Annotated in this window: 66 protein-coding genes, 5 tRNA genes, 1 pseudogene and 1 riboswitch (2 of these 73 running past the window's edge); of the genes and pseudogenes, 51 read left to right on the top strand and 21 right to left on the bottom strand. The window is 46.7% G+C overall.

Annotated elements, in window-relative coordinates; all coding sequences use genetic code 11:
* The 8 genes from HPY28_RS07470 to HPY28_RS07435 form a co-directional block, all read left to right on the top strand.
* Window positions 1-5,804, top strand: the 3' end of a protein-coding gene (locus HPY28_RS07470; protein WP_174230325.1) for an SDR family NAD(P)-dependent oxidoreductase. Its footprint begins 6,127 nt before the window's first position; only the last 5,804 of its 11,931 coding nucleotides appear in the window; its start codon lies off the left edge, out of view; its stop codon occupies window positions 5,802-5,804.
* A complete protein-coding gene (locus HPY28_RS07465) occupies window positions 5,801-27,322 on the top strand; it encodes a non-ribosomal peptide synthetase (RefSeq protein WP_174230324.1) in 21,522 nt (7,173 codons plus the stop codon). The genes HPY28_RS07470 and HPY28_RS07465 overlap by 4 nt, the downstream gene beginning before the upstream one ends.
* A 2-nt stretch (window positions 27,323-27,324) precedes the next feature.
* Window positions 27,325-38,550, top strand: coding sequence for an SDR family NAD(P)-dependent oxidoreductase (locus HPY28_RS07460; RefSeq protein WP_174230323.1), 11,226 nt, complete (start codon window positions 27,325-27,327; stop codon window positions 38,548-38,550).
* 18 nt (window positions 38,551-38,568) lie between these two features.
* Entirely contained in the window at window positions 38,569-45,927 is a 7,359-nt protein-coding gene (locus tag HPY28_RS07455) for a beta-ketoacyl synthase N-terminal-like domain-containing protein (protein ID WP_174230322.1), read from the top strand.
* A 54-nt stretch (window positions 45,928-45,981) separates the two neighbouring features.
* Window positions 45,982-51,996, top strand: coding sequence for a non-ribosomal peptide synthetase (locus HPY28_RS07450; RefSeq protein WP_174230321.1), 6,015 nt, complete (start codon window positions 45,982-45,984; stop codon window positions 51,994-51,996).
* Window positions 51,997-52,022: 26 nt separating this feature from the next.
* Window positions 52,023-53,840 carry an asparagine synthase (glutamine-hydrolyzing) gene (gene asnB / locus HPY28_RS07445; protein ID WP_069851329.1) on the top strand — a complete coding sequence of 606 codons (1,818 nt, stop codon included), beginning with the start codon at window positions 52,023-52,025 and terminating at the stop codon, window positions 53,838-53,840.
* A 94-nt stretch (window positions 53,841-53,934) separates the two neighbouring features.
* On the top strand, window positions 53,935-55,251 hold the full coding sequence (locus HPY28_RS07440) for a condensation domain-containing protein (protein WP_174230320.1): 1,317 nt from the start codon (window positions 53,935-53,937) through the stop codon (window positions 55,249-55,251).
* A 44-nt stretch (window positions 55,252-55,295) separates the two neighbouring features.
* The gene (locus tag HPY28_RS07435; RefSeq protein WP_174230319.1) at window positions 55,296-56,462 is read left to right on the top strand and encodes a cytochrome P450; all 1,167 of its coding nucleotides are present in this window, start codon (window positions 55,296-55,298) and stop codon (window positions 56,460-56,462) included.
* A gap of 109 nt (window positions 56,463-56,571) precedes the next feature.
* Here HPY28_RS07435 and HPY28_RS30360 read toward each other — a convergent pair whose 3' ends face one another.
* A complete protein-coding gene (locus HPY28_RS30360) occupies window positions 56,572-56,796 on the bottom strand; it encodes a hypothetical protein (protein ID WP_106833648.1) in 225 nt (74 codons plus the stop codon).
* A 123-nt stretch (window positions 56,797-56,919) separates the two neighbouring features.
* Between HPY28_RS30360 and HPY28_RS07430 the strand changes: the two genes are divergently transcribed.
* Complete coding sequence (locus tag HPY28_RS07430) at window positions 56,920-57,990, top strand: hypothetical protein (protein WP_174230318.1); 1,071 nt, start codon at window positions 56,920-56,922, stop codon at window positions 57,988-57,990.
* A 37-nt stretch (window positions 57,991-58,027) separates the two neighbouring features.
* On the opposite strand, the gene HPY28_RS07425 is transcribed toward HPY28_RS07430, so the two are convergent.
* Complete coding sequence (locus HPY28_RS07425; protein WP_017250273.1) at window positions 58,028-58,918, bottom strand: LysR family transcriptional regulator; 891 nt, start codon at window positions 58,916-58,918, stop codon at window positions 58,028-58,030.
* Between the two features lie 110 nt (window positions 58,919-59,028).
* Between HPY28_RS07425 and hutG the strand changes: the two genes are divergently transcribed.
* The 3 genes from hutG to HPY28_RS07410 all read left to right on the top strand — a co-directional run bounded on the left by hutG (window position 59,029) and on the right by HPY28_RS07410 (window position 63,229).
* Window positions 59,029-59,997 carry a formimidoylglutamase gene (gene hutG, locus HPY28_RS07420; RefSeq protein ID WP_174230317.1) on the top strand — a complete coding sequence of 323 codons (969 nt, stop codon included), beginning with the start codon at window positions 59,029-59,031 and terminating at the stop codon, window positions 59,995-59,997.
* Window positions 59,998-60,009: 12 nt separating this feature from the next.
* Window positions 60,010-61,197 (top strand): sodium/glutamate symporter, encoded by a 1,188-nt coding sequence (gene gltS / locus HPY28_RS07415; RefSeq protein ID WP_017250271.1) that lies wholly within the window; start codon window positions 60,010-60,012, stop codon window positions 61,195-61,197.
* A gap of 457 nt (window positions 61,198-61,654) precedes the next feature.
* Window positions 61,655-63,229, top strand: coding sequence for an FAD-dependent oxidoreductase (locus tag HPY28_RS07410; protein WP_173622258.1), 1,575 nt, complete (start codon window positions 61,655-61,657; stop codon window positions 63,227-63,229).
* A gap of 4 nt (window positions 63,230-63,233) precedes the next feature.
* On the opposite strand, the gene HPY28_RS07405 is transcribed toward HPY28_RS07410, so the two are convergent.
* Window positions 63,234-63,857, bottom strand: a complete 624-nt coding sequence (locus HPY28_RS07405; protein ID WP_174230316.1) for an AAA family ATPase — start codon at window positions 63,855-63,857, stop codon at window positions 63,234-63,236.
* A 185-nt stretch (window positions 63,858-64,042) separates the two neighbouring features.
* On the opposite strand from HPY28_RS07405, the gene HPY28_RS07400 reads away from it, so the two are divergent.
* The 3 genes from HPY28_RS07400 to HPY28_RS07390 all read left to right on the top strand — a co-directional run bounded on the left by HPY28_RS07400 (window position 64,043) and on the right by HPY28_RS07390 (window position 66,087).
* Window positions 64,043-64,516: a hypothetical protein gene (locus HPY28_RS07400; protein WP_017250267.1), complete on the top strand. Its 474-nt coding sequence runs from the start codon at window positions 64,043-64,045 to the stop codon at window positions 64,514-64,516.
* A 30-nt stretch (window positions 64,517-64,546) separates the two neighbouring features.
* Window positions 64,547-65,134: a DUF3238 domain-containing protein gene (locus HPY28_RS07395; RefSeq protein ID WP_174230315.1), complete on the top strand. Its 588-nt coding sequence runs from the start codon at window positions 64,547-64,549 to the stop codon at window positions 65,132-65,134.
* Between the two features lie 383 nt (window positions 65,135-65,517).
* Window positions 65,518-66,087 carry a GNAT family N-acetyltransferase gene (locus HPY28_RS07390; RefSeq protein WP_174230314.1) on the top strand — a complete coding sequence of 190 codons (570 nt, stop codon included), beginning with the start codon at window positions 65,518-65,520 and terminating at the stop codon, window positions 66,085-66,087.
* A gap of 62 nt (window positions 66,088-66,149) precedes the next feature.
* On the opposite strand, the gene HPY28_RS07385 is transcribed toward HPY28_RS07390, so the two are convergent.
* Window positions 66,150-67,610: a flavin monoamine oxidase family protein gene (locus HPY28_RS07385; protein WP_174230313.1), complete on the bottom strand. Its 1,461-nt coding sequence runs from the start codon at window positions 67,608-67,610 to the stop codon at window positions 66,150-66,152.
* A 155-nt stretch (window positions 67,611-67,765) separates the two neighbouring features.
* Here HPY28_RS07385 and HPY28_RS07380 point away from each other — a divergent pair, with 155 nt between their 5' ends.
* The 4 genes from HPY28_RS07380 (at window position 67,766) to HPY28_RS07365 (ending at window position 71,606) form a co-directional block, all read left to right on the top strand.
* A complete protein-coding gene (locus HPY28_RS07380; RefSeq protein WP_173622253.1) occupies window positions 67,766-68,329 on the top strand; it encodes a putative glycolipid-binding domain-containing protein in 564 nt (187 codons plus the stop codon).
* A gap of 23 nt (window positions 68,330-68,352) precedes the next feature.
* The gene (locus HPY28_RS07375) at window positions 68,353-68,739 is read left to right on the top strand and encodes a hypothetical protein (RefSeq protein ID WP_174230312.1); all 387 of its coding nucleotides are present in this window, start codon (window positions 68,353-68,355) and stop codon (window positions 68,737-68,739) included.
* A gap of 18 nt (window positions 68,740-68,757) precedes the next feature.
* The gene (locus HPY28_RS07370; protein ID WP_174230311.1) at window positions 68,758-69,228 is read left to right on the top strand and encodes a macro domain-containing protein; all 471 of its coding nucleotides are present in this window, start codon (window positions 68,758-68,760) and stop codon (window positions 69,226-69,228) included.
* A gap of 362 nt (window positions 69,229-69,590) precedes the next feature.
* Window positions 69,591-71,606, top strand: a complete 2,016-nt coding sequence (locus HPY28_RS07365) for an endonuclease MutS2 (protein ID WP_174230310.1) — start codon at window positions 69,591-69,593, stop codon at window positions 71,604-71,606.
* 67 nt (window positions 71,607-71,673) lie between these two features.
* On the opposite strand, the gene HPY28_RS07360 is transcribed toward HPY28_RS07365, so the two are convergent.
* The 3 genes from HPY28_RS07360 to murB form a co-directional block, all read right to left on the bottom strand.
* Window positions 71,674-72,864, bottom strand: coding sequence for a multidrug effflux MFS transporter (locus HPY28_RS07360; protein ID WP_174230309.1), 1,191 nt, complete (start codon window positions 72,862-72,864; stop codon window positions 71,674-71,676).
* 188 nt (window positions 72,865-73,052) lie between these two features.
* Complete coding sequence (locus tag HPY28_RS07355; protein ID WP_174230308.1) at window positions 73,053-73,406, bottom strand: HesB/IscA family protein; 354 nt, start codon at window positions 73,404-73,406, stop codon at window positions 73,053-73,055.
* 22 nt (window positions 73,407-73,428) lie between these two features.
* A complete protein-coding gene (gene murB / locus HPY28_RS07350) occupies window positions 73,429-74,331 on the bottom strand; it encodes a UDP-N-acetylmuramate dehydrogenase (RefSeq protein ID WP_174230307.1) in 903 nt (300 codons plus the stop codon).
* A 220-nt stretch (window positions 74,332-74,551) separates the two neighbouring features.
* Here murB and HPY28_RS07345 point away from each other — a divergent pair, with 220 nt between their 5' ends.
* Window positions 74,552-75,187, top strand: coding sequence for a helix-turn-helix transcriptional regulator (locus tag HPY28_RS07345; protein WP_017250256.1), 636 nt, complete (start codon window positions 74,552-74,554; stop codon window positions 75,185-75,187).
* A 53-nt stretch (window positions 75,188-75,240) separates the two neighbouring features.
* Window positions 75,241-76,158 carry a phosphotransferase gene (locus HPY28_RS07340; protein WP_174230306.1) on the top strand — a complete coding sequence of 306 codons (918 nt, stop codon included), beginning with the start codon at window positions 75,241-75,243 and terminating at the stop codon, window positions 76,156-76,158.
* Window positions 76,159-76,213: 55 nt separating this feature from the next.
* Here HPY28_RS07340 and HPY28_RS07335 read toward each other — a convergent pair whose 3' ends face one another.
* Window positions 76,214-77,536 carry a sigma-54 interaction domain-containing protein gene (locus HPY28_RS07335; protein ID WP_174230305.1) on the bottom strand — a complete coding sequence of 441 codons (1,323 nt, stop codon included), beginning with the start codon at window positions 77,534-77,536 and terminating at the stop codon, window positions 76,214-76,216.
* A 483-nt stretch (window positions 77,537-78,019) separates the two neighbouring features.
* Here HPY28_RS07335 and fmdA point away from each other — a divergent pair.
* Window positions 78,020-79,202, top strand: a pseudogene (gene fmdA / locus HPY28_RS07330) (formamidase).
* 35 nt (window positions 79,203-79,237) lie between these two features.
* Window positions 79,238-79,549 carry an FmdB family zinc ribbon protein gene (locus HPY28_RS07325; RefSeq protein WP_017250252.1) on the top strand — a complete coding sequence of 104 codons (312 nt, stop codon included), beginning with the start codon at window positions 79,238-79,240 and terminating at the stop codon, window positions 79,547-79,549.
* A 63-nt stretch (window positions 79,550-79,612) separates the two neighbouring features.
* Here HPY28_RS07325 and HPY28_RS07320 read toward each other — a convergent pair whose 3' ends face one another.
* Window positions 79,613-80,347, bottom strand: a complete 735-nt coding sequence (locus HPY28_RS07320; protein ID WP_174230304.1) for an SDR family NAD(P)-dependent oxidoreductase — start codon at window positions 80,345-80,347, stop codon at window positions 79,613-79,615.
* A 254-nt stretch (window positions 80,348-80,601) separates the two neighbouring features.
* Here HPY28_RS07320 and HPY28_RS07315 point away from each other — a divergent pair, with 254 nt between their 5' ends.
* The 7 genes from HPY28_RS07315 to HPY28_RS07285 all read left to right on the top strand — a co-directional run bounded on the left by HPY28_RS07315 (window position 80,602) and on the right by HPY28_RS07285 (window position 88,384).
* On the top strand, window positions 80,602-82,221 hold the full coding sequence (locus tag HPY28_RS07315; protein ID WP_174230303.1) for an AraC family transcriptional regulator: 1,620 nt from the start codon (window positions 80,602-80,604) through the stop codon (window positions 82,219-82,221).
* Window positions 82,222-82,253: 32 nt separating this feature from the next.
* Complete coding sequence (locus tag HPY28_RS07310; protein WP_017250249.1) at window positions 82,254-82,847, top strand: nitroreductase family protein; 594 nt, start codon at window positions 82,254-82,256, stop codon at window positions 82,845-82,847.
* Window positions 82,822-83,859 carry a FecCD family ABC transporter permease gene (locus tag HPY28_RS07305; RefSeq protein WP_174230302.1) on the top strand — a complete coding sequence of 346 codons (1,038 nt, stop codon included), beginning with the start codon at window positions 82,822-82,824 and terminating at the stop codon, window positions 83,857-83,859. The genes HPY28_RS07310 and HPY28_RS07305 overlap by 26 nt, the downstream gene beginning before the upstream one ends.
* Window positions 83,859-84,884, top strand: a complete 1,026-nt coding sequence (locus HPY28_RS07300) for a FecCD family ABC transporter permease (protein WP_017250247.1) — start codon at window positions 83,859-83,861, stop codon at window positions 84,882-84,884. Before HPY28_RS07305 ends, HPY28_RS07300 begins: the two co-directional genes overlap by 1 nt.
* A 43-nt stretch (window positions 84,885-84,927) precedes the next feature.
* Window positions 84,928-85,929 (top strand): ABC transporter substrate-binding protein, encoded by a 1,002-nt coding sequence (locus HPY28_RS07295; RefSeq protein ID WP_174230301.1) that lies wholly within the window; start codon window positions 84,928-84,930, stop codon window positions 85,927-85,929.
* Between the two features lie 663 nt (window positions 85,930-86,592).
* Entirely contained in the window at window positions 86,593-87,063 is a 471-nt protein-coding gene (locus tag HPY28_RS07290) for a DUF6896 domain-containing protein (protein ID WP_017250245.1), read from the top strand.
* A gap of 724 nt (window positions 87,064-87,787) precedes the next feature.
* The gene (locus HPY28_RS07285) at window positions 87,788-88,384 is read left to right on the top strand and encodes a PepSY domain-containing protein (protein WP_173622241.1); all 597 of its coding nucleotides are present in this window, start codon (window positions 87,788-87,790) and stop codon (window positions 88,382-88,384) included.
* 30 nt (window positions 88,385-88,414) lie between these two features.
* On the opposite strand, the gene HPY28_RS07280 is transcribed toward HPY28_RS07285, so the two are convergent.
* Window positions 88,415-89,020: a metallophosphoesterase family protein gene (locus tag HPY28_RS07280; protein ID WP_371813441.1), complete on the bottom strand. Its 606-nt coding sequence runs from the start codon at window positions 89,018-89,020 to the stop codon at window positions 88,415-88,417.
* Window positions 89,021-89,185: 165 nt separating this feature from the next.
* Here HPY28_RS07280 and HPY28_RS07275 point away from each other — a divergent pair, with 165 nt between their 5' ends.
* Window positions 89,186-90,118 (top strand): manganese-dependent inorganic pyrophosphatase, encoded by a 933-nt coding sequence (locus tag HPY28_RS07275; protein ID WP_069851266.1) that lies wholly within the window; start codon window positions 89,186-89,188, stop codon window positions 90,116-90,118.
* 50 nt (window positions 90,119-90,168) lie between these two features.
* Here HPY28_RS07275 and HPY28_RS07270 read toward each other — a convergent pair whose 3' ends face one another.
* Window positions 90,169-90,339, bottom strand: coding sequence for a hypothetical protein (locus tag HPY28_RS07270; protein WP_017250241.1), 171 nt, complete (start codon window positions 90,337-90,339; stop codon window positions 90,169-90,171).
* A 136-nt stretch (window positions 90,340-90,475) separates the two neighbouring features.
* Here HPY28_RS07270 and HPY28_RS07265 point away from each other — a divergent pair, with 136 nt between their 5' ends.
* The gene (locus HPY28_RS07265; RefSeq protein ID WP_174230300.1) at window positions 90,476-91,234 is read left to right on the top strand and encodes a MerR family transcriptional regulator; all 759 of its coding nucleotides are present in this window, start codon (window positions 90,476-90,478) and stop codon (window positions 91,232-91,234) included.
* Between the two features lie 51 nt (window positions 91,235-91,285).
* Here HPY28_RS07265 and HPY28_RS07260 read toward each other — a convergent pair whose 3' ends face one another.
* Window positions 91,286-91,864: a pyridoxamine 5'-phosphate oxidase family protein gene (locus tag HPY28_RS07260; RefSeq protein WP_017250239.1), complete on the bottom strand. Its 579-nt coding sequence runs from the start codon at window positions 91,862-91,864 to the stop codon at window positions 91,286-91,288.
* Between the two features lie 165 nt (window positions 91,865-92,029).
* Here HPY28_RS07260 and HPY28_RS07255 point away from each other — a divergent pair, with 165 nt between their 5' ends.
* The 7 genes from HPY28_RS07255 (at window position 92,030) to HPY28_RS07225 (ending at window position 98,424) form a co-directional block, all read left to right on the top strand.
* Window positions 92,030-92,977, top strand: a complete 948-nt coding sequence (locus HPY28_RS07255; protein WP_017250238.1) for an MBL fold metallo-hydrolase — start codon at window positions 92,030-92,032, stop codon at window positions 92,975-92,977.
* 148 nt (window positions 92,978-93,125) lie between these two features.
* Window positions 93,126-93,275, top strand: a riboswitch (cobalamin riboswitch).
* A 156-nt stretch (window positions 93,276-93,431) separates the two neighbouring features.
* The gene (locus HPY28_RS07250) at window positions 93,432-94,427 is read left to right on the top strand and encodes an ABC transporter substrate-binding protein (protein WP_174230299.1); all 996 of its coding nucleotides are present in this window, start codon (window positions 93,432-93,434) and stop codon (window positions 94,425-94,427) included.
* 1 nt (window position 94,428) lies between these two features.
* Entirely contained in the window at window positions 94,429-95,466 is a 1,038-nt protein-coding gene (locus HPY28_RS07245; RefSeq protein ID WP_106836560.1) for a FecCD family ABC transporter permease, read from the top strand.
* 8 nt (window positions 95,467-95,474) lie between these two features.
* Entirely contained in the window at window positions 95,475-96,251 is a 777-nt protein-coding gene (locus tag HPY28_RS07240) for a heme ABC transporter ATP-binding protein (RefSeq protein WP_173622236.1), read from the top strand.
* Window positions 96,252-96,275: 24 nt separating this feature from the next.
* The gene (cobU, locus tag HPY28_RS07235) at window positions 96,276-96,842 is read left to right on the top strand and encodes a bifunctional adenosylcobinamide kinase/adenosylcobinamide-phosphate guanylyltransferase (protein WP_174230298.1); all 567 of its coding nucleotides are present in this window, start codon (window positions 96,276-96,278) and stop codon (window positions 96,840-96,842) included.
* 278 nt (window positions 96,843-97,120) lie between these two features.
* On the top strand, window positions 97,121-97,777 hold the full coding sequence (locus HPY28_RS07230; RefSeq protein ID WP_017250233.1) for a YitT family protein: 657 nt from the start codon (window positions 97,121-97,123) through the stop codon (window positions 97,775-97,777).
* A gap of 170 nt (window positions 97,778-97,947) precedes the next feature.
* Window positions 97,948-98,424: a hypothetical protein gene (locus HPY28_RS07225; protein ID WP_017252019.1), complete on the top strand. Its 477-nt coding sequence runs from the start codon at window positions 97,948-97,950 to the stop codon at window positions 98,422-98,424.
* On the opposite strand, the gene HPY28_RS07220 is transcribed toward HPY28_RS07225, so the two are convergent.
* The 3 genes from HPY28_RS07220 to HPY28_RS07210 form a co-directional block, all read right to left on the bottom strand.
* On the bottom strand, window positions 98,409-99,515 hold the full coding sequence (locus HPY28_RS07220) for an N-acetylmuramoyl-L-alanine amidase family protein (RefSeq protein ID WP_017252018.1): 1,107 nt from the start codon (window positions 99,513-99,515) through the stop codon (window positions 98,409-98,411). The two genes, HPY28_RS07225 and HPY28_RS07220, sit on opposite strands and share 16 nt — an antisense overlap.
* 102 nt (window positions 99,516-99,617) lie before the next feature.
* Window positions 99,618-100,427, bottom strand: a complete 810-nt coding sequence (locus HPY28_RS07215) for a WYL domain-containing protein (RefSeq protein ID WP_017252017.1) — start codon at window positions 100,425-100,427, stop codon at window positions 99,618-99,620.
* Window positions 100,414-101,709 (bottom strand): helix-turn-helix transcriptional regulator, encoded by a 1,296-nt coding sequence (locus HPY28_RS07210; protein WP_026043357.1) that lies wholly within the window; start codon window positions 101,707-101,709, stop codon window positions 100,414-100,416. Before HPY28_RS07210 ends, HPY28_RS07215 begins: the two co-directional genes overlap by 14 nt.
* Before the next feature lie 183 nt (window positions 101,710-101,892).
* On the opposite strand from HPY28_RS07210, the gene HPY28_RS07205 reads away from it, so the two are divergent.
* The 8 genes from HPY28_RS07205 (at window position 101,893) to HPY28_RS07165 (ending at window position 106,342) form a co-directional block, all read left to right on the top strand.
* Window positions 101,893-103,329, top strand: a complete 1,437-nt coding sequence (locus tag HPY28_RS07205; protein ID WP_174230364.1) for an RtcB family protein — start codon at window positions 101,893-101,895, stop codon at window positions 103,327-103,329.
* Window positions 103,330-103,611: 282 nt separating this feature from the next.
* The gene (locus HPY28_RS07200) at window positions 103,612-104,154 is read left to right on the top strand and encodes a hypothetical protein (protein WP_254613069.1); all 543 of its coding nucleotides are present in this window, start codon (window positions 103,612-103,614) and stop codon (window positions 104,152-104,154) included.
* Entirely contained in the window at window positions 104,120-104,929 is an 810-nt protein-coding gene (gene thiM / locus HPY28_RS07195; protein WP_173622232.1) for a hydroxyethylthiazole kinase, read from the top strand. Before HPY28_RS07200 ends, thiM begins: the two co-directional genes overlap by 35 nt.
* Before the next feature lie 886 nt (window positions 104,930-105,815).
* Window positions 105,816-105,908 (top strand) — tRNA-Ser (locus HPY28_RS07185).
* An 8-nt stretch (window positions 105,909-105,916) separates the two neighbouring features.
* Window positions 105,917-105,990, top strand: a tRNA-Glu gene (locus HPY28_RS07180).
* An 87-nt stretch (window positions 105,991-106,077) separates the two neighbouring features.
* A tRNA-Val gene (locus HPY28_RS07175) sits at window positions 106,078-106,153 on the top strand.
* A gap of 9 nt (window positions 106,154-106,162) precedes the next feature.
* Window positions 106,163-106,249: transfer RNA gene (locus HPY28_RS07170), tRNA-Leu, on the top strand.
* A gap of 17 nt (window positions 106,250-106,266) precedes the next feature.
* Window positions 106,267-106,342: transfer RNA gene (locus tag HPY28_RS07165), tRNA-His, on the top strand.
* A gap of 80 nt (window positions 106,343-106,422) precedes the next feature.
* On the opposite strand, the gene HPY28_RS07160 is transcribed toward HPY28_RS07165, so the two are convergent.
* From HPY28_RS07160 to HPY28_RS07150, 3 genes are all read right to left on the bottom strand, one after another.
* Window positions 106,423-106,791, bottom strand: a complete 369-nt coding sequence (locus HPY28_RS07160) for a glyoxalase superfamily protein (protein ID WP_174230296.1) — start codon at window positions 106,789-106,791, stop codon at window positions 106,423-106,425.
* On the bottom strand, window positions 106,788-107,252 hold the full coding sequence (locus HPY28_RS07155; protein WP_174230295.1) for a DinB family protein: 465 nt from the start codon (window positions 107,250-107,252) through the stop codon (window positions 106,788-106,790). The genes HPY28_RS07160 and HPY28_RS07155 overlap by 4 nt, the downstream gene beginning before the upstream one ends.
* A gap of 147 nt (window positions 107,253-107,399) precedes the next feature.
* Complete coding sequence (locus HPY28_RS07150) at window positions 107,400-108,308, bottom strand: EamA family transporter (protein ID WP_174224392.1); 909 nt, start codon at window positions 108,306-108,308, stop codon at window positions 107,400-107,402.
* Between the two features lie 289 nt (window positions 108,309-108,597).
* Between HPY28_RS07150 and rarD the strand changes: the two genes are divergently transcribed.
* On the top strand, window positions 108,598-109,506 hold the full coding sequence (gene rarD, locus HPY28_RS07145; protein ID WP_173622229.1) for an EamA family transporter RarD: 909 nt from the start codon (window positions 108,598-108,600) through the stop codon (window positions 109,504-109,506).
* A gap of 70 nt (window positions 109,507-109,576) precedes the next feature.
* On the opposite strand, the gene pdxK is transcribed toward rarD, so the two are convergent.
* Together pdxK and HPY28_RS07135 are read right to left on the bottom strand one after the other, a co-directional pair.
* On the bottom strand, window positions 109,577-110,404 hold the full coding sequence (gene pdxK / locus HPY28_RS07140; protein ID WP_017249630.1) for a pyridoxine/pyridoxal/pyridoxamine kinase: 828 nt from the start codon (window positions 110,402-110,404) through the stop codon (window positions 109,577-109,579).
* 170 nt (window positions 110,405-110,574) lie between these two features.
* On the bottom strand, window positions 110,575-110,748 hold the full coding sequence (locus HPY28_RS07135; RefSeq protein WP_007723176.1) for a hypothetical protein: 174 nt from the start codon (window positions 110,746-110,748) through the stop codon (window positions 110,575-110,577).
* A 220-nt stretch (window positions 110,749-110,968) separates the two neighbouring features.
* Between HPY28_RS07135 and HPY28_RS07130 the strand changes: the two genes are divergently transcribed.
* Genes HPY28_RS07130 through HPY28_RS07120 form a run of 3 tightly spaced genes read left to right on the top strand, consistent with a single transcriptional unit; the run spans window position 110,969 to window position 114,691 of the window.
* Window positions 110,969-111,670 carry an ABC transporter ATP-binding protein gene (locus HPY28_RS07130; protein ID WP_017249629.1) on the top strand — a complete coding sequence of 234 codons (702 nt, stop codon included), beginning with the start codon at window positions 110,969-110,971 and terminating at the stop codon, window positions 111,668-111,670.
* Window positions 111,671-111,694: 24 nt separating this feature from the next.
* Window positions 111,695-113,149 carry an ABC transporter permease gene (locus HPY28_RS07125; protein ID WP_017249628.1) on the top strand — a complete coding sequence of 485 codons (1,455 nt, stop codon included), beginning with the start codon at window positions 111,695-111,697 and terminating at the stop codon, window positions 113,147-113,149.
* Window positions 113,150-113,173: 24 nt separating this feature from the next.
* Complete coding sequence (locus HPY28_RS07120) at window positions 113,174-114,691, top strand: efflux RND transporter periplasmic adaptor subunit (RefSeq protein ID WP_174230294.1); 1,518 nt, start codon at window positions 113,174-113,176, stop codon at window positions 114,689-114,691.
* A gap of 93 nt (window positions 114,692-114,784) precedes the next feature.
* Here the strand turns inward: HPY28_RS07120 and HPY28_RS07115 are convergent, their stop codons facing one another.
* A protein-coding gene (locus HPY28_RS07115) for a hypothetical protein (RefSeq protein ID WP_174230293.1) crosses the window boundary here: on the bottom strand, window positions 114,785-115,343 show its 3' portion. Its footprint extends 116 nt past the window's final position; 559 of the gene's 675 nt are visible here — the last part of the coding sequence; its start codon lies beyond the right edge, outside the window; its stop codon occupies window positions 114,785-114,787.

Genomic DNA, 115,343 nt, shown 5'->3' with positions numbered 1-115,343 from the left:
ACCGCCCACAATTCAGCATCTCGGCAAAAAATCCAGCTGTCATCGTATTGTCAGCCAAGAATAAAGACCGTCTCCTAGAGCAGATGCAGCGGATGTTATCTGCTATTCGGGAGCAAGTGCTGACGGACAACGATCTAGCAGACATTGCCTACACGCTACAGGTAGGACGTGAGGCGATGGAAGAGCGGTTCGCTGTGATCGTCAAGTCGATCTCTGAGCTGGAAGCAAAGCTAACGGGTTATCTGGAAGAGGAGGATGACATACAAGACCTGTTCATGGGTCAGGTAAAGCGGAATAAAGAAACGATGGATGTTTTCGCCGCAGATGAAGATTTACAACAGGCAATCGATACATGGATCGCAAAAGGGAAATACGCAAAGATTTTGCAGATGTGGGTACAGGGACTGATTTTTGACTGGAACAAACTCTATGGGGATACGAAGCCTCGTCGAATCAGCTTACCTGCTTATCCTTTTGCAAGAGAGCGCTATTGGCTGCCAAAGGTGGATTCACAAGCAGCTGGTTTTACCGCAGGAGCGCTGGCTACCCTACATCCCATGCTGCATCAAAATACGTCGACACTTTCGGAACAACGGCATAGTTCTACTTTTACAGGGCAGGAGTTTTTCCTTAACGATCATGTCGTGAAGGGGCAAAAAGTCTTACCTGGGGTAGCTTATCTGGAGATGGCACGAGTAGCTGTCGATTTGGCAGCAGGTGTCCGATCTGATAACCAGTCGGTGATTCAATTGAAAAATATCGTGTGGGCGAAACCAGTTATTGTGGAAGATGCACCCATCCAAGTACACACGGGACTATACCCGGAAGAGAATGGTGAAATTACTTTTGAAATCTACAGCCAGCCAAGGGAAGCCGAGGAGAATCTAGTAGTACATAGCCAGGGAAGAGCAGTACTACGATCAGCTATGGAAGCGCCAACGCTCGACCTTTCTGCCATTCAAGCACAGTGCACAAAGAGTAGTTATCGCTTTAGCCAATGCTACGAAACGTTTCATGGGATAGGACTGGCATACGGTCCATCACACCAAGGGATTGAGACGCTGTTTGTCGGGTCAGACCAAGTGCTGGCGAAGCTGATCTTGCCTTCCTCTGTTACGGATACAGCAGGAAAATTTGTCCTCCATCCGAGTATCACGGACGCCGCATTGCAGGCATCGCTCGGTTTTATGATGGGCACTACCGACCTTCAGCCGTCCCTGCCTTTTGCCTTGGAGCAATTGAACATTTACAGTGCTTCTACAGCTGCGGTATGGGCGTTGGTTCGATACAGTGACGGCAATGCAGCTACCCAAAAAGTGCAGAAGCTCGACATTGATTTGTGTGATGCGCAAGGCAAGGTTTGTGTAAGTTTGAAGGGGTTCACAACGAGGAGCCTCGAAGGTGAAAAAGCTGCCGGAGTTGTACAAGGCAGCAAAGGTGCAGGGGAGTCAGATAAAATCACGAGTACGCTGATGCTTCAGCCTGCTTGGATCGAAAAAGCCATTCCTATGGAAGCCAAAGCTCCTGAATATGAACAGCATGTAGTGATGCTCTGCGAACCAGAGAAGATTTCTTTGGAAAGCATTTCCTCTCAGATAAACGGTGCGAGATTCCTTGTGTTGCAATCCGATCAGCAAGGCATAGCGGAACGATTCCAAGCGTATGCTGTTCAGGTTTTCGAAGAAATCAAAGCCCTTCTTCATGCAAAACCAAAGGGGAAGGTGCTGATTCAGATGGTTGCCCCTCTCCGATCGGAACAACGACTGTTTGCTGGAATCGCTGGTCTGCTGAAAACGGCACAGATCGAAAACCCGAAAGTAATCGGACAGTTGATCGAAATCGATTCAACAGAAGATTCAGCCGGATTGGCGGAGAAGCTGAGAGCAAACAGCTTGTGCCCAACAGATAGCCAGATTCGCTATCAATTAGGGAAACGATATATGGCGGGATGGAGTGAAGTGGCAGCTCCACAGCATGAAGCAAGCATGCCGTGGAAAGACAACGGAATTTATCTGATTACGGGCGGAGCAGGTGGCTTGGGACTTATTTTTGCCGAAGAGATGGCGGAGAAAGCCCGTGGCATCACCTTGATTCTGACGGGACGCTCTGCGCTGACTGAGGAGAAGCAAGCAAAGCTTCGTATGCTTGCGAACACCGGGACAAAAGTCGAGTATCGCCAAGTGGATGTCACGCAGAAACAGGCAGTGGAGGATTTGGTCCAAAGCATTCGATCAGAGTTTGGCGATCTTCACGGCATTATTCACAGTGCGGGTGTGACTCGCGACAATTTTATCCTAAAGAAAACCAAAGAAGAAGTACAAGCAGTTCTCGCGCCAAAAGTTGCGGGACTCGTTCATTTAGACGAAGCGACTAAGGGGCTGAATCTGGATTTCTTTGTGCTCTTTTCTTCAGCGGCTGGAAGCTTGGGCAATATGGGACAAGCAGATTATGCGACTGCCAACGCCTTTATGGATACCTACTCCGCATACCGAAACGAACAAATCGCGTTAGGTGAACGGCAGGGTCAGACGATCTCCATCAATTGGCCTCTGTGGAAAGAGGGCGGAATGCAGGTAGACGAAGAGACAGAAAAGAGATTGTGGGACGACCTTGGCATGGTTGCTATGCAGACGGCTTCGGGTATCAACTGCATGTATCGGGGGTTAGCTTCGGGACAAGATCAGTTGATGGTAATGGAAGGCGATCTTGTACGAATGAAGCAAAGGCTGATGGGGGTCTCTGTGACCTTGTCCACACCAACAGCTCATTCGAACAGCTTGCAAAGTGAAGTTCAAGCGTCTTTGCTGAAAATAGTTGCTGATTTGCTCAAGGTTGATAGAGAGGATATTGAAATCCACGCTGAGCTCCATGAGTACGGCTTTGACCAGATTAAGCTGACCGAATTGACAAACAAGCTGAATCAATTCTATGAGCTTGAACTTACGCCAACTGTATTGGTAGAGTACCCGACGCTTTTTTCTGTCTCGCAACACTTGATGGATGCCTACCAGGATCGGTTCATCCAACAGTTTCAACCAGTAGAGAGCGCAAATATCTCTGCAAAAATGGAGAACCAACAGCCTGTTTCTGTTGGGCAACAAGATATGCTTCGGGCAAAAGTAAGGGAGTATCTGAAAAAGGAAATTTCTGCTGTTATCAAGCTCCCAGCTTATAAAATCGATGAGGATGCTCCGTTGGAGAAATACGGGATCGACTCGGTTATGGCGATGCAATTGACCAATCAATTGGAAAAAGCATTCGGTTCGCTGTCGAAAACGCTGCTCTATGAATACCAAAACATAGAGGATTTGACAGGCTATCTTTTGGCGCATCATAGAGACAAAATCTTCGCGATTATGGGAGCCGGGAAAACAGCAGAGACAAGCACAGTAGAGAATATTGCTAACGTGCTTGCCCCTACTGACTCCATAACAGAGCATCGTCGTCGTTTCTCACGGTTTGTTGCGCGTGAGCATGCAAATAATCAAACCACATCTGACCTGGACATTGCCATTATTGGTATTTCGGGTCGCTATCCGCAGGCTGCCAATGTACAAGAGTTCTGGAACAATTTGCGGGATGGCAAAGATTGTATTACAGAGATTCCGCAAGAGCGCTGGGATCACAGCTTGTATTTTGACGAGGCTCGGAACAGACAAGGAAAAGCATACAGCAAATGGGGCGGCTTCATAGACGGTGTCGATCAGTTTGATCCGCTGTTCTTCCATATTTCACCGCGGGAAGCGGAAATGATGGACCCTCAAGAACGCCTTTTCCTGGAAACCGTGTGGAATCTGCTCGAAGACGCAGGGCACACGCGAGAGGTGTTACAACGTCAATATGATAATAGAGTCGGCGTCTATGTAGGGGCGATGTATCAGCCGTATCACGCATTTGATACGGATATGGAAAAGGGCTCTATCATTTCCCTCTCTTCCTACCATTCGATTGCCAACCGAGTCTCTTACTTCTTTAATCTGCAAGGTCCGAGCATGGCGATTGATACAGCGTGCTCTTCATCTGCCATCGCCATTTATCATGCCTGCGAAAGCTTGATAAAGGGAGAAAGCACGCTTGCTATCGCAGGGGGCGTGAATGTTTCGATCCATCCTAAGAAATACCTAGGATTAAGTCAGGCTCAAATGATTGGAAGCCACGCAGACAGCAGAAGCTTTGGAGATGGAGACGGATATTTACCAGCAGAAGGCGTAGGGGCTGTACTATTGAAGCCTTTAGCCAAAGCGATGGAAGATGGGGATTCCATCTTAGCTGTCATCAAATCAGCTGCGACCAATCATGGTGGACGTACCAATGGATTTTCGGTGCCGAATCCCCATGCACAAGCACAGTTGATGGAAGATAATTTTGCTAGAGTGGGCATAGATCCACGGACGATCAGTTATGTGGAAGCCGCCGCTAATGGTTCGCTGCTGGGAGATCCGATTGAGTTGAAGGCGTTAACAAATGCTTTTTCGAAGCAGACGGATGATGTTCAGTTTTGTGCAATCGGGTCGGTCAAATCGAATATCGGTCACGCCGAAGCAGCTTCAGGTATTTCTCAGCTGACAAAGGTGATCTTGCAGCTACAGCATCAGGAGTTGGTTCCCTCTATAAAAGCGGAGCCGTTGAACCCGCATGTCAATTTTGCAGAAACGCCTTTTTATCTGCAAAAAGATCGACAAAAGTGGGAGCGACCACTGGTAAGCATCAATGGAGAAGAACGAGAGGTTCCACGCCGGGCTACAATCAGTTCGTTTGGAGCAGGCGGGTCAAATGCTCATTTGATTCTCGAAGAATATATTCCGTCGCAGACAGAGATGAAATCCATTTCTTCTACCACTTCACCCCAGATCGTGGTTTTCTCGGCAAAAAATGCGGAGCGATTACGTGCCGTTGCCCAGCAGATGCTTGCATTTGCCAAGCAGCAAGCGTTTTCCTTGGCGGATTTTGCCTATACGCTTCAAATGAAACGAGAAGCCATGGAATGCAGGTTGGCTATGCTGGTTCAAAATCGAGAGGAATTGATTCAAGGATTACAGGCGTTTTTGGAAGCGGTAGAGCAAGGCAGTGAGCCAACGGCATCGATTCCTATCTACATAGGAGATCTCGAAGAAGATCAGGCAGGCGTGCGAAATCTTCTTTCAGGCAAGGTAGGAGATACGGTGTTGCAGGTTCTTTTAGCAGAAAATAATCTGGAAAAGCTTGCCCTTCATTGGACGCAGGGAGGTAAAATTCCTTGGGAATCCTTGTATCCACAAGAGCGTCGCACACTCGCTCTGCCTACTTATCCTTTTGCTAGAGAACGCTATTGGCTCTCCGCTTCAGAAGGTGAGGGGGAGCAGCTTGGGACTGAAACGATCCGTCAACCTATAGAAAAAGCGACGTTCGCGATTGATATCAACCCGGACAGCCCAACAGAGGAAAACATTCAGCGGGATATGGCACAATTTCTCTCTCGGGAGTTACATCTTTCGGAAGGGCAAATTAAGATAAACAAATTTTTCTTGGACTATGGCATGGATTCGATCATGGTTACCAAACTGATTCGTCATTTAGAGCAGCGCTGGAATATCAAAATCAAAGGGCGGGAAGTGCTGGAGAACCCGACGATGAAGTCTTTAGCTCATCTACTTGCTTTAAAAATAAGAGAGCTGAGTCATAAAGAGATTGCTTCCACTACAGATTTAGAAGCAACGTCTCAGATTCGCAGTGAACGGACAGAGAATCTGTTGCAAAAATTCAAAGAAGGCCTGCTAAGTTTGGAAGAGATCGAACAGGTAATCGACAAAGGAGGGATGATATGATGCGACGGGAAATCCTCATGGCTTACAAAGAAGGTAAGCTGTCTGCTGCGGAAGTCCAAGAGAAGCTTCTGGAGCTGGAAAACCCATCGTTTACAAGTCCTCTGTCCGTCGGGCAGCAAGGATTGTGGATGTTGCAAAAAATGTCTCCTACGATGAGTGCTTATAATGTTCCGTTATGCTTTTGCATCCGTCAGAAATGGGACGTAGCCTTATTTAAACAGGCTTGCCACCTTGTACGTAAACAGCATCCGATTTTACAGAGTTCGGTTGAAGAAAAGCATGGTGTTCCGTATCTGCTTCAACGTCTGCAATCGCTTGCCATTGAGCAGGAGGACATCTCACACCTAACGTCCCAGGATGTGTTGCCATATCTCAGGCAAAAAGTAAAAGAACCCTTTTCATTGGAAGAGGGTTCTTTACTTCGCATTCATCTATTGTCGCGTTCGGAAGAAGAGCATTTTGTCCTGATTACGATTCATCATATGATATTTGACGGACATTCCTCCTTGTTATTACTACAAGCATTGGTCCATACCTATATCGAGCTGGTTGAAGGAAAGCAGCCAAAAGTAACACCGAATTCAACCAGTTACGCTGACTTCGTAAAGTGGGAACAGGACATGATGGCGAGCGGGGAAGGTAGGGAACATCGTTCTTACTGGCTGGAGCAATTGTCCGGGACGCTTCCACAACTGGAGCTTCCTGCCGATCGGCCACGTTCTTCTGCACCAAGCTTTGAGGGGCAGGTTTTTACGCACGTATTTTCACGAGAGTTGAGTCAGCAGGTGAAGAAGCTCTCCAAGCATTACCGTATGAACACATCTGTTCTCTTGTTAGGGATTTTTAAAGCCTTATTGTATCGCTATACAGGTCAAACAGATGTGATTGTCGGTATGCCAACGATGGGACGTCCAGAAGAAAGATTCGATTCTCTGATCGGTTATTTTGTCAATATGATCCCCATTCGCAGTCAGGTAACGGGGGAAAAGTCTTTCTCCCAGTTCATTCGGGAATTGCAGCTTACGCTGATTGACGGGATGGATCACGCTGTCTATCCTTTTCCAGCGATGGTTCGAGAGGCAAATATACCTCGACTTCACGGGAATTCACCCGTATTCGATATCATCTTTACGTACCAAAATTTTCTACAATCGCAAAACTTGCAGCGATTTTATGATGAATGTCAAAACAAGCTTGCCATCGAATTGATGGAGGGTGTTCATCAAGAGGGTGAGTATGAATTTGAGTTAGAGGTGTTTGAGCAGGAAGCCGAGTTTGTATTGAATCTGAAATACAATCCACATGTCTTTGACCAATCAACGATACAGCGGATGGCAGAGCATTATCACAATATAGCAAACGAAGTCATCCAAAATCCTGACATCGCGTTGGATGAGATACGACTTATTTCTGTTGAAGAACGAAACATGCTGCTCGTTGAGTGGAATGCGACTGAAGCGGCATTCCCACAGGCTTTATGCATCCATGATTTGTTCGAGAAGCGAGTCGAGCAAACACCAGATGCTGCGGCTGTTGTTTATGACAATCAATCGTTGACCTACCGTGAACTGGATGAACAAATTACTAAGCTGGCTATCTATTTGCAAGCCGAGGGAGCAGGTCCTGAAGCTACAGTGGGGATTTGTGTCGAACGCTCTTTGGAAATGGTCATCGGCATTTTAGGTATTCTGAAAGCTGGCGCAGCTTATGTTCCATTGGACCCAACCTATTCCACAGAGCGGTTGGCATACATGGTGGAAGACAGTAAGAGCCGTTTGGTGCTTACCCAAGCTCGCCTTTTGGACAAGGTATCGTCAGCGGCAAGAGGAAATGCGAAATGCATCGTGTTAGACAGGGATTGGGAAGAGGTTGAGCAGACAGCCCAGCGACAAAAAACACTCAACCGGGTAGTAAACCCAACCAATCTAGCCTATGTGATTTATACATCTGGAAGCACAGGGAAACCCAAAGGGGTCATGGTGAGTCATGAAAGTATCATCAATACCCTCTTTTTCCTTGAATCCCGTTATCCCGTTATGGAGAACGACGTTTATCTGCTCAAAACCAACTATGTGTTTGATGTTTCTTTGTCCGAGCTGTTTGGCTGGTTCATTGGTAGAGGACGTCTGGTTATTCTTCCGCCACATGGGGAGAAGTCTCCAGAAATGGTAGCCGAATCTATCGTGAAGCATCGCGTGACTCATGTCAATTTTGTTCCGGCGATGCTGAATGTCTTCGTGAACGGCGCTGGAGAGAATCAGCCATTCCTGCAGCATTGTCCGCTCAAATATGTAATGGTTGCAGGAGAAGCCTTTCCAAAAGAGTTGGTGAAAAAGACGGTTGCTACTTTTCAAAAGGCGAAGATTGAAAACATTTACGGACCAACAGAAGCCTCTATTTATGCGGCATGGTTCTCCTGCTCTGAACATGAACTGGTTAGCAACAATACACCGATTGGTAGACCTGTCGCAAATACACAACTCTACATCGTTGATCGCCATATGAATCCCGTCCCAGTTGGTGTTCCAGGGGAGCTTTGTATTGCAGGAAAAGGCTTGGCTCGCGGCTATTTGAATCGCCCAGAGCTTACCGCAGAGAAGTTTGTGGATAACCCGTTTACACCGGGAACCAAGTTGTACAAAACAGGGGATTTAACACGTTGGCTCCCTGATGGAACGATTGAGTATTTAGGCCGAATCGATCATCAAGTAAAAATTCGTGGTTTTCGAATTGAATTGGGTGAGATCGAGAGCCAACTAATGACTCATCCACAGATTCAAAGCGTTGTGGTGTTGGTGAAAGAAGAGGGAGATTATAAGCGGTTGGTTGCTTATTATGTTCCGAAAGCAGGTGCGAACCATGAACGGCTTGAGCCCTCAAAATTACGGGATTATTTGAGAATGAATTTGCCAGAGTATATGCTCCCGGCATTTTTTGTTTCTATGGATAAAATCCCGTTAACCGCTAATGGAAAAGTGGATCGCACAGAGCTGCTAGATCAAAAGCTTGTGGTAACACAGGCGAAGAAGCAGAGTCTGCCACAATCTGATATTGAGCAAAGGACTTTGAAAATTTGGCAGGATGTCCTGAATGTAGAGGGGATCAGTACAGAAGATGGCTTTTTCGATGTGGGTGGAGACTCGATTCTCGCTACCATGGTTGTAGCCAAAATGACGGAAGAGTTTCAGTGCGATCTAAATGTGACCACGTTGTTTAAGTACGTCAATATTAGAGAAATTAGCGAATATATCGCAACAAGGAAAGAGAATGAATCGGATGAGCAAGCGGATTTTGTCAATCCGAACCAGGCAACGGCGTATAGCGAAGGACAAGTGGAGGAGACTTATCCTGAATACTATGAGGATAGCATCGCGATTATTGGAATCTCTTGCCACTTCCCGGGAGCGAAAAATCATAAAGAGTTTTGGGAGAATTTACGGAACGGCGTAGAAAGTGTACGTTTCTTCTCGGATGAGGAGATCGATCAATTACACCTGCCTGATGAATACTTACAGAATCCGAACTTTATTCCGGTGCAGTCCACCATCGAAGGAAAGGATCACTTCGATCCAGGATTCTTTCACCTTTCAGCTAGAGACGCAGAATTTATGGACCCGCAGTTTCGACTGTTATTGACCCATTCATGGAAAGCATTGGAGGATGCAGGGTATACACCGAAACAGGTTCCGCAGACGGGTGTTTTTATGTCGGCGAGCAATAGCTATTATCAAGCACTCTTGCCGCATTTCACCAAGGAATCACCGAATGTCATGAAGGACCCGAATGAATATGTCTCGTGGGTTTTGGCGCAAGGTGGAACCATACCGACGATGATTTCTCATAAAATGGGGCTGAAGGGACCGAGCTTTGCCGTCCATTCCAATTGTTCTTCCTCGCTGGTTGGTTTGCATCTGGCTTATCGCAGCCTGCAAGCGGGAGAATCAAAGGTGGCTTTGGTAGGGGGCGCGACGATTTTCCCTACGACTTATACAGGGTATGTCTATCAAGCGGGATTGAACTTTTCCAGTGATGGTCACTGCAAGACGTTCGACGCGTCAGCAGATGGCATGATCGGTGGAGAAGGAGTCGGCGTGATTGTCCTCAAAAAAGCTTCCGATGCGATCAAGGACGGCGATCATATTTACGCCCTCATGAGAGGAATTCGCATCAACAATGATGGGGCAGATAAAGTCGGATTTTATGCGCCAAGTATAAAAGGTCAGGCTGAGGTGATTCAGCAAGTATTAGATGACACCAAGGTTCATCCTGAAACAGTTAGCTATATCGAAGCGCATGGAACGGGCACTTATTTAGGAGACCCGATAGAATTTGCGGCGCTCAATGAAGTGTATACAAAATACACATCCAATAAACAGTACTGCGGACTTGGATCGGTGAAGACCAATATTGGACATCTCGATACAGCCGCAGGGTTAGCAGGTTGCATTAAAGTAGCATTAAGCTTATACCATAATGAAATTCCTCCATCGCTAAACTATGAAAAGCCGAATCCGAATATCAATTTGGATCAATCACCTTTTTATGTAGTTGATACGCTCAAAAAATGGGAGGATGCGCCAATTCCCCATAGAGCGGCGTTAAGTTCATTTGGACTTGGCGGGACGAATGCTCATGCGATTTTTGAACAACGGAAGAATGGGACAGAAACTAAGCGTGTCAGCGTAAGCGATGATAACAACCAGCACGTTTATTTCGTGCCGTTATCCGCCAAAAACGATGATCGAGTACTTGCGTATGCCCAGCAACTCATTGATTTCCTTAGCCGGAATCATGAACAAGTCCATATTGCAGATTTGGCCTATACACTCCAAGTGGGAAGAGAAGCGATGGAGAGCAGGGCTATTTTTATTGTCAAAGATACAGCGGAACTCATTCAAAAGCTGAGTGACTTTTTGAGTGGAGAGGAACAAGCAGCAGGTAGCTTTAGCGGAAACGTAAAACAAGCAAACCATGAAGTCTCCCTATTGAAAAAGAATGAGACGAATCGTGAGTTGATTTCCAAGCTGTTTGCAGAAGGCAAAGGAGAAAAAGCAGCCGAATTGTGGAGCAAGGGTCTGGATATCGAGTGGGAAGTCCTGTATAAAGACGCAAAACCTCGTCGCATCAGCCTTCCTACCTATCCTTTTGCGGAGGAGTCCTATGGGGTTCCCGAGATGGATACGAAAACGAACATGAATGTGCGCACGGAGTCGGGATCGGCTTCTGTACAGATTTCGCCAATCTCTTCAGCAACTCCAACGCCAGAAACGCTGCTTCTCCAAACATGCTGGAACGAACAGGAGATCAGCCAAAAAGCTGGTTCGCCTGCTTTTGCAGAGCATCTCGTGATCCTTTGTGAATGGGCAGAGGAATTCAGAGAGCGTATCGAATCCGAAATGAACGGAGTGCACTGCCTGGTCTTACAACCACAAGCACAGCAGGAAAGTATCGCAGAACGGTTCCATGCCTACACCGTTCAGGTATTCACGGAAATCCAGCGAATCCTTGCCAATAAACCAAAGGGAAAAGTTCTAGTTCAGCTTGTTGTACCTGACAAAGAGGAACAGCAATGCTTCTCCGCTCTCTCTGGTTTGCTGAAAACGGCTCAATTGGAGAATCCAAAGCTGATTGGACAGCTTATTGAAGTGATGGCAGAGGTCAATCCAGCAGATTTGGTCCAGAAGCTGAAACAAAACAGCAATGATGAGAAAAGTAAGCACATTCGTTATCAGGATGGCAAGCGCTGGGTGAGCGGCTGGACAGAAATGAAATCTTCTGGGCAAGCGGAGCATGTATGGAAAGAAGATGGGGTTTATCTGATTACGGGCGGTGCAGGCGGATTAGGCTTGATTTTTGCCAAGGAAATCGCCGAGCGAACGAAGGGAGCGACTGTGATTATCACGGGTCGCTCTTCCTTGGATGAAGATAAGAAAGCCAAATGCAAGGAATGGAAAGCACTAGGAGCCAATATTCAATATCGTCAGGCTGATATCACACAAAAGCAGGCGGTAGAAGACTTGTTCCAATCTATCAAGCAAGAGTTTGGTAGCCTCACTGGCATCATTCATGGTGCGGGAGTCATTCGTGACAGTTTCATCATTAGAAAAACAACGGATGAACTGGAACAAGTGTTGGCGCCAAAAGTTTCTGGACTTGTTCATCTCGATGAGGCAAGCAAGGATATGGCGCTCGATTTCTTTATTCTCTTCTCCTCTGGGGTGGGGTGCTTCGGGAATGCGGGGCAAGCCGATTATGCTGCTGCCAATGCCTTTATGGATCAATACGCCAAGTATCGTCGTGGATTGATGAAAGCAGGTGAACGACAGGGCCAAACACTCTCTATCAATTGGCCGTTGTGGAAAGATGGCGGTATGCGTGCGGATGAAGCGACAGAGAAGATCATGGAGGCAAGAGGCATGGTAGCGATGCCGACTGCAAGCGGCATTCAGGCACTGTATCAAGGGGTGGCTTCTGGCTCTGTGCAGATGTTGGTTATCGAAGGCAATTTGCCAACACTCAAGGAACACTTGCTAGGTAATCCTGTCGTGTCGCAGCTCGATTCGACACCGATGCAGGATGCGAAGCTATCGGTCGATGCAGGCGTGTTAAAAGATAAAACGCTTTATCAGCTAAAAGTGATGTTCGGTCAAGAGACGAGGCTTGGGGCAGGTAAAATCGCTGTCGACGAACCGTTCGAAACATACGGAATCGATTCGATTATGGTGATCCAGCTGAATAAAAAGCTAGGTGATGTCTTTAGCGAATTGTCCAAGACCATCCTGTATGAATATCAGACTCTTAACACCCTTGCAGATTATCTCGTCGCTGATCATCATCAGGAATGCATGAAGTGGACGGGGCTTGATCGTCAGGGTGCGGTCAATCATGGAAATTCAACAGCACGGGCGCATAACGAACGTGATACAGCCAACCATGAACCGACTGGCAGTGTAGCCGTGCAATCAAGAAATCAGATAGCGCGGGAGCCGATTGCTATTATCGGCATGAGCGGACGTTATCCAAAAGCGCGATCGTTGAACGAGTATTGGGAGAATCTGAAATCTGGAAAGGATTGCATTACGGAAATTCCAGAGGAACGTTGGTCATTGGATGGCTTTTTCGAACCTGACCCAGACAAAGCTGTGGCAGAAGGAAAAAGCTACGGAAAATGGGGCGGATTTGTAGACGGATTCGCTGACTTTGACCCTCTCTTTTTCAATATGTCCCCGTGGGAAGCGATGCATTTCGATCCGCAGGAACGGTTGTTTATGGAGTCGTGCTGGGAAGTGCTGGAGGACGCAGGTTATACGAGACAACTGCTTGCAGAAAAGTACAATCGACGAGTCGGAGTGTTTGGAGGGATCACAAAAACAGGGTACAGCTTGTATGGACCTGATTTATGGAAGCAGGGTGAATTGATTTACCCGCACACATCGTTTAGCTCACTGACGAATCGTGTTTCCTATTTCCTCAACCTCCAAGGTCCGAGTATGCCGATTGATACGATGTGCTCTGCTTCGCTCACAGCGATTCATGAAGCGTGCGAGCATCTGTATAACGGGGATTGTGAGCTAGCGATTGCTGGCGGAGTCAACCTATATCTGCATCCTTCCAGCTATGTCTTTTTGTCAGCGCTGCATATGCTTTCCGTAGATGGACAATGCAAAAGCTTTGGGCAAGGCGGAAACGGTTTTGTACCAGGAGAAGGCGTAGGTACAGTACTGCTCAAACCACTGTCAAAAGCAATGGCAGATGGCGACCATATCTATGGATTGATTCGTGGAACCAGTGTGAATCACGGTGGAAAAACCAATGGCTATACCGTACCGAATCCAACTGCTCAAGGAGAGCTGATTCGCCAGGCGTTGGATAAGGCAGGCGTTCATGCCAAAAACGTAAGCTATATAGAAGCGCACGGAACAGGCACGGAGCTAGGTGATCCAATTGAAATTACGGGTCTCATTCAGGCCTTCCGCAAGGATACGCAGGATACGGGATATTGTGCGATTGGTTCCGTTAAATCCAATATTGGTCACTTGGAAGCGGCGGCTGGAATAGCAGGAGTGGCAAAAATTTTGCTGCAAATGAAGCATCAACAGCTGGTCCCAAGCCTGCATGCGCAAGAGTTGAATCCGAATATTCCTTTTTCGAAAACGCCTTTTGTCGTTCAGCAGGACTTGGCTGAATGGAAACGACCGATCATGGAAGTGGATGGAGAAAGGAGAGAATTCCCGAGAATTGCCGGGATTTCTTCTTTTGGTGCAGGAGGGGCCAATGCACACGTCGTGATTGAGGAATATATTCCTCAGGTCAAGGAACGGCCTTCGATTACGATCAGTCCGCAAAATCCGGCGATCATCGTCCTGTCGGCAAAGAATAAGGAGCGTCTCGTCGAACAGGCTCAAAGACTGTTAGCGTCGATTGAGGAGCAATCCTTTACAGATGTGGATCTGGCTGATATTGCGTATACGCTCCAAGTAGGACGTGAGGCAATGGAAGAACGCCTGGCCCTGATGACGAGCTCGCTTACAGAATTGGTAGAGAAGTTGCGTAGCTTTCTTGCAGGTGATAACAGTATTACGGACCTCTATCGCGGTCAGGTAAAACGAGGCAAAGAAACAGCAGACATCTTCGCAGGCGATGAGGAATTGCAAGAAGCGATTGAAAAATGGATGCAACGCAAAAAATTCTCGAAGCTTCTCGATTTCTGGGTGAAGGGTTTGCATTTCGATTGGAATAAACTTTATGACGATGAAAAGCCTCGTCGGATTAGCTTGCCAGCGTATCCTTTTGCCAGAGAGCATTACTGGCTGCCAGAACCAAAGACACAACCGTCAACTATCACTCAAGGTACGCTTGGTCTAACTGCTTCCTTACATCCTTTGCTGCATCAAAATACCTCGGATCTCAGTGAGCAAAGATTCAGCTCTACGTTTGATGGTCAGGAATTCTTTTTATCGGATCATGTTGTAAAAGGTAAGAAGATCCTGCCTGGGGTTGCTTATCTTGAGATGGCTCGAGCTGCTGCGGATCTAGCAGCGGGAGTGCTGGAAGAAGAGCAATTCACGATAGAGCTTAAAAATGTAGGTTGGGCGCAACCAATTGTGGTGGAAGACAAGCCTGTTCAGGTGCACATCGGCATTTATCCTGAGGATAACGGAGACCTTCGTTATGAAATATACAGCGAACCGCAGAGAGAACAGGCTGAATCGGTAATACACAGCCAAGGAAGTATGGTGTTTGCAGCAATCACTGCTGCACCCACGCATAATCTCGATGGGATCAAAGCCCAATGCAGCTATCGCACGCTTCATGCAAGTGAGTGTTATGAAGCCTTTCAAACAATGGGACTTGTCTATGGACCAGCCCATCAAGGAATTGAGCAAGTGTACGTGGGAGAAGGACAAGTATTGGCCAAGTTAGCCATGCCTTCCAAGGTTGCCGAGACGCAAGGAGAATACGTTTTGCATCCGAGCATGCTGGATTCGGCCTTACAATCCTCTATCGGATTATTACTTGGCACAGACGATACAGCGATTCTGAAGCCACTCCTGCCTTTTGCACTGGAGAAGCTGAGCATTTTTAGCCAGACTACCTCCCAGATGTGGGTATGGATTCGACAGGCTGATGGCAGTAGGACGGGAGACAAGGTACAGAAAGTAGATATTGATTTGTGTGACGACCAAGGAACGGTTTGCGTGCGTATGCAGGGCTTCTCGGCACGAGTACTGGAAGGCGAAGTAGAGACAGTGGATTCCAAAGGGAAGCTCGGAACACTACTGGTTCATCCTGAGTGGAAGGAACAAGCGGTTGTGAGCAACGCCGAAGCCGCTGACTATACACAGCGAGTCGTGATGATGGTTGAACCGGATCGCGTTTCTTGGAACAATCTCCAATCCTACTTGGATGGAGTCCGTTGCATTCCTTTGCGATCCTCACAAGAAGGCATTGCCGAGCGTTTTATTGATTATACGACGCAGGTATTTGAGGAAATTCAAAGGATTTTCAAGCAAAAAGTACGCGGCAAGGTATTGGTTCAGCTTGTCGTTCCTTTGCGAGCAGAACAGCCGTTTTTCACTGCGTTCTCTGGGTTGCTGAAAACGGCAAAATTGGAGAATCCCAACTTGATTGGACAGGTAATGGAGGTAGAATCGGGCGACAGCGAATTCGAGATTGCTGAAAAAATAAAGGAGAATGTACGCCGTCCATTGGATGTTCAGATTCGATATCAATCTGGAAAGAGATATGTATCAGAGTGGGTAGAACTGGATGCTCCACAAGAGGCGAGTATTCCGTGGAAAGACGGTGGGGTTTATCTCATCACTGGCGGGGCAGGCGGACTGGGTTATCTTTTTGCCAACGAAATTGTACAAAAGGTTCAACATGCGAACCTGATTCTGACAGGACGTTCCCCATTGGATGAAGAGAAGCAAGGGAAACTCCAGACATGGAGAAGATCGGGAGCAAGAGTTGAATACCGTCAAGTTGATGTGACGCAGAAACAGGAAATGGCAGAATTGATCCGCACGATTCTACAGGACTATGGGCGACTTCATGGCATTATTCATAGTGCTGGCGTGCTTCGTGACAGCTATATCCTCAAGAAAAACAGGGAGGAAGTCCAATCGGTTCTGGGTCCGAAGGTTACGGGTCTCATCAATCTGGATGAAGCCAGCAAAGATGTAGATCTGGATTTTCTGGTGCTGTTTTCCTCGGTGGCAGGCAGCTTGGGAAATATCGGACAAGCTGACTATGCTTGCGCCAACGCCTTTATGGACAGATTCGCGCACTATCGCAATGGATTGGTTGCATTACAGCAACGTCACGGACAGACATTGTCCATGAATTGGCCATTGTGGAAAGAGGGCGGAATGCAGGCAGACGTAGAGGCTGGTGACATGTTGAAGCAAAGCATGGGAGTAGTTGCTATGCAGACTTCGACGGGTATTGCAGCGATGTACCAAGGCTTAGCCTCCGGAAAAGCTCAGGTCATGGTGATGGAAGGTGATCTGGCTAAGCTCAGGCAAACACTGCTTTTGCAAACACCAGTCAGCAGTTCTCAATCGAAGCATGTTCCTGTCCGGTCGGAAGCTTCGGTCACGGTGGATACCAGCAGTCTGTTGCAAAAAGTGGAACTTGCTTTGATGCACATCGTGTCGGAGCTGCTTCAGGTTCAACCCATAGATATCGATGTCAAAGTGGAGCTGTCTGAACTCGGATTTAATCAGGTACTACTGACTGAATTCGCCAACAAGCTTAATCAGCACTATCACATTGGGCTGATTCCGACTGTATTCGTAGAGAGTCCGACGCTACAGCAGCTTGCAACCTATTTACTTGAAGAATTTGAAGAGATGCTGATCAAACAGATGCAGCCAGTGGTATCGATCACACCAACGAAGGTAGAGCCAAATGAAAAACAAACGATCACCACTGTGGAACCAAATGTCCTTCAAGAGAAAGCGACTCATTTTGTTAAAAAGGAATTTGCCGAGGTTCTGCAACTGCCTGTGAATCGAATCGAAGAAGATGTCGCGATGGAGACATACGGAATTGATTCGATTCTATCCATGAAATTAACCAACCAATTAGAGAGAAGCTTTGGCTCGCTGCCGAAAACGTTATTTTTTGAATATCAAACGATTCAAGAATTGATTGGATATTTCTTGGACACCTATCGAGACAAATTCATGGAAATCTTTGGTCTTACAGAACAGCAGGAAACCGTTGTTATCCAAGAAACAGCATCCGTGACAAAAGAAGAAAACACATCGAAAAGGCAAAGGAACAGCCATCGCAGAAGAAGTCGAAAAGGCTCGCGGTTCATTACGACACAGAAGGAAACCCAACCAGCCAAAGGAGCTTTGGACATTGCGATCATTGGGGTTTCTGGACGTTATCCGAAAGCACGGAATACACAAGAGTTCTGGAACAATCTGCGCGATGGCAAGGATTGCATTACGGAGATCCCCAAAGAGCGCTGGAACCACAGCCTGTATTTTGATGAGGATAAGAACAAACGAGGGAAAACCTACAGCAAATGGGGCGGATTCATAGACGGTGTTGACCAATTCGATCCGCTTTTCTTCAACATCTCGCCTCTGGAAGCAGAAATCATGGACCCGCAGGAACGTTTATTCCTGGAGTGTGTGTATGAAACCTTAGAGGATGCAGGTTATACTCGCGAATCTCTTGGCTCGTCTCAAGGCTTCGGACTTGGCGGTAATGTCGGTGTTTATGTAGGCATCATGTATGAAGAGTATCAACTGTATGGTGCACAAGAAACCATGATGGGCAGACCGATGGCCCTTGGCGGAAGCTTCTCATCGGTAGCGAACCGGGTTTCTTATTTCTTTCATTTCCATGGTCCTAGCGTTGCTGTAGACACCATGTGTTCCTCGTCTCTAACCGGCATCCATTTTGCTTGCCAAAGCTTGCTGCGAGGTGAATGCGAGGTTGCGATTGCGGGTGGTGTCAATGTTTCGATTCATCCAAATAAATATTTGATGCTCGGACAGGGGAAATTTGCTTCCAGTAAGGGACGATGCGAAAGCTTTGGGCTTGGCGGTGACGGCTATGTACCTGGTGAGGGTGTCGGAGCGGTACTACTTAAACCCCTGGCGAAAGCAATCGCCGATGGAGATCAAATTTACGGTGTGATTAAAGGAAGTGCCATTAACCATGGCGGCAAAACAAATGGTTATACCGTACCTAATCCGAATGCACAAGCGAGTGTAATTGGACGTGCCTTGAAGGAGGCAGGAATTGATCCACGGACGATTAGTTATTTGGAAGCTCACGGCACAGGTACTTCTTTAGGGGATCCAATTGAGATCGCAGGATTGACAAAAGCCTTCCAAGCGTACACGACAGACAAGCAATTCTGCTCAATCGGATCAGCGAAGTCCAATATCGGGCATTGTGAGAGTGCAGCGGGAATTGCCGGGATAACGAAAATCCTGTTGCAGCTCAAACATGGACAACTAGCACCATCCTTGCATGCGGAGGTGCTAAATCCGAATATTGATTTCAGCACGACTCCGTTTGTCGTACAGCATGAGCTGGCAGAATGGAAACGTCCTGTTATTGACGGTCAGGAAATTCCAAGGCGCTCGGGGGTGAGCAGCTTTGGTGCGGGTGGCTCGAATGCTCATATCGTCATCGAAGAATTCATTCCAGAATATGAGCAACGTCCAGCTATCCAAGTAAGTCACACGAATCCAGCGATCATTCTCCTGTCAGCGAAGAATGAAAGCCAGCTCCACGAACAGGCACAGCGTTTGTTAGCTGCGATCAAGGATCAGTCCATTTCTGACATGGACTTAGCAGCTATTGCCTACACGCTTCAAATTGGGCGAGAAGCCATGGAAGAGCGCCTGGCTGTGATGGCCAGCTCCATTCAAGAGCTTCAGGAAAAGCTGACGCAATTTGTAGATGGGCAGGAAGGCATCACAGACGTATTCCGAGGACAGGTGAAAGGCAACAAAAAGACGATTGCGGTGTTCGAAGCGGATGAAGATTTGAAACAGGCAATCGATGCTTGGATAAGCAAAAGAAAATACGCCAAGCTGCTTGATCTGTGGGTAAGTGGAGGCGTAGTTGATTGGCACAAGCTCTACGGTGAGAAGAAACCTCGTCGCATTAGCATGCCTACGTATCCGTTTGCAAGAGAACGTTATTGGATTCCTCAGATGGATACGCAATTTGTGAGCGAAGTTGCAGCAGCATCAGAAGAGACGCCCTTCCTTCATCCATTGCTCCAGAAAAACACGTCTGAATTGTTGGAACAACGGTATAGTTCTACGTTCCGTGGACAGGAATTTTTCTTGGTCGATCATGTTGTGAATGGACATCAGCTCTTACCGGGTGTTGCTTATCTCGAAATGGCACGCGAGGCAATTGATCAATCAGCGGGAGCCTTGAGGGCGGGACAGAATGGCCTGACGCTCAAAAATATGGTGTGGGCCAAGCCGATTGCTGTCGATGATCAGCCTGTCGATGTTCACATTGGTCTTCAATTGGAAGACAGTGGAGAGATTGGCTATCGAATCTACAGTGAGCATACAGGAAATGAAGCAGAAGAGATTGTGCACAGTCAGGGAAATGCTGTATTCCATGCGGTTGCCGAGACGCCAACGCTTGATCTCGCTACGTTACAAGCCGCGTGCAGCCTTGGCATCTTGAGTGGCAGCCAATGCTATGACGGTTATAAAGCAATGGGAATCCATTATGGTCCGGCGCTGCAAGGAATTGAGCAAGTGTATAAGGGCACGGAGCAGGTGTTGGCAAAGCTGTCTTTGCCTTTCGCTGTTTTGGGGACAGAAGAACAGTTTGTGCTGCATCCAAGTATGATGGATTCTGCTTTGCAGGCGGCGATTGGTTTATTTATGGGGGCAGATGACAGGAGCTTCTCTCACCAGCCTGATTCGCAAAAGCCAATCTTGCCTTTTGCGCTGGATGAGCTGGAAATCTTCAGTCCATGCACGCCGAAGATGTGGGTGTATATTCGCTACAGTGATGGCAGCAGCGCTTCTGATCCTGTGCAGAAGCTGGATATTGATTTATGTGACGAGCAAGGAAATGTTTGCGTCAGAATGAAGCGATTTTCATCTCGTAAGCTGGACGGCAAAGTGGAAGACTTCGAAACCACAGGGGCACAAGAGATGCTGATGGTTCATCCTTGCTGGAAGGAACAGGCAGGTGTTCAGGAAACGGAGACTCCTACCTATGCACAGCATATCGTGATGATGGCGGAAGGCTTTGAATCGTCGCTCGCAAGTATAGCAGCACAGATGGACGAAGTACGCTTGATACCTTTGCAATCCCAACAGGATGGCATTGCGGACAAGTTCGAGACCTATGCTTCCCAAGTATTTTTGGAAATCCAAAGCATCTTTCAACAAAAGATACTTGGCAAAGTGTTATTACAGGTTGTCGTTCCCGACGAAGCGGAGCAATCGTACGTAAGCGGACTTTCTGGCTTGCTGAAAACAGCTCAGCAGGAGAATCCAAATGTAGTCGGTCAATTCATGGAAATAAACCCAGGTGAACATGCGGCAGTAATCGTAAACAAGCTGCAAGAGAATGCCTGCCATCCTATGGACGACCGAATTCGCTATCAAGCGGGTAACCGCTATGTACTGGGCTGGTGCGAAACCAAGCTATTGCATGATGAAGTCACTATTCCATGGAGAGATCAAGGAACCTATCTGATTACGGGTGGTGCAGGCGGTTTAGGGTTGATTTTCGCAAGGGAAATCGCAAATCAAGCGAAACAGGCAACCTTAATTCTCACAGGACGTTCTCCTCTTCTCGAAGATAAACAAGCGATGCTCCATGATTTGCAAAGGTCAGGGGCAAGTGTTATCTATCGTCAAGTTGATGTGACGGACAAGCAGGAAGTCGTCCAGCTCATCCAAAGTATTCAACAGGAATTCGGAGGTCTTCACGGCATTATCCATAGCGCGGGTGTCGTTCGAGATAACTTCATCCTCAAGAAAACGACAGAAGAATGGAACCAAGTGGTAGCCCCAAAAGTTGCCGGCCTTACGAATTTGGATGAGGCAAGTAAAGATCAGCCTCTCGATTTCTTCGTCCTCTTTTCTTCGATAGCAGGAAGTATAGGAAATGTTGGTCAGGCAGATTATGCTTGCGCGAATGCCTTTATGGATGGCTATGCGAAATATCGGAATGAACGGGTGCAGGCAAAGCAACGTCAAGGTCAAACAGTCTCCATCAACTGGCCGCTCTGGAAAGAGGGCGGGATGCAAGTAGACGAAGCAGTTGAGGAGATGGTGAAACAAAGGGTTGGAATGATCGCTTTGCAGACCGCGACGGGTATTCGTGCATTTTATGAAGCCGTAGCTTCTCGAAAAGATCAGGTGATGGTAATGGAAGGAGACCTGCAACGCCTCCACGCAGCAGTGGTGGGAAGACCGAAGACAACAGAACAAGAAGTCAAAGCTTCTACCGTCATACAACCAACAAGTCAACATTTGCCAAAGGAAAAAGCGATTTATTATTTCAAAAAGCTGGTCTCTTCCGTCATCAAGCTGCCAATTGACCGCATCGAAGCAGACGCCTTGTTGGAAAAGTACGGAATTGACTCGATTATGGTCATGCAATTAACCAATGAACTAGAAAAAACGTTTGGTTCGCTGTCGAAAACATTATTTTTCGAATATCAAACCATCGAAGAAATTGCGAAATACTTCCTGGCATCGTATCGAGAGCAAATGATGAGTATCTTTGGTATGGACGAGAAAGAAGCACCAACGGCATCCCCTGTTAAAAAGTCGAGCGTTGCACCAGAGATGGTTGCTGCAACGGCAAAACCGATCATTAACAACCGCAGGAGCAGAGGCAACGCATTGATAGAAACGACGAGAGAAACCAAACAAGCAAACGACGCCTTGGATATTGCCATAATTGGGGTCTCCGGTCGTTATCCGAAAGCTGGAAACATGAATGAGTTCTGGCGTAACCTGCGTGATGGCAACGATTGTGTCACAGAAATTCCTGAAGAGCGTTGGGATCACAGCCTGTTTTTTGATGCAGATAAGAAAAAGCAAGGAAAAACCTACAGCAAGTGGGGAGGCTTCCTGGACGGTGTAGATCAATTTGACCCGTTATTTTTCAATATCACACCAAGAGAGGCTGAGATCATGGACCCGCAAGAGCGCTTGTTCTTGGAATGCGTCTATGAAACGTTAGAGGATGCCGGGTATACTCGTGAATCTCTCGGCTCAACACCTGGCATGGGTCTAGGCGGTAATGTCGGGGTTTATGTCGGAGTCATGTACGAAGAATACCAGCTCTACGGAGCCCAGGAAACGATGCTCGGCAGACCGATGGCACTGGCAGGAAGTCCAGCCTCCATTTCGAATCGGGTTTCTTATTTCTGCAACTTCCATGGACCTAGCATGGCGGTAGATACGATGTGTTCCTCTTCCCTGACAACCATTCATTTGGCTTGCCAAAGTCTACAGCAAGGGGAATGTGAGGCTGCTATTGCAGGTGGAGTCAATGTTTCCATTCACCCGAATAAATACTTGATGCTTGGACAGGGAAAATTTGCATCGAGCAAGGGACGATGCGAAAGCTTTGGTATCGGCGGTGACGGGTATGTACCTGGCGAGGGTGTGGGAGCAGTCCTGCTCAAACCTCTGGCGAAAGCGATTGCCGATGGAGATCAAATTTATGGTGTGATAAAAGGAACAGCGGTTAACCATGGAGGAAAAACGAATGGATACAATGTACCTAGCCCGAATGCCCAAGCTCGGGTTATTGGACGTGCTTTCCAAAAAGCCGGAATCGATCCTCGGACGATCAGCTATTTGGAAGCACATGGTACGGGAACCTCTTTAGGCGATCCCATTGAAATTACGGGCTTAACGAAGGCATTCGAAACGTATACAAATGACAAACAGTTTTGTGCCATTGGATCGGCGAAGTCCAACATCGGGCATTGTGAGAGTGCAGCGGGCATTGCTGGGGTGACAAAGGTCTTATTGCAGCTCAAGCATGGACAATTAGCACCATCCCTGCATGCTGAAGTACTGAATCCGAATATAGATTTCACCATGACGCCCTTTGTTGTCCAGCAAGAGCTGGTGGAGTGGAAACGCCCTGTCATTGACGGACGGGAAGTTCCACGACGTGCTGGTGTGAGCAGTTTTGGTGCGGGAGGATCGAATGCTCATGTGGTGATAGAAGAATATCTTCCCAAAATGCAAGAACAGCCTACTGTACGGACAAGTCCGCAAAATCCTGCTTTGATTCTCTTATCGGCCAAAAATGAAGAACAGCTTTATCAACGGGTACAACGACTGCTCGGAGCCATTGCGGAACAGGGATTGTCTGATGCGAATTTAGCTGAAATGGCATATACCCTTCAAGTGGGACGAGAAGCGATGGAAGAACGTTTGGCTGTGATCGCGGGCTCAATGATGGAACTTGAAGAGAAATTAAAGCAATTCATAGGAAGACAGAAGGACATTGAAGACCTGTACCACGGACAGGTAAAACGTCATAAAGAGACCTTGGCAATCTTTGCAGCAGATGATGATATGCCGCAAATGATTGATTCCTGGATGAACAAAGGCAAATACGGAAAATTGCTGGACGTTTGGGTGAAAGGGCTGAACTTGGACTGGAGCAGCTTGTATGGTGAGAGAAAGCCTCGCCGGATTAGTCTTCCAACCTATCCCTTTAGCAGAGAAGCTTATTGGGTGCCTGGTAGATATACGTCATTTACAGGTGCAACATCCCTATCCACATATGAGCAACATCCCGTTGACTCTGACATGCGCATCGTGAAAAAGCAATGGAAGGCTTGCCCAGTGATGCCAACCAAGGTAGCTCATCGGACGATAGGTATTTTCACAACGGATGAAACGAAGCATTTGGCGATTCAACTGTCCAACCATTTCGCTAAGAGTGAAATCATGGAGCTGAACGAGCTCGAATCACGATTCCATCAGGATGAGATGGAGTGGAAAAACTATGATGGCATCGTAGATTTGATCGGTTGTGGACATCAGCAGCAGACCGATACGCTGGCTTGGATTCCGTGGCTGCAACAACTCATTGAGAATGGTCATAAGGAAGGCTTGAAGTTATTGGGTGTGACAAAAGGCTTGGAGTCTTTCCAGAATGACTCGGTCAATTTGGCAGGTGCCTCACGTGTTGGTTTGTACCGCATGCTGCAAAGTGAATATAAGCATCTGCAATCACGCCATGTGGATTTAGATCCATTGGCTGATGGAGAAGAACTGGCGCAACAGATTGTAGCAGAGTTTCTCATCGATGATCAGGAAACAGAGGTTTGCTATCGATCAGGTGAGCGTTATAGCGCTTATCTGCAGGAAGAGATGGTAGCGGAAAGTCAGGAGTCAGCGCTTGTTTTCCCAGAGAACCATGTTTTATTGATCACAGGAGGTACACGAGGGCTTGGATATTTATGTGCCAAGCATTTTGTAGAGCGTTATGGTGTCAAAAAACTGGTGCTCACAGGGCGAGAAAGTCTGCCGCCACGCGAGCAATGGGGAGCCTATCAGCAGCAAAGCAATTCTGTAGCAAAGAAAATTCAGGCGATACAAGCTTTGGAAGCGCAAGGCGTGCAGGTTCGAGTCTTATCTGTATCTTTAACCGATGAAGAGGCTTGGCAACAGCATTTGCAGGATTTGAAACAGACGATGGGTCCGATTGGCGGGTTGATTCATTGCGCTGGTTTTAGCGATGATAAAAATCCTGCGTTTATTCGGAAATCGACGGAGGGAATTCAGCAGGTATTACAACCGAAAGTGGCTGGGCTGCATACGATTTTCCATAACTGCAAGGACGAGCCTCTACAGTTCTTCGTTCTCTTTTCATCTGTTTCGACAATCATTCCATCCCTGGCTGCGGGCCAGAGTGATTATGCGTTAGCCAATGCCTATATGGATTATTTTGCAGAGGCACATGCAGATTCTTGCCCGATCATGAGCGTTCAGTGGCCGAGTTGGAAGGAAACGGGAATCGGTGCCGTTGCGACCAGAGCGTATCAACAAACAGGTCTGGTACACATCACTGACGAGCAAGGACTGCGATTGTTGGATCATATTTTATTGAATAAGATGGGTCCCGTTGTTTTCCCGGCAGTCATTAACCAAGAGCTGTGGGAACCTCATCAGTTGATGCGACACAAAAAGCAAGAAGCTTCTGCTGCGAGCCTGTATTCTCGTCGTCCAACAGCAGGCAAGCCGACGCAAAGCGTAGTGGATCTTGTGAAGACAGCACAAACAAGACTGATTGAGCTATTTGCGAAGGAACTGAAAATAGATCCTGCCAGATTGGAGATAGATAAAGAGTTTCCAGACTATGGGATCGATTCAGTGTTACTGGCTCAAGTCATGAATGAGATCAGTAAATGGTTAGGCAAGGACTTGGACCCGACGATTTTATATGAATATCCCACTATAGAAACGCTTGCAGAATGGCTGTCTAGCAATCACGGCGCTTCCATCACTGACGATCAGACGCTGACTTCTCCTGAATGGAACGACGATCCGAAGAGTCAGCCCGTCCAGAGTGAGACTGTGAAAAGCCAGAGGGTGAGTAGTCAGGCTACTCCATATAGGGAGGCAAATCCATCTGACATTGCAGTAGTGGGGCTTTCGTGCCGTTTTCCGGGTGCTCGTAATGTGGAAGAATATTGGAATTTGTTAGCGGAGGGCCGTTCAGCCATTGGTGTTGTACCCAAGGAACGCTGGGGCTATGAAAATTCCTATCATGCAGGACTTCTGGACAACATTACTGCTTTTGATCCTTCATACTTCCTGATAGCAAAAGAAGATGCGAAGGCCATGGACCCGCAAGCCTTATTGGTATTGGAGGAAAGTCTTCATCTCTGGCATCAGGCTGGATACACACCGAAGGACATCAAGGGAAAATCGGTAGGCGTCTACATCGGGGCAAGAAGTAATCATCGCCCAAGTGAAGATCGTCTTCATCAAACACAAAACCCGATTATGACCGTGGGGCAAAACTATTTGGCTACAAATATTTCCCAGTACTTCGATCTTAGAGGTCCGAGTATGGTCATCGATACCGCATGCTCTTCGGCGCTGGTCGGGATGAATATGGCGATTCATTCCCTTCGGAGTGGAGAGATTGAGGCCGCTATCGTCGGCGGGGTTAACGTGTTAAGCGGTGATGAAGCACATCGGATGTTCCACCAAAGAGGAATTTTAAGCCAAGAGCCAGCCTTCCATATTTTTGACAAACGTGCGGGCGGACTCGTATTGGGAGAAGGCGTAGGAATGGTTTTATTGAAGACCGTGGAGCAAGCACTTGCAGATGGTGATGAAATACATGCCGTCATCAAGGGAGTAGCGGTCAACAATGATGGACGAACGGCAGGTCCTGCCACCCCGAATATGCAAGCCCAAAAAGAGGTTATGCAGTTGGCAATGACTAAAGCTGGTGTGAATCCGGAACAAATCAGCTATATAGAAGCGAATGGCTCGGGTTCAGAGGTGACAGATTTACTTGAACTCAAAGCGATTCAGTCTGTCTATCGCTCATCTCATACAGCCGCTTGCGGATTAGGCTCGATCAAGCCCAATATCGGTCATCCATTATGTGCAGAAGGCATTGCCAGTTTGATAAAAGTCGTGCTGATGCTCAAAAACCAACAATTGGTTCCGTTCCTGTCGGGGCAAGAGCCGATGACCCATTTCCATGTGGAGTCAACGCCTTTTTATTTTCAGCGACAGCTTTCTGAATGGAACGATTCGCACAGAATAGCAGCGATGAATTGTTTTGCAGATGGGGGGACCAACGCAAACGTCGTTTTACAATCCTGGGAGGAGGCAGTCTCACGTCCGAACAAACGACAGTCGATTGCACCTCCGACGTTAAACCGATTTGACGTCTACCGTGAAGAGGCAGGTCGTTCAACAAAAACACTGACATATCTGAGCCAGAAACCAAACCATACGACCAGTATCTGGAAGCGACAAATAGTGGAGGGATAAAAGTGCATGATCAGTTTCTCATAACGATCAACCATCCAATCCTCAAAAATCATAAAGCGCACGGTCAGGAACTGTTGCCTGGATTAGCTCATATTGATTTGTTGTATCAAATGTTTCGAGAAAATGGTCATGATTACAGCGAGCTTGAGCTTCGTAATCTAACGATCTATCATCCGATCATGGTGGGACAAGATTATGATGTCATGCTGAGCATTTGGTGCACGCAAGGCAAAGCAGGACAGTGGCAGATTCGGATGGAGGGTCAGACACAGCGCAACGGCATGTTAGACTCGGAGAAAAAGCTATATGTCACTGCTGATATGCATCAAAGTGCTCCTGCGCAGTTCGATGAAACGCTGGATCTTCCCATCCTAGAGCAAGCTGCAAACAAAAAAGTCAATCTGCATGACGTATATGAACAATGCCGTCGTCAGGAATTGGTGCATACAGGTTTTATGAAGGCAGAAGGAACGATATATGAAACAGATTCAGCGGCGGTAATGGATATATCTCTCGGTAAACATGCCCTTCCCAGTGCGGAAGGGTTCATGTTTCACCCGACGTTGATCGATGGGTCCGCTATCGGCTCGATGGTATTGTTCACCTCGGTAATCCAAGAAGAACAACGGCTATTTTTGCCGCTTTTTTATGAATCTTTTCGGGCCACAGCTCTTTTACAGCAACATTGCTTTGCCAGAGTACAAACGTCATCCATCCAGCGAAAAAATGAACTGATGTATTTGACGATGGAGTTCTTTGATCGATCAGGCAAAAAAATTGCGCATTTGCAAAATTTTGCGGGCAAGTTAGTTCGTGATCCTGGTCTGATCAATCCCAATAAAAACGAAGCACCTCAGCTTCGAGGGGATATCAAAGAACCCCTTCATGAATCGAATGAGCCACAGTCTGCCTTCGTGAGGAAAGCACAAACTTTTTTGCAACAACTGCTGGCAGATCGATTACAAGTTCCAGCCGCGTCGATTGATACGCAGATTGGTTACTATGAAATGGGGCTTAACTCGCCGGGCTTGTTGGAAGTCGTGAAGGCTGTCGAAGCGAAAGTAGGAGCGCCGCTGGCTCCTACTTTATTGTTTGAATATACGAATATTGCTGAGTTGGCCGCCTATCTTGCCGAGAATCATGCTTCCGTATTCAGCGGGCTTGATTTGATGAAACAGGAAGGTAGCCATGAGTTGCCGCAACCTGCAACGGTCGTACATTCAACAGCACCCTCGGAGAATCATACAGCGAATGCCAATGAAGAAATTGCGATCATCGGGATGGCAGGTCGTTATCCAGAGGCCAGAAATCTCCATGAATTCTGGATAAATTTAAAAGAGGGCAAAGACTGCATCAAAGAAGTCCCGAAATCTCGCTGGGATTGGCAGCAGTTTGGAGAACTCAAATCCCCTTCTGGAAAGCAGATGTCCAAATGGGGAGGGTTTATTGAAGACCCTGATTGCTTTGATTCTCCATTTTTCAGAATATCGCCGCGGGAAGCAGAAACGATGGACCCCCAAGAGCGTTTGTTTTTGGAAACATGCTGGGAAGCAATGGAAGACGCAGGTTATACGCCGAAGACGATTGTTCCGCCTCGGGGGAGCAGTAACAGGCGGCAGGTTGGTGTCTTTGTTGGCGTGATGCACAAGGATTATTCCTTAATCGGAGCGGAAGCGATGTCTCGGGGAGAAATGTTCCCGTTATCCCTGAACTATGCACCGATTGCCAATCGCGTTTCCTATTTCTGCAATTTTCATGGTCCGAGCATGGCGATTGACACCGTATGCTCCTCCTCGCTGACGGCTGTTCATTTGGCGCTGGAGAGCATCAAGCGCGGAGAATGTGAGGTAGCATTGGCGGGTGGCGTCAATTTATCCTTGCATCCTGGAAAATACTTGTCCTATGGCATGATGGATATGCACGCTAGTGATGGCTATTGTCATACCTTTGGCAAGGATGGCGATGGGTATGTTTCTGGAGAAGGCGTCGGTACCGTCGTGTTAAAGCCATTGCACAAAGCGATTGAGGATGGAGATCATATTTATGCCGTGGTAAAAGGAAGTAGTGTGAACCACGTCGGATCGGTGAGCGGGCCTTCCGTACCAAGCCCTGTTGCTCAAGCAGAAGTGATTACAGCATGCCTGGAAAAGAGCGGTGTGAACGCGCGAACGATTCGTTATGTGGAAGCGCACGGGACCGGAACTTCTTTGGGTGATCCCATTGAAATTCAAGGATTGGTGAAAGCGTTCCGTCAATATACAGAGGATCAGCAGTTTTGCGCTATTGGCTCTGTGAAATCGAATATCGGACATGCAGAATCTGCTGCGGGTATCAGCGGTCTGCAAAAAGCTGTTCTTCAGCTCCACCATAAAACGCTCGTTGCTTCCTTACATGCCAAGGAAGTGAATCCGTTTATTGATTTTGCGCAATCTCCTTTTTATGTACAGCAACGGACAGAAGAATGGAAATCGGAGAGCATGAAAAACGGTCAAAAAGTCACCGTTCCGAGACGAGCAGGGGTAAGTTCGTTTGGAGCTTCGGGGTCTAATGCCCATATTATTTTGGAAGAATACATTCCAGCGGAAACAAAGCCGAAAGCGGAAGCCATTGGCCATAAAAATCACCCAGTGATGATTCCACTATCTGCCAAGAATAAGGAGCGATTGCAAGTCTATGCGCAAAAAGTAGCGGAGTTTCTAAAAGGGGTATCAACAGACAATAACCCTCAACCACGCACGGAAGAGAAGCGAAATCAGCTTCAAGAAATGCTGGAGAAGAAGCTTCGCGGGATTTTATCCAGTATTATTCACGTGGGAGAAAACAGCATTGAGATGGAACAAGAGTGGCATGAATACGGAGTAGACCTCGTTCAAATCACACAGCTAACGCAAAAACTGCAAGAGGAGCTGCATATTCAGCTAGATATCAAGGAGTTCGATCAAAGCAGCTCCATTGCTTCCGTCATCGCTTCTCTCCTAGATAACCATCGAGACGATATAGAGGGAGAAGGTCAGGCTTTTGCTGATCCAGCAGCGCAAATCGATCTGGAAAATGTGGCGTATACTTTGCAAGTTGGACGAGAAGGGATGAGGGAACGAGTAGCCTTTGTCGTCGAGGATATACCTGAGCTGATCGGAAAATTGGAAGCTTATTCGAGAGGCGAGAATACGATCGATACTTGTTGGGAAGGGAGCTTGAAGCCTAACAACGAGTCAACCGGATTCCAAAGCTGGATTGCAGAAGGCAGCATCAGAAAAATGGCTGAATGTTGGGTGACAGGCTATGAAGTGGATTGGGAACAGCTTTATTTGAATAACAAACCGAGACGTGTTCCCTTGCCGACGTACCCATTTGCGAAGAATCGTTATTGGATTCCAGAGAGCAAAATGAAATCTGTAAGCGGCAAGACAGCAGCTCCATTCACGAGCGAACCTGCGATTCATCCACTGTTGCAACGGAATACTTCTGATTTTTCTGAACAGAGGTTTAGCTCCACTTTTACAGGTCAGGAGTTTTTCCTATCGGATCATGTCGTGAAGAATCAGAGAATCTTGCCGGGAGTTGCCTATCTGGAGATGGCGAGAGCAGCAGCAGAGCAAGCAACGGCTGCCTTGACCGAAGAACCAGCCCAGATTCAACTCAAAAACGTGGTTTGGACACGGCCAATTGTTGTGGGGGACCAACCTGCACAGATCCATATCGGTCTTGTTCCCGAAGAGAATGGTGAAATTCGTTTTGAAATCTATAGCGAGTCGGAGGCTATGGATGCAGAACCCGTCGTGCACAGTCTGGGGAGCGTCATGCTTCATTCTGTTGCTGAGAAGCATGCCTTGAATCTGCCATCCATACAAGCAGAATGCGGCCAACGTGAGTTTTCATCCGAACTATGCTACAGCATTTTTCAATCAATAGGAATGGATTATGGTTCGGCACATCAAGGAATTGATACCTTGTATGTAGGGGAGGGCAAAGTATTAGCCAAGCTAACCTTGCCTGCCTCCGTCTCCGAAATGGAGAACCCTTTTGTCCTGCATCCAAGCTTAATGGATTCTGCCTTGCAGGCATCTATCGGGCTAATGATGGGTGGGGAAGATACCCCATCAGCGGATGGCGACTCCAGTCGCAAGCCCTCCTTGCCTTTTGCCATGGAGGAAATTGACATTCACAACAAGTGCACATCCTCAATGTGGGCGTACGTTCGTTACAGTGCTAACAGCAGCGCAGATGACAAGGTACAGAAGCTAGATATTGATTTGTGCGATGACCAAGGAACCGTTTGTGTACGAATAAAGGGATATTCCATGCGAGTGCTGGAGGACGGGAAGCCAGCGAATCACGTTGCTTCGAGCAGCGCTTCTCCCGTACCCTCACTGGAGCCTCCGGTGGGGAATCTCATGCTGTCCGCTGTGTGGGATGTGACTCCCGTTGAGAAGGGGCAGCTTTTCCCTACTACTGATGAACAGGTTGTCATTGTGGGGGGAAATGAAGAGAATGGGAGCGCGATTCAACCATACTATCCACGAGCAAAAGTGTTGTCCATTAAGGCTGAGAATACGATTGAGGAAATCGTACACCGACTAGAAGAGCTTGGTTCCATTGATCATATGGTGTGGATCGCTCCTTTTGATGCGATAGATTCCTTGGCGGATCATCGATTAATCGCGGGGCAAGATCAGGGAGTGATTCTATGCTTCCGAACGATTAAAGCCTTGCTTCGCTTGGGATACGGAAGTAAGGAGTTGGGGTGGAGCGTCATCACGGTTCAATCCCAGCCCATTCGGAATACAGATGTTGTGAATCCTTGTAACGCCAGTATTCACGGGTTAATTGGTTCGATGGCGAAGGAATATCCAAACTGGAAGATTCGACTCATGGATGTAGAGGCCGAATCTGAATGGCCGTTGGATGATATGTTGAGGCTGCCAAGAGATCGTCAGGGTCGTCCGTGGGTGTATCGTCAAGGAGAATGGTATCGCCAACAATTGCTTACCATCGACCATCCTCCGATCGATCAGACACGGTTGAGGCAGGGTGGCATTTATTTGGTGATTGGCGGTGCTGGTGGCATCGGCGAAGCATGGACCGAGTATATGATTCGTACCTATCAAGCCCAGATCATATGGATGGGTCGTCGTCAAAAAAATGAAGAGATTCAAGCGAAGATGGATAGACTTGCCGCTTTTGGACCAGCACCAGACTATATAACAGCGGATGCAACGCAGCAGAACGCTTTGCAACAAGCTTATGAACAAATAAAGCAAACGTATAGACGGATTGACGGAGTTGTTCATTCTGCCATGGTCTTGGTTGAGGAAAGCTTGGAGGCTATGCAAGAGGAAGGTTTCCGAGCAGTGCTTTCATCTAAGGTTGATGTGAGTGTGAACATCGCGTTGGTGTTTGAGAAGGAGCCTTTGGATTTCGTATTATTCTTCTCTTCACTCATGGCAGTTACGAAAGCTCCGAAGCAAAGCAACTACGCTGCCGGATGTACCTTTAAGGATGCATATGCTCATCAATTGACCCAAGCATGGCCATGTGCGGTGAAACTGATCAATTGGGGATATTGGAGCAGTGGGCAAGTGGAAGAGTCTCATCAAGAGATGGTAGAAATCTATCGGCGTTTGGAGCAAATCGGCATTGGTCTGATTCAGCCTCCAGAAGCTATGCAAGCTGTAGAGACACTTCTCGCAGGAGCCATGAATCAAATTGCTTTCATGAAGATAACGAAGCCTATTGTCATAGAAGGGATGAAGGTAGAAGAGTGGGTGGATGTTCACCCTGAACGTTATCCATCCATGCTACAGCTGTCTGCCCATGAAAATGAAGGGCTTGCTGATGTAGCGGCTGCCTTTATCGAGGAGCGGTTGAAGCAGGAGCAATCTGCAAGAATTCGGATTCTCGAGATCGGAGCAGGTACAGAATCTACCAGTTCTTTGATTTTACAAAAATTACATGCCTATCAAGAGCATATGAGCTTCCAAGTTTTTGATCCGGAAGTGGCGTTAAGTGAACAAGGAATGCACGCTGATGAATACGACCTGATTATCACAGCTGATAATCTGTACACAGCTCAGCATATTCGCCAAGCCCTGCGTACCTGCAAGTATCTCTTAAAAAGGAATGGTCTGCTTCTACTAGAACTTTCATTGCCTCTGGAAGGTTGGCAGAAAGTGTTGAAAGATGAGGGCTATCGAGTTGATTCCTATCCACAGTTGATAATTGCTGAAAGTGACGGCGTTGTCCGCAAGTCCAAACAACAGCAGAAATCAATGGGGACCTCAGCTTCTACTCAGCCAAGTCCTCCAGCTACAGACAGAGGAACAAGCACGGAGGATATGCTTCATGAGAAAAGCATCGCCTATTTTAAGCATTTGGTCGGAGAAACACTGAAAATTCCATTTGACCAGATCGACTCTTCTGCCGCCCTGGAGGAGTATGGCATTGATTCGATTATGATTGTGCAAATGACGAATGTCTTACGGAAAAAATTGCATCAGATCAGCACGACCCTCTTTTTTGAATATCAAACGATTGATGCGCTGGTCGAGCATTTCATGACAACACAAACGGATGAACTACTAGCTCTAGTAGGAATAGATGAACAGCAGCCTGTTCAAAAGCAAGTAACCAACTCAGCAGCTACTGCAAAGCCAACCAGAGAGCAAGCTGGCTCGGTATTTCGAAAGGCAAAATCTCGCCGTTTCCTGCAAGCTCTTGATACGCAACCGGAAAAACCAGCAGCGCCGTCCAGACAGGATGTGGCGATCATTGGTCTTTCAGGTCGTTATCCGCAAGCGGAAGATGTCTGGGAGTTTTGGTCTCGCCTGAAAGAAGGGAAGAATTGTATCACGGAAGTACCGGAGGATCGTTGGAACTGGCAAGAATATTTCAGCGAAGAAAAAGGAAAAAGAGGATACATGTACACCAAATGGGGCGGTTTCATCGAGGATATGGATAAATTCGACCCGCTATTCTTCCAAATTTCTCCTAACGAAGCAGAGCAGATGGACCCTCAGGAGCGCTTATTTTTAGAAACGGCATACGCATGTATGGAGGATGCGGGTTATACTCCTGCGACATTAGGAGAAAGCAGAAAAATTGGTGTGTTTGTTGGTGTCATGAATGGAAATTACCCAGCAGGAACGAGCTACTGGTCGATTGCCAATCGCCTTTCCTACTTGTTCAATTTCCAAGGACCAAGTCTAGCAGTGGATACGGCATGCTCCTCTTCTTTGACGGCGATCCATTTAGCCTTGGAAAGCCTGTATAGCGGAACAAGTGAATGTGCCATCGCAGGCGGGGTCAATTTAATTGTCGATCCGTTCCACTATATTCGACTGTCTGGAGCGACTATGCTATCTGCTGGTGACTGCTGCAAGTCGTTTGGCGACCAAGCGGATGGCTTCGTAGATGGAGAAGGTGTGGGAGCTATCATATTGAAGCCTCTGCAAAAGGCGATTGCCGACGGTGACCACATATACGGCGTAATCAAGGGAAGCATGCTCAATGCAGGCGGCAAAACAAATGGATATACGGTTCCAAACCCAATCGCGCAGTCGCAGGTAATCCACGACGCATTGCAGCGGGCAGGAGTAGATGCTCGTGCCGTCAGCTATATCGAAGCGCACGGTACAGGGACCGCTTTGGGAGATCCAATCGAGATTGCGGGACTGACTCGCGCATTTGGACAAGATACGAAAGACAAGCACTTCTGCGCCATCGGCTCGGCCAAGTCGAACATTGGGCATACGGAGAGCGCGGCAGGAATTGCAGGATTGACCAAAATATTGCTTCAGATGAAGTACGGTCAAATAGCACCTTCCCTGCACGCTGAGGTAATGAATCCAAACATTGATTTCAGTCAAACGCCATTTATGGTTCAGCAACAGCTGACTGAATGGAAGCGACCCATCATGGAGATCAACGGAGTAACCAAGGAGTATCCGAGAATCGCTGGGCTATCGTCTTTTGGGGCGGGAGGAGCTAATGTCCATATTGTCATCGAAGAGTACCTCGAAAAAGATAGACAGCCCGAGAGTAGCATTCAGCCACAGCAACCAAACATGATCGTTCTCTCAGCGAAGAACGAAGAGAGACTGTTCGCTCAAGTGAATCGATTATTGAAGGCGATCAAAGAAGAAGCATTCACCGATGCCCAATTGACTGACGTCGCTTTTACGCTTCAAGTAGGGCGGGAAGCGCTGGAAGAACGCTTGGCTGTTATCGTCCGATCAGTGGGTGAGCTTGCGGAAAAACTAACGCAGTTTGCAGAAGGCGCAGAGAACATTGCCGAGCTGTATCGTGGGCGAGTGAAGCGCAATCATGACACGGTAGCTCTTTTTGCTGATGAGGATATGAAGCAAACAGTGGAGACATGGATTGCCAAGGGGAAATACGCTAAACTGCTGAATCTTTGGGTTAAGGGCGTCTCTTTTGACTGGAATAAGCTATATAGCGAAGATAAGCCGCGCCGCGTCAGTTTGCCTACCTATCCTTTTGCCAGGGAGCGTTATTGGATAGACGTTCAAAAACCAATGGCAACAAGTAGGACTAAAGCTTCTTCCGTTAGCGGTGATATCCTCCATCCATTGCTTCATAAGAACACTTCTGACCTCTATGAGCTGAGATACAGTTCCAGCTTTATAGGGCAGGAGCCGTTCTTGGCAGATCGTCTTGGAAATGGGCAGCGCCTCTTTCCACTCACTGCTTATCTGGAGATGGCACGGGCGGCAGTGAAACAGGCAGCAGGAGATCGAGAGGGGACTTTATCTGGAATCCGAATGACTCATGTTGCTACAGATGTTCCGCTATTGGTGGGCGATGATCTGGTTCAGGTACACCTGGGTATCTATCCAGAGGACACTGGAGTGCTTGCTTATGCAATCTACAGCGAATCGAAAGAAGAGGAGACCAGGTCTGTGGTACATAGCCAAGGTATGGTCGAATTCACTTCGCTCGTTGAAGCACCCATGTTGGATATACCTGCCATGCAAGCCGAGAGCAGTGAGGTGCTTACTGCCCAAAAATGCTACGAGCTGTTTCAAGGGATTGACCAAGTATACAGGACACGAGGACAAGTATTGGTAAAACTCTCCTTGCCTTCGATTGCCATGGAGCCAGCAGGACAATTCGTTCTCCATCCTAGCCAGTTGGAGTCTCTGTTGCAGTCATCTCGTTATCTCATCACGGAGTCTACATTATCTGACAACATCAGCTCCATCCAACCAAATGGTACGTTTACCCTTGAAGAGCTGGAGATCTTCGAAAATCATCCTGCTGCCATGTATGCCCTCATTCGATCCAGTGATAAATCGGAGAACAAGAAAATAGATATCGATATATGTGATGAGTCAGGCAGAATTGGCGTGAGGATAAAAGGTTTTGCAGTTGGAAGTGAAAAACGGGATGCGACGGTGAGAGAGAATCAGGAAACAGTGACTTCCACTCCACCGCTGATGGGAACCACGATGCTCACGCCAGTATGGAACGCCGTGTCTGTAGAAAAAGGGGAAGTCATTCCAGCAACAAGTGATCAAGTAGTCATCGTTTGCGCCGAAGAAAAGGATAGAAGTCTCCTTCAACGTCATTACCCTCAAGCTACTGTTTTACCGCTTCAGTCAGATGACTCTATTGAGGCTATCGCAAGTAAGCTGCAAGAGCGGGGTGTGATCGATCATCTCATGTGGGTGGCTCCCAACAGCCCAGTGGAATCTGTAAAAGAGGAGTCTTTGATGATTGGGCAGGAGCGGGGCGTTATTCAAGTTTTCCGCTTGATCAAGGCTTTACTTGCGTTGGAGTATCAGACGAGAGACTTGGGCTGGACGATCATTACTGTTCAGGCGCAGGCTATCTACAAAAAAGATACGGTTCATCCAACGCATGCCAGCATCCACGGGTTGATCGGATCGATGGCGAAGGAATATCCGAACTGGAAGGTAAGACTCGTCGATTTGGACGCGCATGCCGATTGGCCGCTACGCGATATTTTTGCTTTACCTGCCGACGCTCATGGAAACGCTTGGGCATATCGTGGACATGCGTGGTTTCGCCAGCAGCTAATGCCCGTGCAGATTCCTTCCATTAACCAAACCGTCTACAAACAGCATGGAGTCTATGTTGTGATTGGAGGCGCGGGTGGTATTGGACAAGCGTGGAGCGAATACATGATCCGCACCTATCAAGCACAAATCATTTGGATCGGTCGCCGCAAGAAAGATGAGTCGATTCAGAACAAAATAAATCAACTTGCTGCTCTAGGACCTGCACCGCTCTATTTCGAAGCCGATGCTACGGATCGCGAGTCGCTGCAAGCTGCTTACGAAGAGAGCAAGAAACGATTTGGCAAGATTAACGGAGTGATTCATTCCGCTATTGTTCTCCTTGATAGAAGTCTGGCGAATATGGACGAGACAGCCTTCCGAGCCGGACTGGTACCAAAAGTAGAGGTAAGTGTGCGGATGAGTCAAGTATTTGGCGAGGAGCCATTGGATTTTGTCCTGTTTTTCTCCTCGATTAACTCGTTTACCAAATCGCCTGGACAAAGCAATTATGCTTCAGGCTGCGCCTTTAAAGATGCTTTCGCCCATCAGCTTGCCGAGGAATGGACGTGTGCGGTAAAAGTAATGAACTGGGGATACTGGGGCAGTGTTGGAATCGTTGCGTCCAAGGGCTATCAGGAACGAATGGAACAGATCGGCATTGGCTCGATTGAACCTTCAGAAGGGATGGAGGCATTGGAAGCTTTGCTATCAGGTCCGATGAATCAATTGGCGTTGATGAAAACAACCAAGCCACTCGATATGGAAGGAATCCATACAAGCGAATCTGTTACAGTCGTTTCAACCAAAATTTCCTCCAGCATGGCAAGCATTAAAAACAAGTTAAAAGTAAAAGAAATGCCCACAGCAGCCTATTTTGCATCAGAAACAAATACGGACAGGAACAGCTTGTTTGATAACGTACTAGCTACGATCATTCAACTCGCCTCTCTAATCCTGAAGGTAGAGAGTGAAGAAATTGATACGGATATTGAATGGAAGGAGTACGGTTTCGATCCAGTCAAGCTCACCGAATTTTCTACCAAAATCAATCAGAAGTACAAGCTTGAACTGACACCTGCTGTGATGATGGACTACCCAACGCTTAAGCACATCACTGAATTTCTAGTCAATACCACCCTGAAATCTCAATCAGAAAGAGAACAGGACAAACCGGTTCTATACGTGTAAGCCGAAGGAGTGCCTAGAATGAACAAAATGGACGAGCTTCTCTTAAAGTTACTATGGGGTCAAATGCAGTCGCTTGGCTGCTTTACGGAAAAGAATCAAGCGCTCAGCGATCTCAAAAGAAAAAGCGGTCTGCTTGACTTATATGACATGTGGCTCGAAGAAACGGCTTCTGTTTTGGCTCGGAATGATTATCTCGTTTACGATCGCGCAACATCTACCGTGATCGATACTGCTCCCATTTCCAGTACGGCTGTCTGGCAAGAATGGGAGCAAGAAAAAGAAGTCTGGCTAAAAAATTCGGATACGAATGCGCAAGTCAAGCTAGTCGAGGCAACCCTGCGTGCTTTACCGCAAATTCTCACTGGAAAAGTGCGGGCCACAGAAGTCATCTTTCCCAATTCGTCGATGGAATTAGTCGAGAAGGTATACAAAAATAACACGGTTTCCGACTACTTCAATGAAGTTCTCGCTGATACAGTGGTTGCTTTTGTTGAGGAACGGTTGAACCAAGATTCTGCGGCCCGCATTCGCATTCTCGAGATTGGTGCAGGTACGGGAGGAACAAGTGCCGTCGTTTTCCAAAAACTAAAGGTGTATGAAGAGCATATCCAGGAATATTGCTACACAGACCTCTCCAAAGCCTTTTTCATGCATGCAGAAAAAGAATATGGCCCAAGCAATCCTTATTTGACCTATCAGATTTTTAACGTAGAAGAGTCGGTGACGGGGCAAGGAATTGATCTTGGCGGGTATGATATTGTCATTGCAGCCAATGTCCTGCACGCCACCAAAAATATTCGCCAAACGCTGCGTAACGCGAAAGCTGTTTTAAAGAAGAACGGCTTGCTACTGCTGAATGAAATGAGTAAAAACACCATCTTCCTCCATCTTACCTTTGGTTTGCTGGAGGGATGGTGGCTGTACGAAGACCCAGAGCTGCGCCTTTCAGGCTGCCCTGGGTTATCTTCGTCAAAGTGGCAGAGAGTATTGGAGGAAGAAGGATTTCAGTCGGTTTTTTTCCCAACAGAAGAGGCGCACGTGATGGGGCAGCAGATTATTGTTACCGAAAGCGACGGCGTGATTCGCCAACAGCAAAAACAACAGCCTAAACCTGCAACGAGCATAAATGCGGAACAACCAAAACCAAAGAGAGTGAACATACCTTCCGCTCCTGAAGGAAAGGCAATCGAGGAAGTCCTGCGCGGAAAAAGTACGGAATACATCAAACAGTTGATTGCTGAAACGCTGAAAATGCCGAGTAACCGAATGGATACTTCAGAGTCTTTAGAGGCATATGGGATGGATTCCATTTTATCTGTACAACTGATCAATCAATTTCGGAAAATTTTCGGAGAAACGATCAGCGGTACGTTGTTTTTTGAATATCAGACAGTAGATGACTTAGTCGAGCATTTACTAGAGACACAAAGGGAAGCACTGATTTCACTCACAGGATTGGATGATCACAAGCAGGAGCCAAATCGAACGGAAGATCATGTTGAGTTTTCTCCATTGCCGAAAATCGAAGGGAAACGAAACCCAAGAAAAGCGAGAGCATTTGCGTCATCTGCTCATTCGCAAATGACGGAGTCAAAGCCTGCGTCCTCCGGTAAAATAGCGATTATTGGCATGAGTGGGCGCTTTGCTCAAGCTAACACCTTGGATGAGTTTTGGGAGAATTTGGTGCAGGGTAAAAAGTCTATTTCAGAAATTCCAGCCAAGCGTTGGGATTGGACAGAGTATTATCATCCAAATCGAGAGGAAGCCATTTCCCTAGGAAAAAGCTATAGCAAATGGGGGGCCTTCTTAGAAGAATTTGATCAGTTTGATCCGTTATTTTTCAATATGACTCCGCGAGAAGCAGAAAATATAGACCCTCAAGAGCGCCTCTATTTAGAAGAGTGTTGGAAGGCGTTAGAAGATGCAGGCTATGCCTCATCGAAGATGTCTACGGAGCTGCGCAAGCGAACAGGGGTATTTGGTGGCATTACGAAACAAGGTTTTCATCTGTATAGTACGGAAACCAACCATCACTTTCCGACAACCTCATATTCATCGATGGTAAATCGGGCTTCCTACTATCTAAACTTACAGGGTCCGAGTATGCCGATCGATACGATGTGTTCCTCAGCGTTAGTAGCGATTCATGAAGCATGTGAATACATCCGAAACGGGAAGGGAAGCATGGCGATTGCTGGTGGGGTGAATCTGTACACCCATCCGCATACCTACTTTGGTCTGACAGTGGGACAGCTCATCTCCCATACATCTGACAGTGCTGCCTTTGGGAATGGCGGAATAGGTTTTGTGCCTGGTGAGGGAGTGGGTGCTGTTGTTCTCAAGGATTACGATCAGGCTGTACAGGACCTGGACCATATTTATGCCGTGATACGAGGAAGCGCCGTCAACCATAAGGGCAAAGCCAATAGCTACATGACACCAAGCCCCACCCCAATTGCAGATGTGATGGAAGAAGCATTGGAAGAAGGCGGACTGGACCCTCGATCCATTAGTTATCTAGAAGCTTCTGCCTATGGATCAGACATCGTCGATGCGGTCGAAATGACAGCGGTGACGAAAGCTTTTCACAACCGTCAAGGAACAGCAGGGGATTATCGACTCGGTTCGGTCAAACCGAATATCGGGCATTGTGAATCAGCTTCCGGTATGTCGCAGCTGATGAAAGTGATTTTGTCGTTACAGCATCAGACGCTGGTTCCAACCCTGATTCCTGACGATTTGAATCCGAATATTCCTTTTGATCAACTCCCCTTTCAATTGCAGCGAGAGGTATCGGAATGGAAGAAGGTCACTGTAGATGGGCAGACAGTCCCCCGACGAGCAGGCATTACCAGCTTTGGCGGCGGTGGAGTGAATGCCCATCTTATCGTTGAGGAATACAACCGAAATTCACCAAGTAGAGTAAATGATTCAGAGCCTCAGCTGTTTGTTTTTTCGGCTAAGACGAAAGAGAGATTGCAAGCGTACATTCATCGCTGGATTGGTTATTTGCAAAAGCACCAACATATCGATCTAGCGAATACAGCTTATACCCTTCAAATCGGAAGAGAAGAAATGCCTTGCCGTTTAGCTGTCATCACCAATAGTCAAACAGAACTTTACCAGAAATTAGAACGTTGGTTGGAGCATCAAGCAGAGACGGATCATTGCTTTTTTGGGGATCTCAAGGAAAACAAAGAATGGATGCCAGACCGAGTTGCTAAGGCAATCGAACTAAGAGATGTAGGGGAACTGGCAAAATGGTGGGTTCTAGGCAATCCCATCCCTTGGCAGAAGCTGCATGAAGGGAAGGAGTTATCCCGAGTAGCTAAGCTCCCAACCTATCCATTTAAGAGGAGAACGTGCTGGATAGAACGCAATCAAACGAATCACTCTAGGAGGGAGACGAGCATGACATCCGCTCATCCAGAATTCGAAAACAAGGCCGTTGAGATTTACACCTATAGCGCCAACAACAGCGAAGCGGAGTTTTCGGAGGATTACTTGACCGTATGTCCATTTGAGAAGAAGATTCCAGGCTTTTCAATGAGTCGCGTCATTTTGAATCCGGAAAAATATCCGTTGGAAAGAGAAATGGTAAGAGAGAAGCAAGTAGAGATGCGACAAGTACTTTTTTGCAAAGAAAATTTTTCGCGCGTGCAAAAAGTGTTGGACTTTGGATGCGGTCATGGGACAGATGTGATTCAAATAGCAGAGCTCTATCCGCATATGCAAACCCACGGATTTACGATTACCAAGGCGCAAGCAGAGCTTGGCAATCAACGAATCGCGCAGAAAAATCTGGGTGCTCGTGCGAAAATTTTCAACAAAGACAGCTCCAAGGATGCCTTTCCCGATCTCTACGACATGATTGTCGGGATTGAAGTGAGCTTCCATATTCGAAATAAACATGGATTATTTCAAAATATCTCTTCTTCTCTGAACGAAGAGGGAACCGTTCTGTTGATCGATTACATAGCGAATACGCGAGGACCAATCGTAGACCAGAACGTAGAAGTCAGCATTCCCACCGTGCAAGAATGGATTGAGCTTTTAGCGGAGCATCAGTTGGTGATTGATGAAATCATTGACGTATCGCCGCAGATTGCTAACGCCTTGCATGATCCTGACGTGGAACAGTACATCAAGCATCTACCTAAAGCTGTTCAAGATTTGTATATCAACACAGTGAATCAATCTATCTCTCTCGAACGAGGGTGGATCAGCTATTGCTTGTTTAAGCTAAAAAAGGCTCCGTATCTTGCGTACACGAAGCGTTGTGAATGGAATGCCAGCAAAATATCGAAGAAAAGACCGTATCCAGAAGCATTAGCGGAAATGGTAAACAGCGGTTCTATTCCTTATCCGAAAAAGCAAACGCGAACGCTCCCGAATTCAAATCAGGATGGTCACAGCTTTCATTGGAATAGGGAAACCATCAAAGAATCTTTGGTAGAGGCTTTTGCTGCCGTTTTAGGTCATCTACCAGGAGAGCTGGAAGAAGTAGAGACCTTGAAGGATATAGGAATTGGCTCTCTTAATGCCGTTGCCTTATCCGAAATGATTAATAGCAAATTCAATCTGAAACTACCGACCAGCGTTGTGTTCGAACATAATACATTAGATTCGTTGGCAAGCTATATTGCTAGCCATTTGCAGCAATACGAGCCAAGCCAGCTCCATGCAAGTAAACCATTCGTGTCGGATGCTCAAAATCAATCAATGACATCTGAATATTCTGAACAAAAACGTGTTTTTGCAGCAGATCAGTCCATTCCGGATCGGACAAAAATCAAAGCGGATCTGATCCAGGTCTTTTCGACCATTTTAGGCTTGAGACAAGAAGAGCTGGAAGAGGTAGAATCCCTTAAGGATTTGGGAATCGGCTCGCTCAATGCCGTTCCATTATCCGAAGCCATCAATAGCAAGTTTCATCTAAAACTACCAACGAGTGTTGTGTTTGAGCATAATACGCTAGATGCATTGGCGAGCTACATCGCGACTCATCTACCAGAGCGCCAATCAGCGCAGACAGAATCGCTTAACCAAAATCATGGAAATCTTGACGAGAAGCCTGCTTATACAGAGAGAGTCTCGACGCGGAATATTGCCTACGAGCCACCTAAAGCTGCTTCCGATGATATTGCGATCATTGGGATTTCCTGCCGCACAGCAGGAGCCCGGGGGCAAGATGAATTCTGGGAGCTCGTCAGTCAGGGCAAAGATTGCATCAGAGAAGTGACCAATCCAGAATGGCGTGCCTTTTTCAAAGAAAATGCATTAGTAGATATTCCGATGAAATACGGGGCGATGGAGGATATTGAATATTTTGATCCAGCGTTTTTCAAAATTTCTCCTACCGAAGCCCAATCAATGGATGTCACGCAGCGCATCCTTTTACAAGAGAGCTATAAAGCATTAGAGGACGCAGGTTATACCCCGTCGATGCTGAGAGGACAACCCGTTGGAACCGTCATTGGCGCCATGGCGGGAATGACAGTAGAACAAGATTTCTCTCATTTTGGCATGCTCGGATCGGATACGAGTATACTCGCCTCGCGCATCGCTTATTTCCTTGACCTAAAAGGACCTGCTCTGGCTGTGAACACAGCTTGCTCATCCTCTTTGGTGGCGATCGATATTGCTTGCCAAAAGCTGAAGACGGAAGAGGTCAATCTGGCCATCGCAGGAGGAATTACGATTTATTCCCATCCTGCCCCGTTTATTTCGATGAGTAACGCAAGGATGCTATCTCCTACAGGGGAGTGCCGTCCGTTTGACAATGGAGCCAATGGCATTGTCGTTGGGGATGGCGTTGGCGTTGTGATTTTAAAAAGATTGCAAGATGCATTACGAGATAACGATAGCATCTATGGTGTCATCCGTGGCAGTGGGACCAATCAGGATGGACGGACATTGGGCATTACCGTGCCTAGCTTCCAAGCGCAAAGCGACCTGCAAAAATCCATTTACGCGAAAAAACAGATGGATGTGGAAGACATTCAATATATCGAGGCACACGGAACCGCAACCAAATTAGGGGACCCTGTAGAGATTCATGCGCTGAGTGAATCCTTCCGCCAATTCACACCGAAGAAACGATTCTGCGCCATTGGTTCTTTGAAAGCCAACATCGGCCATACCACAGCGGCGGCTGGGGTGTTGAGTGTCATCAAGGTTTTACTCAGCATGAAAAACAAGAAGATGGCCCCTTCGATCCATTTTGTCAAAGAGAATGAACACATTGATTTTGAAAACAGCCCTGTTTACGTGAATACGAAGCTGCAAGATTGGCAGACCAATTCCAAAGGCTCTCGATTGGCAGCGGTCAGCTCTTTTGGCTTCAGCGGCACCAATGCTCATCTGGTGATCGAAGAGTTTGATAGAAGCAAGGTAAGAGCCTCTGCTCCTGTTGTGGGTCAAGAGATAGCGACGGGAGTCTTCGTGCTGTCAGCAGAATCACGTGAGCAATTGGTGGCCTATGCCATGAAAACAAAGGCATTTGTAGAGAATCATCATGATGTGAAACTGGCAGATTTCCTTTATACCTATCAGACTGCAAGGGAATCGATGTCTCATCGAGTAGCAATCGTGGTAGACAGTAAGGAACAGCTGATTGCGCAGTTAGAGCAATTCATACAAAGTAATGGGGCGAAAACGGCTGATCTGTTTATCGGAGAAATAAACAAAACGGGCGGAATCAAGATCGGCGATACGGAAGAGGGACGGGATTTTATCCGCAATCTCGCTCTGAACAAGAAGATCAAAAAGCTGGCGGAGCTATGGGTTCATGGTAACGAAATAGAGTGGGGAGCTCTCTATCCAAAAGGAATGGTAAGCCGACTATCAGGCCTGCCAAGCTATCCTTTTGCCAAGGAACGATACCGTTTACCCAAAGTTGTCGTAGGCAACCGAACCCATCCAGAAGCAGCCGCCACCTCCGAACTGACAGCAGAAAAACACGAACACAGAGCAGCAGACATAGCCAACTCAACTGAGCTACCTCGTGTTCAGGTGGAAGAAGCAGATGTGAGCGAGACAGAAATCCAAAACTCGGTGATCCATCATGATGTCATACATGCTGACGATGATGATACACCACGTAACGAACTCGTGAGAAAAATTGCTGCTGCGTGGGAAGAGGTACTTGGCGTGAAAAAGGTTGACATCCACAAAAACTTCCAAGATCTTGGCGGCGATTCAATCATGGCCACTCAGATTATTTCCAGATTGAAGAATAGCTTCCCGGTTGATTTGGATTTAGACAATCTCTTTTCCGCGCCAACCGTGGCAGGGATGGCGGAGCTGATTGAAGAGGAACTGATTGCTGCTATTGATGAGCTTCCAGAAGAGGCAATTTTGGAGCTATTAAGCTGATGAATTCATCTATAAAAAAGGCAGCAGAATCACCATGTGGGAAGGAGCAATCCGATGATCAATGAGAAGGAATCAGCTAAATCAAGAGATGAGATACTTGCCGAGAGCAGATCGAAGCTTTCCGAGAAGAAACTGGCATTGCTGGAGAAGCTGAAAGGCTCAAAACTGGAGACGAAAAAGACTGGAATTCCGCGGCGTTCAAGAGAGGGCTTCGTGCCCCTCTCTTTTGCCCAGCAGAGACTATGGTTTTTAGACCAGTTGGTACCGAACAGTCCTGCCTATAATGTGGTTGCCGCCTTCCATCTATCGGGTGAGCTTCACACAAACATCATGGAGCAGTGCGTTAATGAGATAGTGGAACGCCATGAAGCCCTGCGAACTACCTTTCAAGTCGCAAACGGAGAGCCGTATCAGCTCATTGCTCCTGCCTTGCAAATTCCTTTTCCTATTGTCGACCTGACAGGACATCACGAGGCGCAGAGGGAGGATGAGTTTCGCCGACTCGCGAAAGAGGAAAGCATGTATGTTTTCGATTTAACCAAGGGACCGTTGTTGCGTGTTACTTTATTCAGACTCGGCGAAGACTTGAATATTCTACTTTTGAACGTTCACCATATCATCATAGACGGATGGTCAGTCGGAGTTTTCTTCAGAGAAATGGTTCTGCTTTATCAGGCATATCTTGCGGACAAGCCTTCCCCATTGCCTGAGCTTCCGATCCAGTATGCTGATTTTTCAAGCTGGCAGCGGGAGTGGCTTCAAGGAGAAGTGCTTGAGAAACAGCTTTCTTACTGGAGAGAAACCCTTGGAAAAGAAAGCAGCGCGTTAGAGCTGCCAGTAGACCGTACAAGACCTCCTATCCAAACGTTTCAAGGAGGGAGCCTAAAACTACAAATTCCCTCTTCCCTTTCACATGCCATGAAAGCGCTGAGCGAGCAAGAAAATGCCACGCTGTATATGGTTTTGATCACCGCGTTAAAGATATTGTTGCATCGTTACAGCGGGCAAAATGATATCCGGGTGGGAGTGCCCGTAGCGAATCGTAACCGAGTGGAAATGGAGAATCTGGTTGGCTTTTTTGTAAATACGTTGGTTCTCAAAACAGATGTTTCCGGCAATCAAAGCTTTAGAGAACTGTTGTCACGTGTGAGAGAAACAGCGAACAGCGCATACAGACATCAAGACGTACCATTTGAACGATTAGTGGACGAATTGCAGCCTGAGCGTAATATGAGTCAAAATCCACTGTTTGAAGTTTGCTTTGTGTTGCAGAACTTTCCTATGCCGAAAAAATCGGACATGTCTGCATTAGGCTTTTCCTTGGTCAAATTTGAAGAGTTCCGTAACAACACATCCAAGTTTGACCTCTGGATTCAGGTTGTAGAAAAAGGCGATATCCTTGACCTAGACGTCGAGTTCAATTCCGATATTTTTAATGAATCGACAATTAGTCGCTTGTTAGAAAGCTTTACAATCGTGCTGGCAGGCATTGTCGCGAATCCGAACCAGCCGATTTCAGATTTGCCGATTTTGACCACTGCGGAAGAGCAAAAGCTGTTGGTCGAATGGAACGATACGAAGACGTACTACCCACAGCAAGATAGGTGCCTCCACGAAATGATCGAAGCGCAGGCTGCCAAAACACCAGATGCCCCAGCCGTTATTTTTGAAGAGAAGCAACTCACTTACCGTGAATTGGATCAACGGGCGAATCAACTGGCTAACCATCTCGTAAAACAGGGTGTAAGCGCGGAAACGCTTGTGGGCATTTATATGGAGCGCTCATTTGAGATGGTCATTGGGCTGTTAGGTATCCTCAAAGCAGGTGGGGCCTACGTTCCCCTAGATCCAAGCTATCCGCAAGATCGGGTTGCCTTCATGATCACGGATGCGAATCCTTCTTTCCTCTTGACTGCGGAGGAGCTGAAGAACACGCTCCCTGAATACGGTGGACAACTCATTTGCCTCGATTCAGATTGGGAGACAATTAGCATGGAGAGCCATATGGCGCCTGCAAGCGGAGTCAACAGCGACAATTTGGCGTACATGATTTACACCTCAGGTTCCACTGGTAAGCCAAAAGGTGCGATGAATGCTCATCGCGGTATCGTCAACCGACTTTTATGGATGCAGGAACAATATCAACTGAATGAAACCGATCGCGTCATGCAAAAGACGCCTTTCAGCTTTGATGTGTCGGTTTGGGAATTTTTCTGGCCGTTAATGACGGGCGCTTGCATGGTAGTAGCTCGTCCAGAAGGTCATAAAGATACGACTTATTTGGCACGTTTGATCAAAAAAGAGAAAATCACTACCATGCACTTTGTTCCTTCAATGCTTCAGGTGTTCCTGGAGGAGACAGAAATTAGCGGCTGCGATACGCTACGACGAGTCATTTGCAGTGGCGAAGCCTTATCTTATGCAACGCAGGAGCGCTTTTTCGAGTGTCTCGATGCGGAATTGCACAACCTCTATGGTCCTACAGAAGCGGCGATTGATGTCACGTACTGGGCATGTCAAAAAGGGAGCAAGCTTAGATCCGTGCCGATTGGACGCCCTGTAGCAAACACCCAAATCTATCTGTTAGACGAGCACCTGAATCCTGTTCCCGTGGGTGTTGCCGGCGAGCTGCACATCGGTGGTGTACAGCTGGCTCGCGGATACTATAACCGACCTGAGCTGACAGAAGAGAAATTCATCCCTGATCCATTCAGCAAAAAAGAGGGAGCACGCCTTTATAAAACAGGTGACTTGGCACGTTACATGCCGGATGGAACGATCGAGTATCTGGGTCGAATTGATTTTATGGTCAAATTAAGAGGGTTCCGTATCGAGCTGGGTGAGATTGAAGCTGTATTGGATGAACATCCACATGTACAAAAAGCGGCTGTGATCGTTCATGAATCCGAGCAGAGACCAGGGCATAAGCAGTTGATATCTTATATCGTGCCAGATTCACAGGCCAAGGAAAAACTGAAAAAGGCAACAGAAGAAGAAGCGCTTCCAGCGGAACAGGTATCAGAATGGCAGGATGTCTTTGATAAAGCCTATGATGATGTAAATAAATATGAGGCAGACTTCAACATTACCAGCTGGAACAGCAGTTATACGGGTCAACCCCTTTTAGCGGAAGAAATGCGTGAATGGGTCAATTCGACGGTTGATCGTATCCTTGCCTTGCAACCGAAAAAGGTACTCGAAATCGGGTGCGGTACAGGGCTGTTATTATCCCGGATAGCGCCTCATTGTGAGCAGTATTGGGGAACAGATTTTTCGTCGATGGCGTTGGATTATATTACGGCGAATCTGATCAACCAAAGAGAGGATTTATCTAATGTCACACTGTGTAAGAGCTATGCGGATGATTTTCGTGGGCTAAAGGGACAGAAGTTCGATGTGATCGTGCTCAACTCTGTGGTGCAGTATTTCCCGGATGCGAGCTACCTGTTGGATGTGCTGAAAAAGGCCATACACGCCATGAATGACAAAGGAGCAATCTTTGTCGGTGATGTTCGTAATCTTTCTTTACTGCAAACCTTCCTCACTGAGGTTGAGATGGAAAAGTCACCGGCGACGTTGACTATCGATCAATTGCAGCACCGCGTGCAGAAGCGAATGAGACAAGAGCAGGAGCTAGTTATCGATCCTGCATTTTTCTATGCGCTTCAAGCGCAGCTGCATCAGATCAGCCATGTAGAAATCAAGTTGAAGCGAGGCAGTCATCATAACGAATTAACTCGCTATCGCTATGATGTGGTTCTTCATCTCGGCAAAAAAGTGCAGCCGATTGAGGACTTTTCCTGGCTGGATTGGCATGAGGAGGGATTCAAAAATATTGATGGACTTCGTCAAATCATGACCAAGTATAAACCGCAAATCTTAGGGCTTACGAATATCCCAAATTTGCGGTTGGACAGGGCGAATCGATACCAGTCATTGCTTGCTGACGGAGATGTTCTCAAAACGGTAGAAGAACTGAGAACAGATCAGAACGATGCTTACAGTGGAATTGACCCAGAGGAGCTTTGGCAGTTGGGCGCTGAGCTTCGATACAGCGTGGATATTGCTTGGATGGGTGATAGAGAGAATGGCAGCTATGAAGCTGTGCTCCGACCTGAGCATTTACTAGAAAAAAGACAGCGTAACACAGTGGTCACCGCGTGGCACCGTCCAGCGAAACACTACCAGCCGATCGAAACGTATGCGAACGATCCTTTGACAGACAGAGTTGCTCGCCAGTTCATTCCAGAGCTGCGCAGTTATTTACGGGATAAGCTGCCAGATTACATGGTTCCGTCTATCTTTGAGTTTATCAAGGAAATGCCAGTGAACATGAATGGAAAATTGGATCGCAAAGCGCTTCCTGCGCCGCTTATGGAAGTGCCAGAGATGGAGGGAGATTTTGTACCACCGACGACCGAGACGGAAAACATTCTTGCCAATGTCTGGGCTGAAATATTGGGCTTGGACAAGGTTGGCATACATAATAACTTCTTCGGATTGGGTGGCGACTCCATTCATACCATTCGAGTGGTTGCGAGAGCAAAACAATTCGGTCTGGAACTGACTCCACAGCAAATTTTCCAATTCCAGACCATAGCTGAACTAGCAGAGGTTGTAGGTGGGGTTTCTACCCAAAGCGCGAAGCGAACTCCAAACGCAGTAGAGTTACCAACACTGGATAAGCATCAGCTGGATCGGATAAAAGCAGATAACCCATACATGGAGGATGTTTATCCGCTGACGATCATGCAAGAAAATATGCTGTATCGATACAAGCATCATCCAGAGCCTGGTTTGAATGTGGTTCATCATGCTTTTCGCATAGAGGGTGGCCCTTTCCATGTATCTGCTTTCGAGCAGGCATGGCAGCATCTCATCCAACAATTCCCTGCATTGCGAACATCCTTCATCTGGGAAGAGCTGGATGAACCGATGCAGATCGTACATGAGAAAGTGGATATCCACATCAAACAGGAAGATTGGCGTGGCGTTCCGGAAGATAATCAACATGAACAATTGCAATCCTACATTCAGAAGCTTAGACAACAAGGATTTGAGATGGGCCATGCACCACATGCGCATCTTGCTCTGCTTCAAGTAGGAGAGGATGTCTACTACTTTATTTATGTCTTCAACCTGATGTTGCAGGATGGCTGGAGCTATACATTGATCGTGAAAAGATTATTCGAATATTATCAAGCGTTTTCCCAAGGGACGGCGATTGATATTGTGCCTGTCTATCCTTATCGGGATTATGTTGCGCTACAAAAAGGGCAGGACTTAACGGATGCCGAGTTGTTCTGGAAGAAAAATCTGAAAGGAATGACCAGCTCCACTCTTGAATGGGCGCAAGCGAGCAGGAAGAATATCTCTGCCGAGGAGCCTCCCTATTCTCAAGAAAGGTTCATCGTATCGCCAGAAGTCTCCTCGGCGCTATTATCCTTGTCCAAAAAGTATCATCTGACGCCATATACATTGGTGCAGGGGGCTTGGGCATTGCTGCTCCATCATTACAGCGGTAAGGAAGACGTTGTTTTTGGTACGATCTTCTCCGGCCGCAGCATTGCGATGATGGAGGTCGAGCATTCTGTCGGGCTTTTCTTCAATATTCTGCCCATTCGCGTGAGCATTGAGCAAAACATGAGGTTCTTGTCTTGGCTCCAAAACATGCAGTCCAAGGTAGTAGAGACGAGTCAGTACGAATACACGCCGCTGAAAAAAATATACGAGTGGTGCGATATCCCACGAGATCGGCTTTTGTTTGACAGTTATCTGGTAAGCGAACAGCTCCCTGATTTCTCTTCTGTGTTTAGAGGATTTAATGATGTCCTCGGCGCTACCATCTATGATTCTATCGCGCAGACGGAGCATCCGTTACGAGTGGAAATCCTTTTCTATGAACAAGTGCTAGTCCTGCATATTAACTATTATCGACGTTTCTTCAACGATAAGGAGATTAGCGGTATGCTGCAGCATTTGAATACTCTTTTAGAAGGATTGGTAGCGAACCCAGAGCAAAAGGTAAGCGAGTTAATCAATAAGATAACGTATCATCCCCAACACTAAATTGGCGAACAAGAGGAGAGGTTACTATGTGTGGAATTGTGGGATGGCTTGATTGGGATGACGATTTGTCATCCCAGCATGCTATTTTGCACAAAATGGCTCAAGCGATCCAGCATCGCGGGCCAGACGAAGAGGGATATTGGTTGTCTCCTCGGGCAGCGATTGCGCATCGGCGCCTGATCGTGATCGACCCAGAAGGCGGCAAGCAGCCCATGATCTACCGAGAAGGAGATCAGACGTGTGTCCTATCGTTTAATGGCGAAATCTATAATTATTTGGAACTGCGCCGCCAGTTAGAGCTGCTCGGACACTCCTTTCAAACCAATTCTGACACGGAAGTATTACTGCACGCTTTTTTGGAGTGGAGAGAGGAATGTGTCCGTCATCTCAATGGAATTTTTGCATTTGCCATTTGGGACGAAAAAAATCATCGATTGTTTTTAGCGCGTGACCACTTAGGTGTGAAGCCATTATTTTATTGCCAACGAGGGAGCTCGTTCTTGTTCGGCTCCGAACTGAAAGCTTTGCTTGCCCATCCAAAAGTGAAGCCTGAAGTAGAAGCGGATGGGTTAGCAGATATTATCGGACTCGGTCCGGCGAGAACACCTGGATTTGGAATTTTCCGCAATGTCAATGAGGTTCGAGCTGGACATTGTGTAACAGTCACGAAGGATCAAATCAGGACAAGGCCATACTGGAAACTGGAGAGCAAAGTGCATACTGACGATATGGATACCACGACAGAAAGGATACGCGCTCTGTTACAAGACACGGTTCAACGTCAGTTAATCTCTGACCTGCCATTGGTTAGTATGCTGTCTGGCGGTTTGGACTCGAGTGGCTTGGTAGCTTTAGCCGCTGAAGAGCTTCGTAAAAAAGGGAAGACGTTGCACACCTATTCGGTTGATTTTGTTGACAATGATCAGCATTTTGAAGAAGGTTTGTTGCACATTAGCTTGGATGCACCATGGGCGAAATCCGTTTCAGAGCATGTACAAACGAAGCATCAAGAGATTACCTTCAACGCTCAAGATCTGATTACTCATTTTCATATGCCGTTAAGAGCGCGTGATCTCCCGGGATTAGGGGAGACGGACACGTCGCTCTATTTGTTTTGTCGTGAAATGAAGAAAAACGCGACCGTCTCGCTATCCGGTGAATCGGCAGACGAAGTGTTTAACGGGTATCCTTGGTTTCAGAAGGAGAAATTCTTGAATTCAGGCAAATTCCCTTGGATGGAGCATGACGGGTGGAGTTCATTTTTAAATGAAGAAGCCATCGAAAAAATCCGCCCACAAGAATATCTTCGCAGGCGGTATGAAGAAGGGATTGCAGAGGTACATCCTTTGGAAGGGGAGACAGCATTGGAAGCGCAACAGCGCAAAATGTCGTACCTCTTTATCACACGCTTTCTTCCGCTACTATTGGATCGCAAGGATCGAATGAGCATGTATACGGGGTTTGAAGTACGTGTTCCTTATTGTGATTACCGTCTAGTTGAATATTTATGGAATGTCCCATGGAAAGTAAAAAATATTGATCAAATCGAAAAAGGCTTGCTTCGCAGAGCGTACAAAGGATATTTGCCGCAAGAAGTATTGTACCGAAACAAAAGCGCATATCCGATGACCTATCATCCAGAGTATTACCATGCGATTTTGGACCATATGAAACAAATTTTAGCGAATCCTAATTCGCCTCTACTACCATTGATTAATAAGTCTGTGATCCAATTCGTACTGGATGGAAAAGCACCGATGAATCTAGCTCAATCAACGAAGCTGATCGAATACCTCGTTCAGATCAATATGTGGTTAGAGGAATACAAGATTTCCATTCGATAGAAGCCCGTGGATTTGCTGATAAAAAGGACAGTCAGGATGATTTTTCCTGACTGTTTTTCTTTCAAAAATTTTAGTTTGAAGGGGTGTGTAGGAAATGAATGTCAGTGAGGTAAATCAGAACATGGCAATCCCACAGCGACTGCCTGCAAACGGAAGTGATAGGTTTAATTACATGGTCAGCTATCTTTCCGATTGCCAACTTCAAATGGTGCTGGAAATGGACAGACATGTGAATCAACAGCGATTGCTTCAAGCGATGGAGGCAAGCACCATTGCTGAACCTATCATGAGTTGCCGCTTTATAAAAGATTCAGTCCGCCCCTATTGGGAGCGACGCAGCGATTTGGCGTCAAGCGGTTGGTGTTCCTTACAACTTCTCAGTGAGTCCGATTCCGAAGAGAAAGCCGTACAGGAGTGGCTGTCGAGCCCAATAGACATCGATGCTGATGCGATGGTCAAAGTTCGCATTCTACGGACCTCGACCAAAGATATCGTATGCATCAAATTAAATCATCTATGCAGCGATGGTGCAGGGTTGATAGAGTATGTTCACCTGCTAGCTTCGTTATATAGTGAGCTGGCCCAAAACCCTCGCTACGTCCCCAAGTCAAACCCTGAGGGCAGAGATCAGAGCCGTTTGTTCAAGGAGATGGGTATCCCAAATGGCGGGATGCCGCAAGCTCCGGAACCGCAGGGACCAACACTTCCTTTTACGCCTGGAGAACCAGCGAAAAGGCGACAAGCCATTCGCAGAATACCGCGCGAAGAGTGGTTGGAGCTAGTGCAAGGATTTAAACAAAAAGGGTTTACGGTAAATGATGTGTTATTGGCTGCCTATATGCGCGCTTTATCTCAACAGATGGAGAACGTTCCGGCAGAGCAAATCAAGGTCATGGTCACTGTTAATGTAAGAAAATTTTTACCCACAGGCAAGGCAGACGCCATTTACAACCTGTCTGGCGTTGTTCACGCCTCCATGAATCAAGCAACAGGGACATTTGCAGATAAGGTGAAAGAAGTGGCCGAATTCATGAAAAATCAACGCGATAATAAAGAGATTCTGCATGATGCGGTAAACACTTTTGCCTTTGTGGAAAATTTAGAGTTCCATCACACATTGAAGATCATACAGGATGTAAGAAAACAAATTGTAGCAGATGGAAACAGCACACCGATATTATCAAATTTTGGCATGATCAGTGCTAGTCAGATATCATTCGATGATGTGAAAGTTGCAGGTGCGTATATCGTCTCGCCAGCCTATTACGCACCTGGACTGATGCTTGGAGTCAGTACGTATCAAGATTGCATAACCTTCACTATTTCCTTCTTTGAATCGAATACAGACATTGGGGTAATAGAAAAACTCATGGATACCATGTTAGAGGAAATCAAGTCATACAAAGAGTAGCCGTTTGCAGCAATACCTACCCATTTAGATAAGGAGTGAAGGAAATGAATAAAGTAGTATTCCCTAATGAAATATCAGGTGCCGAGAACCTGCAACAACAGTTTGAACCCTACGGCTGGTATGCAGACATGAGAAAAAATAGCCCGGTCCATTACGATGAAAAGCAACAGCTTTGGAACGTATTTCTGTATGCGGATGTAGAGCGTGTGCTGACCGATTATCACCTCTTTTCAAGCGATACAGGCAAACGAATCGCTGGTTCCCTCGCATTGAAAGAAAAGGGGATCACAGAGATGGACCCGCCTGATCATGGAAAAAGGAGAGCGCTCTATACAAAGGCATTTTCAACCAGAACACTCCAAGAGTGGGAACCGCGTATTCAAGAAATTTCACGTCATTTGCTAGAGGAAGTAAAAGAAAAGCAAAGCATCAAAATTTTAGGTGATCTCGCAACTCCGATGCCAGTGATTGTCATTGCCGATTTGCTCGGTGTACCGTCCAGTGATTGGATGCTATTCAAACAATGGTCCGATGTGCTCATCTCTTCCGGAACCCGCGAAACGTATGAGGATATTAACCTCAAAAAGGAAGAAATCATGAAGGAAATGGCCGTTTATCTCTCTCCGATCATTCAAGAAAAAAGAGAGAATCCGGCAAAAGATTTTCTTTCCGATTTAACGCAAACAGAATACAAAGGACAAAAACTATCTGACCGCGAGATTATTGATATTGCAATCAGCTTGCTGCTTGCCGGTAATGTCACGACAAGTACGCTCTTGTTCAGTGTTTTCTACTGCTTTTTACTAGATCGACCAGGCGTCTATCGTGAATTAAGAGAGAATCCGCAGCTGGTAGATCAAGCGATCGAGGAAGTATTGCGCTTCCGTCCGCCAGCACAGGTTTTGATGCGCAAGGTTCAAGAAGATACGGATATGTTCGGAAGTATGATGAAAAAAGGCGAAATCGTCATGGCATGGCTCGGTTCTGCCAATCGTGATGAAAATACCTTTGCGCAGGGAGACCAATTCGATATCCATCGACCTAATAGTAATAAGCATCTATCCTTTGGAAAAGGCTGCCACTTATGCTTGGGCGCACCACTATCCAGACTGGAAGCAAAGGTGATGCTAACAGAAATGATCAAGTGCTATTCTGACATCTCAATCGGTGGATTTGAAAACGATCTGATCCTCAATGTGACGAGAGGCTAATCCTATCGTGTGTCCGTTTTCGTTTCTAAAAAAGCAGTTGAGCAGGAAGGTTATCCCTGTTCAACTGCTTTTTTTATTTGGAGAGAAGGAAAAGAGAATTCCTTATTTTTCAATACTTATCTTTCCGAATCACCAAATAAACAATCAACCCAATAACCGGAAAAAACAAGGATGCAACAAGCCCGATGATAGCGAATTCCTTGCTATTCCCTCGTCTCCTTGCATCGCGGTATACCCAGATACTGATGACAATGTTAAGGATGTTTAAAAATAAGATTATTAGTAACGGGAGGAACACAATAAAGTTAGAGGGAGCATCGCTTACTTGAACCAAAGGATCACCTGCTTTAAAATTTTTCAAGACTTTCCCAATTATATAAAAGGATATGGGAATTGTGAAATGGTATAATCGAAATGTATTTTTCTACTTTTTTCCACTCTTGGAGGCGCTTAACCATTGAGAAAAGCTTTGAACAAAATTAGATGGCTTTCGATGATCTGTATGATCGCATTGGTAACCGGGTGTCAACATGAACCGAACAAGCCAATAACATCGGAGAACGCCGGGAAAACAACAGAGGCCACAGCAAAACCAATCTCTGATCCACTTCCTACCTCTAGCCCAGTCTCTACAGCACCTACCAATCAACCAGTGGAAGAACAACAAAAAGAATTCCTGTCACCCTATCAAGTACTCAATAAAATCCGTGAAATAGAAAAAGTGAAAGGGGGAACATATCAGGGGGAGTGGAAAGAGGATGAATACACATTTCACTTACCCGACAAGGACGGGGATCGCCGAAACGCCCGCTACTATGAACGTTCGACTCACCATGTAAAAGTATATGGAAAAGATGGTTTGAAGTATTTCTATCATCTTTTTGATCCCGCTACTTATCCACTGACAACCTTGGAGACCGAAAGTATACAGGTGAATCCGGAAACATGGCAGCAAATGAACAAGATCGAGCAGAAGCTGTATACAAGCGAGGATACATTTCACGCCGAATGGTCGCCGAACTTTCAAGCAGTTGCCTATTATAAGGGGACTACCGAAGATGGTCAGGCATACATTTGGAAGGTTGGCAACGATTCACCCTCCCCAATAAAAGAGGCTGTCATCGACCGCTATTTCTTTACATGGTCTCCCGATTCTGAGTATCTCTTATTGGATACGGGAACGAGCAGACATCGAGGCGGACAAATCTATCGAGTAGCAAACGATAGAATGAGTGAGCCTTTCTCGTATATTTCCCAATTCCGATTCTCACCAGATTCGAAAAGGGCAGCATTTTCTCAATTAAGTGGGATAATCTCGAAAGAAAAATACGGGATGGAAGATGAAGAGACCGAAGACATTTGGTTGTATGAATTATCTACAGGGAAGCAGAAGAAGCTTCTTCAAGCCGATGATCATACCGACTACTTCCCGCTCGAATGGAAGAGTGAAACAGAGCTCCTCTACTGGAAGCAAGATTATCAGAAGAATACGGAAGAAGAGTTAACGGTGACGATTCCTCAGAAGTAGTAACCCAATACCCTCTATGTGATGTAGAGGGTATTGGCTATGTTTTGGAAGGAAACTTCCCCCGAACCTCCTCTAAAAAAGCCTGCACCGCCGGGGCCAAATAACGATTTTTCAAATACGCTAAATAAACCGTCCGCTCCAACGCAGGCGAATCAATCGTTTTCCGAACAAGCGAAGCATCTGTTGATCCAGACAAATAGTTCTCAGGAATGATCGTAACCCCCAAATTCTCCCTCACTAACGTTAACGCGGTTTCAAATCGCTCAATTTCAAATTTGATTTGCGGGTTGACTTGTTCAAACGAAAAGGCCGTTAAAATATCCTCCCGCGTCTGAAATCCCTCTGTACTAATGATGAATGGCTCACTAGCCAAGTCTTTCAATCGAATCAATTCCTTTTCCGCCAGAGGATGATCCTTGTGTAGCACCAGCATTAAGCGCTCATCATACAGGGGAAAGGATTCGATATCTTCTTCATCGATGAATTGGTTGGTTATGAGTAAATGCGTATGATACTTCCGCAGTGATTCCTTGACAGCTTTCCCACTCAGCACCTCGATTAGCTTGATGTTAATAGAGGGAAAACGCCTCTGATATTCGCGAATGACTTTTGGAATCCAATGCTTCACGGACTCAATGATGCCGATGATGAGATCGCCGCTTCCGGTTAGCTTTACTTCTTCCATCTCTTTTTTCAGCATGTTCATTTGGGAAAGAAGCAGCAACGATTTCTGATATAAAATTTTACCAGCGTCCGTCATTTCCATTTTTCTCGTGTTTCTCTCGAGCAGTGGAGAGCCGACCTCTTGCTCCAGATTTTTGATCGCGTTACTTAAGGAAGGCTGTGAAATATGCAGTTTTTGTGCGGCTTTGGAGTAGCTCAACTGATCGCAAACTGTCACAAAATAGTGCAAATGTTTGATGTCCAACTGGATCGCCTACCTTCATTTATAGCTTTAAGCTATCAATTTATTTAAATTATATATTAGAAATAATAAGTTTGTCATTATATAATCAATAAACAAAAGGCTCAGAAAGGATGAATAGCTTGCCAAAGAATGTATCAGCAGATTTGTGGACCGGCCGGACTGACCATACGGAGAGAAGAAGCAGTTTTCGCTACCATCAGATTGTAGAAATAACGGACTTGGATACATTGCAAGCTGCCAAGGATCGCACAGTCGCTATCATTGGGTTTGAATGTGAAGAGGGAGTGAGGCGCAATCAAGGACGATTAGGTGCCGCCAAAGCTCCAAACGCAATTCGGCAAGCGCTTGCAAGTCTTCCTTGGAAAGTGGAGGAAGGGAAACGGATTGTTGATGTGGGGAATGTTGCTTGTCCAAACGAAGAGCTAGAAGCTGCCCAGGAAGAATTGGGGAACGCCGTCTCAGCAATCTTTTCCAAAGCCATGACGCCCATTATTTTAGGCGGAGGCCATGAGACATTGTATGGACATTACGTAGGTGTCCGAAAGCATATTGGTAAAGAGGCTTCTCTGGGCATTATCAATATTGACGCTCATTTCGATTTGCGTTCCTATGAAGTTCAGCCTTCATCTGGGACGATGTTTCGGCAAATACTAGAGCATGACAAAAATAGCAGCTATTTTGTGTTAGGGATTCAGCGTTTCGGAAATACGCAGGAGCTATTTGATAAAGCAGATGAGCTCGGTGTTCGTTATGTGTATGAAGAAGAGATGACAGACGCGCGAATGGATGAAATTACTTTATCTGTAAGCGAATTCATCGAAAAACACGATCATGTCATGCTGACGCTATGTACAGATGTTTTAAACGCAGCTTTTGCACCAGGGGTAAGTGCTCCCTCTCCTTTTGGCTTAACACCAATGGTTGTCCGCACTTTGATCCGTACCGTTGCCGCTCATAAGAAAACGCTTTCTTTTGATATTTGTGAAGTGAATCCGATTTTAGATGAAAACGGAAGAACAGTAAAGTTAGGTGCTTACTTGACGAATGAAGCCATCATGGGATTACTAGAGAACAACTAAGGGGAGACAACTATGACGTTAGCACTTAATCAAGTAACGACGATTTTTCTCGCAGTAGCACTTCTCGTATTAGGTACATTCCTCGTAAAAAAGGCTAGTTTCTTGCAAAAGTTTTGTATCCCGGCACCAGTGGTTGGGGGCTTGTTGTTCGCTGTCATTGCAACTGTTTTGAAAGCGACCGGAATTTTACAAATTACATTGGATACATCCTTACAAAGCTTGTTCATGCTCACGTTCTTTACTACCGTTGGATTGGGAGCGAGCTTTAAGCTGATCAAGCTTGGTGGTAAGTTGCTCGTTATTTACTGGATCGCCTGTGGATTTCTGGCTTTGGCACAAAACGTAATTGGTGTGTCTTTGGCTTCCGTGTTCGGCATTCATCCACTGATCGGGATGATGGCCGGAGCTGTTTCCATGGAAGGTGGACATGGAGCGGCTGGAGCTTTTGGACAAACACTTGAGGACATGGGCATTCAATCTGCTTTGGCGGTTGGGATCGCAGCAGCTACCTTTGGTCTCGTAGCAGGGGGCTTGGTTGGCGGACCGACTGTGAAATATTTGATTACGAAATACGATCTGAAGCCGACAGAAACGGAAGAAGTAGTAGAGACAGTAGAAGAAAAAGGACAAGCGATTACGTCGAATACCTTCTTCATCCAAGTGCTATTGATTACATTCTGTATGGCATTGGGAACGTATTTGGGAGAGCTGTTCTCGACTGCAACCGGATTTGTTCTGCCGGGTTATGTGGGAGCGATGTTTGTAGCGGTAATTGTCCGTAACATTGTAGACAAGCTCAATCCAAAGGCAATCGACATGAAGAGCATCAACCTGATCAGTGATGTGACGCTTGGAATTTTCCTGTCCATGGCACTGATGAGCATCAAGCTGTGGGAAGTTGCAGACCTTGCGCTTCCAATGCTCGTGATCGTATTTGTTCAAGTAGTATTCATCGTTTTGTTTGGGATTTTCGTCTTGTTCCGTTTGCTTGGCAAAAACTACGACGCCGCAGTCATGGTCGCAGGCTTTACCGGACATGGTCTGGGCGCTACACCAAACGCAATGGCGAATATGGCGGCAGTAACGGGAAGATTTGGTCCTTCGCGAAAAGCATACCTGGTCGTTCCAATCGTAGGTGCCTTCCTGATTGATGTGTTCGCGATGCCGATCATTATTACCACGATTAATTTGTTTAAATAAAGACGATTCAAAAATCCCTTCATGCTGGAGATAGTCTAGCTGGAGGGATTTTTTGTGCGTATATTCACTTTAGCCAACTCTCTATCGTTTGATTGATTACAAATAATAGAAAGAAAAGGAAATAATTTCTTGACTGTTCGCATTTTGTTCGTGTATATTTAATTGAGAACATATGTTCTTGTTTTTGGAGCCTTTGCAAAGACAATCTCACCTAAAAACACAAGTTTTAGGGTGGAAAAGTGGAATTCCGGTTTGGTAAGAGACAGCAGGAAGGGGCTGGAAAGGGGCATCAACTCCTAGGTAAATTTGAAGCACTGATGCTGAGTCAAAGTTTGCACAAGCAGAAGCTAATGGAAAAAATATTTAGTTTTTTCTGCGAAATTTGTAACCTATTGTCATTTTTTGCGTATTAATTGGCAGAAACAACCAAAAAGTAGAAAATGTGGAGGGAAAAAGAATGAGAGAACTTCATGCTGATGTGGTAATCATTGGGGGAGGTACTGGTGGCTGCGCAGCAGCACTGGCAGCAGCGAAATCAGGAAAATCAGTCATTATGACGGAAGAGACCGATTGGATTGGCGGTCAATTTACGAGCCAAGCGGTACCGCCAGATGAGCATCCATGGATTGAACAGTTTGGTTGCACGCGGAGCTATCGCACATTCCGTGACAGCGTGCGTGACTATTACCGTAACCATTATCCAATGACGGCAGAAGCACGCGTCATCCCGAATCTTGACCCTGGTAACGGTTCCGTAAGTCGCCTTTGCCACGAACCGAAAGTAGCGCTCGCTGTGTTTTATCAGATGCTTGCTCCTTATATTAACAGCGGTAGACTTACTATTCTGACGAATCATAAGCTGCATGCTGTTCGCATGGCTGGCGATAACGTACTGTCGATCACAGTAGAAGATCAGAAGCATCATGATTTTCATGAACTGGTAGCACCGTATTTCTTGGACGCGACAGAATGTGGAGATGTACTCCCGCAGGCTGGCGTAGAATACGTACTTGGCGCTGAATCAGTCGATCAAACGGGAGAGCCAAATGCTGTTGTCGGGCCGCCGCAGCCAAATGATATTCAGGCATTTACGTATTGCTTCGCGATGGATTATTTGGAGGGAGAAAATCATACGATTGCCAAGCCGGAAATGTATGACTTCTGGCGCAACTACAAAGCAGATTTCTGGCCGGACAAGTTGCTCAGCTGGACAGGCTCCAACCCGCGAAATACTGCTGAATCTGTACGATATGAGCTGTTCCCGGGGACTAAATATTTTCCACTCTTCACGTATCGCCAGATTGCTGATCCGAAAAACTTCCAAACCGGATTGTACAAGAGTGGCGTAACAACCGTTAACTGGCCGCAAAATGATTACTGGCTTGGCTCGATCATTGATGTACCAGAGGAAGAGCGTCAGCGTCACCTCTACGGCGGTAAACAACTGAGTCTCTCCCTTTTGTATTGGATGCAAACAGAGGCTCCTCGCCCAGATGGTGGACAAGGGTATCCAGGGCTGCGACTGCGCAAGGATGTAATGGGAACAGAGGATGGACTGGCGATGTATCCATATATACGTGAATCCCGCCGGATCAAAGCCGAATTCACCGTATTGGAGCAACATGTGAGTGCATTTGTCCGCAATACAGGCAAGGCAGAAGCCTTCCATGATTCCGTTGGGGTCGGCAGCTACCGAATTGACCTGCATCCAAGCACTGCGAACCGCAATTACGTCGATGTGTCTACCTATCCGTTCCAAATTCCGCTGGGCAGCTTAATCCCTGTGCGTGTAAATAACCTGTTGCCAGCAGGCAAAAACCTCGGGGTTACGCATATTACAAATGGATGCTTCCGTCTCCACCCAGTAGAGTGGAACGTCGGTGAAGTTGCTGGCTATTTGACAGCTTATTGCTTGCAATATGGCCTGACTCCTCGCGCTGTCCGAAATACTCCTGATGAACTGAAAAAGTTCCAAGCGTTCTTGTACGCGGAAGGCGTAGAGTACTTCTGGCCAACGATGTACGCAGTGTAAGCAGTTAGACGATCTGGTTGCCTGAGTTCGGTATTTTATCGGACTCAGGTTTTTTCTTGGAGAGCGAGAGAGCAGATTCAGAAAAAGCAATCCGCATAATTTCGTCGACAGTTTCCTGTGGTGTCTGCTCGGAAGAATCGATCCACATGCCGAGCTTTGGTGTTTCGGTCTGCAAGATTTGATTGAGGTGGGGAATCGTCCAAGCACCATACCCTGTTTTGGAACGGGATGCCTCTCTCTCTTCAATCACTTTTTCATTTGGCGTGAGTACGACAACATACAATGGACGGTTCCGAATCATTTCAACAAATTCGCTCAAAAGGGGGCCGATCACAACGTCCTGTACAACGACATTAAATCCTTCTTCAAAAAAAGTGTCTGCCGTAGAGGCTGCTATTTTGTAGCGCAACTGCAGCTGACGAATGGCTTCTTCTGATGGTTCAGGCATAAATTCCTCTCTGCCATTTACAATCATTCGTCGGAACGAATCACCTCGCAGATGAACGCCTCGATTCAGCTTTTCAGCAAGTAACTGAGCGACTGTTGATTTTCCAGAAGCCATAATCCCTGTAACGAGAAAAATACATCTGTCTGGAGCGTGAAGATTCGCATTCTCGTGCAGCATCATTATCCCACCTTACTCATACGATGTTATGTACGTTTATATATGGTAATCATTGGATGATCCTTATCTTTTTGAATCATAACATGGCGGTCATGAAAACGCGATTGAGGAAATGAGGCACAAATAGGATAATATTTCTACATGTCGAAATAGGAAGTACAGTAACACCAAATAAGGGGGACTTTATTGTGATAGGTCCTATTTTTTTGCGTGGGGAATTGATAGAGAGATTTCGGGAGCATCTATTGAACGTGGCTTATTATCAGGTAATTCATCAAGGAATTAGCTGCGTTGACAACGAAATGAAGAAGGTAAGCACGGATAAAGTAAATGAGATCATCAAGCATTTTGTACATGCTCGTTTCCCTATTGTTTGTTCTGCTGGGAGTAAAAGCACCATACCATTTTGGGATTATCATCTGGCCTTGCAATATGACGAGGATAAGAGAACAGCTATCATCTGCGAGCTACTCGTGCGTGAACCAAACCAGGATCATTGTAGAAAAGCGTTGCTTATGGCGTATTATTTATTAGTGAATCCGAAGATGGGCGTAGAAAGGATACAAGCCCCTATGAATCTGTCCCATTTGGCTGATTGCAAAGATTTTGAAGCGATCTGCATGGAGTTCGTTCCTCACCAAAACATCACATATTTGTCTTAGAAGAACAATCACACATGGAGGTGCCAATGTATGGTGAACCTGATCAAAATCAGAGCGAGTGTATTTATCCCCCAGTCATGGACGGAGCCCAGAACAGATCCGCAAACAGGAAAAGTCATTCAATTTGAAGGCGATTCGCGAGAATTTACCCCCTATGCCGTAAATGCCATGCGTTCCAGAGTGGAGCAAGAGGTCGTCGTAGACTTCATGAAAAAAGAAATTTTTTCTTATCAGAACACGGGAATCACAATGGAGAAAATCACGAATCCTGATGGCTCGATTCAGCTGCGAAAAGGAAAAGCGAGTACAGAGGGCATTTTGTGCAGGAATATGGTATGGAAATCGGATGATGAAGTGAGCTTTGAAATGAGCGCAAGTGCGAGTAATCCCCTGAATGAGCAGGCGCCTCCGGTGGACTACTTATTATTGGTGACTGCGAAAAGGGATGGTCTTGTACAGATCGAAGGAGCACATGATGGCTTCCCTTGCTTTGAATTTTATAAGCAAGCGGATTTTGGGCCGTTTGAAACGATTTATACCCATGATTTCCGCGAAACAGGTGATACTCCGGCAGCATTGGCTGGAGAGATGGACTATCAATTTCGTAAGACTCTGTAGTACGAACGCATGATGTACGTTAAAAAACATTGGTAAATCAAGGTTTTTTCTTTTTGGTAGGCGTTGATCGAGGATACGGATCAAAAGTGGGAAATTCCTATTCAGATAGAAAAAGAGTAGGCCGCGTTGGTTTGCCTCATTTCCTCAGATAGCAAGAGGGAATGGGGCTTTTTTCTTCAGGGAAATTGCCATGAGCCTCCCGATCTCTTATTTATTTCGCGAGCAAACCAACTAATGGGAAAGAGACAGAAGGTTACAAAGAACACGACAGACATTGCTTCTGCTTCTTGTCCTTCCTATAATAAACCATATCATTCACTAGATGATGGAAGGGAGTAGGCATCAAAAATCTTCCATCCTACGTTTACAAGGAGGTTCTTATCATGAGTAACCCGACTATGTCCGATCAATTCCCTGTCATCGAAACAGACAGATTGATCCTTCGACAACCTAATCAACAAGACATTGAAGATATTTTTGAAGTGTTGTCACATGAAGATGTGGCGAGATATGTAGGAATAGCGAGGTTTCAATCAATAGCAGAGGCTGAAAATGAACTTCGATGGTACCGAGACTTATTTAAACAAAAACAGGGACTCAGGTGGGCGGTTACGGATCGTTCCACTGGAAAATTTCTTGGCAGCTGCGGCTACAAACATTATCATGCTGTACATAACAAAGCGGAGATTGGGTATGATCTGAATTTTTCGTGGTGGAATAAGGGGATCATGTCGGAAGCACTGCGGCCCATTATCGCGTACGGGTTTACGCATATGCATCTAAACAGAATAGAAGCAGAAGCAGATACGCGAAATACGGCATCCATCCATTTGCTCCAAAAATTTGGCTTTCAAGTAGAAGGAATCCATCGAGAAACGGAATTTGAAAATGGGATGTACATTGATCTTGTGAAGCTTGCGTTGCTTCGAAAAGAATATGAATTGAATTCGTAAAAGAATCGTAGTCGATAAACGGCGGGGGAATGTACGGAATCTTTCATCGTACAGACCCCCGCTCATTTTTTTCCCACTTCCACAGCCACGCGCAAAGCAGACTCAATCGCCCCTTGAATCCAGCCGTGATGTTCATTCGAGGTGTGCTCCCCCGCAAAATAAATTCTTCCTTCAGGCGCACCAATGTAGGGAGTTAATTCCGTCTCCTGCAACGGTTTGAACAAGGCAAAGGCACCAGCAGCATAAGGCTGCAACGCCCAATTATGTGTAACCCCCGTAACGAAGGTAGTGTACACCTGCTCCCCATGAATGTCAGCCAGATGCTTTACCGCTTGCATAACTTGTTTTTCTTTCGACATGCTGAGCCACGGAAGGTCGTCATCCTCCCATGTGTAACTGACTAATACGACACCCCCAGGCTGATCAAAACCGTGGTTGGGAAAGTAGGAGAGGCGAATAGGCGAATCTGTTACGGTTTGTCCGCTCCTTATTCCCTGTACTTCCCAGAATCGCTGCGAAAACTGGATGCCTATTTTGGATGAGGAAACGTAGTGGAGTTGACGAATAGCTTTCCATTTTTGATAGGAAAACAGATCGTACGGTTCAACCCGAACAAACTGTAAAACGGTAAAAGGGATGGTAATAATCGCGATATCACCGGTTATCTGAAACCGTTCGCCTGTGTCGGTACGCACGCCAAAAATCGTAATTTGATTCCCCGTCTCGACGATTCGCGTCATTTTATGCTGGAAGTAGATATTCTCCTGTAATTGGGGGAGAAATGCCTGTGGTAGCTGGTCAAATCCTCCTGCTATTTCGTAAAAGCGTGTAGAGGGATCGAACAGGATGAAGTCTCGTAAAATTTCGGGAAAGGCGAGCTCAGGGAATCCTTCGAAGCCAGTCATGACCTTGATCATATCGATAGCGGGGGCGGATAAGGAAGGGGCAACAGGATTGAAGCGCAAGAACTGATCCATGGAAAAGCCATCGTACTTTTGGACGACGATGGGCCAATTCTTCGCTGGATCGAGGTTGATGAAGTCGATGATAGGCTTAATGGCTTGCCTGGCCAATTCGTCGAACGTACGGCCTTTTTCATGTGGAGATACAGGGAAACGGAGGATGTCCGGATCGCGCTGATAGATCCAACGCCTTGTTTTGATACCATTTACGGAGATGATGTCGTTCGGAGAGCTGTTGATAAACGGATGAAGCGGAAGAGCGAATTTCGTCACGTATGCCAGAGTAAGTTCGTGCGTGAGAGGAATACGCATGGCTCCAGCTTCTAGATAATGACCATGGGTAAAAGGAGAGCGCAATGTAAAAACTCGGCCGCCTATCCGGTCCGCTGCTTCCAAAATTGTTACGTTGTGTCCCGCTGCTTTAAGCAACGAGGCAGAAACAAGACCAGCCATTCCAGCCCCGACGATGATGATAGTGAGGGGGGAGTGGGTTTGTGGGAGACCATTGCGAATAATGGATAGCATGTCAGGTTGTGTTAAGGAGAAGGAGGGATTATTCATAGATTGTCTCCTTTCCATTCTTTTCCGGTACTATGATCCTATTCCATGGATTACTCAGGTATGCGTTGTGTAAGTTGATCATACAGGACTCTACCAATTTCATCCAAGAAATGATAGGATGGAGAAAAGGGGAACAAATGATCGGAGGAGCTTGAATGTTACCAACGAATGTTATCTGGAAACCAACGACAGGTGTCGGATATGAGCACTTGAGAATACGGGAGGGCTCGAACAGAATCCACGTCAATAGCATAGTGATTGGGAGGCTGGATGACGCCACCCTAACAAGAATCCAGTACGAAATTGTTCTTGATTCAAATTGGGTCACGCGAGAGGTTTCACTAGCAAGCATGGGCGAAGAAGGCGCTTTGCATCTCTCATCGGATGGAAAGGGAAATTGGACGAACGAGGTAGGTGAGCCCATTCCTGAGCTCTTTAGCTGTATCGATATCGATATTTCTTGTACGCCTTTCACGAATACACTGCCGATCCGCCGTTTGTCGTATTCTCCACGGGAACCACAGTCTATACAAGTAGCCTATTTTTCAGCCCATGAGCTGACATACAGACAAGTTGAGCAGCAATATACACTGCTAGAAAGTAAAGGGGATTCTTCTGTCTACCAATATCGGGCAGGAACATTCGTGGAGAACATCACGGTCGATACAAATGGGTTGGTTCTGAACTATCCAGACCTGTTTATCCGTGAGCAGGTGTAGGGAGCAAGGAGTGATTGTCCAGCATGGCTGAAAGGTTTATTGCGGGTATACTGGCCAGTTTTTTATTTACATTTGGGATTGCACTACTGTATTTTCAGGATCGATCTTCGGTTATTCTTGTCGGGATGTTTACGTTCCCGACCGTGTTTTTGTTAGGGATTCCGCAATCTCTCGTCATTGATTGGGTCATGAAGCGATTACCATGGAACAAGGGAAGTCTCCTTTTCATACTGGAAGTAATGCTGTACATCGTGGCTGGAATTATCGCAACCATCATGCTTTTCTTCATCGTTACGCATACCTTTATGCTGCTTCTCAAGTTTTACGTCCTGGGCGTAGTTGCATCTTTGCTTTATTTTGTTTGCCTGCGTTTCCTAAGACGTAAAAAGAAAGTCGTGCATGTAGCGTAAGGAAAAGGAGTGAGTGCCATGAATGAATGGGTACAAGTCGTGTCAGGCAACATTTTGGAAGCCACGGAAACTATTATCGTGCAGCAGGTGAACTGCATGGGTGTGATGGGAGCAGGGCTTGCCAAGCAAATAAGAGCCAAATATCCAAGCGTTTATACGGAATACAAGCGGAATTGCGAGCAGTATGCGCATGCACGTGAGGACCTTCTTGGACAAGTATTGCTTTGTCAGGTTGGGGAAGGAAAGTACATTGCCAACCTTTTCGCACAGCTCGGTTATGGGAAAAAAGGAGTCTATACGAAATATGACATGCTGCAAAAAGGGTTGGAAGAAGTTCTCTCCCTAGCGAAAAAAGAAAATCTGACCCTCGCCATTCCATACGGGATCGGCTGCGGATTAGCAGGGGGAGACTGGGATGTGGTAAGGAAACAGCTTGACGATATTTTTGCTGGCTATGGCGTGAGAGTGTACAAATTCGAAGCGGATTGACGGCAGGAGATCACATGCGCTATAGTAAAAAGAACCATATCTAGGGAGAGATGTTGATGTCGGCGGTCGTTCTTAACTAAAGCAATTCCATACAAAAGGTCTTGATTCATCATTTGAAATTTTGCCTTTTAGCAAAGTTTCTTTGTGCTGGATGATCATCGGCCTTGGAATTAGTTAAGAACAACGGATATCATACAATGCCTTAGGTGAAAACCCTATCATTGCGCCCAAAATCCGTGCTGTGTTCAGCGCGGTTTTTTATTTGGTTGCGTTTTGTTTAGGTATCCCAAAAAAAGGGCGGAGAATGACATTTGTTCATTCTTCGCCCTTTTTAATTTTTCATAAAAAAGGAGAAATCAGTCATGAATGAAAAAGCATTGCAGCGTCTCGAATACGACAAAATCAAAGAAAAGGTAATGGATTACGCTTTATCGTACGCAGGGAAAAAGCATGTAGAACAAATGATGCCGATGGACTCTGTCAAAGTAGTGCGAAGTAGGTTGGACGAAACAGCAGAAGCAAAGAACATCCTGCAAAATGGAGCTAGTGTACCGATTCCTGCGCTGGAGGGGATGGAGAAGATCCTTTCCCTTCTGGGGACAGGATATGTATTTGGCGTAAATGATTTTACCAATCTGTACCTGTTCCTAACGAGTTGCTCACAACTAACAAAATACATGGCGACAAAAGCACAATTGGCGCCACGCGTAAGTTCTTATGCAGCATCGATGTACGACGCCACCAAATTGAAAAATGAAATCGAACAATGCATCCGACATGGGCAAGTTGTCGATTCCGCCAGCAAAGACTTGTTGAAAGTGCGTAAACGTATCGTCGTATTTGAAGAGCGCTTGAAAAGACAACTGGATTCCATCATGAACAAATATCGTTCGATCATGCAAGAAAATGTCATTAGTACACGCAATGGACGTTATGTCATTCCCATCAAAAAAGAACATCGCAAGCAAGTGGCTGGCAGTGTTTTAGATGAATCGGCGAGCGGTCAAACCGTCTATATGGAACCGACGGAGATCAGCACCGTACAGTTCGAGCTCACCGCACTCAAGGCAGAGGAAGAACGCGAAGTAACAAAAGTACTGATGCAATTGTCCGCATTCGCAGAAGAATATACGTATGAACTCACCGTGAATGTCGAGACTGTTGGCATGTATGACTTTCTTTTCGCAAAAGCGAAGTACGCATTGGCAATCGGAGGCGCGAATGTCGAACTAAATGAAAAAGGGATCATCGATGTCAAGGAAGCACGGCATCCGCTACTCGGTCCGAAAATGGTGCCGCTGCATATGAGGATTGGTCGAGAATACAAATCGCTTATTATTACAGGTCCCAATACAGGCGGGAAAACATTGACGTTAAAAACGATCGGGCTTTTAACCATGATGGTGCAGTCGGGTTTGCTCGTACCAGTACAGGAAGGTAGTCGCTTCGCCATTTTCCGCAACATCGCGGTAGATATTGGGGATGGGCAAAGCATTGAGCAAGCGTTAAGTACGTTTTCCGCGCATATTCATAATGTGCTGGAAATCTTACAGATTACGGACGCTTCTACCCTCGTTCTGATTGATGAGATGGCTACCGGTACAGATCCAGGAGAAGGTGTCGCCTTGTCGATTGCGATTTTGGAGGAGCTGCACCGAAGAGGTGCGACGGTGATTGTGAATACACATTTTAACGAAATCAAAAATTTTGCCTCCGCAACTGCCGGGTTCCAAAATGCACGAATGGAATTTGACGAGGAGACCTTGCAGCCACTGTATCGCTTGCGAATCGGAGAAGCAGGCCAGAGCTACGCATTTCTGATCGCACTGAAGCTGGGTATCCCGTCTGAGATGATTCAGCGTTCTCGGGAAATTACTCGGAATGGATTCACGACTACGACTATCAGTACAGAAAGGCTGGAACAATACCAAGACAGAGAGCAGGAAGAGTATGAGGCTCCCCATTATGTGGAGACACGAATAATAGAAAAGCCAGAAGAAGTGGAAGTAGAGGTGGAAGAGGAAAGACGAGAGCATCTTCCACAGGAGATTTCCGAAAAAGCAGCAGATACACCAGCCAAACCTGAGCGTGACAAGCCATTTGCTGTTGGTGATTGTGTATTCATTTCCTATCTGGGGAGAACTGGCATCGTATTTGCTGCGGAGGACTCCAAAGGCATCGTTGGCGTCATGATTCAAAATCAGAAATATAAAATCAACAAAAAGCGCCTCGTCTTGCATATTGAGGGCAAAGAACTGTATCCGGCCGATTATGACATGGACATCGTGTTCGAGACAAAAGAGAACCGGAAGAAGCGCAAAATGATGAGTCGTAAGCATGTCGAAGGATTATCGATCGAGACGAAACGGGAGGGGTGACGAGTACGGGCAAAAAGCCGATTTTCTCTAAGAGAATCGGCTTTTTGATGTTGACAGGATGAATAGGCTAGTTGGCTGTAGGGCTAACCGTTATTTGTTTACTAACAAGCACCATGATGATCGCCAATAGCAAGAAGTAGATTGGCATGGTGACGAGCGAGCCATTATGAAAATAACTCATGCCGCTGGTGATAAGACTGACGACGATGTAGTAACCCAAACCAAAAATAGCGCCAGCAGTTCCGAGTACATCGCTGTAGTGGACAAGAGCTAAACTCAGGCAGTTTGGAATCATGATCCCAATCCCTAGCAGAAGAGTAAAGATAGAGGCTACCATGATCGCCATCGAGACAACGGACGGACTCACTCCATACAAAGTGAAGCTTGTGAGGCATACTGCTCCTAATGTCGTCACCAGTGAGCCGATCAGGATAATGTTCTCAGCAGTGTATTTAGTTAGCAGTTTTTTCGAGAGCATGGCTCCGATCACCGAAGCCAACGCTACGAAAATACCCAAAAACCCAAACACACCAGGTGTCATGCCGAAAAACGCAATGAAAATAAAGGGAGCTTCGGCATAGTAACTGAACAACATGCCATTTGTCGCCCCAATTAAGAAACCAAAAGCCCATATCCTTTTGTCCGAAACAAGTCGTTTGGCTACAGCTAGCGTATTTATGCTTAAAGCTGTAGACGTTTTGGTCTCAGGTAACGAGACAAACGTGTATGCAAAAATCGCTACGCTCATCGCAATCAACGTGAAGAAAACAGCCTGATATCCAAACGATTGATCCACCCAACCACCGATTAAGGGGCCAATTGCAGGTGTAAAAGCGAGAGCAGCTGAAATCTGAGCAAAAACAGCATGACGCTTGGTCGTGTCAGTACTCTCTCGTAAGATGGTTTGGGTTACCACCGATCCTGCACTCGCACCGAAGGCTTGAATGAAGCGGCTCCATAACAACCAATCAGCCGAATCGGAGAGATAGCAACCAAAGCTCCCCAAACCATAAACAAATATTCCCCAGAGCATGGCAGGGCGTCTACCGATAGAGTCAGAGAGTCTTCCCCAGCAAAATACACCAAAGGCAAAACCGAGGAAGTAAATACTGAGTGTCAGTTGGATCGTATTGTTACTGGCATGGAGACTATTGGCGATATCAGGTAACGAAGGTGTATAGATCGTTTCACTAATTTGCGGAAAACCAACCAGGATGATCAACAGTAACAAAGATGGTGTTGAGATTTTTCTATTCACTTGTACATTCCCCCTATATTCCGAAAATCTCAAACAGCGTAGGAGGAGAGATTACGGAATTGGGGGTTTACATTTACTTAGTCTTGAAAATGAAAGCATATTGTCACCTTACATAAGTTATAGGGGGAATTTTTTCAATAGAATAGCATTTGTTTAGAATCGGTGACAAGTCATTTTCGTCTGGTGGATTACTCACACTTTTCTCTTTTCCCTCGATGTAGGGCTGTACGGAAGCTGCTGCCACAGCCGCAGGTTGCGACTGCATTCGGGTTTTGGATCGTAAATCCACCCATCATCCCTGTTTCTTTGTAATCGATTTCGACGCCATCGACATACGGATAGCTTTCCGGATTGACGACCAGCTTCACGCCATCAATATCGATTGTGGTGTCGCCTTCTTGATAGGTATCATCAAAACCGAGTCCATAGGTCATCCCAGAGCACCCTCCGTCCTTTACGCCAAAACGAATGAAGAGAGAAGAGCTTTCTTGTTCGAGCATATTTTGAAGGCGAACTACAGCAGTTTCGCTAATTTGAATCATCGTGAGACCTCCTTTTTTATGCTTACTGTTCACCTACGATCACAACTTCAGGAACAAGGTGAATACCTGATTGGCTGTGAACTTTTTCCTGAATCTGCCTCATGAGTGTCCATACATCAAGTGCGGTGGCATTGCCGGTATTCATAATAAAATTGGCATGCTTGCTCGATACTTCCGCACCTCCGTACCGCATGCCCTTTAGGCCAGCATCTTCAATGAGCTTTGCAGCAAAATGGCCTGGGGGATTTCTGAATACACTACCTGCACAGTCAAAAGGCAGAGGCTGTGTTTTTAAACGTTTTTCTTTATAGTGGTTCCACTGGAGCTTGATGCTGTCGCTGTCTCGCGGGGTCAGCTCAAAAATAGCTTCCGTGATCATGACATCAGTATCTTGCAAGGAAGAGTGGCGATAAGAAAAATCCAAATCTACAGCATGCAAGGAGCGAATGGTTCCCGTTTGTGTGATCACTTCAGCTGAATGGAAGATGTCCGATATATCCGATCCGTTCGCGCCTGCATTCATGTACACAGCGCCGCCGACAGATCCGGGTATTCCGCCAGCGAACTCCAATCCACTGAGCCTGTGCTTGTTTGCCAATGCTGCAAGCTTGATCAAGGAGTAGGCAGCCCCTGCATAAATCTGATTGTCCACGATTCGGGCATAGTCCAAAGCCTTGTTTAATTTTATGACTGCGCCACGATACCCCTTGTCTGTGACTAAAAGGTTGGAGCCCTTTCCCATCACCATCCATGGGACATGATGTTCATTCAGTATTTGCAGGACCATGATCAGTTGGGATTTACTGCTCGGTGTAATCAGTAAATCCGCAGGTCCGCCAATTTTCCAGGTAGTATGTGCCGCCAAAGGCTCTTGATAAGTCACTTCGACCTGTCGTTCACGGAGAAGCGAAAATACAGGTTTCATACGTTTCACCTATCCTTCTTGGAAAAAAACACCTTGCACTGCAACTACAGTATATGCACTATTTTATATATATTCAACTAAAATGTTTAATAAATTGTGATTGCGTAGATCTCACGATGAGCAATGAATGTCACTTTATAAACATGTTTGTTGAATTAGTTATACAAAGGACATATACTGTGAGCGTATCGTTCTTTTCCAATAAAGGGGCGAAGAGAAAATGGAGAGATATAGACATCTATCAACACGTGAATACATTTTATTGTTGCTGAAAAGGGAAGGGGAGCTCAGCACAAAGGATTTGCAAAACAGGCTGGAGCTCACAAAGGTAGCTGTCAGCAGGCAAATGATCTACTTGGAAAAAGACGGTTTTGTTGTGTGCAGAGTAGGTCGTCAAAAAGCAGGCAGACCGATGCACTACTATTCGTTAACACAGCAAGGTAACGAACAATTTCCGAATGATTACGGGCAATTAGCCGTGGATTTGATGGAGCATATCGTGCTGGCAGACGGGGAAGACCGGGTGGATCAATTTTTCGCAAGGCAGCAAGAGAAGATTATCCAGAAATACGAGGGACAAATGGAAGGAAAAGAGCTATCTGAAAAGGTGGCAGAGATGGCACGCATCCAAGATGACAACGGATTTATGGCGAGATGGGAGCAGGTAAGTGATGAGGAATTTGTGATCACGCAGTATAATTGTCCATATTTTAAAGTAGCAGATCGATATCAGATGATCTGTGCAAGAGAGCTTAATTGTTACCGAGCGTTACTCCAGACGAGCGTAGAACGGACGGAATGCGTGGCAATCGGCGGAAAGAAATGTGTCTATCAGATCCGTTCTACACAATCGTAGCTGCAAAGCATCATCACGGCAGATGAAATGACAAATGGGAGGGAACGAAAGCAATGACCAACTCGAATCCATGGGATGCTGACTGGGAAGTATCTGAACCATTGGCACGCGCACTCATCTACAGTCAGTTTCCGCAGCTATCTTCTATGCCCATCAATCTTATCGGCTGTGGTTGGGATAACGTGGTCTTTCGAGTGGGGGACGAATATGTTTTCCGTTTTCCCAGGCGGAATGTCGCTGTTGAACTGATCAAAAAGGAAGGGGTGCTGCTGCCAATGCTTGCGGCATTCCTGACGATACCATATCCGAAGCCAGTTTTTTATGGGGAACCAAACGACGACTATCCATACCCTTTTTTGGGGTACACGTATGTACCGGGAACGTTTCCAAAAGGCTTGACCGACGAGCAGCGTGCTTCATCAGCAGTGGCACTTGCGACGTTTTTAAAAGAATTGCACGCGTTTCCGCCCCAGCGTGCCCGTGAAAACGGGATCGAACATGATCACAGGAACCTCTTGGACATTGCACAGAGAAAAGAAAAGATGCAGACGTTCTTGTCTACCTTAGCTGTACATATTTCTGAAGAGGATCGGGATGCGATCGCGAATTATTTAGGGCAAGTCGTGATAGACCGAATCAGTCCGTGTGAAGTGGTTCTACATGGAGACTTGCATGTGAAAAATATGCTGGTAGATGAAGCTGGGCATATATCAGGCATCATTGACTGGGGGGATCTCAATGTGGGTCACCCGGGAGCAGATTTAAATGTGGCCTACAGCTTTTTACCGCCACAAGCCCGCCAGCCATTTTTTCATGCGTATGGAGAAGTGGATGAAGAGACAAACATATTGGCCAGGATGATGGCGGTGTACATTCCGATGCTGCTCTGGATGCAAGCCATTGATAACCATGACGAAGAAGTGGCAGAGGAAGCAAGAATGACGATAAGGCGAGCACTCGCTGACGAATAGGGCATCGGTAAAATGTTTCGGGGGACAAGCTGCTTACGCTCATCCCCCGATTTTCTTATCCGATTCCTAACTCTTCCATTTTCCGATACAGGGTGCTTCGCGCAATTCCTAGCTTTTTGGCAGCGGCGCTGATGGACGGAGCTTGTGTGATGGCTTGCTGGATCGTCTGTCGCTCTAATTCGCGCAATAATGGCAAAGGTTCACCGGATGCTTCTTGCAATCCATACTGCTGCTGCCATTCGCTCGGAAGATGGTGAGAGGTGACCCACGAATCACCGTACGCATGTAAAAAGGCTCTCTCCACGATATTGCGCAGCTCACGAATATTTCCGGGCCATGAATGCTGCTGCAAGATCGCCAGGGCAGATTCACAGATGCTTGTCGGACCGCCAGCGTATTGGGTATGGAGCTGCTGGAGGAACTCGTCAGCCAAGGTTGCAATGTCTTCCTTGCGTTCGCGCAGGGAAGGGATGCGTATTTGCAAGACATTGAGCCTGTAGTAAAGGTCTGCACGAAACTGTCCATTCCGTACCTCTTCTTCAATGGAACGATTGGTGGCAGCGATAATCCGAATGTCCAATGGCTTTTCTTCGTGAGAGCCCAATCTCGTCACTTTGCGTTCTTCGAGGACGCGAAGCAATAGCACTTGAAGCTCCATGCTCATTTCCCCGATTTCATCGAGAAAGAGCGTTCCTCCATTTGCTGCTTCAAATTTCCCCGATTGCCCTCCTTTTTTTGCCCCAGTAAAAGCTCCTTCTGTATATCCAAATAGCTCACTTGCGATCAGTTCACGTGGAAGTGCTGCGATATTGACTGCAAGAAAAGGGCCGTCTTTTCGCGAACTGGAGGAGTGGATGGCACGTGCCAGGACCTCTTTGCCACAGCCTGTTTCTCCGAGCAATAACGTATTGGATAGAGATTGTGCAGCGATACGCGCTGTATGTAGTTGGGCTTGATAGAGGGGACTATTTGTATGAATCTCTGAAAACGAGTAACTGCTAGCTGTCTTTGACAAGGCTGACGTGCATGGGCGAATAAGAAAGAGGCGATACCACGTCTGTTCCCCCAGATCGAGTTCCTCTAAGGACCAATTGGTTAAGCGTTCTTGTTCCCAATCCACCTCGAGAACAAGGCCTTCAAATAATGAAAATCGTTCTTGTGCCCGCTTGTTAGCAAAAAGTACGACGCGCTCGTCACTGAGTGCGATTAGGCATTCATGGCTGTTTTCGGCCCATGCGAAAAGCAGACTCTTCCAATTGGGAACAGAATGAGAGGCATGCCTGAGAGCTGGAATCATAGGATCAGTCTGAAGAGCGGAAGAACGTCGCGTAGTGGCAAGGGATAGCGGGAAAAGTGGCAAAGAGCCATTTTGTAGCAAATGGATAAGCGCATCCCTAATCAGAGAAAATTCGTAGGATGAAAGATTCGCAGAGGCCTGTAATTGCTGATAGAGAGAATGAAAGAGAGCATGAGAGATCGCGCGATGATGGGAACGCTCGATTACGGTGGAAGAATTGAAAGAAGAGAGCAGCATGCCGGCTTCAAAAATCGTTCTCGCATCCTTTCTTGGTTATAGTTTGTTTGTTCGATCGTGGGACAGGTGTCCGACAAGGAAGCAGGGAAACAAACGACACACAATGACGAAAGCGATACAAGAGATGAGGGACTTTTCCGGTCAAAGACAGATCAACTGCATGACCTGTTTTGCGACAAGCTCTTTGTAATAAGTATACAGGAGAAAATAGCCAAAAGAATCGGTATCATCAAATTTTTATCGGGACTTGCAAGCATTGGCATGTCATTTGCTTCTTTTTGTGTATGTACGGCATACGCAATTTTGAACAAGTGAGGGGGAAGCAGCATGCCAGAAGTTTTATTTCGAGTTGACTTGAACAAACCGATGGAGGAGCAGGATACACCTGGTCACAACAGATGGCACCCAGATATTCCAGCTACAGTTTCCGTGAATCCAGGAGCTGTTTTCCGCATGGAATGTAAGGACTGGACGGATGGGCAGGTCGCTAACAACGATGACCCTTCCGACATTCGGGATGTCAATCTCAATCGCGTCCATGTGCTCAGTGGACCTGTCTGGGTGAATGGAGTAGAACCAGGCGACCTCTTGGTTGTCGATATTCTCGATATCGGGGCACTCCCCCAATCGAAAATGGGGCTTTAATGGGATTTTTGCCAAAGAAAACGGCGGGAGCTTCCTCGTCGATCATTACTCGCAAGCGGCCAAGTCGATCTGGGACTTCCACGGCATTTACACGACCTCTCGCCATTTGCCAGGAGTCAAATTTGCTGGCATTCTTCATCCAGGCTTGATCGGTACGGCACCTTCCCACCAGCTATTGGATCGCTGGAACCGAAGAGAGAGCGACCTCGTAGCGACAAATCCTGAACGAATGCCGCCACTCGCGAATTTGCCGACCCCGCACAGTGCTGTGTTGGGTAGTCTAAAAGGAGCAGAGTTTGATCGGATTGCCAGAGAAGCGGCTCGAACAGTTCCCCCTCGCGAGCATGGCGGAAACTGCGATATTAAAAACTTGTCCAAAGGCACTCGTATCTACTTCCCGGTTTATGTAAATGGAGCGAAGCTGTCCATGGGCGATTTACATTTTTCGCAAGGAGACGGAGAAGTGACCTTCTGCGGCGGAATTGAAATGGCTGGTTGGCTGGATCTTCATGTGGACGTAATCAAGGGCGGGATGGCGAAGTATAACATCGTGAACAACCCTGTATTCAAGCCCGGTCCAGTAGAGCCTCGCTATACGGAATACCTCGTTTTTGAAGGGATTTCCGTCCATGAGACGACAGGGCAGCAGCTGTACATGGATGCGCATGTCGCTTATCGCAATGCCTGCCTGAATGCCATCGAGTATTTGAAAACAGCGATGGGTTTCACGGGGGAGCAGGCGTACATGCTGCTGGGAACGGCACCGGTGGAGGGAAGAATTGCGGGGATCGTCGATATTCCGAACGCGTGCTGCACCTTGTCTATCCCGACAAGTATTTTTGATCGAGATATTTTGCCGAAGTAGCCAAGAAAAAGACCGCGAAGAAGGAGCCAAATACGATGCCGAGATACGATTACATGTGCGAGGAATGTGGTCCATTTGTTCAGTGGTTGAAGATGAGCGAGTTGACAGAGAGCGTTGCTTGCCCCGATTGCCAGCAACCGTCCAAGCGTTTGTATGCTGCACCAGGATTGATCATGACACCGCAAGCGCTGCGCCAACGGATCGAGCGTGGTGTGGAACCGAAAATTGTACGGAAACAATCGCATTCCCATGAAGGAGCAGGGTGTAGCCACAGCCACGGTAGTCAGGCACATCGGGGACATACCCACAGCCGTGGAGGTAAACGCCCTTGGATGGTAGGGCATTAAACGGAAATGATAAAAAGGGCGTTCATTCAGTCTCCATCTGTCTGAATAAACGCCCCTTTGCTATTACCGCAGATATCCTCCGTTGTTGATGTCAAAAGTCGCTCCGGTGTAATGCTTGGACTTCTCCGATAACAGGAAAACAACGGTATCCGCCACGTCCGCAGGCAATACAGGGCTGTCGATGAGGCCATGAGCGAGATATTCTGCCCGACGCCACTCTGAAATGGTGTCCATCATCGGTGTAGCAACCATGGTGGGTGCAACCGCATTGACCCGGATGTAGGGAGCGAAGTTCATCGCGCAGCTTTTCGTCAAGCCGAGAATCGCCGCCTTCGAGGTTCCATAGACCGCATCCGAGCTGCCCTCTAGTCCGGATACAGAGGACAGGTTGACGATCGTTCCACGTTTTTTGGCAGGAAAAAGCAACTTCCCGAACATCTGTGAGAAATAAATGTATCCTTTTATATTAATCGCAAGCACTTTTTCAATCGTTTCGAAGTCGTAGTCCAGTACGTTTTTCGCTAGGTAAATGCCTGCGTTATTGACGAGACTGGTACAATCCGCATGCTCTGCCTCGATATGCGCAAAAAAAGCCGCGACCTCCTCATATTTGCTAACATCCACACAATACGTATGTAGTCTTTCTTCTCGATCCATCTCTTCTTCCAGTGCGAGCATGGCTTCCTGATTGAGGTCACACGCGATGACAGCGGCCCCTTCTTGTAGGCATTGCATTACTACGGCTTTCCCGATCCCAGAAGCTGCTCCCGTTACAATTACTTTTTGATTGCTCAGCATACCTGTACCTCTTTCTGTCTGTGATTTAGTAGAAACATAGGTAGAAAATATGAGATGCTTTGTTAACATATAAGATTATTTTGAAATATTTGTCTACAAGGAAAGTAAAACGTCGAGTGGTCATCTTGATGATCGTTAGGCGTTTTTTTGCTTTTTCTCACTCAAGTGCAATTGCAGTTTTGTCAGGTCTCTCGTACAATTGGTGAGAATGATTATCAATAGATTGTTACATCATGATGTAAGAGGAGTTAGTTATGGGAAAAACAGACACCTATCGTGATCCGAATGTCATCACTGTAAACGATGTGCAAGTTTTGTCCATTTCAAAAGAATGGAAACTTGTAGAAGCGAGAGATAGAAGCGAGCAATTCATCATTTTGGTAATAGAGGGCAGGGCGTCGTTTCGGTTGGATCAGACAGGAGGGATGCTTAACCAGGGAGATTTCATGGTCATCTCTCTAGAGGATATGCAGGAAGGGCTCGCCCTTTTGCCCATTACGGAGAACATCTATGTTTGTTACGTGGCGCTTTTTGCTGCTCATGCCAGAAAAGAAAGGGATGGCTGGCTCATAAACGAAGCGATGCTTCCGATCCAGGGAAAGCACCATATCGAAACAATCTCCTTGATTCACCATCATATCGAACAATTGCATCTGGCATGGCGAAAAGATCACTTCGATCAGCCAGCCATGCAAATTCTTTTTTTGAAGCTATGGCAAGCTATTATGGCTGGAGTCACGCTGCAAGAGAAAAAAACAGATCGTCAGCAACTTCTTCAAGGGATCGCTGAACATATGGAGCAACATTGTGAGGAGACTTTTCAGATCGAGGAGATGGCTCGCTACTCAGGAATGACGCCAACCCTTTTCTATCAGCAGTTTAAGGAGTACACCTCGCTCACTCCCTTGCAATTCATCAATCGGAAACGAATGGAGAAGGCCTGTCAGCTTCTGGTGGCGGAGGACGTGATGATTCCTGAGGTAGCTAATGAAGTGGGCTATCGGGATGTGTACTATTTCAGTCGGATGTTTAAAAAGATAGTTGGCGTTCCTCCTTATCGCTTCAAGAAATCGTTACAAAAGAAAATCGCCGTACTCCATCCAGCAATCATCGGTGATCTGCTCGCATTGGGGGTCTCGGTCCAACAACTAATCCCTGTTTGGGAAAAGCATCGGCAAAAGAGGCCGTACTCCCAGATGGAAGCAGCCACGCTGGAATTTGACTTGTACCGTCTACACCAGATGGAGCCGGATTTGATTGTGGGTACGGATCAGGTTGCACCTTGGTTTGAACAATTGGAAGCCATTGCACCGACCTTGCTCATTCCTTTCAAAACAACGACCTGGCGGGATCATTTGCAGCAGGTAGCTGCCATGCTGGGAATTGCAGAAGTGGCGACGAGTTGGCTCTATTATTATGATCAAAAAGCAGTTGCAGCCCGGGAGCGTATCCGCAAAAAAATTGGGAATGAAACCGTTATGGCAGTGAGGGCTTGGGATGGTGGAGCCCGTATTTTTGGTGCGAGAAGGCGGAAAATTTCCGATATTTTGTACGGAGACCTCCAGGTAAGACCCCCAGTGGGAACCGATCATTTTGCCTTTCTGGATATCGTGAGCCTAGATGAGCTTCATGATTTTCAGGCTGATCATATTCTGCTTTTTGATGAAAGGAAAATTCGAACAGATGTACGCAAGCATCGTTTGAAAGGGAATGTACATCGAGCTGGGGTATATCCTTGGCTGCATTATTCGGCACTCGGCCATGAGCAAGCCATATCAGAGGCGCTCACGCATCTTGCAGAGTCACAGGAATGTACAAAAAAGGAATCAGGTTCTTCAATTTTCTTGCGGCCACAAGTTTGTGATAATGATTGAGAATGAGTATCACTATTGTTGGAGGGAACGAGATGAAGTCACCATTGTATCCGATTGCACAAGCGATCCGTGACCGCAGAACCATAAAGAAATTCAAACCAGACCCGATTCCACTGGAACTGATTCGTGAGTTGCTGGATGTAGCTATTTGGGCACCTAACCACGGACTGCGGGAGCCTTGGCGATTCGTTCTGTATAGGGAGGAAGGCAAGCGGATTGTCGTCGATGCTATTCTTCAAAACGCCATGAAAAAAAGAGATCCGGAATTACTCTTACGCGTCCCGGCTTATCTATTCGTTATCGTAAATGAAGACTCTCGGCAAAGAGAACGGGAAGAGGACTATGCGGCAGCCTGCACCTTGATTCAAAACTTTCAACTGGCGGCGTGGGAGCGGGGACTGGGCGTCGTTTGGAAAACGGAACCGTTCACGTATCAAGCAGGATTTTTGCAAGCGGTAGGAGTACGTGCGGAGGAAAAACTCGTAGGAATGCTTCAGCTTGGCTTTCCGGAGGTCATCCCGGAAGCACGAGCGAGAACGGCTGCAAACGACAAGCTGACCGTGATTCATTCGAACGTTGCTCTGGAGGATAAGAAGGGAAATGTCACTGTCACAGCCGATCACTAAAAATGCTTCGCTTCGAACTAGGCCGTGGATGGCGACCGTGTTGATTGTTGCGGGGATTTGCGCCATCTTGTTCGGACTAGGTTCATCCATTATCACGGGAGTGGCTAACATCTCGTTTTCCACCGTTTGGAACTCGATTTTTCACTATGATTCTAGCAACGAGCATCACGTCATTATTCAAACACTGCGAATGCCCCGTGCCTTGGCAGGAGCGCTGATAGGAGCTGCTTTTGCCGTAGCGGGAGCCATTATGCAAGGAGTCACGAGAAATCCGATTGCCGATACGGGCTTGATGGGCATTAATGCAGGGGCTGGATTCGTGCTCGTACTCGTTTTTGCTTTTGCACCAGGACTCCCTTTTGAGTCTATTATTCTCTTTTCTTTTATCGGAGCGGGTTTGGGGGTAGGGCTTGTTTATGGACTGGCCTATTTTTCCAAAAACGGTTTGACCCCCTTGCGGCTCGCGTTGGCAGGGGCAGTCGTCAGCTCAATCCTATCAGGGATTAGTCAGGCGATTTCCCTCCTCTTTCAGATCAACTACGATCTGGCATTCTGGTCAGCAGGGGGGATCTCTACAGCGGAGTGGTTTCAAGTATCCGTCATGATGCCATGGATTGTGGGAGGAATCATTGTGGCCATGATCTTATCTCGCTCCATTACCATTTTGAGTCTGGGAGAAGAGATCGCAGCAGGACTCGGACAAAAGACTAGGCTGGTGAAGGGGTTGTCGGCGGTTGTCGTCATGGTGCTGGCAGGTGCTTCGGTCTCAACGGTTGGCGGTGTTGGATTTGTCGGTCTCGTCGTCCCACATATCGTTCGTTTTCTGGTCGGGGTTGATTACCGCTGGATTATTCCTTGTTCGGCAGTTATGGGAGGCGTTTTGGTTGTTTTTGCAGATATCGGAGCCAAAATGATAGCGATGCCCTACGAGACACCGCTTGGCGCCATTATCGCTGTCATCGGAGTCCCTTTTTTCCTGTACCTGGCACGTAAGGAAAGGAGGGAGTGGTAGTGGACATCGATCTATTTTCCCAAAAAAGAAAAAGCCGTAGTGTCCGACTGATCCTTCTTTTCGCGGTACTTTTGATTGTCGGGTTTGTCTTGAGTTTGAACACGGGACCGTACAGTATTGGGCCGATTGAGGTGTTGCAGACGTTGCTGGGGGAGGGGTCGAAAAAGCAGAATCTCGTGTTGTTTGAGCTGAGGCTTCCTCGCATGGTGATTGCGGTCATGATTGGGGCTGGGCTGGCTGTATCGGGAGCGATTTTGCAAGGAATCTCTCGCAATGGTCTGTCTGACCCCGGCATTCTTGGAATCAGTTCAGGTGCTGGATTGGCCGTCTTGTTGTTCGTCTCTCTTTATCCTGCGACGAACATGGCTCCGCCTTTTTTGATGCCGTTTCTCGCACTCATCGGTGCCACTGTCACAGCAGCCATCATCTATATGCTTGCATACAAGAAGGGGTGCGGCATATCTCCTACCCGTCTCTTGCTTACAGGGATTGCAGTAGGGGCGGGACTTAGTGCCATCAGCATAATTTTGACACTTCAGTTGAATCCGCGAAACCTCGAGTTTGTCGTCACTTGGCAAATGGGATCATTGTGGGGTTCCAATTGGAAGTTCGTGCTGGCACTTATGCCGTGGATGGTGATCCTGCTGCCGTACGTGTATCGGAAGGCAAAAGTGCTGAACCTGCTCAGTATGAACGAACAAATTGCAGCAAGTCTGGGCGTATCTCTTCAACGCGAGCGACTGGCCTTGATGGCGGGAGCGGTTGGTCTGGCTGCGTCGAGTGTTGCGACAGGCGGAGGCATAGGGTTTATCGGCTTGCTTGGCCCGCATATCGCGCGCAGATTGGTCGGACCCCAGCATCAATACATGCTGCCCATTACGGCGCTCGTCGGTTCATTGCTCGTATTGGCCGGGGATACGATAGGGCGAAGCATCATGCCAGCTACAGAAGTACCAGCGGGTATTGTCATTTCCCTCATTGGGGGGCCTTATTTTCTGTATTTGTTGATCCGGACAAAAGGGTAAGACACGTTTGAAATCAGGAGATGAAAAAAGGAGTTCAATCGATATGAAAAAGAAATTATCAGGTATTCTGTCCGTAATCATAGCTACAGCCGTCGTGGCGGGGTGCGGAGCAGGACAGGTGACTACAGACACAAACGCTAATAATAAAGCACAAACGGCTAAGGCGGGAGCAGCACAGCCCGATACAAAAGGGACAGGGGAGCCTGTATATCCGAGAACCATCAAGCATGCGATGGGGGAAGTCACACTGGAGAAGAAGCCGGAGCGTGTCGCTTCTGTCGATATCATGGGAACAGATTACTTCCTCGTGCTAGATTTTGCTCCGATTGTATCGGAAGGCTTTGAGTCGACGAAAAGTAAATCACCCATTTTTGCGAAGTATGCAGAAGGGAAAACGGTGAAGGATTTGGGGGGAAAAACGAATTTGGAGACCTTGTTGGAGATGGACCCAGAGGCTATTGTCATGACAAGCACCGGAAAAGGCTCCAGATATGAGGAATTCAACAAAATGGCTAATTCCATCGTCATTGATTTCTCAGTGGATGCACCCACCCGGCTCATGAAAATAGCTGAAGTGATTGGCAAAGAAGAAAAGGCGAAGCAAGTTTTGGCCGATTTTGATCAGCTGAAAAACGAAGCAAAAGCAGCAGCAGACAAGCATAAAGGAGAAACGGCGCTATTCCTCGTTTCCAATGGTAAGGATTTTACAGTGATGCATCCCAAAAACTTTCCGATTTACTATGAGGAAGTGGGACTAACACCGATAGCAGGATTGCCCGAGGATGGCAAGATTGGGGGGCGTATCGGAATTGAGGCGTTGAGTGAGCTCGCTCCTGATCATATCTTTATTGCTGAGAACCGTCGTTCGGCGAAAGCAGAGGAGCCGGAAGGGTTGATTCATATCTGGAAGGATCATCCTGTCTGGAAAAACCTCAAAGCAGTGAAAAACAACCATGTTTACACGATGGATACACTCGCGGGCGATACGTTCTTCCTGGGAGAAATCGCTGGATTGGAAGCCATTAAGAACAATCTCGGAAAATAGAAATTTACTACTGCTCATTCTGAGAATCATTCCATACAAGCGCCTTTTGCTCCAGTGCTTTTGCAAGTGAATCTTTCCCTTTTACTCCTTTTTCAATGAATGGTTTATCGTAAACATATATGTTCCGTAAAAATAAAGTGTTAGACTGGCGCCAGTTATTCAACGGCAGGATAGCGTGGTTTGGAATGGGGTTGGCGGTAAAAATGAAGCAGGAGAACATGCTGATGAGGGTGCAAAATTTTATCAAAACTCTTTTTCTTTAAAGTACACATAAGGCTTACCACCTTCGATAGTAGTAACACCCGCGAACGATCGGCAGCCTTTGCTCACGAGCAGGATAGCTCAATAAGTTTCCTGAATGCATGTTCTTGAAGTAATACTCAGAGATAGTCGGACAACCACTACGCCAGTTTGAAAAGTGAAAAAAGGCCCGAAACCCCACATAACACTAAGTTCACAATGCAGGCTTGCAGACCTTGGGACTGGCAGAGTTTTTGGCAAAGGTGCGGATCAAGTTGGATATATCTTTTGTACGTCGGACGTCCTGAATAACAGAACGTTCTACGAAATTGCAAGGAAGCATATTGGCAGGGTGAGTTGTTAAGAAACGCTTTAAAGAAAACGTTAACTGAAAAATATAAATAGCATAGAAGGCGGTAATTTATGAACTCGCTAACTAAAGAAACGGTGGATGAATTATTGGCCGCAATGGACGCTTATAAAGTAATTGCGCAAGAACTCATTGACAAATTAATATTGGAAACGAACCAGCCTGAAAAATCAGAGATAATAAAAGGAAGTTACTACTTACTTTCAAATGCGGAATTACTAAACGATGAAGAACATTTAACCGGTAATTGGTACTTTGATGTTCATGGAGAGCATTGCATGTTTGAAAACTTAGATACTGGACAAAAACTGGAGGTTTCCCTCGGGAATACAGACGATATTGGAAATGTGGATCCCTCCTTTTTTTATGACTTCTTGAAAACAACTGAGAATTTTAAACACTTAATTCAATATTTTGAAAATCCATTTGGTGATATGTTGAATTTTTTTGAAGGATTAGAAAAGCGAAAAATACTTATACATATTCACGGTGTTGAATACAGAAAGATTCTTCGGAATGAATAATAATTTTGGTTCGTGAATAAGAGGCCTGAAATGATGTATCAGTCATCAATAAACGATTTATGGATACGATAGATAGCTCAATAAACCAGGCCAGTCTAATACTTTATTTTCTCTAAACAATATAAGAAGCACTCTACAAGATTAGTAGAGTGCTTTTTTTCATTTCCGATTGTCTGATTCCGTATAGGCATAAGAGATAGCTTGGGTTGCTTGTGTAGTCAATTGGATACGTGCTGGGTTTTTCACTTCCAAGGTCATAACGGACATGACGACCGTTTGCATGGTGACGATAAAATAGATTCAAAAAAAGATGTTTTTCAAAAGTGGTGATTCCACGGAAAAATCGTTTCTCCTTCTCATGTAAGAAAAATTGAAAGTAGTTAGAAACGATATGTATTACACTGCCATTCACGCTCTCTTTCGTATGTCATCGAGTCGGCTGTTGACCTCTCGATTGCTTTTATTATACGGATAAAAGCGGAAAGCACGCAAAAGCGCGGGTGTTCCATCTGCGTCGATTTACAGCCGAAATGGATCGTTTTTGCTAGTAGAAAACACTCGCTCTTTTTGTTAATCGCTGTGGCTCACCGGCAATCATGAATTCTGTGAGAGGTCTCATCTATTTTCTCATCAATTTCTAATCTCTCTCTTTTTTTTCCTTCATCTGTCCTTTTTATGATAAAGGAGATCAAACAAAACCAGTCGCAAAAAGGAGCGAGATCATATGAAAAAAGTAGTCATGACCATGGTAGGAGCACTGATTGTAGGGAGCCTCAGCGTAACAGCCTTTGCACATAGCAATCAATATTACAGCGTACCGCAAAAGAACACTTCTACCGTCTACCTGCAAATCGACGATGATGTGAAACACAACTGGGCGAAGCTCGTGCGCATCACGCCTGAAAAAGCACTGAAAAAAGTTCGGGAGGCACAGTCTGGCGTTATTACTGAATGGAAATTGGATGACGAGGACGGTTTTCTCGTATACAAAGCAGAGATCAAAAACAATCACCAAGAATTTGACGTATACGTCGATGCGATGACTGGTGAGGTGTGGCAAACAGTTGACCACGATTACGACGATGATCATGATGACGACAACGACGATCAGTGGAACAAACAACAAGTGAAAATCAGTGTAGAGCAAGCGAAAAAAATCGCTTTGGCTAAAGTGAGCGGCACCATCAAATCCATCAAGCTGGATGAAGACGATAACCACTATGTGTATGAAGTGGAAGTGAAAACGGCTAAAGGACAGGAAGTAGATTTGGAGATTTCCGCTACAACAGGTGCTGTACTGGATGTAGACTGGGACGATTAATCGATTCCGCTATCTTTCTCAACCGACCCATTAATCTGTAAAGGGTCGGTTTTTTTGTGCCAGGGCTTCTAAAAATTCCATTGCTTCTTGAGCCGTAGGTATCTTTCGGACATTCTCTTCGGAAAATTGCTGGGCTTGCGGATAGTTTGTGGAAGCGATTTGTTTTGCGGCTGCCTCTACGTCATAGGGTGTAAAGCGATGTTCGTAGCTATCACCATCAAGCAGTAACCAGTATGCACCTGGTTTGTCGGCAAACGGCATGCCCACACTTCCAGCATTGAGAATACGTAAATCGCCAAGGCGACGTTCAAATTGGACATGTGTATGACCACAGATGACTGTTCGCTGCTGTGTCCCCTCAAAGTAAGTGGCAACGACTGAATCTGATGTACGGGGAGTGAAAATATCTTCATCATTGGTGGGAATGGCGTGGCAGAAAAGGACGTCCTCGTAATCCTCTCGTATTAACGTGTAGGTAAGTGGGAGTTGCACCAGAAAGTCACGATGAGAGCGGCTCAATTGCTCCGCAACCCATGACGTGATTTCCCGCACAGAATCGGACATTTCCAAGGTCAGAGCCTCACCGTCAAAAGTGAGTACGACTTCACGATCACCATTACCTCGGATGAATTGCACAGGTGTATCCAATCACTCTCATTTCACTTCGCCTCCCATTTATTTTCGAATGATCTTCAAAACCTTATTTCCAACGATCCAATTTGAACCTATAATGTATCTTGGGCATATCCTCTAAGCTATGGTATAATTTTGACGCCAAATTACGATTAAGGAGTATGGATGATGGAAAAAAAATTAATCTTCGGTCATAAAAATCCAGACACAGATTCCATTTGTTCAGCACTTGTGTATGCTGACTTGAAAACAAAATTGGGCGCGAATGTAGAGCCTGTTCGCCTGGGTGTAATCAGCAGCGAAACAGCATTTGTGTTGAATTACTTCCAAGTAAAAGAGCCACGCCTCGTAGAAACAGTGGCGAATGAAGTAAATGAAGTCATCCTTGTAGACCACAACGAGCGCCAACAAAGCGCGAATGATATTGAGCAAGTGCAAGTGGTAGAAGTGATCGACCATCACCGTATTGCGAACTTTGAGACGAGCAATCCTCTCTACTTCCGTGCAGAGCCTGTTGGATGCACCACAACCATTTTGAAGAAAATGTACAAAGAAAACGGCGTGGACATTCCAAAAGAGATGGCAGGCTTGATGCTTTCTGCTATCATTTCGGATACGTTGCTGTTGAAATCTCCAACTTGCACGGAGCAAGATGTAGCTGCTGCACACGAGCTGGCTGAAATCGCGGGTGTTGATTTGCAAGCATACGGTCTGGACATGCTCAAAGCGGGAGCAGACCTGAGCGACAAAACAATCGCACAACTGCTCACGTTGGATGCAAAAGAGTTCCAAATGGGTAATGCGAAGGTAGAAATCGCACAAGTAAATGCAGTGGATGTAAATGATGTACTCGCACGCCAAAGCGAACTGGAAGCAGCTATGAATGCAAACATCGCTGAAAAAGGTTTGGATTTGTTCGTGTTTGTTGTAACGGATATCTTGAACAACGACTCTGTTGCGATCGCTCTCGGCAGCGCAACTCAAGCAGTAGAAAAAGCGTACCAAGTAACATTGGTGGACAACAAAGCTGTTCTGAAGGGCGTTGTCTCCCGTAAGAAGCAAATCGTACCGGTATTGACTGATACATTCCAAGCTCTGTAAGAAACAAAGATGGCTGCCCATGCACAAGTTGCGGGCAGCCATTTTTTATTTTACATGCCTTGGTCAGGGTTGTTGTGCATCTGGAACAAGGTTTGCTGGTTATAAGCATCGTCACTGTAATGGGTGATGGCATGTTTATCTCTCGCTTTGAGACTAAGCAGACCTGTTAATCCCCATCCGGCACCGAGTACCGCTACAATGAAGCCGAAGACATAGAGCATTGAAATCCCCCCTTGTATGGCTTTCACTATATTTTAGCAAATTATGAAAATAGAGTAACGCTAATTTTTTGATGAAAATGTGTTTGACATTGACGGTCCGTAAATGTGTACGATCAATTTGTCAGGAGGAATGAACATGGAATATACGGTGCAAAAGCTAGGACTCCTGGCAGGTGTCAGCACCCGGACGCTCCGATACTACGATGAAATTGACCTTCTCAAGCCGGCGAGAGTCAATTCGTCAGGGTATCGCATTTACGGACAGCAAGAGGTTGATCGATTGCAGCAAATCCTTTTTTACCGCGAGCTGGGGGTGAGCTTGGAGGAAATTAGGGAGATCCTGGATTCACCAACCTTTGATGCTGAACGGGCACTGCGGGAGCACCGCGAGAAGCTCCTGGAAAGACGAACGCAATTGGATGCGTTAATCGCCAATGTCGATTTGACATTAGCACAAAGAGAGGGGACCAAAACGATGAGTGACAAACAAAAATTTGAAGGCTTCAAGCAAAAGTTGATTGACGACAACGAGGCCCAGTACGGAGAAGAAATTCGCTCAAAATATGGAAGTGACCAGGTTGACAAATCCAATCTGAAAATCAAAGGAATGACCGAGCAGGAGTACGCTGCACTTGAAAAGTTGAATGAAGAACTGCATGAGACGTTGGTACAGGCTTTTGCGACAGGTGATCCTGCTCATGAATTGGCGCAAAAAGCAGCGGATCTTCACCGTCAATGGCTGAGCTTTTATTGGGACAGCTACAGCAAAGATGCGCACGCAGGTGTTGCCCAGATGTACGTCGAAGACCCGCGCTTCACGGCCTATTACGACAAGGAACAGCCTGGTGTTGCCGAGTTTCTCAAAGATGCAGTGGTCATTTATACGAGTAAGTAAAGAGATTTAAAAAAAGAAGCTGCGAGAGGGCAGCTTCTTTTCGTTTTCCTTTTAGTTATCCCCACCTACTGCGGGAAAAAGCTTTTGCCCCAATGGGGTTGGCAATCCATCCATGCTTACTACGTTGTTTTCCTTTTGATAATCAAGCAGTTCTTGCTCGTCTTTCGCCAAGGTCCATTTCTGAAGGGTGTCGCGTTCTTTTGAATAGGAATAGAAAGGGATAGCCCAGCCGCAAGAGGTCTTTACTTCCTGTATGTTGACGGTAATGATTTGACGAGCGCCGGGCAGAAGCGGAAAGTCTTTTACGAGCTCATTCCACCGAGGCGTATCTGGGAGAATAACCGTTCCTTTGCCGAATAGGCGCATGATGAGAGGGGGGCCTTCAAACGCACAGAACATGAGAGTAATCCTGCCATTTTCCTGCAGATGAGCGCTGGTTTCGTTTCCACTTCCAGTCAGGTCTAAATAGGCGACCTCGGTAGGCGATACTATGCGAAAAGAATCGTACCCTTTCGGTGAAAGATTCACGTGACCATTTGTGTCCATTGGAGCAGAGGCAACAAAGAACATCCGTTGCTTCTTGATAAATTTCTCATGCTCAGGTCGTAATTCAGAAAAAAGTTGACCCATTTTTGCACCCCTCCAGATAATGGAATCGATTTTGCTGCCCTCATATTATCATGAAAATATGAAGAATTTGTGTGATTCATCCCCAATCCCTACAAAATAGATGGTAAAGTGTAAATATTCCAACACAATGGCAACGCGAGACTTTTGACAAGGAGGAGTATTTACATGCAAGCAACAGAGCCAATTTACTTAGGGGAACGCATCCATTTAATAGACGGTTTCGATATGGGCTGGGCGGAACGCACGGGGACGTATGTGATCGCGGAAGAGGAGCTCACATTGGTAGAAACAGGACCAAGCCCCTCCGTCCCATACATCAAGGCCGGTCTCGCCAAGCTCGGTTATAAGCCGGAACAAGTCAAATACATCATCGTGACGCACATTCACTTGGATCATGCAGGAGGAGTAGGACTGTTTCTGAAGGATTGTCCGAACGCAAAGGTCGTTGTCCACCCGAAAGGTGCACGTCATCTCATAGATCCGAGCCGACTGATCGCAGGCGCGAGAGCGGTGTATCATGATGATTTTGATCGATTGTTTGATCCGATTGAGGCTGTTCTCGAGGAACGGATTTTGATTCGTGGGGATGGAGATACACTAAAGATCGGAGAGAATTGCGTATTGGAGTTTCTGGATTCGCCAGGGCATGCCAATCATCACTTCAGCATCTACGATCCAGTAAGCCGCGGCATGTTCACAGGTGATACGGCAGGTGTACTCTATCCACAGCTTAAAAAGGATGGCATACACCTCGTGCTGCCATCTACTTCGCCGAATCAGTTTGACCCGGATGCCATGTTAGCGTCTCTAAGCCGTTTTGAAGCGCACAAGCTGAGTCGCATTTACTTTGGTCATTTTGGGATGTCAGAGCAGGTAGATGACGTGTACCGCCAAATACGCGAGTGGCTCCCCGTGTTTGTGGCGGAAGGAAAGACAGCGCTTGTTGCTGGACAATCATACGATGAGCTGTCTCTTACGTTATTTGAACGAGTTTCGGATCATCTACAGTCACAAGGAATCAGCAGTGACCACGAAGTATTCGAAGTACTCAAGCTCGATTTACAAGTATGCTCCATGGGCATTCTCGATTATTTGGACAAACGAGGGAAATAGCCTGCCAAAAGCTTTACATTTGCCTGAACCTTTTGTTCAGGCGTTTTTCATTTTTAGCAGGCAAGAAAGTATTGGCTTATGTGTTTGTCATTCTTTTTTCATCCAAGGAATGCTATGATGTAGGATGAGTCATGGACTGTGACAATTTCAAACGTAACAGCAAATAGGTGCCTCGTCTTTTTAACGAAAAGATCGGGTGAAAAGGGAAGTCGGTGAAAATCCGACGCGGTCCCGCCACTGTAAATCGGCTCGTTCCTCAGCCGTAAGCCAGGAGACCTGCCTGTTTGTTTTAGTGCCTGTTGCCTTCGCGGAAAGGATCGGCCTATTTCAGGAAGCAGACCATCCTGTCTGTTTGCCCTGAGGTGCCGACCCTTTGATTTCCGAATGGAAGCAAGGGTCGATTTTTTTATTGGAAGGAACAGTCAATCAGACATGCAGAAAGGAAGTTCTACATATGAAACGTTCATTGCGATTCATGATCCCACTACTAGTTGCGGCTAGCCTCGCAGGTTGTGCGGGTAACGATAACAGCCAGCCAGCACCAGGGGGACAAACAAGCGCACCGCAGACAGCACCGCAAGAGAATACGGCCGAGCAACCTGCAAAACAAACAACGTATCCATTGACCGTCAAGGATGCAACAGGAAAAGAAGTAACCTTTGCAAAAGCTCCTGAGCGAATCGTCTCTACATCACCTGCCGAGACAGAGATTTTGTTCGCATTAGGCTTGGAAGATCGGATCGTAGCTGTCTCAGACTATGATGATTATCCAGATGCGGCGAAGGCAAAACCGAAAATTGGCGGAGTTGTCAAACCAAATGAAGAAGCCATTCTCGCTCAAACGCCGGATATGGTCGTCGGTGGGATTTCGATGGAAAAGCCAGTGGCTGACAAGCTCAAATCTCTCGGAATGCCAGTCTATATTACCCATCCGACAAAGATGGATGACATCCTAAACAATGTTTTGGCGATGGGAGTTATCACGAACACACAGGAACAAGCCGAAAAAGTCGTCGCGCAAATGAAGAAAGACATCGCGTACGTTCAAGAAGCAGTGAAAAATGTAAAACCGGAAGAGAAGAAAAAGGTATATCTGGAATTTTCCCCAGGCTGGACAGTCGGAAAAGGCGAATTCATGGATGAACTCATCACGCTGGCTGGAGCAACAAACATTGCTTCCGACACCGAAGGGTGGAATCCGATCAGTGAAGAAAAGATTTTGCAAAACGATCCAGACGTCATTTTGTATGCGAGCGGAATTACCGATGAAAAGACGGGCATCAAGCTAGAGGATATGATCGCGAGTCGCAATGGCTGGGATAAAATGAAGGCGATCCGTGAAAAACAAATCTTTGGCATGGACCAAAATATTTTGTCTCGCCCTGGTCCGCGTATTACACAAGGCTTAATCGAAGTAGCCAAGGCGATTTACCCTGACTTGGTGAAATAAAATGAAGAAACGATTGTTCATATGGGGAGGAGTTAGTTGTCTCGTCCTTCTGGCATCAATAGTTATCAGCATCTCGATGGGGGCGGCACAACTCCCCATTTCGCAAGTATGGCTCATCCTGCTCCATCAAATCCCTGGCTTGTCTGAGTGGATCACCGTAACGTGGCCGGAGTCATCTGAGCAAATTGTCATGAAGGTTCGTTTTCCACGCGTTGTATTGGCTGTCTTGATTGGCGCCTGCTTGTCACTTGCGGGAGCGGGCTTTCAGGGCGTTTTGCGCAATCCGCTTGCAGATCCGTTTACGATGGGCGTGGCATCGGGTTCTGCTGTCGGAGCAGCCTTCTTGATCCTTTTTGGCTTGCAAATCACCTTTTTGGGTGCATGGAGCACGCCTGTCGTCGCTTTTCTTACAGGATTGCTCAGTTTATGGATCGTACTCGGACTCGCGAATACGCAAGGAAAGCTGCAAACGGAGACCCTGATTTTGTCTGGTGTCGTGGTGCAGGCTTTTCTCGGCTCGCTCGTTTCGTTTATGGTGTCGCTATCCGACCAGACGGTAAATGAGATCGTGTTCTGGCTTATGGGCAGCCTGTCATTTCGAGGGTGGGCCTTTACGTACGTCTTGATTCCGTACTTGGTCATAGGTGGAATGGTGCTTGTGAGCTATGCGCGTTCCTTAAACCTATTTGCGTTGGGGGAGCGGCAGGCTGCGCATCTCGGCGTCCATGTGGATCGAACGAAGTTAGTGGTTCTGGTCGTTTCGACCCTCCTGACTGCAGCGGCGGTTTCTATCGCGGGAATTATTGGGTTCGTTGGCCTGGTGGTACCGCATCTCGTTCGATTGCTGGTTGGTCCTGACCATCGTATTTTACTGCCGATGTCTGCGATCTGCGGTGGTATTTACGTGCTGTGGGCCGACACTCTTGCCAGAATGTTGCTGAGTCCAACAGAAATCCCGCTCGGTGTCGTGACAGCATTTCTGGGAGCACCGTTTTTCGCCTATTTATTGAAGCAAAATAAACGCTTTAGGAAGAGGTAACGTTTGCAATGATCAATGTGCGCAACTTGCAAAAATCGTATCAGGATACGCCTGTTTTGCACGGCATCGATTTTTGCGTGGACAAGGGAGAATTTTTTGGCATCATCGGACCAAATGGAAGCGGAAAATCTACCTTGCTGAAAATGATTTCAGGTGTCATTAAGGCAGATGCAGGAGACATTTTGCTTCAAGAGAAAAAGCTTCATTCCTATCCACGCAAAGAGCTTGCCAAAATACTGGCTGTTCTGGAGCAAGAGGGTCTGCCGCCAGTCGGCTTTCGTGTCCGAGAGGTGTTGGAAATGGGGCGCTTTCCTTACCAAAATTGGCTAGGGGAAGAGAAGCAGGATGTCGCATCGCTCATTGATGAAATCGTACAGATGCTCGGTCTTGAACATTTGGAAGAGCGCACACTGGATCAGTTGAGTGGTGGGGAAAAGCAGCGGGTAGCTTTGGGGAAGGCATTGATCCAAAGACCTCAGGTGCTGTTGCTCGATGAACCCACGACCTACCTTGATATCGGGTACCAGATTCAACTCATGGACATCGTGCGAAAATGGCAAAAGACGACGCAGGTGACGGTCATCGCTGTGCTGCACGATCTGAATCTAGCCTCCCTATACTGCGATCGTATTTTGATGCTGCACAGAGGAAAGCAGATAAGCGTTGGCGCACCAAAAGACATCTTGCAAAGTGACAGAATAGAGGCTGTATACGGAACCAGACCGATTGTCATGGAGCATCCTGTTCATCATTTGCCGCAAATTATTTTGCAATCGCAAGTATAAGAGGTTGTTTAAGGAGAAAGAAGCATGATCGTACTGATTACAGGCGGAGCACGCAGCGGAAAAAGCACGTTTGCCGAAAAATACGCGGCTCATTTGGGCTCCTCGGGTGTTTACATTGCGACCGCACAAATCACGGATGAGGAAATGGAAGAGCGGATCTTGCACCATCGAGACCGCCGCTTGCAGTCTGGCTTCCCTTGGCAAACGATCGAGGAGCCGAAAGCATTGACAGAGTGGCTCGCGAAGCTCGGGGCACAAAAAAACATACAAGAACAGCAGACAGTGATTTTGGTTGATTGCTTGATCCTTTGGCTGTCCAATTGGCTGTTGCATGATGGAGTGGAGCAGACGTTTGAGCAAGTGCTCCAGCAGGTGGATAGGCTGGTCAAAAAGCTAAAAGACTACCCAGGGACAGTTTTACTGGTGACAAACGAAGTAGGCGATGGACTCGTCCCGCAAAACCCGTTGGGCCGTAAGTTCCGTGACTTGGCGGGCTTGATGAATCAACGTGTCGCAGCCGTTGCCAATCAAGTTTTTCTTGTCACAGCAGGGATTCCAGTTGAGCTAAAAGGACAAGCTTTCCGATTTTAACTCGGTGAAAAGACGGTTTCGAATCGTCTTTTCACCTTTTTTGTGATATAATACAAGAAAAGCCATGGAAGGGATCAGGATACCATGCGTCCCCATAGGACGATCTGGAAACGTTTTGACCTCTCCTACATCTAGCTTCGTAGTAGTCGATCGTCACTGAAGGCGACTAACCTACTACGAAAGCGAGGCCCTTTGTATGAGTAGCGACTTATACTTTCGATGTTCCTCGGTAGTCGGTTGGTCGTCTGTGCCTAAACCGACAAAAATGCGAGGAAACCGTGATGAGGAGAGCGCTGCAGTTATCTAAGCGTTACAGTATGATTTTGTTTGGAGCTTGTTTACTTGCTTTTGCGTATTATCACATTAACTTTCAGAACCATTTGTCTGAAGGTGGGTTTGTTGGCTTGGGGTTATTGGCGAAATACGCCTTTGACTTGTCGCCAGCGATGGTGATGCTTTTGTTGGATATCCCACTGTTTTTGGTTGCCTGGTTAGTAAGAGGCCGCCAGTTCATTTGGGACACGATTTTTGCATCACTTGCTTTTACCGTATTTTACGATTTGTTTGAACGATTTTCACCGATTGTCATGGATATGAGCAGAATGATGCCGCTGGCGTCTGTCTTGGCCGGTGTACTGACCGGACTGGGTACCGGATTGGTTCTGCGCTATGGAGCTGCGACAGGTGGAGACGATATTTTCTCCCTGTTGATCAGTAAGTACACGGGATTGTCCATTGGTACGGTCTTTCTTTTACTGGACGTCATTGTGCTTTGCATGTCGTTCTGGTTCGTACCAATGAAAGAGATGATGTATACCATTTTGGCCGTTGTCATTTCCAGCCAAGTCATCACCTGGACCGTCAATCATGGTGCAGGAATGGAGGTCATGGAAGAGGAGCACGGGCATGGAAGTGTCTCGATGACCCACCGGTAATGAGTAGATATTCAGTTGAAAAACATGCCTATACAAAAGCAAGCAAAAGGCCAAGTCGGTTTTCATGTCGACTTGGCCTTTTGAACGTTTATGACCGTTTTTGTACATAATATCCTGCTTTCCTAGTGGATACTAACCAACACAGATACTATCGATGGAAAGGACCTGCCATGAGCGATCCGTTTTTTAGCAACTACAAAGCATTCGTTGTCATACCAGCGGATGAGAAGCAGATGGGACCGGAGCCTTTTGACCCGAAGGATTACGCCAGCCATTTCATCCTGACGTTTTCGTTGTACGATGCGGTTATTTCCTCCTGGAGGGAAGCGACAAAGTATAAAGTGCAGGCAAAAAAGGGCCTGTCAAATGTGATCGATGGTTTCAACGCCAAACGCCGTGGTACAGCCCGTCTGCATTTGTTGGAAATGGAAGAAGACCAGGCGTATTTCGTCCTGGCCTTGTCGTTGAAAATCCAAAAAGACAATGAGAAAGCGGTCATGGAGATGATCACCAATCTGCTGGAGAAAGATTTCGCAACCGACCTTTTGATCGGAGAGACCTGGTATCAGATCATTGGTGCCAAAGGAAAATTCGAGCGGAGGCTGTTCTTCTACAGTGTCCAGCCGTACGATTATCGACCGAAGTAATCAGCTAGTGCTTCCGTAATCGCCTGCGCAGCTTTGTCCTGATAGGACGATGTACGAACAATGCCTTCATCCTTTGGATTCGATAGGAAGCCAAGCTCAATTAAGACGGATGGATCACTATTTTCGCGCAGGACGTGATAATTGCCGAATGAAATGCCGTTGCTTCTTAAGCCGATGCCACCACCCAAGCGAGTCTCAATCGCTCGAGCTAACGGCTCATCTTTGTCTTGCGAATAATAAAACGTAAGTGTCCCGCTATTTGGCTTCGGAGAAGAATTGTAATGGATGCTGATGAAGGCATCTGCCGCCTTGGATTCGCTAAAAGCGACACGCTGCGATAGCGAAGGCTTTTCTGTGTCACTGGTCCTCGTCATGAAGACTTGCGCACCGCGTTGTCGCAGTTTGCTGGCGAGCAGCATGGACGTTTTGTAATTCAACGTTTTTTCCATACTATTCCACTTCGTTCCCTGTGTCCCGATATCAGAACCACCATGTCCCGGGTCGATGACGATGACTTTCCCTTTTAAGCCTGGCGTTTTGGAGCTTTTGGACACCGGAGCGCTGGACTTGGCATCGCCAATATACGTCGCAGACACCCAGCCTGTTTGTCCGTTGGAAGTTCTCGCTTGGATCCAGTCTGCTTGCTTTTGCAAAATGTCTACACGGGTTCCTCTGGGCAGCGAAAGGATAATCTCATGGCTCGTGCTTGGTCCTTTTCGCATTCGAAGCGAATCGGCCAAAACGGTGCCTTGCTTGCTTTTGACAGTGGTTGTATTGGCTGGGGAAGAAGCTGAACCCGCACTCGTTACCGCACCTTTTTGCAAGTAATATCCCGCGACCCAGCCTACCTTTTGATTGTATCTAATTTTTGCCCAACCGTATGCTTCATCGGTAATCGTCACGACCGCTCCATATGGCACGGTAGCGACAACAGAAGCATTGGGGGCTGGTTCACTGCGAACGTTCAGAGAGGTTGCGATCACTTTTGCCTGGATGACACTTGCTGCTTGCGTCGGCTCCGTAATAAACGGCCATGACAGACTAAGCCATAGCCCACATATGAGAGACGCTTTTTTACATGTTGTTTTCATCATTTCTACCTCTGACTTGGATTAGCTACTATCTCACCTGAACTATAATAAGGGAAATGCAGGAAATCGAATAGGGTATGATTTCCTGATTTTTTGGGACAATCAAAGTGGAGATTCAGTATATCTTGCCAAGGCGTTCATTGCCGACTCTGCCATTCGCTGTTTGAGTTGATCGTTTTCTACTACTTTTACCCGCAGGCCGAGAAAACGAATGCGCGATAAAATAAACTCCTGTTCGTCAGATAGAAAGTGCAGGGTGATCGTATACACCTGCGATTCTGGATCAAAAGCGACCTCTTTGTCAAAGCAGGAAAAGGCGTACAAGATGCGCTGGAGCTCAGCGTTGTAACGACGGATGATCACAATTTTTGCCATCTGCTTGCGCTGTTGGATCTGTTCCGAAATGGTCGGTAAAAAACTGTCATACCATACATCTTCTATGTGAAGCTCATCGACGGAGCGAATGAGATGCAGCGGAGTCGTGATCAGGCGATTGGAAGACATGTTCAGCCAGATCAGGTACCAGGCCTTCTTGGCAAGTGAATATTCCAGCTTGTAGGGAACCCCTCGTTGATTGCGAAAAACCGGGCCTTTGTTCGTGGCTGCGGTTATTTTTATGTGATTCTTGCCAAGTATGATTCGTCGCAGGGTGCGCACGAGTGGACTCCAGAGTTGTTTGGCCTGTGTTTGCGCTTTTTCCACGAATCGTTCTTGTTCGGTCGATTCACTTTCTGGTATGTGTGTCAAACGGCGAAGCTTATCGAGTGTAGCGGGCTCGAAAATTTCTGCCGCAGACGGATTCGCCAACATCAGGGCGAGCCACGCTTTTTCGTGTGAAGTTACCGGATAAACACCTGCTTCATCCAGCCGCGTCACTAGCTGGTAATTATGTATCTTATCAAACAGATTCATAGTAGGCGAGCAGCTCCTCCCATTCTTTTTGGAATTGCTTGCGAAGAAACAGCGGTTCAAGAACTTCGACGCTTGAACCGAAGCTGCGAATCCACGGGGTAATTTCCATCGTGCTGTTCACGTTTATCTCGTACACAAAGCTCTCCCGTGATTCTTCTGTCACAATCCCCCATTGTCCTTGTGCCTCTACTCGCTCTTGGATAAAGGAATGAGGCGTGTTGCGAGGCTGAAAAAAGCGAAGGCGTACGGTTACGAGTTTTCCGGTATCAATCAGCCAACTATGGGCAATGCGCTCATCCGCACTTGCTTGTAAGGAAGAGAAGATTTCCGGCGTAACGGAATTGCCTGTTACGAGCTTGGTCATACCTTCCACACGGTATTTGCGCAGCGGACCATTGCCGCACCCTTGTGCCAGCAAGTACCATCTGCCGTATTGATGATCAAAAATAACCCGGAGTGGAATCACCTTTTGATGTCGTCCGGATGAATCCCGTTGGAAGGCCGGATTTGTATTTTGGGAATCGTAAAACTTTCGACGTTTGGGCGTGTAGTAGTGAAATTCAACGATTTTTCGCTGACGAATAGCTTCCGTAAGAAGCAAAGCTTGATATTCATCGAGAATACGTGAGACAAAATGATATTTGTATAAAAACGCAGATGCATCGGTTAGCTTCAAGCGATATTTGAGATAACGCTTCACTTTTTCTTGCAGGAGATAACCAGGGACGGCCGGCAGCTGTGTATTGGCCATGAAGTCGATGAAATCATACAGATCTAATAGCTCGTCGTCCGTCAGCGAGTCTAGTAGCTCACCATCGAATTGATAAACGTACGGTCTGACTTCACTACTATTTTTTATCACGCCAATTTCTTCGAGGTATTTCATGTCTTGGCGAATCGTTTTTTCATCGGGCTCTGTATCCACAAACGTATCCAGCAAGTCTTTAATGGAGAGAGGCTGTTGTCTGAGCTTTTCCAAGATGTGCGACAGTCGCTCTACTTCCGAATCCTTCAATGATTTTGCATGATACAAAAACATCAAGAAATTGTCCGTCACCTCAAAATAGTTGTAACGAAGCTGCGCGTAATACTCTTTTTTCTCCTCATCGCCGACATGCTGATAAAAGGTCGATTGGATGTCCTTCAGCTTTTTTATCGTTTTATCAAGCGTATGAACGGAGATCCCGAGCCGCTCGGCTAACTGCTGCCGATTGTAGGCACCAGCGGTCAAAAACAGGAGACGGAGCAATTGCAGCTCTTTGTCAAAGCTTTCGCGTGCCATTACATTCATCCTTATTCATTCGTCATTTATTTCCAAATTAGTCCTCATATTACGAAGAGGCTGAAGAGAAGTCAATGATAAAAAGAGGTTCGTAATACTTTTACCATGTTCAAACCACATGCACGGATGGAAAATAAGGGTATGAAAAACAGCGCAGGCTGTGAGAGACAGGAGAAATGGATGATGAAAACAATCTTGCATGGAAACAACCATCGTGAAATAAAGCTGGAGAATGGAGATGTGCACGTTTTTGCGAATGACGAAGTCTTTGCGAGCTTCGGTGAACGCGTATATCAAATGGCAGACAATAATTTGCGTATTCCGCGAAATGTTTATTTTTCGTATACGCCCGATGCGCATGTGGGCGTTGGGACCTGCATTGGGACGACAGCGGTTTGGAATCTTGCCGATGGATTTGTCTCGCCTTCCATCGTCGGATCAGACATTGGATGTGGAATGCGTGTGCATCTGACTCCCTTGCATCGAGACGACCTCAAAGACAAGAGCCTTAAACGTGCACTGATTGAAGCGATCGAAGCGTACGTCCCGACAAACGAACGGGGAAATACGCATTTTACAGATATTCGCTTGGAGGAAGTAGTGAAGCATGGCTTAAAAGGACTCCCTAGCAACTACATTCCGGATACAGAAGAAGCGCCCGACATGCTAAGCCGTTCTTTCTCGCATGTGGAAAAGTACACATTTGAATTCGACCATTCCTTCCTGGAGCAAATACCGCAAAAATCTTGGAGTCGTGGGTGGGGCCAGTTGGGAACATTGGGGGGCGGTAACCACTTTATTGAAATCCAGCATATCGAGATCGCGGAGGAGAACAGGGAGATTGCGAAAGCGTGGGGACTGTTCGATGGTCAGGTCGTCATCATGATTCATTCCGGTTCGCGGGCGTGGGGGGCAATGCTAGGGCGTGATTACACCAAAAGCTTCAAGGAAGCCATGTACAAATGGGGGATTCATAATCCCGAGCCGAGCCTGGTATATGCTCCGATTCAAAGCGAGGAGGGGCAACAGTATTTGAATTTGATGTACTCCGCGCTGAACTTTGCGGTAACGAATCGGCATATGATCGGATTTTCTGTTGAGCAGGCGTTTCGCGATGTTTTCGGTAGCGAGATGCGTACACCAGTCCTGTATGATTTGATGCATAATTACGCCTTGAAAGAATTCCATCGTAACACACCGATGCTCGTCCACCGCAAAGGAGCGACGAAGGCGTTGCCAGCAGGCCATTTCCAAAATCCGAAGGCTTATCGTGAAACAGGACATCCAGCTTTGATCCCAGGTTCTATGGGAACATCGTCCTATATCATGGTCGGATCGGACGTCGGAGCCAAAAACTTTTATTCGATCTGTCATGGTGCAGGGCGTGTTCGTTCCCGCAAAGCAACGAAGGAGCTTGTGACCATCGATCAATTCGAGCAGGCAATGCGCGTAGGACAGGAAGACGAGATCATGGTGAATCACCGTTCGCTCGCTTCCATCCTAGATGAATGCCCGCAAGCCTATAAAGATGTAGATCAAATCATCGATTCGGTTGTGGGAGCAAATCTTGCATCTGTCGTCGCAAAATGTAACCCTCTTATTGCCATAAAAGGAGTATAATGAAGAGTGGCTTCCTGAAAATTTTAGGGGGAGCCACCTTTTGTGATTTAACTTACACTAAATAATAGAAATTAAATTGTGAACAAATTGCGTGAGAAGTTTCAAAAAATAGGTTCGAATGTAACATAAATTGCTTCGCTTCCTCAACCGATACCAAAAGAGAGACAAAATAGGGGAGATAGGGGAACAGATATGCCTACATACTATTACTTCACCTGCCTAAAATGCCGAACCCGGGGGGGAGTTTTCGGCGAACAGGCCTGGGGCTGGGGGAACTTTGACATGATCGAGTCCTTCAAATACCTGGCTCACCACATCCGTACATGCGGAGAAGATTCGATTCGCGTGATTTCTGAGGATGTAGATGATTATGTAGATCAGCTGCACGGAGAGTACAACACCTTCCTTGAGCAAACGAAGCATATATTTCCGCATTCCAAAGATTGGGAGTTCCTTGATCGATGGAAAACATTAAAAGTAGAAGAAATGAAGATAAAATGGGTCGAGGAAAACCGGATTATGCATCCAGATGATCGGATGAAAATATGCGGAGTTCTTGATGCAGTGGACATCTTGAAAGAAGGGGCGGGTAGAGTCTCCTTCAGTGCGAGCGTGACGGATGAGGATGGGAAGGTGTGGAAAATCGTTGCTGACATGCGCGAATTACCCATTTTAAAACATTCGTATATCATCATTGGCGTCATGCAAGAGCATTCTATATTAGGGGAAGTCATTGAGGTGTACAAGATGATTCCACGAGTCGCTGTTCAAGACGAAAGGGGTAACGATCATGATTCTGGAGACAATCGGGCAATTACTAATTAAAGTGCGCGAGGAAAATCCACTTGTACATAACATGACGAACGTAGTTGTCACGAACTTTACAGCGAACGGCTTGTTAGCCCTTGGTGCATCACCTGTCATGGCGTACGCCAAGCAAGAGGTGGCAGACATGGCAAAAATCGCAGGAGCCCTTGTATTGAATATAGGGACATTGAATGAGCATGAGATCGAAGCGATGCTGATCGCAGGAAAATCGGCGAATCAGCATGGCGTGCCTGTTTTGTTTGATCCAGTGGGAGCGGGAGCAACATCGTACCGAACCGAGACAAGTCAACATCTTGCGCAGGAACTCGACCTTACCCTCATAAGAGGAAATGCTGCCGAGATTGCCAATGTCATCGGGGAGCGCTGGGAGATTAAAGGTGTAGATGCGAAGGAAGCGGGCGGAGATGTCGAGGACCTAGCGAGAGCAGCAGCGAAAAAGCTCAAGACAATCGTTGCGATTACAGGCAAGGTCGATGTGATTTCGGATGGAGAAACGACTTACTCGATCCGGAATGGTCATCCCATCTTAACGAAGGTGACTGGAACTGGCTGTTTGTTAACGTCTGTTATGGGAGCGTTTGCAGCCATTGCAAATGACAAGCTGATCGCAGGAGCTGCCGCATTGGTATGCTATGGTGTTGCTGCGCAGCTGGCAGCAGAGAAAGCAGCGGGAGTAGGTCCAGGCAGTTTCCAAATCGAATTTTTGAATGCCTTGCATAACGTGACCGCAGACGATGTTCGCCGTTTTGGGTATATCGAAAAAAGAGAATAAAAACTCCCCTTTTAAAAAGGGGAGAAAAATGGCCGTAGAACGATTAAGCTAGATATGTTAGACAGTAGCTGTAATTTCGTAGTGAATAAGACAGCAGCTTCTTCTGGTGCTCGGATAGTGCTAGGAATATAAATTCTACTTGATCATCATCGTATGGACGGACATAAAAACGGGAAATACCATGACAAATAATTTCTCTCTTTAACGTCAGCGCCACACTGGCGTCTGTTCGTATGTGCAATTCCACGCTGCGTACCCTCCCTGGACATTCAATAGAGTACCAAAAAAATACAAGGAAAAACAAGGGAATTATGTCTGATTCATGTCCAAGTTGTTACCAATTTTCGTATGAAAACTGACAAGGAGAACGATTCAGAAAAAACTAGCGGGGATTGCTGGGGAAGCAACCTGTTCGAGAAAAAAAATTCGAGATGAGTCCGGCCATTCTCCCTTTTTCCGTTGAGTTATTTACTTTATTTCGAAGGCAACGTACGAGCTCCTGATCGCAATGACAAGAAAAATAGCCGTGCTTTCGATAGCAATCATCATGCCTCTTACAGCATCTGTCGACGTCATCAATCGGAGCATCCGGCCCGGAGCATCCAGGCCCACACCAGTTTCCGTACAAACAGGGGAAGCCTACTGATCGGCGTTTTCTTTTTGACAACTGGCATCACTCCGTCTTGTAAAGGAATACTACTTGCATCATATTGAACAGAAAGTGAACTTGCTTTAGGCAATCTCCCTTTTTTCGTTTCGCTAGATATTCGCCTGATATGAATTACACGGAGGTCGACCAAGGGATAAACTTTCAAAATATCACTTGAAATCATATTGGGAATATGATAGATTAATTCTTGCCGAAGCGAACGCTTGCAGGCTCGATGGATGGATGTCCGAGCGGCCGAAGGAGCACGATTGGAAATCGTGTAGGCGGTGTCGAACCGTCTCGTGGGTTCAAATCCCACTCCATCCGCCATCATACATGGCCCGTTGGTGAAGCGGTTTAACACAGCAGCCTTTCACGCTGTCATACAGGGGTTCGAATCCCCTACGGGTCACTTACACATCCCGTATAGTAATCCGGGGCCCCCGCAAAGTACTCGGAATATGCATCATTGTATTGGCGTCACTTTGTGGGGTTATCTGGAGGCTTAGCTCAGCTGGGAGAGCATCTGCCTTACAAGCAGAGGGTCGGCGGTTCGATCCCGTCAGCCTCCACCATTTTTATATGCGGTCGTGGCGGAATTGGCAGACGCGCTAGATTCAGGTTCTAGTGGTGGCAACACCGTGGAGGTTCAAGTCCTCTCGACCGCACCAAGCAAACCCTATACATGGCGGTCGTGGCGAAGGGGTTAACGCACCGGATTGTGGCTCCGGCACTCGTGGGTTCAAGTCCCATCGATCGCCCCATATATGTTCAAAATGTAAAATGAAACAGCCCAGCGGTGGCTCCTGTAGAGGAACTCCGGCTGGGCTTTCTTTGTATCTGTCTACGAATGAGCAACAGGCTGATAAAAGTGAAGGCGATTGCCAAAAGGATCGGTCACGCTCACTTCGCGTGTTCCCCACGGCGTCTCCTCTAAACCGGGACAAGCGTACTTGTATCTTTGACGCAACAGTGACTGATGAAAAAGCTCAATGTTCTCTACCTGTACGCGAATCGCTGAGCCAGGACAAGCATCCCCGTGATGCTCGGATAGATGAATCGTGCACGATGGAGAGGAAATTTGCATGTACAAAGGAAAATGCTCCTCGTAACGATGCTCCCAATCAATCTGAAACCCTAGAAACTCTACATAAAATTCTCTTGCCTTCTGAACGTCAAACATGCGAAAAATAGGCGTTATGATCGGATTCATTTACCCAGAAACCTCCGGATTGTATTGAGGGAGGCGAGGTGCACCCCTTCGTGAAAAATCGTTCGGACAAGCACTTGTGCAATCGTATGCATGCCGGATTCAGTTGCGGGAAACTCTTCTTCTAATCGATCCTTGTAAGTAGCTTGTATCGTCTGAGGTTGTTCTTTTAATAAGGAGACGAGTACTTCGAGTTTCGGTGGTGGTGTATCCCAGTCAGCAGGTTTTGTACCGAAGTTAAACCATTCGTTGAAGCCAGGGGGGATTGGGATCGTTTCTTTTGTAAGGTGAGCGATCCATAAATATTGATCGAGATAGATGTGCCCCAGATTCCACAAGATATTGTTGGAGAAACCATCGGGAATGATGTTCACATCTTCATCCGTCAAACCATCGATAGCTTTTAACGTCTCCTGTCGATAATCCTCTAGCTGGTGGAATAGCACCCTGTGCCGCTTTTCCATACTTTTTCCCCCTTGAGTGGCAGTCTTCGCAAATAAATTCGAGTCAGAGAATCTACTTCCTTCTATAAGAAGGGGAAGTACTAACAAAAAAGCGTGCAGAACAACTCGTCTGCACGCTTTTTTGTATGTTGTGTATAGGAAACGGCGCTACATTCTTTCCTGCTCGAGGGCATGAGAAGGGGAGAAGAGTTTCCGCCATTTTACTTGCGGTACGCAAATGGCAGCGAGGATCATAAATACGCCACCCCATTGAGGGAGAGAGACAGTCTCTTGAAGCACGAAACTCGACAAGAGTACGACTGTGGGCAGCTCCACTGCACTTAAAATGGTAGCCAGTCCATTACCGATCCGTGGCACACCGACAGCCAAACAGAAGATCGGGATGACCGAACCGAAGATCGCAACCAAAAGACCGAGCGGCAGCAAACCTTGCAGAAGCTGACCATTTATCAGGAAAGTCGGTGGATAAATGATCGAGAGCATCAGGGCAGCCATACCAATCGAAATCGCGCTTCGCAAGTATGGATCCATTCCAGGGAGAATTCGCCCGCTGAAGAAAATAACCAGGGCAAAGGTCGCGCCAGACATCAGACCGAAGATCAGTCCGACCATGTCTACACTCTGAATGCCGCTTTCGCCAAGTCCGCTTGCAAGAACCGTCCCTGCTCCAAGCATAACCAGAGACACCCATTTTTCAGCCGTCGGCCATTTTCGATCCACAACCGCCTCCAGTAAGACACCGATCCAGGTAAACTGAAAGAGAAGAACGATTGCGAGCGAAGCAGAGACCCGGCTAACAGCCTGATGGTAAAAAAGACTGGTTGAGGCCATCATGAGGCTGGCTGGTGCCAAAAGCAACATATACTTGAACGAAAACCGTTGCTTGGAGAAAAAGAGGGCCATGAGCGTCATAATCAGGCCGCCAAAAATCAATTGGCTTCCGCTCATTTCAAATGGCGTAAAGCCGAGTTGAAAAGCATGCTTCATGAAGATCGAGAGGACACCGTAGCTGCACGCGCCGAGTAAAACTAAAAAGATAGATCGCCAGTATGTCATAAGTAAAAGTTCCTTTCGTATGACTAAACTCGGAAGAATAATGACTATTGTACTACAGGTATAAAAGTGGTACAATAAAATTTTTGTCCACCCTTCACCGTGCTACTAAGGTAATTAGCTAGCTGCATGCATTGGTAATATGGTAACGAATGAAAGTGTAGGGGACTCCTTATTCTTCGTGAGAATACATAGCTGTTTCTTCATATTTCCGTTACACTACTCCATAGAGAAGAAGTTCAATAAGTCGTCTATAGACAAAGAGAAGGCGAAACAACATGGAGGAGCAAGGATGAGACAGGGGATTATTTACGCAGTTATGGCGTATTTGGCTTGGGGGTTACTCCCGCTCTATTGGAAGCTGTTTCAGGCAATGGGGGCATGGGAGATACTCGCTCATCGAATCGTCTGGTCGGTTATTTTTGTCGCAATCATTATTCAGGTAACGAAACGCTGGCGCAGTATGTGGGGAGCGGTTACTGGTTTTAAAATGTTCGGAGCATTAGCGATATGTTCACTGCTAATCAGCGCAAACTGGCTCATTTTTATCTGGGCAGTGAATAACGATCAAGTCATGCAAACGAGTCTTGGCTATTACATGAATCCTCTCATAACCGTACTGCTGGGAGTCATTTTCTTAAAAGAAAAAATGCATACTGGGCAATGGCTCGCGCTTATACTCGCGGCTTTCGGAGTCATGTTCATCACCTTCCAGTACGGTGAGATTCCATGGGTCTCTCTATCACTTGCCCTGACCTTTGCTTTTTACAGCTTGGCGAAAAAGCTCGTCCGAATGGAGGCGATGATCGGACTGGCGTGGGAGACGTTATTTGTGGCCCCTATTGCTTTCGGTTATCTGTTGATGCTACAGGTCAATGGGACGGAGACGATGACATCCCTAGCGTGGTGGCAACTAGTATTGCTGACGCTGGCGGGGGTAGCTACTGCCATGCCGCTCTACTGGTTCGCCCAAGCAACGACTAGACTCCCACTTTCCGTTGTGGGCTTCATTCAATACGTGGCGCCTACGATATCGCTCCTATCAGCTGTTTTCTTGTTTGGAGAGCCTTTCACCCAAACACATCTCATCAGCTTTGGATTCATCTGGTCTGCGCTCATCGTATTTACGGTGTCCTCCGTACGCATGAAACGAAAAGCTACCCGAATCAATCCCGAGATCGCTATCAAAAAACAAGCGTAAACATAAGAAAACTCCTGCCCACCGAGGAAGACTCGGATATGGTCAGGAGTTTTTATTTACAAGGACGTAATTAGCAAATCGCTTCGCCGTGCTTTTTCATGCGGTACGCACCGTGATTAGTAGGTCCCACATATTTATTGAGTGCAAACGAGTGGCGAATCGCTTCGGTAATAAATTCTTTGGCAACAGCTACTGCGTTGTGTACAGAGCTTCCTTTTGCCAATTCAGCACAGATTGCAGCTGAAAACGTGCAGCCGGCACCATGAGTAAAGCTCGTTTCAAAGCGTTCTGATTCCAATACCTCGAGTGTTTTCCCGTCATAGAAAACATCTACGGCATTGCCGCTTTGAAGCTTGCTGCCGCCTTTAACAACGACATAAGAGGTGCCGAAGTCGTGGATACGTTTTGCCGCTTCCTTCATGTCATCGACACTTTTCAGCGCGCCCATTTGGCTGAGAATACCAGCTTCGAACAGGTTAGGAGTCGCAACTGTTGCGTGCGGGAGCAAAACTTCACGCAGGCTAACGGCAATTTCTGGATGAAGTGCTTCATCTGCACCTTTACAGATCATCACAGGGTCAACAACAACATTTTTCAAATCGTATTGTTTTATTTTACGGGTAGCGAGGTCAACCAATTCAGTGGTTCCGAGCATCCCTGTTTTTACAGCATCTACGCCAATTCCAGCGAGTACGGTTTCGATTTGTTTTTCCAGGATCGCGACATCGATCGGAAACACTTCGTGAAACCATTCGTTATGTGGATCTTGGGCTACGATAACGGTGAGGGCGGTCATCCCGAAAACACCAAGCTCCTGAAACGTTTTGAGGTCTGCTTGCTGACCAGCTCCGCCGCTGGTGTCGGAACCTGCAATGGTGAGTGCTTTCTTCATGGTCATTGTGATTATCTCCCTTTGTATACCGCTGCACAATCGAAGCGGATCTATACTGTCATGCGCTGTAATGCCTCTCTCTATATTAAAGAGGAAGAAATCGGTGCTGTCAATAATATCCCCAAAATATAAAAACCGCCTCCCTTAGCGGGCAAGCGGTTTATGTATGTGTGCATTTATGCTTGAGAAGCAGCGTGGTGAAAAGAGAAGCTGATGGTAGTGGACATGGACTTGGAACGTTTGGTTGCAAGCTGTTTGGCTTGCTTTGCTGCCTCAAACATACTAGGTGCCTTGATGATTTCGACCCATCTGCGTGTTGCTGTTTCAAATAAAAAGCGATAGATAGTCATCTTCTTCGACCCTCCATGGTTTGTTGACATCTACATTGTATTACGTAACAGCCTGAAAAAGGTTACGTAGCTGTTACATATTTTTGAAGAAAACATGGTTATTCTGTAAATCGTAAATTGTTTCCGAAAGTAGCGTTACGTTTTGCGAAATGTTACGTCTTTAGTATGTGATGTTTACGAAAGCTTCCATTTTGAAAGAACGAATGAGGTGCGACAAACGATGGTCAATTCAACAGGAGAGCTGACGGTGACAGGGGTCAATCACAGCTACGGAACAGGGAAAATCAAAGTTCCCGTGCTGTATGATATCAACCTTCATATCAACAAGGGTGAATTCGTGGCTCTGTGCGGCTCGTCGGGTTCCGGTAAGTCTACGCTCTTGAATTTGCTTGCAGGTTTGACCAAGCCGGAGGAAGGGAGTGTCACGGTTAGCGGAGCACAGATTTCCAGCTACAGCGAAAATGAACTATGCATGTTTCGCCGTAAAAATATGGGCTTTATCTTCCAGTCATACAATCTGCTCCCAAATCTGACAGCGCTGGAAAACGTAGAGCTTCCCTTGATTTTTGCAGGCGAAAGCAAGAAAAAACGTCGGGCTAAAGCAACGGAAATCCTACACCGCGTAGGGCTGGAAGGTCGTATCGACCACAGACCCAATGAGCTTAGTGGTGGACAGCAGCAGCGTGTGAGTATTGCGAGAGCGCTCGTCAATCAGCCTGGCATCATCTTGGCGGATGAGCCGACGGGGAACCTGGACTCGAAGACGGAACAAGAGATTCTCCTATTAATGAGAGAAATGAACAAGGAAAATGGGACTACGTTCATCATCGTTACCCATGAGCAGGAAGTAGCGGAACAGTCCGACCGCGTCATTTATCTCCAGGACGGACGGGTTGTACAAAAAAGGACAAGACCAGCGTAGGCGAGGGTATGAGGTGAACAAACAGTGAAGGTAATAGATTCTTTTCGCATCGTCTGGAGGAATCTGTGGCGAATGAAGCTGCGGACAGCCCTCACATCGGTTGGTGTTATGATCGGAACGGCTGCAATCGTCGCGATGATGGCACTTAGTTTAGGGCTTAAGGAAAGTGCGGTAAAAAGCTTGGAGAACTTCGGAAACTTGACAGAAATGGACGTCGAGCCATTGCGTTGGTACGAGGAAAAAGGCGAATGGATTGATGTTCCAGAGGATAAAGTCAAGAAGCTCAATATGCAAGCGGTGCAGGAATTAAAAAAGATTCCTGGCATTCAGGCAGTTATGCCGATAAAAGAATTACGAGAGCAAGCGAAGCTTAAGGTAGGTAGGCGAGAAGGTTACGTACAGCTTATTGGGGTGGACGTGAATGAGTCGGCTGCCTATCGAAAAAACGATATTGAAAAAGGAGACTATCTGACAGGCTCACCGCAAGAAGTGGTAGTCGCTTTCGATGTCTCTCGAGAATTGCGGGACGTGGAAAAAGAAAAGCGGGAGGAACGGCGAAGAAGGACGGGGGGTGGACAAGCTGGACAGTCCACTATGCCACCTGATATGGGCGGTGGAGAATCAATCGGGTTCAACATCGTGGACAGAGCAGCGACACTCATTTTGTCACGGGAATACAGAATCGACGATGAACCGAAATACGAGAAAAAGGAACTGCGCGTTCGGGTTGTCGGTCAATTGAAAAAGACTGAAGAGCGCGGATCTTCTTCTGCCGTTTACGTGCCCATTAACGTCGTGAAAGAGTTGAACGACTGGGTAACTCGCGGGAGGGAAGAGGAGAACAACGAGGGATCGACACGCCGCACTCGTGAACAAGCTAAGAAGGATACCTTTGAATTTGATCGGATCACGGTAAAGGTAGAATCACGCGAAAAGGTCGAGGGCGTCGTTGCTGCACTGAAGGAAAAGGGCTTTGAAGTGTGGTCTCCTGCACGTGAGTTGGAAACCATCAATAACTTTTTCTTTGTGATTCAGATGGTTCTCGGTGGAATTGCTGCCATTTCTTTGCTCGTTGCAACCATTGGAATCGTCAATACGATGATCATGTCGATTTTGGAACGAACCAAAGAGATTGGGATCATGAAAGTAATTGGTGCTACGGTGCTGAATATTCGTTGGCTGTTTTTAATGGAATCAGGCTTTATTGGATTAATTGGAGGATTGGCTGGTCTCGGGATGGCGTGGGGAGCAGTTGAGCTCGTCAACTACTTCGGAGCTTCTGGCGGGCTGTTGGATAGCCTGAATATGGGCTACGGCGGTGGTAATCCGGAGGGGGAACCATCCAAGCTCGCGGTTATTCCAGGCTGGCTGGCACTGTTCGCAATCGGTTTTTCCTTTGTTATCGGGGTGTTGGCGGGAATTTTCCCAGCCATCCGTGCTTCCCGTTTAAGCGCACTGCAAGCGATTCGATCTGAATAAGTGATGGAATGTGAGGAACATAAGATGAACAAGAAAAAGTGGATCATTCTAGCCACAGTTGTGGTTCTTCTCGGTGGAGGCGGCTACTTCGGCTATTCGTACTTCCAGAGCAAGAATGCAGTTACCGAAGAAGTACCTGAAGAGAAGCCGACTTTCCCGACAGCGATCGTTGAAAAAGGAGAGGTAAAGAAAACGATTTTCTCATCCGGTACGATAGAAGCAAAGGCACGTGAAGAAGTGAAGCCGGAACTCAGTGGAAAAATTCAGCGTCTGCTAGTGAAGGAAGGACAGTCAATAAAAAAGGGTGACGTATTGTTCACGATAGACAGTACAGATGCCCAGTTTGAAGTGCAGAAGCAAGAGCTTGCGATTATCCGTGCAAAAAAAGAACTGAATGAAATCAAAGACAAAAGAGACAAAATCAATGCAGATAAGGAAGGCAAAGTAATCGAAGTGCTCGCAAAAGAAGGCGACACGGTTACGCCTGAAACACCTGTCGTCAAGTTGGCTAACACCGACTATTTAAAAATTACCGGCAAGTTCACAGCATTTGAGTCAGAACGATTCTCAACAGGACAAAAAGTGAAGGTCTTCATTAGTGCCTCCATGTACTATGTGGATGGGATTGTAACGAATGTAGACCGAGTTGGAAAAAAAGAACAAGGCACCGGTGGTGTTCACGACGTCGAAGTTTTGGTAAAAAAACCAGGCGCCCTTTATGTGGGAGACATGGGTGAAGTCCAATTCACAGATGAAAAGGGCGTGCTTTACGCCAGCCAAAAGGCGACGGCGTTTGAACTGCCAGATGATATGGAAATTTTGGCAGGTACGCATGGCAAAGTCGGAAGAGTAGACGTAAAAAAGGACTCCATCATCAAGGTAGGGCAGCAATTGTTCAAGATGGATATGACATCGGCAGGTCTCGAACTGCAGGAAAAAGAGCTTTCTTTGAAAGAGTCCATTTTGACCATGGAACAGAAAAAACGTGAAATTGCGAAAAATCAAGTGACGGCTCCAATAAATGGAGTGATCACAAAAGTAAATATTAAAGAAGGTGAAACACCAGGCTCCGATCCAGCGGTTATTATCATGGACACTACGTCTGTGTACTTTATCGCAGCGGTTGACGAGTTGGATATTCCAGCAGTCAAGCTCGGTCAGAGTGTCGATGTCTACGTATCAGCATTTGGCAATAAACCCTTTAACGGAAAAGTTATAGAGCTTCCAAAAGAGGGGAAAAAAGAAGAGAAAAATGTCCGTTTTGCTGTGAAAATTGAATTGAGCGATACGACTGATATGAAGCATGGAATGACAGGTGACTGCGATATTTATGTAGCACAAGTGGACAATGTTTTGCGCTTGCCGATTAATGCTGTTGAGGTTTTAGAGGCGGGTCAAGGCACCGTCATGGTAAAGGACCCGAGCACAGGTGATCCAACACCAAAAGAAGTACAAATTGGTGTCGAAGGAACTGATTTTATTGAAATCAAAAGCGGCTTGAATGAAGGAGAAGAAGTTCTCTTGACCAACGAAGGGATGTAAATTAGTCTTTCTTGGTTCATTTGATTAAGAATAGCCCTGTTGCAAATGGCCATAGACCAAGCAACGGGGCTATTCTTTTTTCACCAAAAGATCTTAACATTTTGTTTGTAATTGTAGCGTTTTTGTCATTTCGGCCGTCAAACTATGTAGAGGATGGGAGATTGTACAGCCGTTTTCCTTTGCAAACTGATCGGCAACAGGTGCCATGGAGAGCTGTGCCACTGCAATAGGTTGGTCTGGAAATGTTTGGTGGAGCTGGTGCAGGGCGTCTTTTATCGCTTCTCTGTATGCTTCCTGCTTGTTTTCCATGAGCAGGGCAAAAGCATTTTCAATGATGCTTACTCGTATCTCTGGATAAAGGTTGTGAGAATAGGCGTGTTGCACGAGACGCTCCATCGTAGGTTGGACAGTAGCGGGATTGGAGAACAGAAGAACTTGTGGCTCCGTATATCGTGCAAGCTCATGAAAAAAAGGTCCATCGATTGTGAAGATGGGGACAGTGGTAGTTGCCTCATCCTCTAGTGTTACCAGTGCGGCATATTGCGTGCAAGTGATCAAGATTGCATCGACCGCCAAGCTCTGCATCCAGCTTAGTTGCTCACGTAATTTGGCATGCGATTGTTCCTTGGTATGCACAGGAGTTCCCGCGTTT

Source organism: Brevibacillus sp. HB1.2, assembly GCF_013332495.1.
Taxonomy (GTDB): Bacteria; Bacillota; Bacilli; order Brevibacillales; family Brevibacillaceae; genus Brevibacillus; species Brevibacillus porteri.
Note: the sequence above shows the minus strand (reverse complement) of the source record. Positions and strands in the feature narration are given on the sequence as shown.

Coding starts and splice junctions, on each gene's coding strand:
- HPY28_RS07465 (WP_174230324.1), top strand. CDS start 5,801: ATGATGCGACGGGAAATCCTCATGGCTTACAAAGAAGGTAAGCTGTCT.
- HPY28_RS07455 (WP_174230322.1), top strand. CDS start 38,569: ATGAACAAAATGGACGAGCTTCTCTTAAAGTTACTATGGGGTCAAATG.
- HPY28_RS07450 (WP_174230321.1), top strand. CDS start 45,982: ATGATCAATGAGAAGGAATCAGCTAAATCAAGAGATGAGATACTTGCC.
- asnB (WP_069851329.1), top strand. CDS start 52,023: ATGTGTGGAATTGTGGGATGGCTTGATTGGGATGACGATTTGTCATCC.
- HPY28_RS07440 (WP_174230320.1), top strand. CDS start 53,935: ATGAATGTCAGTGAGGTAAATCAGAACATGGCAATCCCACAGCGACTG.
- HPY28_RS07435 (WP_174230319.1), top strand. CDS start 55,296: ATGAATAAAGTAGTATTCCCTAATGAAATATCAGGTGCCGAGAACCTG.
- hutG (WP_174230317.1), top strand. CDS start 59,029: ATGAATAGCTTGCCAAAGAATGTATCAGCAGATTTGTGGACCGGCCGG.
- gltS (WP_017250271.1), top strand. CDS start 60,010: ATGACGTTAGCACTTAATCAAGTAACGACGATTTTTCTCGCAGTAGCA.
- HPY28_RS07410 (WP_173622258.1), top strand. CDS start 61,655: ATGAGAGAACTTCATGCTGATGTGGTAATCATTGGGGGAGGTACTGGT.
- HPY28_RS07405 (WP_174230316.1), bottom strand. CDS start 63,857: ATGATGCTGCACGAGAATGCGAATCTTCACGCTCCAGACAGATGTATT.
- HPY28_RS07395 (WP_174230315.1), top strand. CDS start 64,547: ATGGTGAACCTGATCAAAATCAGAGCGAGTGTATTTATCCCCCAGTCA.
- HPY28_RS07390 (WP_174230314.1), top strand. CDS start 65,518: ATGAGTAACCCGACTATGTCCGATCAATTCCCTGTCATCGAAACAGAC.
- HPY28_RS07385 (WP_174230313.1), bottom strand. CDS start 67,610: ATGAATAATCCCTCCTTCTCCTTAACACAACCTGACATGCTATCCATT.
- HPY28_RS07380 (WP_173622253.1), top strand. CDS start 67,766: ATGTTACCAACGAATGTTATCTGGAAACCAACGACAGGTGTCGGATAT.
- HPY28_RS07375 (WP_174230312.1), top strand. CDS start 68,353: ATGGCTGAAAGGTTTATTGCGGGTATACTGGCCAGTTTTTTATTTACA.
- HPY28_RS07370 (WP_174230311.1), top strand. CDS start 68,758: ATGAATGAATGGGTACAAGTCGTGTCAGGCAACATTTTGGAAGCCACG.
- HPY28_RS07365 (WP_174230310.1), top strand. CDS start 69,591: ATGAATGAAAAAGCATTGCAGCGTCTCGAATACGACAAAATCAAAGAA.
- HPY28_RS07355 (WP_174230308.1), bottom strand. CDS start 73,406: ATGATTCAAATTAGCGAAACTGCTGTAGTTCGCCTTCAAAATATGCTC.
- murB (WP_174230307.1), bottom strand. CDS start 74,331: ATGAAACCTGTATTTTCGCTTCTCCGTGAACGACAGGTCGAAGTGACT.
- HPY28_RS07345 (WP_017250256.1), top strand. CDS start 74,552: ATGGAGAGATATAGACATCTATCAACACGTGAATACATTTTATTGTTG.
- HPY28_RS07340 (WP_174230306.1), top strand. CDS start 75,241: ATGACCAACTCGAATCCATGGGATGCTGACTGGGAAGTATCTGAACCA.
- HPY28_RS07325 (WP_017250252.1), top strand. CDS start 79,238: ATGCCGAGATACGATTACATGTGCGAGGAATGTGGTCCATTTGTTCAG.
- HPY28_RS07320 (WP_174230304.1), bottom strand. CDS start 80,347: ATGCTGAGCAATCAAAAAGTAATTGTAACGGGAGCAGCTTCTGGGATC.
- HPY28_RS07315 (WP_174230303.1), top strand. CDS start 80,602: ATGGGAAAAACAGACACCTATCGTGATCCGAATGTCATCACTGTAAAC.
- HPY28_RS07310 (WP_017250249.1), top strand. CDS start 82,254: ATGAAGTCACCATTGTATCCGATTGCACAAGCGATCCGTGACCGCAGA.
- HPY28_RS07305 (WP_174230302.1), top strand. CDS start 82,822: ATGTCACTGTCACAGCCGATCACTAAAAATGCTTCGCTTCGAACTAGG.
- HPY28_RS07295 (WP_174230301.1), top strand. CDS start 84,928: ATGAAAAAGAAATTATCAGGTATTCTGTCCGTAATCATAGCTACAGCC.
- HPY28_RS07290 (WP_017250245.1), top strand. CDS start 86,593: ATGAACTCGCTAACTAAAGAAACGGTGGATGAATTATTGGCCGCAATG.
- HPY28_RS07285 (WP_173622241.1), top strand. CDS start 87,788: ATGAAAAAAGTAGTCATGACCATGGTAGGAGCACTGATTGTAGGGAGC.
- HPY28_RS07275 (WP_069851266.1), top strand. CDS start 89,186: ATGGAAAAAAAATTAATCTTCGGTCATAAAAATCCAGACACAGATTCC.
- HPY28_RS07270 (WP_017250241.1), bottom strand. CDS start 90,339: ATGCTCTATGTCTTCGGCTTCATTGTAGCGGTACTCGGTGCCGGATGG.
- HPY28_RS07265 (WP_174230300.1), top strand. CDS start 90,476: ATGGAATATACGGTGCAAAAGCTAGGACTCCTGGCAGGTGTCAGCACC.
- HPY28_RS07260 (WP_017250239.1), bottom strand. CDS start 91,864: ATGGGTCAACTTTTTTCTGAATTACGACCTGAGCATGAGAAATTTATC.
- HPY28_RS07255 (WP_017250238.1), top strand. CDS start 92,030: ATGCAAGCAACAGAGCCAATTTACTTAGGGGAACGCATCCATTTAATA.
- HPY28_RS07250 (WP_174230299.1), top strand. CDS start 93,432: ATGAAACGTTCATTGCGATTCATGATCCCACTACTAGTTGCGGCTAGC.
- HPY28_RS07245 (WP_106836560.1), top strand. CDS start 94,429: ATGAAGAAACGATTGTTCATATGGGGAGGAGTTAGTTGTCTCGTCCTT.
- HPY28_RS07240 (WP_173622236.1), top strand. CDS start 95,475: ATGATCAATGTGCGCAACTTGCAAAAATCGTATCAGGATACGCCTGTT.
- cobU (WP_174230298.1), top strand. CDS start 96,276: ATGATCGTACTGATTACAGGCGGAGCACGCAGCGGAAAAAGCACGTTT.
- HPY28_RS07225 (WP_017252019.1), top strand. CDS start 97,948: ATGAGCGATCCGTTTTTTAGCAACTACAAAGCATTCGTTGTCATACCA.
- HPY28_RS07220 (WP_017252018.1), bottom strand. CDS start 99,515: ATGAAAACAACATGTAAAAAAGCGTCTCTCATATGTGGGCTATGGCTT.
- HPY28_RS07215 (WP_017252017.1), bottom strand. CDS start 100,427: ATGAATCTGTTTGATAAGATACATAATTACCAGCTAGTGACGCGGCTG.
- HPY28_RS07210 (WP_026043357.1), bottom strand. CDS start 101,709: ATGGCACGCGAAAGCTTTGACAAAGAGCTGCAATTGCTCCGTCTCCTG.
- HPY28_RS07205 (WP_174230364.1), top strand. CDS start 101,893: ATGAAAACAATCTTGCATGGAAACAACCATCGTGAAATAAAGCTGGAG.
- HPY28_RS07200 (WP_254613069.1), top strand. CDS start 103,612: ATGATCGAGTCCTTCAAATACCTGGCTCACCACATCCGTACATGCGGA.
- thiM (WP_173622232.1), top strand. CDS start 104,120: ATGATTCTGGAGACAATCGGGCAATTACTAATTAAAGTGCGCGAGGAA.
- HPY28_RS07160 (WP_174230296.1), bottom strand. CDS start 106,791: ATGAATCCGATCATAACGCCTATTTTTCGCATGTTTGACGTTCAGAAG.
- HPY28_RS07155 (WP_174230295.1), bottom strand. CDS start 107,252: ATGGAAAAGCGGCACAGGGTGCTATTCCACCAGCTAGAGGATTATCGA.
- HPY28_RS07150 (WP_174224392.1), bottom strand. CDS start 108,308: ATGACATACTGGCGATCTATCTTTTTAGTTTTACTCGGCGCGTGCAGC.
- rarD (WP_173622229.1), top strand. CDS start 108,598: ATGAGACAGGGGATTATTTACGCAGTTATGGCGTATTTGGCTTGGGGG.
- pdxK (WP_017249630.1), bottom strand. CDS start 110,404: ATGACCATGAAGAAAGCACTCACCATTGCAGGTTCCGACACCAGCGGC.
- HPY28_RS07135 (WP_007723176.1), bottom strand. CDS start 110,748: ATGACTATCTATCGCTTTTTATTTGAAACAGCAACACGCAGATGGGTC.
- HPY28_RS07130 (WP_017249629.1), top strand. CDS start 110,969: ATGGTCAATTCAACAGGAGAGCTGACGGTGACAGGGGTCAATCACAGC.
- HPY28_RS07120 (WP_174230294.1), top strand. CDS start 113,174: ATGAACAAGAAAAAGTGGATCATTCTAGCCACAGTTGTGGTTCTTCTC.